This is a genomic window from Psychroserpens burtonensis DSM 12212 (assembly GCF_000425305.1).
Classification (GTDB): Bacteria; Bacteroidota; Bacteroidia; order Flavobacteriales; family Flavobacteriaceae; genus Psychroserpens; species Psychroserpens burtonensis.
This window is the reverse complement of the sequence record NZ_KE384347.1, coordinates 2,457-117,799: the sequence shown is the minus strand read 5'-3', so window position 1 is coordinate 117,799 and position 115,343 is coordinate 2,457. Positions and strand designations below refer to the sequence as shown.

The following is a 115,343-nucleotide window of genomic DNA, read 5'->3' as shown; positions in this document are numbered from 1 at the left end:
AGTTATTTCTGGACTAGTTGTACAATCCATGCCTGGTAGAAACCAAAATAATAAAAGTTTACAATCGTCATCTGGATTAATTTTTAGAGTTTTAGAAGATAATGAACCTCATAATTTGCTACTGCGACAAGCCTATACAGAAGTTTTTGATCAACAGCTAGAAGAGGTTCGTTTAAAGGCAGCATTTAAACGTATTACTAACAGTAAACTAATAATCAAAGAATCCAATACGTTTACACCTTTGAGTTTTCCAATAAAGGTTGACAGTTTACGTCAATCAATATCAAGTGAAAAGTTAGACAAGCGTATTGAGCGCATTCAAAAAGAAGTCTTTAAAAAGAATAAAAAATGATCTACGCTGAAAAGCAAATCACGATTAGGGGTGAACATTTAATTTTAAATAATTTGAGAGCTCTGTTTTGGCAATGTGAAAGAGCGCTTATTGCTTCAGATTTACATGTAGGGAAGTCGGCACATTTTAGAAAACATGGAATTCCTATTTCGGTGAATGTACAACACAATGATTTGGATCGTCTGTCTTTTTTAGTGTCTCATTATCAAGCTAAAAAGTTGATTGTGGTCGGTGATTTGTTTCACGCGGAAGTCAATACAGATATGAACCTTTTTAAAACGTGGAGAGCTGAACATCCAGATTTAGAAATCATACTCATTAAAGGAAATCACGATCGATTAAAGCATGTCGTTTACGATAGTTTTGATATCAATTGTTGTCAGCAAGAATTGAACTTACAGCCATTTAAATTCATTCATGAGCCTGAATTAGTCGATAATGAGTTTACGATTTCTGGACATATCCATCCAGGTGTTTTAATAAAGACAAAAGGTAAGCAGCGCATTAAGTTGCCCTGTTTTCAAGTTTCAGATTCTAACCTTATTCTGCCAGCTTTTAGTGAATTTACGGGATTGGCAACTTCAAATAATCAAAAGTTTAATACCTATCATGCGTTTACAGAAACTGCATTTTTTGAATTTTAGATAACGCTCTATTGCTATTCGTTTTTAATTTACAACATCGTTTTGTTTAATAAATGCTTAGTTTTGTAGTCATGGACATTACACAAGTTTTAGGATATTTTGGTGCGTTATTGGTTGGCATTGTTTTAGGACTAATTGGAGGAGGTGGCTCAATTTTGACAGTCCCTATTTTGGTGTATTTGTTGATTTTAAATCCGGTCACAGCGACTGCATATTCACTTTTTGTCGTTGGTGTATCCTCTGCATTTGGTGCCATTCAGAATATAAAAAAAGGCTTAGTAGATTTTAAAATAGCATTCGTTTTTGCCATTCCTGCGTTTATTTCGGTTTATATTACTAGAAAATATGTGCTGACTGCGATTCCTACAGAAATAATATCCTTCGGAAATTTTACGCTTACAAAAAATATAGCAATAATGGTGTTATTCGCTATTGTTATGCTGTTGGCTGCTATCCCTATGATTAGAGGTAGAAAAGAAACTAATCAAACCTCTGAAGCCATGAAATTTAATTATCCCCTCATTATAGTTGAAGGTTTTGTAGTTGGACTTCTTACAGGGCTAGTTGGAGCAGGAGGAGGCTTTTTAATTATTCCAGCCTTGGTTTTACTCGCTAAGTTACCAATGAAAAAAGCAGTTGCAACTTCACTTTTAATTATTGCCGTAAAGTCATTGATTGGTTTTATCGGTGATGTAGAGAACTTAGAAATTGATTGGACGTTTCTTTTGACTTTTACAGTTATTTCTGTTATTGGAATTTTTATTGGTAGCTATCTTTCTAATTTTATTGACGGAAAGAAATTAAAAAAAGGATTTGGCTATTTTGTGTTAATTATGGGTGTCTACATCTTGTTTAAAGAGTTGTTTTAAATGGATTCATTTGATGAGAGCTATTGGGATAATAGATATAAGCAACATACTGATGCTTGGGGTTTGGGAAAGGTATCTCCTCCAATCAAGGCTTATTTTGATCAAATTGAGGATAAGTCACTTCGAATATTAATTCCTGGTGGCGGAAACTCATATGAAGCAGAGTATCTGTTTAATAATGGATTTCAAAATGTTTATGTTGTAGACCTGTCTCAAACTGCATTACAAAACATAAAAGCTAGAGTACCTAACTTTTCAGATCCCCAATTATTACATGCTAATTTTTTTGATCTTGAGATGACGTTTGATATTATTATCGAACAAACATTTTTTTGTGCTTTGAATCCTAGCTTGAGAACAGACTATGTTCAGAAAATGCATGAGTTATTAGGTAATAATGGGATCCTTGTTGGACTATTATTTAACCAACCGCTGAATAAAGACAACCCCCCTTTTGGAGGACATAAAGCGTTGTATGTTCATTTTTTTGATTCACTTTTTAACATTCAAATCATAGAAGATTGCTATAACTCTATAGCGTCTAGAATGGGTGATGAGCTTTTTTTTAAATTTTTAAAAAAGTAAATTAGAAAATCTTTATTTTCATGATTTATATCATGTTTTCTATAAATATAGAATTGTAATTTTATTGTGTAAAATTAAATTATTATGATTCAAAATATAGCGTTATACAATTCTAATGTGACCATAATCATGGTTGTCGTTTTTATTTTAGTTTGTCTAGTTTTAGTAGGCTTCTTAGTTAAGTCGATGTCTGGTGGTGATACAACTAACAGTGATAGCCATACAGATATTAATGAGGAATAAGTGTCCTATATGATTTATGGAGTAGACGCGTTATCAAATTCTTATGACGTACTATTTTAAAAAATAATACTAAAAGTATGTAACATTTCAATACTATTTGCGTCCTATAGGTGTTCAATCAAATCAAAATCAAAACATTATGAGACACGACAATCAACTTTTAGTATTAACCCATTTGAGTCAATTACTGACTTTTATTACAGGATTCGGCGGACTCATAGTTCCATTAGTGATATGGGCAACTCAAAAGGAAACTGTCTATAACATGGATCAACAGGGGAGAAAAATTGTGAATTTTCAATTAAGTATGTTAGTCTATAGTATCATTTGTATTCCTTTTGTATTTGTGATTGTTGGTATTTTTGGATTAATAGCTTTATGCTTATTATCTTTTATATTCCCAATAATGAATGCAATTAAAGCAAGTCATGGAGAGTCACCAAAATATCCTTTATCTCTTAATTTTATTAGTTAGTTATTTTTAAATGGAGGTAAAATGAAAACGCGCACTTAAAGAGTGCGCGTTTTATATATATTCCTTAGAAGGTGTTTTTAATTTTAGTACAAATAGAAACGCAACTTATTGAGTTGCATTTCTATATTTTAAATCGAAACTTATTTATTTTTTCGACTACGAGAGGTCTGTCTTCACAGGACTTAATTGTTTAACATTACAGGCATTACCAACATTGTTACATGCTCTCCTTCATCTAAACCATCAATAGGCGTTAAGATTCCAGCCCTATTTGGTAAACTCATTTCTAATTGTACGTTATCTGCATTGAGGTTGTTCAACATTTCGGTTAAGAAACGAGAGTTAAAACCAATTTGCATGTCGTCCCCTTGATAATCACAAGTTAAACGTTCTTCTGCTTTATTAGAGTAATCGATGTCTTCTGCAGATATATTTAATTCAGCACCAGCAATCTTTAAACGTATTTGGTGCGTCGTTTTATTAGAAAAGATACTTACACGACGAACAGAATTTAAAAACTGAGTTCTGTCTATAGTTAATTTATTTGGATTCTCTTTAGGAATAACCGCTTCATAATTTGGATATTTTCCATCAATCAAACGACAAACTAAAATAGTGTTTTCAAAAGTGAATTTAGCATTAGAATCGTTGTATTCAATCGTTACGGCATCATCAGTAGCAGCTAGAATTCCTTTTAATAGGTTTAATGGTTTCTTAGGCATTATAAATTCTGCAACTTGGTCAGCTTTAACATCTTCACGAGTGTACTTTACTAGTTTGTGAGCGTCGGTTGCAACAAAGGTTAATCCTTCCGTAGAAAATTGAAAAAACACACCACTCATTACAGGGCGTAAATCATCATTACCTGCAGCAAAAATTGTTTTACTAATTGCAGTGGCTAATATTTCTCCAGAAATAGTTGTTGTACTTGGGTTATCTAATTCAACAGACTTTGGAAACTCATTTCCATCTGCATAAGCAAGTGCATATTTACCGTGGTTTGAGCTTATCTCAACAGTGTTGTTATCTTCAACAACAAATGTCAATGGCTGCTCAGGAAATGTCTTTAATGTATCTAAAAGCAAACGTGCTGGCAACGCAATATTGCCATCTTCATCACTTTCTACATCTAGAGTTGATGACATGGTTGTCTCTAAATCACTCGAAGAAACAATCAATTTTGAATCTTTTAACTCGAATAGAAAATTATCTAAAATAGGTAATGTGTTAGAACTATTAATAACACCTCCTAATACTTGTAGTTGTTTGAGTAAATAGGTACTTGATACTATAAATTTCATAAATGATTTATATATAAGATTGAACAACAAATATATTTTATTAAACTGATAATCTAGGTCCTAATTTATACAATTTTATTAACAGTTTTATAATTATAAAAATAATCAGGATTCATTTTTGGTTTTCTAAGCTTGATTATTTTTAATATAATTTTATAAGAAAAATCAATCAAAATGAATTATTTTTATAAAAAAAAGAAAAATTTATGAAAAAAAGTTCATGTTATGTACGTTTTGTACTCCCCTTGTGCCTTGTCATTACGGGCTGTTTGCATGCTCAAACTCAAAAACAAAGAGCTGAGATTGCTAGGACATATAACCAAGAGTTATTAAGAGAAATGACTCTAGACTACTCAAATACTTTTAAAGAAGATTTTGAGGCTGCAAAGGTTTATGCTACTGCTAACAATATTCCTCTAATTATTGAAAAAGAAAATGGAGGTATCGCCGTTTTACACAAGGTTTTAGATGATGGAACATTGCTTTACAAGACGACATCAAATGAAGGCGCTGGAGTTACAGTAAGAACAAACAGGCTATATCCTGGCCCAACAGGAACTCTAGACCTTGAATTGGAAGGAGAAGGGATAATCATGGGGATATGGGATGGTGGATTGGTTTTACCGACTCATGAATTATTTGAAAATAGATCAGTACAGATTGATGGTGCAACGCAAACTAGCAATCATGCTACTCACGTATCAGGAACTATGATTGGATCAGGAACTCCTCAAAACGGAAGTGCTAAAGGTATGGCTCCGAGAGCAACATTGGCTGCAAGCGATTTTAATAATGACTTAGGTGAAATGGCACCTCAAGCGGCATCAGGTCTATTATTATCTAATCATTCATATGGATTCCCACCTGACAATTCTTCAATTTGGTTCATAGGAAATTACAACAATGGTGCTGCTGCTCTTGATAATTTATTGTACAACACACCTTATTACACACCGGTTTATGCCGCTGGTAACAGCAGAAACAATGGTGTAAATGTACTTGATGGTGGTTATGATCTTTTGACGGATGCAGGCGTTTCAAAAAATAATATTGTCGTTGCGGCAGTAAACGGAGTTCCTAATTATTCAGGACCAAATAGTGTTGTGATGTCCGGTTTTAGTTCTTGGGGACCAACAGATGACGGTAGAATAAAACCAGATATATCTGCTAAAGGTGTAAATACATTTTCATCTTTAGCCAGTAGTAATACAGCTTATGCTAACTTTAGTGGGACGTCAATGGCGGCTCCAAGTGTAACAGGTTCTTTGGCATTGTTGCAAGAGTTACATAGTGATATGCTTGGTGATTTTATGAAATCAGCAACTTTAAAAGGTTTAATAATTCATACGGCATTAGAAGCAGGTTCTAGCCCAGGACCAGATTTTAGATTTGGTTGGGGTTTGCTAGATACAGAAGCCTCTGCTAAAGTATTATTGGATGAGGGCTTTAAGTCGCTCGTTGACGAAAATTCATTAGCAAATTCAGAAGTATTCACTCAAACAGTAACATCAAATGGGATTGATCCTTTATTTGTGACAATTTCATGGACAGATTTACCGGGAAATATTCAATCTGCGATACCAGATGATTCAACACCTCGTCTCGTTAATGATTTAGATTTAGTTTTAGAAGATGATAATGGAAACCTATTTTATCCTTGGAGGTTTACTGCAGGATTGGCTTCAAATCCCCCTTCAAAAGGTGTTAATAATGTTGATAATGTTGAAAAAGTAGAAATAGATGCACCTTCAGGTAATTATACTATAAAAGTGACTCATAAAGGAATACTAGTAACCGGTTTGCAAGACTTTTCACTCATAGCTACTGGGATTTCAGAATCTGATTTCACATATACAGCAGATAATATATTAAAGACATTTTGTTCTAATGAAGTTGCTGAATATGAATTTAATTATGAATCTAGTCCTAATTTTAATGGACCAACAACCTTATCTGTAACCGGTTTACCACCTGGTGCAATAGCTACGTTTACACCAGCAGTAATTACTACTGACGAAGATTTTATTTTGCAAATCTCAGGTTTAGACGCTTTAAACACAGGATTATATCCATTCACTGTAACAGGCTCAAGTACTACACTTACAAAAAACATTGATATGGAACTCGAGGTAGAAAGTGCACTTCCTTTGAATCCTACAACAATTAATTACCCAAATGATGGAGAAATTGATGTGTTTATTTTCCCAACATTAACTTGGAATGCTGACCCAAATGCCTCTCTATATACAGTTGAAGTGTCTTCAAACGTGAGCTTTTTTACAAATATATTTGAAGTTTCAACAGTCGATAATAGTATCAGTATTCCTGGTTTAGATAGTAATTCATTGTATTACTGGAGGGTAAAAGCGTTTACTGATTGTGTAGAGGGTGATTTTGTAAATGCTTCTTTTACAACAGAAGCCACAACATGCTCAGCTTTAGCAACTGCAATTGATACGCCTATTTCTATTGATGTAGTTCCTAATGAAATAGAATCTATCATTACGATATCTACAAATGAGAATGTCGTCATAGGCGATATAAATGTAAGTCTAGATTTATCCCACACTTGGTTAGCTGATTTAAAAATTAGTTTAATAAGCCCATCAGGTACTGAGGTTGTTTTAATGGATGGTGCTTGTGGGGAGTCTAATGATGTCAATGTGATTTTTGATGATAGTGGGTCAACCTTTGCCTGTGCGACGACAAGTCCTGCTGTAAGTGGAACGAAGAGAGCTCTAAATTTGTTATCGCCTTTTATTGCTGAAAATTCAGCTGGCGATTGGATTTTAAAAATTGTCGATGGATTTAATCAGGATGGAGGAGTACTAAATAACTTCTCTATAGAGTTTTGTGCTACTGCTGGCACATTAAGTGTTGCCCAAAATGAATTAGATAGTTTTGAACTATTCCCTAATCCAGCAAATGCCTATTTTGAGTTTTCATTATTAAATCAAAACGATTCATTAAATCTTACTATTTATGACCTCAACGGAAGAGTTTTATTAACTGAATCATTCAATAGTGAGCAAAGAAAAATAGTTAATATTGAAAATTTAACTACTGGGATTTATTTTGTAGAAATCAATAACGGAAATCAAAGAGGTATTAAAAAACTTATAATAAAATAGAGTTTAAAGTATTTCATGTACAATTTAAAAAGACCACAGTAGATGTGGTCTTTTTATTTCGTGTACTTTTTTCTTCGAAAATAGTTAAATATAAAACCAAAAATACCTAACAATATTAACGGTAAAGCAATATTTATAAATTGCCATTTTGTCTTTTGTTCTTCAATTTTTTCAGGATCTAAAAAGGCTAATTTTACTTCTTTAGTGCGAATGTTTATAAGTCCGTCATCATTTAAAAGGTAGTTCACTGCGTTTTCAAGAAACTCTTTATTTCCAAATTTGCGTTTCGTTAAAAACTCAAAGCCTAATTCTTGCGGTTGGTTCCTAACCACTTCATTTTTGATCACATCACCATCTGCGATAATGATCATTTTTGTGACTTTACTTATCGTTTTATCTTCGGAAATTTTAAAAGGCTTCACACGTTTATCATATACCGAAGTAAATTTACCCTCGAGTAAAACCGCTAATGCTTGATTGGAATCTTTATAATCTTCGGGATTAGGTTTTTGTGTGACTACATCTAAATTTATTTCTCTAGGAACACCTTGAAGTTTTGATAGTTTTGAACTGCGTAATAAGATCGTTTTATTAACACCATTTTTCAAGGTGTCTATTTGACTAGCAAAATCAAATTTCACAGGATCTAAATTTGTTGTAATTGGATGATTTGGGTTACTTGCTGCCAAAGGTGAGTAAGGCCATTGCAGCGGTTGAAATTGAGAATCACTACCTTCTCCAATCGCTAACGTGATAGGAGCAGAGTACAAATCATTGACTATTACAGGATTGATACGAACTCCATATTTAAAGAAAAAATCATTGAGATTGAGCTCTTTCATAATGGCTATACCGCGTCCAGACTCGTTGAGCAAACTATCTCGATCCATTACAATACTTTCGGTTAGCCAAAGACTTTTTCCACCGTTCATTGTATATTGATCAAGCACATATTTTTCTTCTTCGGAAAATGACTCACTAGGTTTTGCAGAAATGATTAAATCATAATTAGAAATATCACTTAATGTTTTTTGTGGATTACCGGCTACACTGTCTAAAGTAAAAGGTGCGAGAAAATAATGTTCGCTCATTTTTTTAAGAAAATCGGCAACATAGATGTCCTGTAATTGTCCGTTTCCTCTTAAAACTGCAATCTTTTTTTGTTTTGGAGTAACTAGCTTTTTAAATGCTTCGGCAAAAACATATTCTAAATTTTGAATAGAACCATTGACGAGTTCTTGATCTGTAGCGCCTATTTTATTTTTTATCAAAGGAACAATAACCGTTTGTTCATTATAACTGGCCAAAGCCCATGGGATAATGACCTCTTGAGATGTTTTGCCACTCTCCTTAATATTTATTTGAAAGGGTTGTAAACCTCTTTGGGCTAACTGCTGTATATTTTGATTCCTTGTTTTCTCATCTGCCAAGGGATTGATAAACTCAAACTTGACATTACTATTATATACAGCGAATTCTTCGAGTAGTTGTTGTGTTTCATCATGTAAACGTCTGAACTCTGAAGGAAAGTCACCTTCTAAAAATACATCAATTATTAATGGAGAATCCACATCCTCAACCGTTTTTAACGCTTCATTAGATAGGGTATAACGTTGATCTTGTGTTAAGTCAAAACGTTTATATAAATAGCTTGAGATGATATTAACAACGACAAGCGCAGCTAAAGTAATGACAATAACAATGATATTTTTTTTACTCTTTAGCATCCAATTTTTGTTCTTCTTTATATATTCTTAAATCGACAACTTTATTATTCTTAAATGATAGTTCTACACATCCTTTTTCGGTATTAAAAGCACCTGGTTCTAAACCTAACCCGTAATTCCATTTATTGTTGTTATAATCTTTATTAGAGTCGTCCCAAGACAACCATTCGTGTTTACCTAAAAGGGATTCAATGGCTGTTTTTGATTGGCCAACTAAAATTTCCGAAGTGATCATGTCATCAGATAATTCATAGCGTAGTGATGGTTTATCTTGCCATAATTCTGAAGAAAAATATTTTTCATGATGATAGTTGCTAAAAATATTAATCATAGGGTAAACGGCATAAAAATAGACCAAAGGCGTTAGTACTGCACTTACTAAAAACGTTAACCATAGACGCTTGTCTATCGTTTTTACAAATAGAAAAACTAAAACAAATGTGATGAGCATTGTAATGACTAATGGAATGGTAATAATCATCATTGATTAGCGCGTTTAATATTTAATTTGGTCAATATAAGAAACAGTGCCGTAACACTCAAAAAGTAAATAATGTCTCTGGTATCTAAAACACCACGACTCATACTTTTAAAATGTGATTCCATTCCTAATTTTTCTATGTAAAGCGCATCACCAAATAGATTGTAATTTGATAAACCTTCAAAACCAAAATAGAAAAAGAAACACAGAAAAATAGCGACAATAAATGCGACAATTTGATTATCGGTTAGGCTAGAGGTGAAAATACCAATTGCCGTATACGCTGCTATGAGAAATAAAAGTCCAAAATAAGAACCCATAATATTTCCCATATCGAGGTTGCCTTCTGGATTCCCTAATTTTGAAATGGTAAACACATATAATAAGGTTGGAATTAGAGCCATAACAATTAAAACAAAAGCCCCTAAGTATTTGCCTAGAATGATATTTAAATGACTAATTGGTTTTGTGAGTAATAATTCTAAAGTCCCTTGTTTTTTTTCATCTGCAAAACTTCGCATGGTGACTGCTGGTACTAAAAAAATAAGAATCCAAGGCGCTAATAAAAAGAAGGTTGATAAATCGGCGAAGCCGTTATCAAGAACATTGAAATCACCTTTAAATAACCAAAGAAATAGACCGTTGAGTAATAAAAATACAGCAATCACCAAATAACCAATTGGTGATGCAAAGAAGGTGTTTATTTCTTTTTTTAGGATTGCTAGCATTGAGTTTGTATGTTTATTTTATTGTCACGAATACACGAATATATAATTTTTTTACTGCTTACTGAAGACTGAGCACTGCTTACTTTAATGAAGCCAACTTGTCCACACTCCAAGCTTCAGGTTTTGCATTAAACATGGGTTTAGTTTTAGCCCAGATACCTTTAAATAAAACGGAGTGTCTATACTTCTCTAAATCAGCTTCGGCTCGCCAATAACTATACGTGAAAAAGATATTAGTATTGTGTTTGTCGCGATAGAGTTCTAAAAACTCACAACCGTCAAAGGCTCTAATATTACTTTTTTGAGATTCAAAGTTATTAAGAAACGCTTCAATTCTTGAAGGGGCAAAACTCATTTTTACGATTCGTACAAACATTTTTTAGTATTCAGTATTTATTTGTTGGCTTTAGTGGCTCGGTCTTCTGTATGGCGTCTTCGGTTCTTTTTCTGTACTAAGTTTTAGAAAAATTAACGGTCACAGTATCCATGACCTTCAATCCCATTAGGGAAGACGCGCTTCCTACAGTAGCGTTATCACTTTTATAAACTGCTATTTCCAAATAACCAGCCGAATTAAAAACGACTAATCGTTTGCCTTCATCATAGCGTTTTTCTTCTTGGATTTCAAAATTTATAGCATCACTATATTTTTCGAATATTTTTTTAAACTTATAGCTTCGCGCAGAAATTTCGTAAGTACGCGTTTTCTGTACATCTTCAAAAAATTTACGCTTAATGTTAGTAATCACATTTCCGTAGTTATCAATATATATGACACTACCAATAATCTGACTTCTTTCTTCACTAACAAACGGAATCAAATTCTTTATTGGTTTTATAGTTTCAATAATTTTACCAATAACTTCTAAAGTGCCACCTCGAGCAATATGGCAAGCTACATTTACAAATACATCCAATACAGGAAAACTGCTTGCTACACGATCATGAATATTAATTTCTACAATTTTTTGTGGCGCAATTTCTGAGCAAATCATACTCATAATCCCATTGTTAGCACAAATGAAATAATGGTCGTCTAATTTTACAGCGATGTGCTTGTTTTCTGGATTGAGCTCAGAATCAATTCCAATCATATGAATAGTCCCCTTTGGGAAACTACTGTATGCATTTTGTATGATGTAAGCAGCTTCTGGCACATTGAATGGGGCTACAGAATGGGAGATATCAACAATTCTTACATCAGGCAATTCGCTGTAAATAGCACCTTTTATAGCGCCAGCAAAGTGGTCTTTTTCTCCAAAATCGGTTGTTAATGTAATGATTGCCATTTGCTAAGCAAAAGAATTTATAGTTTATTATAGCTCATTTTTTAATCTCATATAAAACTGTTAAAAACTAATCATATTTTAACCTTAAGGAAACCTAAAGAATTAAATAGTTTAATTATTTTTGGTAGTATAGATGTTGAAATGAGTCTTATCTAGTCTCGTTACAAAACTAATAAAACAAAACAGATTAATTTATAATTCCACTCGCTTTTGAACGAACTTATTTTAGAACTAGAAGAAATCACTCCTAAAGAATTTTTTGGAGCTCAAAATGCTCATATCAAACTACTTAAAAAACACTTTCCTAAACTTAAAATTGTTGCCAGAGGTAGCACAATTAAGGCTTATGGTGACGAGGATGTACTCGAAGAGTTTGATCGTCGCATGACTATGTTGATGAAACACTTTGGGACCTATAATAAAATCGATGAAAATGTTATAGAACGTGTTTTGACTAGCCATAGTAGTGATGACTATAAGACATCAGAAAAAAGTGGAGAAGCGATTATTCATGGTGTTAACGGTAAAATTATTAAAGCGATTACCGTGAACCAACGTAAATTGGTGGAGAGTATGCGTACTAATGATATGGTATTTGCTATTGGTCCTGCAGGAACAGGAAAAACCTATACAGGAGTTGCTTTAGCGGTAAAAGCATTGAAAGCAAAAGAAGTGAAGCGTATCATTTTAACACGTCCTGCGGTTGAGGCTGGCGAGAATTTAGGATTTCTTCCAGGCGATTTAAAAGAAAAACTAGATCCATACATGCAACCGTTATATGATGCCCTTCGCGATATGATTCCCGCGGAACGTTTAGCAAGTTACATAGAAAACGGAACCATCCAGATTGCTCCTTTAGCTTTTATGCGTGGGCGAACTTTAGATAATGCTTTTGTGATTTTAGATGAAGGTCAAAATACAACGCATGCCCAAATGAAAATGTTTTTAACGCGTATGGGGAAAAGTGCCAAGTTCTTATTAACAGGAGATCCTGGACAGGTCGATTTACCGCGTCGATCAATTTCTGGATTAAAGGAAGCCCTTCTCGTATTAAAAAATGTGGAAGGTATTGGTATGGTTTACCTTGATGATAAGGATGTGATTCGTCATAGATTAGTGAAAAAAGTGTTAGAGGCGTATAGGAGTATTGAGAATAGGGAATAACCAATTCTTGCGAAATCAAAGATTCACGAATTCAATGCAATAAAAATGAATGAGTAATGTAGTAATCTTTTAACTATTAAAAGATGATCTCATCGTTTCACTCCTTGTAATGATAGTTTAAAGATAAAAATGAGCAATACAATAATAGAATCAAATTTCAGTTTCCCAAACCAAAAAAGTGTTTATAAAGGGAAAGTAAGGGCTGTTTATAATATTAATGATAAAGAGTTGGTCATGATTGCAACAGATCGTTTATCGGCTTTTGATGTCGTGATGCCAAAAGGAATTCCTTATAAAGGTCAAATCCTAAATCAGATTGCAACGAGCATGATGAAAGCCACTCAAGATTTAGTTCCTAATTGGTTAACAGCAATTCCAGATCCTAATGTGGCTGTAGGTCATATATGTGAACCTTTTAAAGTGGAAATGGTGATTCGTGGCTATATGTCTGGTCATGCAGCTCGTGAATATAAAGCGGGTAGACGTATACTTTGTGGTGTCCCAATGCCAGAAGGATTAAAAGAGAATGATAAATTTCCTGAACCCATAATTACGCCTGCTACTAAAGCAGAAATGGGAGATCATGATGAAGATATTTCTAGAGAGGACATTATTAAAAAGCATATCGTTTCCGAAGAAGATTATATCGTTTTAGAGGATTATACACGTAAACTTTTTCAACGCGGAACAGAAATCGCCGCTTCTAGAGGATTGATTTTGGTGGATACAAAGTATGAATTCGGAAAAACAAGGGATGGGAAAATCGTCTTAATTGATGAAATCCACACGCCAGATTCTTCGCGTTATTTTTATACAGAAGGTTACCAAGAACGTCAAGATAACAACGAAGCCCAAAAACAACTATCTAAAGAGTTTGTAAGGCAATGGTTAATCGCCAATAACTTTCAAGGTCTCGACGGTCAAACGGTTCCAGAAATGAGTGATGCATATATCAAAATGGTGAGCGATCGTTATATTGAACTCTACGAGAATATTATGGGAGAAGCCTTTGTTAAGGCTGATGTCTCTGATATCCAAAACCGTATTGAGGGGAATGTTTTGTCGTATCTAGGCCATTAATTAGCTTTTAATTGGTTTAGGTTTTTTATGGAATCTGGATATTCTTTAATTGCTTAGGCTTTTTCGAAACTTTCTATCGCCTTATCTTTATGTTTAGATGCTAGGTAGAAATCCCCTAAAGCATAATAAACATTAAAGCTTTTGGAATAATAGGCGACATTGAGTTTAAAAAACTTACCAACAAAATCTACTTTTTCCGTCTCCAAAAGGAGATATCCCATTTGATTAAGCATACTTTCATCTGGTTTATTTTCATAACCTAGGGTTTCCCAGGCTTTAGTATAATGTGTTTTCATTTCTTTTACAATGGCGGTATTGTCATCCAATAGATCACTATAGTCAATATTGAATTGATAAAAATCAAAAATGAATCGCATACGGTCATAAGTTGAAATTAGTGGCGCTGAATTATGGATATCATTTTCATACTATTTGGACGTAAATAAAAGTTGATTATTCATTCCGCTTTTTAGAAGATCCCTTGTTTTGAAATTGTAGTGATATGATGCACCATTGGCCCTTTTTCTTGTCTCACAGAAATCGTATCTATTCTTTTTTTAAGGTATTGGCAATTCCTAAATACAGGAATTTGTTTTTATACTTATTGTCTGCTAGGTCAGTATTTTTATATGTCGTAAATAATGTTTTATTATCCCAGCACATTGAAGGATGTATGGAAATATAACTATTGAATAATTCAGGCTTTTCAAGAAGCGCATCCATAACAAATAAACCACCAAAGGAATGTCCAATTGACATTTTATAGGGTTCTGTAGGATAGGTTTTGTCTATATAAGGTAATATTTTTTTTTAATAAAAGACAAGAAATTTTTACCATCTCCAGAGGCATTCGCTAGTCTTTCTAGAACCATCGGAGGTTTAGGTTCTGCTTTTGAGGACGTGAGATCACGTGTTCTATTTGTATTTGGTATAGCGGCATAAATCTATATTATGTCCTATTTAAGTGACTATTAAATGAGAGTTATAATACATAGGTATTGAATATGTTTTCCAATACTTTTTCTGGATCATCGCATAAACCAGGATGTGTCTTAGAACTTTGAATAATTGTGCTTCTAGTAGCTGCAAGCCATCTAAATCTATCAGATAGTTCAAATTCTCCTATAGTTCCTCCATTTGGATGACCGTCACAAATTAACTCCCAAGCTTTTAGATACGCATTAAGAACCTCTATGTCTAAGTCCTCTGAAAAAGCATTTAGTTTTGCGGGATCAATCTCATATTTGATGCCAAGAAATTTTTTCCGTTTAGAAAACAGAAGGACACCAACATTAAAGAATTCCTCACGTTCTACCTTGGGAACGATTCTAATAATGGCATATTCAAAAGTGACTTTATCTTGCATCTTCAGCTTCTTTAACTAAGGTATGAATCCTATTTAGTTTTACATTTAGATAGGTGGCGTACGCAGCTCTTATCTCATTTGGCGAAAGCGTATTAGATTCTTCTAACAACCATTCTTCTGGTATTTTTGAAATGATGTCTCTAATTACATGCTGACTAAGTACATCTGTAATGTCTTTTGAAGCCTCTTCTAAATGCGATGCATTCTTTAAGAGCACGTGATCTTTTATTAATGGAAATGTTCTCGTGAGATGATTTTCCCAAGTAGCCCAATTATGATGAAAATAGAAACTAGCACCATTATCAATAATCCATAATTCTTTATTCCAATGCAATAGATTAGTGTTTTTTGCGGTTCTATCAATATTGCTAATAAGACTGTCTAATAAAACTACTTTTGAAGCGGTCATCGCATCCACCTCAAAAACTAGTGGGTCATAGGTAATGGCACCTGATAAAAAATGTAATCCTAAGTTGAGACCAACACTAAACTTAAGTAAATCCTGAATTTCCTCATCAGGTTCAGTTTTACTTAAAGAATCATCTAAATTCATAAATACTAATTCAGGAATTTTTAACCCTAAAGCTCGTGCTAATTCTCCTCCAAGAAGTTCTGCAATGAGTGCTTTTTTTCCTTGACCAGCACCTCTAAATTTTAAAACATAAAGAAATCCGTCATCAGCTTTAACGATAGCAGGAAGAGAACCTCCTTCTCGCAATGGGTTTATATACTGTACAACATTTACAGTTCTAATTTCAATTGTCTTCATAATCACTAAAATAGTAAAAAGTTCTAATCTTTATGTCTCCCTATCATTTTTCTAACACCTTTATAAATAAAAGCATTGGTCTTCACATAGTAGAATGAAATAAAACAAACAACTACCATAAACACTAGAGCTCCAATGATAGCTTCTGTTGGGTTTAAAGCTTTAAAATAAAAATGGTTGAGTCCAAGTCCTGTAAAAGTTCCAAAGATAATTATAAAATGAATCACATAGATGGATAGTGTTTTCTGCCCAATTTTTCCAATAAGTGATCCTTTTAAAAAAGGTTCTGCTGCATAAAACACTCCAAGTAATAGCAGCACATCTCCGAAGCGTGTAAACAAATAGTTATAATAAGCAGAGGATTTAAATAATGCAATATCTGTCCAATAATAGAGCTTCATTAAAAGGAGAGACGAATACTCAATGAGTAAGCTTCCGAAGATAAAAAAACTTAAAACCGTTACCAAACGAAACCTGTTTCTATGTACATGAGAGAAAAAGATTGTGGCTAGAAATCCACCAAAAGCAGTAAATCCAAACCAAGGTAAAATTGTAAAAATAGAACCGTTTGATGTCGTCATATAATTGGCAAAAACTATAGGGATATGACTCAAATCTAAACGGCGATATAAAGGTTCTGTTAAAAAAGAAAAGCAACCTAATATGAATAATAAAAAGGATAAGAGTTTTACCTGTTTTCGAAATAAGACATAGCATCCAATAAGAATTATAAGTGATAACCCAATACATTGTAAGACGTCAATAACGAGTATGTAGTTACTAAAATCACCAGTGAGCCAACCAAATATATCTAGGCGAAGGGCGTAGCCGATACCAATTAAAAGTAACCCTCGATAAATCCCCTTTTTGATTCTTGGTTTGTCGTCACCTTTATCTTTGGCTTTTAAAAGAAGGTACAAAAATACCAAGCCCGAAATCGTGAAAAATGTAGGCGCAGTAATACCTCTAAAATAGGACCAAATTTGATATGCAATATTAGATTCATCTCTATAAATAGGGTCGAGAAGTGTATCTATAAAATGACCTTGAAGCATCATTAAGATTGCAAAAGCGCGCACTGCGTCAATAAAAAAGAGTCGGTTGGTTTTCAAAAATGCTTACATTGAGAAGTTAAAGATACTTTTAATTTTTATGTTCACTAAGTTTAATACCTTAGAAGGATAATTCACGAGGTATTTATGGACTATTTAAACGAATTTACTAATCAATTTTCGTCACTAGCTTGGGGAATTCCGCTAATAGTCTTACTTATTGGTGGTGGGCTATACTTACTTATCGTCTCAAGGTTTTTGCCATTTCGGTTTTTTGGTCATGCCATAAAAGTACTTCGAGGTAAATATGACGATCCTAGTGATTTTGGAGAAATTAGTCATTTTAAAGCCTTAACAACTGCGCTATCCTCAACTATTGGTATGGGGAATATTGCGGGTGTTGCTTTGGCGATTTCGATTGGAGGACCTGGAGCAATGTTCTGGATGTGGATTTCTGCTATTGTAGGAATGAGTACCAAGTTTTTCACATCTACATTGGCAATTATGTATAGAGGTGAGGATAGTAATGGCGACTTACAAGGCGGACCCATGTATTTTATTACAGAAGGTTTAGGGAAAAACTGGAAATTTCTAGCGGTTATGTTTTCTTTCTTCGGAATGTTAGGAGCAATGCCAGTGGTTAACGTCAATCAATTAAAACAAGCTATAAATGATATTATATTAATTCCAAATGGAGTAGAAGTTAACCTATATACAAACCTAGTCATTGCCGCTGTTTTAGTTTTTTTTACCAGTATTGTGATTCTTGGTGGTTTAAAACGGATAAGTAATATTGCTTCTAAAATGGTGCCTTCAATGGTTATATTATATTTCATTTTAGTCTTAATCATACTTGTAATTAACGCTACTGAAGTTCCCAAATATTTCCTCATGATTTTTACAGATGCTTTTGAAGCAGGTAGTTTAAAAGAGGACGATTATAAAGATGTAATAGGAGGTGTTCTTGGTGCTCTTGTATTATTAGGAATAAAACGTGGTGCGTTTTCAAACGAAGCTGGAATTGGCACTGCTCCAATGGCTCACGGAGCTGCAAAAACCAATGAACCTGTGCGCGAAGGTCTTGTCGCTATGTTAGGTCCTGTAATTGATACGTTGATTGTTTGCACACTGACTGCTTTAGCAATTTTGGTGACAGGTGTTTGGGAAACGACTTCAAATAACGGAGTCACGTTGACAGCCTCTGCGTTTCAAGATGCGATGCCTGGTTATGGACAATATCTTTTAATGATTTGTATATTTATTTTTAGTATGTCATCACTATTTTCATATGCTTACTACGGCACAAAATGCACATCATTTCTCTTTGGAGCAGATAAAAAACACTACTATAAATACCTGTATATCTCGAGTATCATATTAGCAGCAACAACACCGTTTGAAGCAATGATAAATTTTATTGACGGTATTTTTGCATTGATGGCAATCCCAACGATGTTAGCAACCATTATTATGGCGCCAAGAGTAGTTAAAGAAATTAAGGGATATAGAGCACGACTAAAGTCTTTGAACGAATAAAAAAACGCCTTTTCAATAGTGAAAACGCGTTTGCTTATTTTGGATATAGGTCTATTCTAACCTTTTTTTAATAAAATCTTTTCGTTTGTAAATTGGTTGGCTTCATCTAAAAATAGAATCATTTTGTTCCAGTTACTATTTGGCTCATAATAGTTTTTGTATTGCTTAGATGTTTTAATAATAAGCTGATTTCCTTCTAGCTTAGCAGTACTAATAAAGGCACCTGTTTCGTTATCAACAGATTTATTAAGTTTATCTAATCCAGCAACCGTATAACCATTTGGAATGTTTAAAGTAATTTGGTAATTAAAACTTCTAGGGTAAGCCATATAAATGTTTGCAGTTCTATTGCGCTCATTTTCGGTTAAATCAATTTGACCACCAATGAGCTTTCCAATTTCAATTATATAATTAGGTCCTGCTTTTTTGATCAAAGCATTTTTAGCTTTAAAACTTTCAGTAAACGTAAAATAAGAATCTAAACTAAAGCGACCATTGGCATCAATAGAGTAGCTATAATCTTCTATGTCATCACAAGAATATTCTTCTTTTGCACTGTCTTCAAAACGTTCCTTTTGCTTTGTTTTCAATTTTTCATTAAGCGCTTTTAATTCTTTTTCATATTTGATTTTATCTTTTTTTCGGCGTACAAGTTCAATCCAAGACTCAGTGTCATATTTTTTATAATCTTCATTCACATAATCACTATACAGTAAACGATCGTATTGTTGATCTGATTTTTCATGACCTTTAAAACTATTAATAGAGGTTAAGGTGATTTCAGAAAAATCGTCATTCAAAGAAACGGTCATGTCTTTTTTAGTTTCGTTTTGTGTGTATATGGACGTTGGTAATTTTCCTTTTTTTACTTGATCAATCCTATTTCTGCTTGCAGATAACAAATAGACGTCTGTATTTTCTAACAACGGCGGAAATTCATTTATAGTCGTGTGAGGTCCAAAATAAGAGGCATATAAAGGAGTCTCAGTATTTACTTTAACAAGAACATTAATATTTTTCTCAATAAGTAAATCCTCTAAAGGGCCATCATAACGCTTCTGTCCAACAACTATTTCGTAATCAATTTTTTGACGTTTTAAAAATTCTGTAAAGTGTCTTATAAACTGTCTTTCATTTTGAATAAATACAATATTACTGCCATAAACCATAAATGGATAGGATGTGATTTTTGCTTCTTTAATGAAAAACCCCTCTACGAAACGAGTTAAATAGTAATGCCTCATATAGTAAAAGGCAGCAGTTACTTTGTGGGCATCATTATCAAACGTTTTCTTTCTAAAGAAATCTTTAACGTCGCCTATGTCGCCATCTGGTTTGAAACGATGATCATAAAGATCAAGAACCTCCTCTTTAGTCACATTCGTTTTTATCATGTCTTCATCTTCTGGTAAAAAGGCTAATGCGCGATCTTCAAATTTGCCAGAACGAGCAAAATATACTTGAAACTTGTAAGATGGTGATTCTACTAAAGGATAAAACCATCGCGTAAATTCACTTTTTGCTATATTGTTCTCAGTGAGTTCATAGCGTCTAATGTTTCTCTTTTCCGAAGTGATTTGTTTTAAATCTGGAGCACCATTGTAAGAATCAAAGTTGATAAAGAAATCATTTTCGGTTTCAAAATAAAGTTTCAAATCCATGATTGGATATTCTTCTCCCAAACTTGTTTCTACAGGATCAAACCCAAAAGCGTAGGTAGATTTAAAAGGTTCTACTTTATAATAGTAATAATCAATAATATCTCCAACTTCTAAATTAGAGATGGCTAATTTAGTTTCGCCATCAACCTCTATAGCGTCTTTTTCTACATCAATTTCTGCTTCAGTACCATCTGGTTTAACAACTTTAATACCTACAAATGTATTTCCTTTTCTTTTCCAAGAAAATTGGCCTTTAGAGGATTTAAAGCGTTTGGTAAATGTGAATTCTGAAAATTCTTCAACAGCAGCATTATCTAATAGCTTTATTCGTTTTCTAATAGAGTTCGTGTAGGTGACACTTTTTCCAAAACTATGAAAATCATAATTCAGATTTTTATAAATAATGACAGCAGATTCATTAGTCCATTTTTCTGGGATATAATTGGCATTTTTATAAGTGTCTTTTGCTCCCCAAAAAAAGTCTTTTGCGGCTAATTCTTCTTTAGATTGTGAAAAACTAGAAATAGAAAATGCGAGAAATAGGAGTAGAAAGAGTTTAGGCATGGTATTAGTCTTTAGTTAAGATAATTTGTTCGTTATAAACAGCGTTAAGTTTAGTGATAAATTCATTCCACTCTTCAAAATCATTAATTTCTACTTTGGCGTATTTGATTTTAAAAAATTTCTTGTAAATAAGCGTATTGTTTTCTTTCGTAAAATTGACTTGCATATCGAAATTAGTACTAGATACATTGATGTTTTCTGGTAAATGGGTAATTGTATATCCTGTCGGAATTGTCAATCGCGTTATAGATTCTAAGTCTTTTTTAGTATCAAAAATGAAGTCTGTATGTCGTTTTTCCATAGTATAACCAGATAATTCTTTATCAAAATCGAGGTCTATATAAATTTGACCATCAAATGAAGAGATTGCATTTTTAATAGCTACACTGTAAGAAATGTTGATGTTATTGTCGCGATTTAATAGATCTGATGTTTCAATATTAGATACTTTAATATTACTATTTCCTTTATTGAGATAATACTCTAAGAACTCCTCTTTCCTGTCATTTTTGAGACTATTAAAATAGTAAAGTAATTGTGCTCTGCTTTCACCACTAAAAGCCTTATTTACGCTACCAATGATGTCATCATCAGTTAATTCAAAGTTATAAGCAAACTTTTCTTTGTTAAAATCTGCGGTGGTTGTTGGTACATATTCTAAAATAAATTCTTTTCCATTTTCAATAAGTACTTGCTTTCCTTGGATGCGATCTGCATATTCACCAAATGAATTAAACTTTTCTGTACCATCTAAAAAGATGATTTTATCATCCTTAAATAAAGTACATATCATATGATTGTCTACAGATAGGCTAGGCGTAGAGTAATCATAAGCAATATGCTTTGTGCCTATCCAAGTTAAACGGGCATCAAATCCTGCTTCAAGAAGCATCTGCTTAGTTAGGTTTGCCATGCCTTTGCAATCCCCATAACGTTTGTTAAAAACATTGTCAGCTTCATCAGGTTTGAAACCTGCGATGCCATCTTCAAAGGCAATATATCTAATATTATCCTGTACCCAGTAATAAATATTTTTGATTTTTTCGTTATCAGAACTTGTGTTTTCTGTTAATTCAACAACTTTAGATGTAATATCTGTGTTGTCATTATCAAGACTATTAACTAAAGATTTGTACCAATTATATAAATCCTGAGTCGAGTCAAATAAATTAACAGTCTCATCACCACTTTTAAATGTTTTCGCTAAAATAAGAACGTGAGGATAGATATAGGATGGTCCTGGAGCATTACTATCCTCATACATCGCCGATACATTTTTGAGTGTATAGGTATGTATTTTGGCATTACCTTTTGAGTTACTAGTCACTTTCTTCTCAATATCATAACCTTCAAAATTAAATTCTTTGAGTTCGAGATTTAACCAGTTAGGGATTTCAACTTTTATCGTTTTTTTTACTGTGGGATATTCATTATTAAAGTATAGTTTAGTAAAATATTTAACATCTTTATAATGTTTTTCTATATGCGTTAAGTAGCGGTATCCTCTCAGTGGAAAATCCATAACAGCATACTGTACACGACTGTCATTGTGAAACAAGTCATTACTTTTATAAGCCTCATCTTTTACATAAAAATTAGCTTCTTTTTCATTTCTATACATGATTTCAAACTCCTCAATAGAAGATTCACCGTCATAAAAGCAATATTTTTGAATGTCTGCTCGCGAATCAATATTAATCATGTTGTCTTTTGCAGAATGTACAACAGTTACTTTTCCATCACGCTTATTGAGATCAAAAGTCACATAGTCTACGCTAGAAATCAGTGCGATGTCGTCATCAGGAAACTCTTCTTTTAATACGTTAGCCTTTGCTTTGTCTTCAACTGTAGGTTCAATGCGTTTTTGTGAAAAAACAACAGTTGTTACTAGTATCATCGCAGTGATACTTAGAATTTTTTTAATCATAAATAGTAGTTAAGAATGCTAAGATATCATTTCAATATAAAACTTGAAACAAATAGGACGCCTTTTTCTTCGGAAATATCTCACAATTAGAAAAAACAGTTAAATAGCATTTTCAAGATGGCTGGAATTTATAAATGTAGTTCAAAGGATGCCTAATCATCATCATAATAGATTACTAGCCAAAACAGGACGCTGTTATCGATCAGTTTTTTTTATTCCGAAGTCTACATAATTAAAAATACATGTTAAATATGAGGACTTTAAATGTTGCTGTAGATTCTTATAGTTTAGTAATAATATCTAAAATGTGACTCTAGAATATTCAAATTTGAACCGGAAATTTTAAAATAATTAAACGTTATATTTAACCTTTAAAGCTAAATAAAACAAATGGCGAACCAACCAGGTGAATAAAGAAAGCGCTATATCAGGAATGGTTGTAGGTATTTTTGCGATGCTTTTATATATGATGAAATATAAATTAGGTTGGTTTGATGCTGTTCTACCTAGTGAAAGTGAATGGTGGTTCGGGATTTTGCCAGAAGGCTTTGGTAGTATCGCAATGTTAATTAATTTTATGGTGTCAATAGTTGTAATGAAATTTACAAAACCACCTCCAATAGAGGTTCAAGACATTTTAGAGAATATAAGAATTCCATCAGGAGCAGGAGATGCTACAAATCATTAATTATGAGTAATTATCACATAAAACATTTAGAAGAGTATTATCAAGTCTATAGAAAATCTGTTAGAAACCCAGAAATTTTTTGGGAAGAAATAGCCGAAGAACATTTTCTGTGGCGTAAAAAATGGGATACTGTTTTAGAATGGGATTTCGCAACACCAGAAGTAAAATGGTTTCAAGGAGCACAACTTAACATTACAGAAAATTGTATCGATAGACATTTAGCTACAAGAGGAGATAAAACAGCTATTCTTTTTGAACCTAATAATCCAGACGACGATGCAGAACATATTACATACAATCAATTATATCGTCGTGTAAATCAATTTGCAAATGTCTTAAAAGAGCAAGGTGTAAAAAAAGGAGATCGTGTATGTATTTATGTCCCTATGATTCCCGAATTAGCGATTGCAACGTTAGCATGTGCTAGAATTGGAGCTATACATTCTGTGGTTTTTGCAGGTTTTTCTGCAACCGCATTAGCAACTAGAATTAATGATAGTGATTGTAAAATAGTAATTACAAGTGATGGTTCGTATCGTGGAGCCAAAACTATCGATTTAAAAGGTATTGTAGATGAAGCTTTAGAAAGTTGTGATGGCGTAGAATCTGTTTTAGTCGCCAAGCGAATTAACTCAGATATTACCATGAAAGAAGGTCGCGATAAATGGTTACAACCATTACTAGATGAAGCTTCTAATCAATGCAAAGCAGAAGTTATGAATGCTGAAGACCCTTTATTTATTCTATATACGTCTGGTTCTACAGGAAAGCCAAAAGGAATGGTTCATACCACAGCTGGTTATATGGTGTACACAGCGTATACGTTTAAAAATGCATTTCAGTACAGGGAAAATGATGTGTATTGGTGTACCGCAGATATTGGTTGGATTACGGGACATAGTTACATTGTTTATGGGCCATTGTGCAATGGAGCAACAACAGTGATGTTTGAAGGTGTACCAAGCTATCCAGATTATAGTCGTTTTTGGGACATTGTAGAAAAACACAAAGTTAGTCAGTTTTACACAGCTCCTACCGCTATTAGAGCCTTAGCAAAACAAGGAGTAGAATTTGTAGAGAAACACGATTTATCTTCTCTTAAAGTTTTAGGTAGTGTAGGTGAGCCAATTAATGAAGAAGCTTGGCATTGGTATAACGACAATATAGGAAAAGGTAAAAGTCCAATTATAGATTCTTGGTGGCAAACAGAAACTGGTGGAATTATGATAACACCAATTCCGTATGTGACACCAACTAAACCGACCTATGCAACCTTGCCCTTTATTGGCATTCAACCTTGTATAATGGATGAGGATGGTCAAGAATTAAAAGGCAATCAAGTAGAAGGGCGTTTATGTATAAAATTTCCTTGGCCAAGTATTGCCCGCACTATTTGGGGAAATCACCAGCGTTATAAAGACACGTATTTTTCGACCTATGAACACAAATATTTCACAGGTGATGGAGCACTAAGAGACGAGGTTGGTTATTATAGAATTACAGGTAGAGTAGATGATGTTATTATTGTTTCTGGTCATAATCTAGGAACAGCACCAATTGAAGATGCGATTAACGAACATCCTGCAGTTGCTGAGAGTGCTATTGTTGGTTTTCCGCATGATATCAAAGGAAGCGCATTGTATGGTTATGTCACTTTAAAAGATTCAGGAGAAGGTAGAAACCACGACAATCTTCGTTTAGAAATTAATCAATTGATTTCCGATCGTATTGGGCCAATTGCAAAACTAAATAAAATTCAATTTACCGAAGGTTTACCAAAAACACGTAGTGGGAAAATCATGCGACGTATTCTTAGAAAAATTGCCGAAAAAGACACCAGTAATTTAGGTGATATAAGTACGTTGTTAAATCCAGAATGTGTGCAGGATATTATGGATAATGCCTTATAAATTAATTGAGATAAGATGAATTTTGACTGTGTTACGGGTTAAATTAGCATTGTAATAATTTAATGCAGTACCAACGGTTTAAAGAAAAACATGATAAAGAAAAACATACTTTTATTTATATTATTCATTATTTTTTCAAGTTGTGCTTCCAAGAAGTTTAAGGATATTACATACTTAGAAAAAGAGAACATAGAAGAAACTCTTAAACTTAATATTTTTCAACCTAGAGATAAAACTGCGGGAAAATTGCCAGTGGTGCTATTTGTGCATGGTGGCTATTGGACAGAAGGAGACAAAAATATTTATGGTTTTTTAGGACGTAATTTTTCAAAGAATGGTGTGGTTACGGTGATCCCATCTTATACATTAAGTCCAAAGGCTAATTACGACACTATGGCCTCCGAAATTGCTCAAGCATTAGAGTGGACCGCAAACAATATTGAAGACTACAATGGTGACCCAGAAAAAATTTATTTAATGGGTCATTCCGCAGGAGGTCATCTTATTGCATTAATTAGTACAAATCCGAAATACTTGGAAAACACCAAAGTGATTAAAGGTGTTATTTTAAATGATGCAGCAGGATTAGATATGTATACCTATCTACAAAATAATCCGCCAACGATGGCATACAATTATACAACAACTTGGACAACAGATCCCAAAGAATGGAAAAATGCATCTCCACTTTATTTTGTCGATGAAAAATCACCTCGGTTTCTTATTTATGTAGGTGAAAGGACGTATTCATCAATCATAAGACAGAATTCAGTTTTTGTGGAAAAACTTAATGAATTTCAGTCTGAAGTAAACCTTATTTTTTTAGATAAAAAACACATGCCAATGATGAGTCATTATCTCTTTCCTTGGACAAAACGTTATGATGAGATTTTGGAATTTATTAATAAAACTCAATTTTAAGAGGCCTGAAAGTCACACTTAAAATTGCTCGTTGAATTAATCCTGCTGTATAGCGGGATCTTAATCTGGAAATATTAAGTTCACGGAATCTTTAAATTAATAGGTCTTCAATTTAATTTTGCAATTTTCGATAAACGCCATATCGATATTGAACAACACAAATAATTAATCGTTTCTAATGAGGTGAAATAATTAAACTTATCTATTTTAATACCATCTCTAAGCAATTAGGTGAGGTGATGGTATACACAAATTATAATTTGATGTCTAATCTTTAACTACGCGAAAGCTGTGTTGTGTATCACCCGCGTAAATATTAACGATATATAATCCTGAAGTAAAGGACGACATATTGAGTTCTAGATTGGGCGTTGCTATTTGTTGTTTGTAGATATTTTGACCCAAAAGATTATAGACTTCTACACGATCTAAAGTGGATTTATATGTTATGTTTAGAATATCTTTAACTGGTGTTGGGTAAACAGACAACGAAGTGTCATCAAAAGATAACACACTTAAGGTTCCTACATCTATACTTAAATCTAAGGCTTGTCCGTAACCAGCAAAGAGTCCTTGACCAAATGGATTAAACTGTATTCCGCATGGGCTTATTTCAGCAGGAGAGTCGGCATCCTGATAGGTCTTTGTCATTCTCACACGAGTTATTCCTATAAGCGCATCACTAGGGACAGTAATATCCAAAGACACAAACATTCCATCATTACCATCTGTATTGGTAAGAGTTCCAACACTATAAATTTCACCAACATCATCTAGGAGATCGTTTTGGTTCCAGTCTATAAAAGCAACAATATCTGTATTGAAATCACCGTAAGTATTCCCTTTAATTTGTAGGGTATATATACTTTCTGGAACAACAAAAATAGTTGTGGTTGTTTTATCTACTAAAACAGAATTAGTATCTGTATTAATAATACTAGTTCCAGCAAAATCGATCGAAGTGATTTCTTCAACAGTCACATCATTGGCATCTGTAATATCACAATACGGAGCGGGAAAAGGTTGTGCATTTGCGCTAAAAGCAAATAGTACTAGCACGAGTACAAAAGTAATTTTTTTCATAATTTTTAAATTTTGATTGGTTATCAAGTTATAAAAAATATGTTGAAAATCTTTAAATTATTGGTTTTTAATAAAAGACAAAGGGTGTGCTTCTTTCAGCATATTTTAACCCTTGAATAGATTTGTTTAATAGAGTTTTGAAAACTATATAGTAATAGTTCTACGCCTGCGTTTTAACCAAGCAAAAACCAACAGCGACAGCACTCCAAAAATAGAAAACCCAATAAATAAAGGGAGCACAGAGGTCTTCACGAAACCACCTACATAGTTAGCAATTGGAACTGCCATGACTGTGGATACGAATCCGTTGATTGCTGCACCAATGCCTGCAATATGTCCAAGAGGCTCCATTGCTAAAGACCTCAAATTTCCGAAGAGAAAACCAACAGCAAAAAATTGCATTAAAAAGAAAGCTACCAATACATAGACACTTGGGTTTACACCTGTATGGAATAAAGCCACATACAATAACGACACTACAGCATAGGCGACAGTGGCATAAAAAGCAATATTAAAAGAACCAAACCGTATGACTAACCTACTATTGGTAAACGTCGCAAAACCTACGGAAAACGCTGTGCTTCCAAAAAGGTAAGGAAAAAGCTCTCCTAATTGATATTGGTCCTGATAAATTTGTTGTGACGTACTCAAATACACCATAAAAGAACCCGTAATAAAACCAGAGACTAGAGTAAATGCCATCGCGTCTTTATGTTTTAAAAACTCTTTGGTTCCCGTAATGAATATAGCTGGTGAAAATTTAATTCGGTTTTTGGGTGCTAAGGTTTCGGGTTGTCGTTTCCAGAACCATAATACGATGAGTAATCCTATGATGAGGTTGGCATTAAAAATAGCTTTCCAATCAAAAAAATCAAGTAGTAATTGTCCAAAGGTTGGTGCAACGATGGGCACTAAAATAAAGAACATGACAATAATGGAGAGAATCTTCGCCATAAAATCACCGCTATAAGTATCACGAGTCATCGCTATAGCAATGGTTCTTGGGGAGGAAAGACCAATACCTTGAAGGATACGACCAAAGATCATGACTTCTAAGCTATCTGTATTCACACAAATGATACTCGCGACAACAAATACAGCAAACCCAAAATAAACCATTGGTTTTCTTCCAAAACTATCAGATAGTGGCCCAAATATGAGTTGCCCAAAACCTAAGCCTAAAAAAATCATGGTAATCATCAATTGATTGTCCTTGACATCAATCACACCAAGCGCACTGCCAATTTCTGGTAAGGCAGGTAATAAGGCATCAATTGATAAAGCTACAATAGACATCAAAGATGCCATAAGTGCTATAAATTCAATCTTATAGGTGGGTTTTTGTTGCATCGTGCAAAAGTACGATTAAAGAAAGAGTATTTGTGGAGATAATTTGAATTAGCAAAACATTGGGGTATCAAAAGATTTGATATGAATTACAACCGTATCTTTGCATCACGAAATTCAATTATGAGACATCTACAAACACCAGAATCTAAAGATAAAAGCAAACCCAAAGTCACCTTAAAACAGGCTTTTAAAACTATTATTTGGCCACGAAGAAATTTAGTTTTCCTAGGATTAATACTTATCGTCATTAGAAGTTTATCAGGATTAGTATTGCCTTGGCAAAGTAAAGTATTGCTTGATGATGTCGTACCAAATGGCAATACAAGTGATATTTGGATGCTTATCACTATTGTTATGATTGCCATTACAATACAAGCAGTGACGTCTTTTCTACTCACAAAAATTTTGAGTGTGCAAGCACAGTATTTAATTAGTGAGTTGCGCGCACAGGTTCAAAAGAAAGTATTATCGCTACCAATTAGCTTTTTTGATAATACAAAATCGGGAGCTCTCGTTTCACGAATTATGAACGACGTGGAGGGTGTTCGAAATCTAATTGGTACTGGATTAGTGCAATTGGTTGGTGGAAGTTTTACAGCAATCGTGTCCTTAGTTATTTTAATAAAACTAAACGCTTGGATGACCTTATTTGTGTTTGTTCCTATATCTATCTTCGGAATAATAGCCTTAAAAGCCTTTAAATACATTCGTCCAATTTTTAGAACTAGAGGAAAAATTAATGCTGAGGTTACTGGTAGATTAACCGAAACTTTAGCAGGTGTTCGTGTTATAAAAGCTTTTAATGCAGAAGATCAGGAAAATAAAATATTTGAAAAAGGTGTGGATAGACTATTTCAAAATGTAAAAAAGAGCTTGACTGCAACAGCACTAATGACCAGTTCTTCCGCTTTTTTAATTGGAGTAGCTACAACCGGAATTATGGGAATTGGAGGATATTATATGATGCTAGGAGAGATGACAACTGGTGAGTTTTTATTTTTCACCCTAATATTAGGTTTCATGATTGCACCCATTGTGCAAATGAGTAATATAGGTAGTCAGTTGACTGAAGCTCTAGCTGGTTTAGATCGTACAGAGGAACTTATGAATTTAGCTGCGGAAGACGACGATACCAATAGAACCATAGAACTAGAAAACTTCAAAGGTGAGATAGAATTCAATGATGTGTCTTTTGCTTATGAAGTAGGGAAGCCTGTATTGCACAATATCAATTTTAAAGCAGAAACAGGCTCTGTGATCGCGTTGGTTGGAAGTTCCGGTTCTGGGAAATCAACTATCGCAGGATTATCCGCCACGTTTTTGAATCCGAAATCCGGAAAAATAACGATTGATGGTGAGGATATTTCACAAGTTAAATTAAAAAGTTTTAGGAGACATTTAGGCGTCGTTCTTCAAGATGAGTTTTTATTTGAAGGTACCATTAGGGAGAATATTATGTTCCCTAGACCAAATGCCACAGAAGCACAATTACAAGCCGCAGTAAAAGCAGCATACGTTAACGAATTTACAGATCGTTTTGATGAAGGTTTAGAGACCTTAATAGGTGAAAGAGGTGTTAAGTTATCGGGAGGTCAACGACAGCGAATCGCCATTGCAAGAGCTGTTTTAGCAGATCCTAAGATTATTATTTTAGATGAGGCAACGTCTAATTTAGATACTGAGAGTGAGGCTTTAATCCAAAAATCATTAGCACAATTAACTAAAGACAGAACAACGATTGTGATTGCTCACCGCCTGAGTACGATTAGAAAAGCAGATCAAATTTTAGTGATAGAAAACGGTAAAATTGCCGAGCGTGGTAATCATGACGAGCTCATTGCCTCACAAGGTCGTTACTTTGATTTATATACGTATCAAGCTAAGATTTAACAATTATTGTGTGATCATCTTTGGTTTATAATTGCGTTAATAAATTAATTATTAAAGCACTTTTGAAATTCAATTTCAATTATCTTTACTTGTTAATTTTGATAAAAATACTCATGAATAAATTTTGCCTATTGGTAAGTAGTGCTTTGATTTTCTTTATTTCGGAAATTGGAGCACAACAACAACAACAATCGTCTGTTCAAATTAAAGCACTTGTTGATACTTATAAAACTGATCCTCGTGGACCATACCTGCGTATCAAATGGTTTTGTGATGATGGCACGCAGCGTGAGCCAAAAGATCCTTGTCCAGATAATATAGGAGGTCTCCAGCATGCTAATTTTAAAGAATCTACTTTGAAACTTCGTATAACGAATCATCTTTTTTTGGGAGAAATATTAGTAGATAACAAACCACTGGACTTTTTAGACATAAATGATGATTATAGCCGACTAAAACAATATCAAATCAATGCGTATTTAGGAAGTATTGATGATGGTTGGATACTGCGTAAAGCGCAATATTATAGAGGAGCTATTCAAAGCGAAGATGAGGAGGCTTGGGGAAAGGAGTTTTTCGAAATCTTTTTAAAGGATGATGCCTTTTTGGATTCTCATTACTATTTGATTCGTCAGGTGTTAAGAGACATTCCCCATAATGGTGATGATAATTTAGCACAATTGATGAGAAGTCAGTCTAAAATATTATCTGAAGCGATTCCGTCGTTTATGGATGCTAGAATTAAAATTCACGGACAGCCACAAAATTCTGATATAGAATTGGTTAAAACGTTTATGGCTAACCAAAGCTCTAAGATTTCAGAAGTGAAACATAAAGAATTTGAAGCGTTAGTTTTAACAATGGAAACGTTTTATGCGCCTCTAAATCTTATGACTTTAGAAAGTGACATCAAGAGAATGTCATTGACAACCGATCTTAATAAAAGTTTTAGTATACTTATAGAATCATCTAAAAAGGAACCATCCGCCGAGCAAATTGTTGTGGATATTACTAATGTATTATATCAAATTAGGCTAGACATTAATAAAATAAAGAGCTCTAAAACACGACTATTAATTCTCGATTTATCAAATCGCTTAGAGCAAAAATTATTGATAGAATCCCAAAATTGGGAAACACCAACTTTAGCTGAAAATTTGCATAAAATAAATACGTTGATTTGTGCCTCTATGGGAACCGGATTAATTGAGAATTGGGAATACAATGCTATTGAGAATGTGATTCCTAATCAATTGGTAAATACTAAAATTAGTATTTCTGGTTTAAATGAATTGTTGGTAACCTCTAGAGGAGTTGTAGAATGGAGCGCGTCTATGGTCAAAGCTAATTATCAAGAGATAGTTGAGAAATACACTGCTTTTGAGCCATTGGCTTATGGGTTTATAGATGATCGTGTTCGCAGTAGTATTGCACTTAGTCTTGGAAATACCGTGAGTGATTTTGGTGCTTTTGTAGCTAAATTATCCAATATAGAAAATAAGGTGATGGCAATCGATAATCAAACGTCTATTAGAGGGCTTAATCCTGGATATGCTTATGGAACTTTTATTGTAGTTGATGGAAACCCTAATACTGTTGAAGTCGATACTAAAAATATTTATATATTTGAAAAACCACCTGCAGACTTAAAACCTATAGCTGGTATTATGACCGTTTCTGAAGGTAATTTAGTGTCTCATGTACAATTATTGGCGAGAAATTTAGGAATCCCAAATGCTGCATTGTCTTATGATAATTTGAAAGAATTAAAACAATTTAGTGGGAAAAAAGTATTTTATGCGGTTTCTAATAAAGGGAACGTAATTTTAAAATTAGAGGATGATATGTCTTCTTCGGAAAAAGAGTTATTCAGTAAAAAAGAGCGAAGCAAGAATGTTGTAGAAGTACCAACTGCAGAAATTAAGTTAGATATAAACACGATTGTTAACATGCGAGATGTTGATGCCAGTGATTCGGGGAAACTATGTGGACCAAAAGCTGCTAACTTAGGGGGATTAAAAAAGATGTTTCCCGAGCAAGTTGTTGAAGGTTTGATTATTCCCTTCGGAATATTTAGATCACATATGAATCAACAAATGCCTGGTGTAAACACCTCCTACTGGGAGTATTTAAATACCACTTTTGATGACGCAGACAAAATGAAAAGTGATAACGTTTCCGAAGACAAAATAGAAGCATTTCAATTGGAAGCTTTGTCAAAATTATATACAGCAATGTTAGATATCAATCTAGATGTTGTATTTGTCGCAGATATGAAGTCTAATTTTAAATCCGTTTTTGGTGCTTCAATGGGCGAGGTTCCTGTGTTTTTAAGGAGTGATACTAATATGGAGGATTTGAAAGAATTCACTGGGGCAGGATTAAACCTAACACTTTTTAACATCAAAGAAGAAGATAAAATTATTGAAGGTATAAAACGTGTTTGGGCTTCTGCATATTCAGAACGTAGCTTTAAATGGAGACAGAAATTTTTATCTAATCCAGAGAATGTATTTCCTTCAATATTGATTATTCCTAGCGTTGATGTAGATTACTCTGGAGTTATGATTACCAAAGGTATTAACTCTGGAAATGATGATGATTTAACAGTAGCATTTAGTCGTGGAGCAGGAGGAGCAGTTGATGGTCAATCTGCAGAAACAAGATTAATTACCACTAAAGGAAATGTGTTATTATCTCCAGCGAGACAACCAGATTATATAAGATTACCCCTATCTGGTGGAACAAAAAGATATACAACACCGTTTGAGACACCCATTTTAAATGAGAGTAACCTATCAGATATTAGGGAATTAGCCAGCGCTATTAGAAAATCTATGACCTCACATTCTGATTCTGAGAAACAAGCCTATGATGTAGAGTTTGGTTTTCAAAATAATAAATTATGGTTGTTTCAGATTAGACCATTCGTAGAAAATAAACAAGCAAAAAGTTCAGACTACTTGGCTTCTATTTCTTTTCAGAATGATGAGGGAGAGCTAGTGATGCTTAAAACAAAATTATAAGGCATGAAAAAAATATTTTATTTCGTAATCCTCATAGGCGCATTATTGTCTTTTGGATTTACGTCGTTTTATCCAATTGATGGCTATAAAACTACTGGTATAAAGCGTTTATATCAATTACAAAAGTTTCAAGAAGATTCTGTGCCTTATAAGAAGATTCCTTTTGGAGCTTATAAAAAGTTAGAAGACATCAAATTGAACTTAGTATCTAGAAAAGATAGCATTGATGCTCTTTTAGTGGAGGATAAAGATTTTGCTAAGGATATAGGGAAACTGTTTCCAGGTGCGGGATATTCTGGAAGTATCATGGATATGTCAAATCCTGATAAATTACGTTATGCAGCATTTAGAGAAAATGTAGGTTATCAACCAGGAAGTGTTGGTAAACTGGCAGTACTCTTAGCAGTTATGGATCAAATGGATAAAGTGTGTCCAGACTCTTGGGAACAACGTGCTATGTACATGAGAGATATCAAAGTAACCTCGAGGTATTGGGGATTAGGCGATCATCACACTATTCCAATTTATGATATTGAAAAAAATAAGCTTATAAAACGTCAAGTGATTGCAACAGATGAGTTTTCATTATATGAATGGTTAGATCACATGGTCTCAGTTAGTAATAATGGTGCAGCGAGTATTATGTATCGTGAAGCTATATTAATGGCAGCTTTTGGTCCTGATTATGTCAATTTAAATGCAGAGAAAGCAGAACAATACTTTAAAGACACACCCAGAGATTCATTAACTAATTTAGCACATGCTGTAGTCAATGAACCTTTACGAGAACTAGGGATTACGGAGGATGATTGGCGCTTAGGAGGTATGTTTACAAGGACTGCTGATAAGTATGTTGGTAGAAAAGGAGGCAGTACTAGTACGCCAAAAGGATTGATGAAATTTTTAGTTCAATTAGAGCAAGGGAAGGTTATTGATGAGAAATCTAGTTTAGAAATAAAGCGTATTATGTATTCTACAGATCGTAGGATTAGATATGCAAAATCTAGTCGATTAGATAGTGCAGCAGTATATTATAAATCTGGTAGTTATTACAAATGTGATCGCGTAAAAAACCCCGACTGTAAAGATTATGCTGGAAATGTGTTTAACTTTATGAATTCTGTAATTATTGTAGAGCACCCTAATGGAGTGAAATATATTACGTGTTTAATGACTAATGTTCTCAATAAGAATTCTGCAGGAAACCATATGTACTTGGCCAGTATGATTGATGATATTATAAATAAAGATAATAATGCAATGAAGGAAGCAATAAAAGAAGTAGAGTATAAAAGTGATAAAGACGAAACAGATAATTAATAATTATTGTTTATTCTTTTTCAATATGGCTAAAGCATCAAGTGCAAAGAATTTTACATTTTTGTTTTGATGCTTTTTGAGTTTGTTTAGAATTGGTTTATAGCTGTCATCTCCAAGTAATTTAATAAGCTGTAAAGCCTCTAGTTTTATTTTCTTTCCTCTGTTTTTTATGAGCATTTGTAAACACTCCTTTTCACTCATTATTCTCAATTGTAAGGTAGAAGTATCACTGTCGTTATTTGATAATACATAATGCTCAATAAGAGGTAAGACAGATTGTTTTAACTGACTTCGAAGCAGGTTGTCTAAAAATTCTAGTGCATTAATTCGAGCCTCTTTTACATTACTTAGTAGAGCTGAGTACGTGATTTCTATATCTGATTCTTCATAGACTAAACTTAATAAATTGAATAGACATTTTAAGCTATCTTCAGTTTGCCCCTCAAGAACTTCAATGATTCGCTGTCTCGCTATTAATAATTCAGGTGATTGATGAGGTGAATTTTCGTCAGGTAATTCTAAATGGATAACCTGTTGTAAAGAAGCAATAGCATCTAGAGTACGCTTGTAATAAGCACTCTCTTTTATGATTCTATTTCTAAGTAAACGCTTATTAAAATACAAGCCATTATCATTATTTTTTAATTTGTTTAAAGCTTTAATGGCAGCCAAACGTATGATGATGTCCTTACTATTAAGTAATTTCATAAGAACATTGACTGCTTTTTGAGTTTTAAATGCACTAATGATCTTTGGCATCTGGGAAGCTATGTTGTTGTTGATTGTTTCCGTTTTTTCTAATTCAACAATATAATCAATGATCTTAATACCGTAATTTTTGAGAGCTTTTATAGCAGTTTTTCGATATATTTTTTCTGAAACAAACTCAAATAGTTTATCAATAAATTGATCGCTAGAAGCTATTCCTGCAGCTTTAATAGCATGCTTTTTTATATACGTATTATCATTTTCTAGATGAGTCGCAATAAATGGAAAGTACTTAGCCATACCAGACTCGGCAATAGTGATTAGTAGTGATGCAATTGAGGGTTCTCTCTCTTGATTTTCTGGTAAGGATAAAGATGTAACTCTAGTTTCAATTCTATTGTATAAATTAAATTGTAATGCGAGTTTTTGATTGGCAGATGCTTCTTTTGCTAAGCATAATAGTGCCGCATTGGAGATGTAATCGCTGTCATGATTTAAATAGGTATTAAAAAACGGATGTTCTTTTATAGAAGAATGATTTAAAATATACTCTAGAGCAGTAAACACTAATTCATCATCTTCTGCATATACCAAAGGTTCGACACGATTTAATCCAGTTCCTTTATCATAAATATAAAATTGTTTGATAGCAGCAGCTTTTACTTTATTAGAGGGATGATTAAGTAAGCCAATAATACTAGTTTTAAGGGCATTAAGTTTATTGGACTTTAAGTAGTTTAATAAGTTTAATATTTGCTCTTCTTGCCCTTCGTTTAGGATCTTGCGAGCAGCTTTTAAAGTCGTTTGAAATTTTGCTTTAGAAGATGTTTCCGAAGTATTACTATTAAGTGTGCGCTGAATATTTACTCTAAATGAATCAAAATAAGCCTCACGCAGTTTATAAATGAGAATAATCCAGATAAATACAAATAGAATTATGATTACTGTAATATAAGAGGTGTTTAAGTCTAATTTTCTAATTAAAAATATAAGTATAAAACCAGCGATACCAGTAGATATGCTGTCTACGGCGACATCAATATAAGATTTTGCTTGATTTTTTATTTGTAACGGTATTGGCATAATTGACAATTCAATAGCAGCCTTATGAATAGATTGTTTAAAGCTACCATCCACTCCTTTTATGATGATTAATACCCATAACTCCGGAAATGTTAAAAACAACAAACTACCGAGTGCTATAACAAACGGTAGGATCAATAGGGTGGAAGCAACGCCTAGTTTGCTTAATATGCGGTTAGTTAGAAACAATTGCATCGTCAGTGCGATCACATTAAAAGTAGAGAACCAAAATCCGAAAAAAGAGGCTAATTCTTCAGTATCTGAAAAGGCTTTATTTGCAAAATCACTAAACTGAAAATCTACTAGTTTTGCAACAATAACACTTATGCCTGTAATTAACGCAAGATAAGTAAGGTGCTTTGATTGTAAAATCACTTTGAAAGAACTTTGCTCTAAGCCATCTTCGGTATGTTTTCGTTGTGCTCTAATATACGTATTGAGCTTATGAACTCTTAATTTCCAAATCTTGTGAATGATTGGGATACAGCTGAGAATTAGAATAGCTGCCAAAACAATAACTTCCTTATTTCCAAAATTAGTAACTACAAGACTTGTTAAATAGCCACCAAAAACACCTCCTGCGATTGCTCCAGCACCAATAAAACCAAATAATCGTTTTGCTTCCCTAGCATTAAATACCATATTTGCCAACACCCAAAATTGAGATGTAGCCATTACAGCAAACAATGACACTGCTAAATAGTAAACATAAAGCAGCCAATCTTCCAAAAGCGAATATTCTAAAATTATGGCGAGCCCTAAAAAGATCAAACTAAAGGTTATCAAAGATATTGAAGTCACTTTTAGTAACGAAAATTTTTGAATAGCTCGATTATAAAAATAGGAGGTAATAACTGCTACTACAGCTACTAAAAGATAACCATAGGGTAAATTATCGGCACCAAGTCGAGATAAAAATAATGCATTTACTGTTGGCTTAACAATTAGTAAAACAGTTATAACAATGAAGATGTATAACTGCATTAAAAAAGAGATGTATATTTCACCATCTCTTATGCCAAATGTTTTATTAATTAAAGTTCTAAGCAAGCCTTATTTTTTCGTTTTTCCTTTCGATAAAGAACGTGATTTTTTTAATATTTTTTCTACTGGCATTACTAAATCTCGTATAATTTGTTCTCCAAAAGCGTTGTCTATCAAAGCGACGATAATATATTTGCGTTTAGGTCCCCAAACTAAAGCAGAATCTGCATGCCAGTTCTTCCAAGACCCTGATTTTCTATAAACAGTGGCATTAGGTGCAATCTTATCCAAAGTGTTTACGAATTTATGATGTAGAGCAGGATCTTTTAGAATAGCTAACATTTCTTCTGAACTCTCGGTACTTACTAAATTGCCCATAGCTAATTGGTAGTAAAACCTACAAACTTGTTTCGCTGTTGCTGCGTGACTTAAGCCCTTCATTGGTTCCGGGTTTCGTTTCCCCCCAGCTGCATATCTTTTGCCTACCCAGAGTCCGCCACCTTCTTCCTCATCATAAAACATATTTTGAGGTGATCTTAGAACAGCTTCAATTTTCTCATAACCCAAACGATCAATCATTCTAGTAGATGCTTGGTTATTTGATTTACTAATCATTAAACGTAAATCTTTTTTGATTTCTTTAGTGTATTCTAATTCACCTTTGTCAATCGCATCCATGGCAGCGAGCAAGATTGCTATTTTTGGTAAACTAGCAGCATACATCATATGGTCATCATTAATACCAGCGTACTTATAATCGCCTTCAACGCTTAAATCTACAATGCCAATAGACATTAGGTTTTTAGCTATTAGGCCTTTCCATGTAGGGTTTGAATTTATTTCAGTGTATAGTAGATTGCGAAGTTCGATATTTTCTATTTCAGCAATCTTATCAATTTCGTTCACTTGTTCAAGAGGAAGCTCGTCTTGAGCAAAACTTGTCCATGTCGTATATACGAATGCAAATAATAAAATATAATTTTTTATTGGTATCATCTAAGCGTTGCTCTATAAGAGACAAAATCAACAAAATATATTCCACAAAGTGGATGTTGAAAAAAATATTTTGATCTGTTTTGTCTGGTTGTTTAATTCTATTTATTAAAGTATGCTATTTGATATTATATCTGTTTGAAGTATGCGTTCTATAGGTTTAACAAGGCTGCGAATGATATTTTCGCCTTGAGAATCTTCAATAAGCGCAACTAAAATATAGCGTCTATTAGGCTCTTTTCCCCAAACGAGTATGGAATCTGAATGGTAACTTTTCCATGATCCAGATTTTCTATACAATTCTGCCTCAGGTGCAATTTGTTCAATCGTATTTACAAATTTGTGATGTAATTCAGGATCACCCATTATTTTAAGCATTTGTGTTGATCGTTTTCTGTTTACTAATTTGCCATTAGCTAACAAATAATAATAGCGGCATACTTGATTTACCGTTGCTGCATGACTCAGGTTTTTAAGTGGTTCTCTATTTGTGTCTCCACCACTTCCATAACGTTTTCCAACCCAAAGTCCGCCTCCATGATCTTCATCATAAAACATATACTTAGGATCTGTCATTACCGCTTCAATTTTATCATAACCAACTCTATCTATCATTCTGGTTGAGGCAGCATTATTGGATTTACTAATCATGAGACGCATGTCATTTTTTACATCATTTGTCTCTTTAAGTTCTCCTTTTTCAATGGCATCCATGGCAGCTAAAAGAATTGCAATCTTAGGTAAACTAGCTGCATACATCATGTGATTACCGTTGATGTTGGCAAATTTTACTTGATTAGGGTTGCTTAAATCTACGACGCCAATAGACATCTTTTTTTGGGCGATTAATGATTTCCAATGCGGATTCTTGTTTATCTCTCTTTCTAAACTAGCTTGTAACTGCGAATCAACTAGGGTTCTAAGTGGTTTAATTTTAGAATCATTCATTTTAATAGGAAGTCCATTTTGACTAAAAAGGACACTATAAAAAATTAAAAACAATAGCGTAAATACAAATTTGTTTGTCATCAATTTATGTTATTAGAAAGTAGCCAAAATTATCTAATAAATGAATTGCTTTGATGTTAAATTTCACAGCTGACTAAAAATTTATTTTATAGTAAAAACGCCAATTTTTTGAATATAGCGGTTGAAACTGTTAAAATTTATATTTTAATCGTAAACAAATCTGCTTATAAAGGGATATTCCCATACTCACACTTATGTCTGTCCACTTCTTTATCTTGCAACATAGCAAATGCCTCAATCAACTTTCCTCTTGTGTTCTTCAAAAGAATAGCATCAGTTTAAGACCTTTCTTTTTAAAATCATAAGGTTTAGCAATTTTGTTTTCTTTGATAGAATTATAAATAGTTCTTAATCCATTTAAGGACTCACTTAGCATGTCGCCTAAGGCAAATTAAGGATCATAAACGAACGTTTAATTTAGAATAAAAATTTTACAATTTATTAACTGTTCCATAAGATTATATTAAAGCTTATAACTAAAAATAAAGGTCTCTTTACTTAAAAAAAAAATGGAGTTATTTTTAGTCGCTTTTGGAGCCTTATTTTCAATTATGAATCCTTTGGGAACAGTCCCTGTTTTTGTTGGATTAACAGAAGAGCATAGTAAAAAGGAACGTGCAATCACTGCTTTTTGGACTGCCATTGACGTGCTTATAATCTTACTCTTATCTTTTTTTGCAGGACATTATATCCTATCCTTTTTTGGGATTAGCTTAAATGCCTTAAAAATTGCAGGAGGTTTAATAATCGCTTCTTCAGGTTTTGCTTTGTTAACTGGTAAATTTAAGGAGCACAAAGGGATGAAGCGGCAGAAAGTACAGGAAGATATTCATTCTCGAGAGGCTATTTCACTAACACCTTTAGCCATACCTATGTTAGCTGGTCCTGGAACCATTTCTTTGCTCATTACCTATAATCAAGAATATCAACGTACTATAGATGTTTTAATAATTGTTGGTGCCTTGGTGTTAGCAGCACTATCCATTTATTTAGTGTTAAAAGGAGCACATTTTATTGTGAAGTTTTTGGGAGCGTCTGGTATCAACGCATTGTCTAGAATTATCGGGTTTATTGTTATTGCTATTGGCGTTGAATATATTATTGCTTCTGTGGTGGATATAGTCTCTCACATTAAATTTTAAAACATAAAAAATTACTTAACTTTGAGTGGTTTTTTGTTTTATAAAGGAATATTTCCATGCTTTCGTTTAGGTCTGTCCACGTCTTTATTTTGTAGCATAGCAAATGCCTTAATCAACTTTCGCCGTGTGTCCTTAGGGAGTATGACTTCGTCAATAAAACCACGTTCAGCAGCGCTATAAGGGTTGGCGAAAAGTTCAGCATATTCTGCTTCTTTTTCTTTCCACTTCGCTTCTTTATCTTCAGAAGCATTGATTTCCTTTTTAAAAATGATCTCTGCAGCACCTTTTGCGCCCATAACAGCAATTTCTGCACTTGGCCAAGCAAAATTTATATCACTACCAATATGTTTTGAGTTCATGACATCGTAAGCGCCTCCATAGGCTTTTCGAGTAATAACTGTGATTCTTGGCACTGTAGCTTCACTAAAGGCATACAGTAATTTTGCACCATGAACAATAATTCCATTCCACTCTTGGTCGGTTCCAGGTAAAAATCCTGGCACATCTTCTAAGGTCAACAACGGAATATTAAAACAGTCACAAAAACGAACAAAACGTGCTGCCTTTTTAGAGCTATTCACATCTAAAACACCAGCTAAAAACAGGGGTTGATTGGCAATAATTCCAATACTTCGTCCTCCTAATCGTGCAAAACCTACAAGTATATTCTCAGCATGATTTTTATGAATTTCATAAAATGAATCTTCATCAATAATACCAGTGATTACCTCATGCATATCATAAGGTTTGTTGGCGTTATCTGGTATAATTGTAGATAAATTTTCTCTGACTTCATCTTGCAGTTCAAATGGGAGTAGCGCAGGAGTTTCAGTATTATTTTGTGGCAGATAGCTCAATAGCGATTTTAGATCTTCCAAACATTCTACGTCATTTGGAGATGTTTTATGAGCCACCCCAGATTTTGTAGAATGTGTGCTTGCGCCTCCAAGTTCTTCTGAAGTCACCGTTTCATTGGTTACTGTTTTTACAACATTTGGTCCAGTGACAAACATATAGCTAGTGTCTTCCACCATTAATGTGAAATCTGTCATTGCAGGAGAGTACACGGCACCACCAGCACAAGGTCCCATGATTGCAGATAATTGAGGTATCACACCAGAGGCCTGTACATTGCGATAAAAAATATCAGCGTAACCTCCAAGAGAACGCACACCTTCCTGTATGCGAGCACCTCCAGAATCATTAAGCCCTATTATTGGAGCACCCACTTTAACTGCTAAATCCATAACCTTGCAAATTTTTTCGGCGTGCGTTTCAGACAATGAACCACCAAAAACAGTGAAATCTTGAGCAAAAATATAGATTAGTCTTCCGTTAATAGTTCCATAACCCGTAACCACACCATCCCCATAGAATTTTTGCTTTTCCATGCCAAAATCTTTTGTCCTGTGCATTACTAAGGCACCAATTTCTTCAAAGGATTGGTCATCTAAAAGATACATGACGCGCTGTCTAGCGGTCAATTTCTTTTTTTCATGCTGCTTATCAATTCTAATTTGGCCACCTCCTAAATGGGCTAATCTTAATTTTCCGGTGAGGTCTTTTATTTTATCGTCCATTGGTATGGTGTGTTGTTTTGTTGCTTTTTGTTGAGTTGTTTTTACTCAAACATGATACTCATTTTATACTTACTGCTGGTTATTAAAACCCTTATTATGTCACTTTGTGAAATCTGTCTTCCAATTGCGAAAAGGGAAGAGCTTTACTATTGATAAATTTTAACTTTTTTCAAATACTCTTAAACTCTGTGCTTTCTTCGTGAATCTTTGCGTGATAGTTTTTCAACTTCAGGTTCAACTTCTTTCTGGAATTTTCAATTGTTTCTGTTCTTCGATATAGTGCTTAACTGCAATTAAAGCAGCGATTCTAGCTTCAGTTTTTTGTTGCTCTAGTAATTGTTCTGGCGCATAATATTTTTTTACAAAATGGGTGTCAAAATTACCACTTCGGAAAGCGTCATGCTGACAAACAAAGGTTCCAAATGGTAAGGTGGTTTGAATGCCTTCTATGTGATAATCGCTAATGGCGCTTATCATTAACGAAATGGCCTCGTCACGCGTATTTCCGTAGGTAATCAACTTAGAGATCATAGGGTCATAATAAATAGGAATTTCCATGCCTTCTTCAAATCCGTTATCAACTCGAATCCCTTTGCCTTCAGGCATTTTGTATGTTTCTAAAGTTCCAACACTAGGTAGGAAGTCATTAAGCGGGTCTTCAGCATATACACGCAATTCTAGAGCGTGGCCATGAATCTTTATGTCCTCTTGCTTCATGGGTAAAACCTCACCACGAGCCACTTGAATTTGAAGTTCTACCAAATCTGTATTTGTAATGATTTCAGAAACTGGATGTTCTACTTGTAAGCGCGTATTCATCTCTAGAAAATAGAAATTAAGATTCTCGTCTAGTAAGAATTCCACAGTACCTGCGCCAACATAATCACAGGCTTTAGCAACTCTTACAGCGGCTTCGCCCATTTCTTGACGTAGCTTTGGAGTTAGCACACTAGAAGGTGCCTCTTCAACTACTTTTTGGTGGCGACGTTGAATACTGCACTCGCGTTCAAATAAATGAATCACATTACCGTGCGTATCTGCCATCACTTGGATTTCAATATGTCTTGGTGATGCCACATACTTTTCTATAAATACAGAGCCATCACCAAAAGAATTAATCGCTTCACTAATAGCGCGATCCATTTGAGGTTCAAATTCAGCTTCGTTTTCTACAATACGCATTCCTTTTCCACCACCTCCAGCAGACGCTTTTATAAGAATAGGAAATCCGATTTTTGCAGCTATTTTTTTGGCTTCAGGAATATCTGTAATGGCTTTATCAGTTCCAGGAACCATTGGTATGTCATACGCTTTCACGGCATCTTTTGCAGCAAGTTTACTTCCCATGACACGAATGGCATGAGATTTAGGACCGATAAAGATGATGTTATTTTTTTCGCAGGCTTCAGCGAAATCTGCATTTTCACTCAAAAACCCATAACCAGGATGAATCGCATCGACATTGAGGCTTTTTGCAACTTCGATTATTTTACTCCCTAATAAATAAGATCTGCTAGAAGGCGCTTCTCCAATATGAACTGCTTCATCTGCGTATTTTACGTGGGGTGATTGTCTGTCTATTGTGGAGTACACTGCAACGGTTTTGATTCCCATTTTTCTCGCAGTTTTCATCACACGTATTGCGATTTCTCCACGATTTGCTACCAGTATTTTTTTCATTGAAAAAATGTGTTTTTCATTTCCGTGAAAACGGAAATCTTATTGTTTTATTTTAAGGAGGTTTTTGAAGCCTGGCTGGACACTAACAAGTGATTATGTCTCAAACTCAATTAGCAATTGATTTTTATCTACAGCATCTCCTTTTTCAACAGAGATAGATTTAATAATTCCTTCTCTAGGAGAGGTTAATACGTTTTCCATTTTCATGGCTTCTAAGATCAATAGTGTATCATTTTCTTTAATGTGCTGTCCAGCTTGTACACTAATTTCGAGGATTAATCCAGGCATTGGAGCTTTTATATCATTAATGACTTTAGAGCTTCCTACCTCAAATCCCATTTCTTTTATTAATGAGTCTAACTCATTAAAAACGTGTATATTATAAGTAGTATTGTTGATTTTTACTTGAATTAATTTTTTATTGAAATTTGAAGTGGATATTTCAGCTTTAAAAGAGGTATTATCATATAAAACATGATACACGTTATCTGAAACTTTTATGCTGTTGAGTTGGGAACTTTCTGTTTCTGAAATATCAAAATTTAATGACGAATTGACATTTACTTTAAAGGATTGACTCATTAAAATAGGTTTTAATTTGATGTAAAGATAACGAAATATAACGTTTTCGTAAACGTGAATTTTTAATAAAAGAACTAAAAATATTTATAGATATTATAAGTTATTTTGAGAATTAAAGCGCAAATCGTATAGGTGTTTTTTATCACTTTACGTGCCGATTTTATTCCAAAAATTAGTAAAAAAAGTTAAGTTATTTCCTTTAAAACAGCTTCGATCACATGTTCATAATAAGCTTTGTTGGAAGGCACAAAATGATTATTTACACCAATGTTATCAAGAATTTCATGAAACTCAAACATAGAGACATATTTTAAATCTTCTACTTCTTCTATTTGCGCATCAAAATCTTCTAACCATAAATCGGTCTTAACTATAAATGTATGATGAAATTCATTGTCTGTTATGCCGTTGGGATGAGAGTTAAAACACTCATAAACGCCCACTTTAATTAACTTTTCTTCGGAAATATCAACTCCTATTTCCTCTTTAGCTTCTCTAACAGCAGCCTGTTCGGGAGTTTCTCCTGCATCAATATGTCCAGCAACCGAAACATCCCAAAGTAACGGGTAAATTAATTTTGATGCTGCACGTTGTTGGAGTAGGACATCACCTTCCGAAGTAAAAAACCAAACATGAGTAGTGTTGTGTAAGTGCCCTTTTGAATGGATTTCAGATTTTGGTACAGAAACCCCTGTTGGTGTTCCGTTTTTGTCTACGATGTCTATGTGTTCTTCCATGGGCTATTTGATAACAGATTTAATACAGTCAACGAGTTTAATAAAATCCTTTTCTGTATTAAATAAATGACAAGAAATACGAATAAATTTGCCTCTAAAGGAGACAAATATCTGTTGCTGTTGTAACGCCGTTTTTAGTGTCTTAACATCTATATTTTCTGGTAGCTTTACACCAAATAAATGATGGGTTCTATAATCTGGGTGTTCAATTTGGCATCCTAAAGTAATGAGTTGTTGTGTCGCTTCAAATGAAATTGAACGACAATACGCTTGTATGGATTCTGGAGTCCATTTTATGATTTGCTTTAGTGCTTCAATTTGCATTTTCACATAGATGAAATCACCACTTTCTCCAACGGCATAACGATTTGCGAATGGTTTATACTGCTCTTCATAATTGGTTAAATCTGAGAGCTTTTCACTATGCATTCGGTTGGCCCAGTTGTCTTCAATAGACTCTCCATGGTCAAAATAGCTTCCGTAGTAGGCATAACCACAACCGTAAGGTCCAAATAGCCATTTGTAGCCAGCGCAAATCAAGGCGTCTGGTTCAATCTCTTTTATTGAAAAGTGAACAGCACCAATGGTTTGACTCCCATCAATAATTAATAGCGCGTTATGTGTATTGGTCTTCTCTCTAATTGCTTTAAGGTTGAAAACAGTTCCGTTAGACCAATGTATATTTCCTAAAGCGACTACTGCCGTTTTACTAGTAATGGCATCTAGAATATCTAGATTCCACTGTTTAGCGTTATTGACTTTTAAATTAGGACTGGCAATCGTTACAAGTTTTGCATCATATTTATTAGCAAGTTTTTTCCAAGCATAAATATTACTTGGAAACTGTTCTTCAATAACTAGAATCTCATCATTAGGATTCAACTTGATATTATTTGTTACGGTTGCTATTCCGTATGAAACAGATGGAATACTTGCAATACGTTCTGGTTCGTCATTATCAATCAGTTTGGAAAACAAACCTTTGAGTTCGGTTACAGGATCAAAAAAATCAGAAACAGGAATGGTATACGGTTTACTCTTTTGAAGGACCGCATCCAAACCAGCTTGCTCAACTGCTTTAAAGGAAGGCGAAAGGCTAGCTATATTTAAATAGGTTACTTCGTCTGGAATACTGAATAGATGATTTTGGTTTGATAATGTCATAATTAAAGAAAAAAAATCCTGCAAAAGCAGGATTGATTAGTTATTCAAAATAAGAAAATGTTTCATCACCCTTTATTTTAAGTAAGGTTTCGTAGATCATTTTAATCACGTTTTCAACGTCATCACGATGGACCATTTCAACAGTGGTATGCATGTAGCGTAATGGTAATGAGATCAATGCAGAAGCCACGCCACCATTACTATAAGCAAAGGCATCTGTATCTGTTCCTGTTGCTCTTGATAAAGCAGAACGTTGAAAAGGTATTTTCTTTTCTGTAGCAGTATCTGTAATTAAATCGCGCAACTTTTGTTGTACAGCAGGAGCGTAAGCAATCACAGGACCTTTACCAATCTCGAGAGCACCTTGTGTTTTTTGATCAATCATTGGTGTGGTTGTATCATGAGTGACATCGGTTACAATCGCTACATTTGGCTTAATAGTGTGGGTAATCATCTCTGCACCGCGAAGACCAATTTCTTCTTGTACAGAATTAGTGATGTATAAACCAAATGGTAGTGTCTTTTTGTTTTCTTTAAGTAATCGAGCAACTTCAGCAATCATAAATCCGCCCATTCTATTATCTAGAGCACGACATACAAATTTATCCTTGTTGAGAATATGAAATGTATCAGGATAGGTGATGACACAGCCCACATGAATGTCTAATTTTTCAACCTCCTCTTTTGTTGAGCAACCACAGTCAATAAATATATTGTCTGGTTTTGGAGCTTCTTCTTTAGATTTATTACGTGTATGAATTGCGGGCCAACCAAACACGCCTTTTACAATACCATTTTTAGTATGGATATTTACAATTTTACTAGGTGCTATTTGATGGTCACTACCACCATTTCTAATGACATAAATTAATCCGTTGTCTGAAATATAGTTCACATACCAAGAAATTTCATCTGCATGACCTTCAATGACCACTTTATACTTAGCTTTTGGATTGATCACACCAACAGCAGTTCCGTAGGTATCGGTAATAAATTCATCAACATAAGGTTTTATATAGTCCATCCAAACTTTTTGTCCTTCCCACTCATAACCAGTAGGAGCAGCATTGTTTAGATAATTTTCTAGGAAATCAAGTGATTTTTTATTTAATATACTTTTTGTAGCCATAAGAATTATAGTATTTCAATTTCTGTAAAAATAAAAGGATTAATTGAGTTTATATGACTTAGGAAAAGATTTTTGTAACAAATTCATCTATTTTTACACTTATAACTTTATAAATTAAACTAAACACGCTTCTGATGAAATTAGTCATTACAAATCTTACAAAAACATACAAGAATGGCGTAAAGGCCATTGATAATCTAAATCTAGAAATCGGAACAGGAATGTTTGGGCTGCTTGGTCCAAATGGAGCAGGTAAGTCCTCACTTATGAGAACGATTGCGACTTTACAAAGTCCGGATTCTGGTTCAATTATGTTTGGAGATATTGATGTTTTGGAAGATAAAATGGCCTTGCGTAAAATCTTAGGGTATTTACCACAATCATTTGGTGTGTATCCAAAAATGTCTGCGGAAGATTTACTCGACTACTTTGCGGCATTAAAAGGTGTAAGTTCTAAAGCAGATCGACAAGTTTTAGTTAAAGAAGTCCTTGAAATAACAAATCTATACGACGTACGTAAAAAACATGTTGCAGGTTATAGTGGCGGAATGAAACAACGTTTTGGGATTGCCCAATTATTATTAAACAATCCAAAACTCATCATAGTAGATGAACCAACTGCAGGATTAGATCCAGCTGAGAGACACCGTTTTTTAAATGTTCTTAGAGAGGTTGGAACCAATTGTACGGTGATTTTCTCAACACATATTGTTGAAGATGTCAAAGAACTATGTAATGATATGGCCATTTTAAATGGCGGTCGTATTTTAAAGCAAACCACACCATCTCATGCTAGAAAAGAATTGATTGGCAAAATTTGGACTAAGATTGTTGAGCGTGACGATTTAGAACAAAATGAAACTGTCTACAATGTATTATCTTCAAACTACAATGAAGATAATACGCTTAATATAAGAGTGTTTGCAGATGAGCAACCAGATGCTGATTTTATAACATCAGAACCACAATTAGACGATGTGTACTTTATTGCCTTAAAGCAAGACGAGCCTGTTTTAAGCTAATTTCATTGATAACTATAAAAAAAGTACATTATGTTTTCTACTATATTTTTTCATGAATTAAAATATTGGCTAAAAAAGCCAGCATTTTATATTTATATGGCAATTTTCTTTGCCTTAGCATTGTTTATTTCTGCGACAACAGCAGGTTTTTTTGATAGTATTACTGCGACTACAGGGTCTTCAAGAATAGTAAACTCACCAAGTGGAGTTACCAATTTATTTAATGGATTGACCATATTTATATTTTTCTTGTTTCCATCAATTGTTGGTGTATCTGTATATCGTGATTATAAAAGCGAGATGCATACCATTTTATATTCCTATCCCTTTTCAAAAGGGAATTACCTATTTGCTAAATTTTTTAGTTCAATTTTAATTGTGACCTGTATCGTGCTAGTCATCGGTATTGCTATGTTTATTGGTTTTAGATTGCCGGGAACAAATGCTGAGATTGTCACCGCTTTCGATTTTAAATCCTATTTTGATGCCTATTGGGTTTTTATACTACCTAATATTTTACTTTTTGGAGCTATTGTATTTGCCGTAGTCACATTTACAAGAAATATTGCAGCTGGATTTATTACAGTTATTCTTATATTATTTGTTCAAGGTGTGACAGAAAGTTTATTATCAGATCCAGATAGCAGATATCTCGCAGGATTGTTAGATCCTTTTGGAGCTGCAGCATCAGATTATTACACGAGGTACTGGACAGTATCAGAGCAAAATGAATTACATATACCTATCAAAGAATTGATTCTTTACAACCGTTTATTGTGGTTGGGTGTAGCGAGTTTGGTTTTTGGTTTGGTCTATAAATTCTTTCAATTTAGCCAGAACGCTTTGTCATTCTCGTTATTTAAAAAAGCTAAAGGAGAACGTGCTACCAAGCGAAATTTTGGTGGGATTATACGAATTAACCTTCCAAAGGTGAATTTTGATTATTCAATCCTTCAGAATTTAAAAACAACTTGGAAACTTTCTAATGTAGATTTCAAATACATAGCTAAAAGTTGGCCATTTATCTGTATTGTATTGGTAGGTCTAATCATCGTTTTAATTGCACTTGCAGACGTCGGCAACCCTTATTCAACTCAATCATATCCAAAAACATGGCGCATGCTTAGAGGCGGTGGCGCTTTTGTAGTTGCTATTAATATTTGTACATTTTTATATGCAGGAATGTTGGTGAATAGAAGTAAAACCAATAGAATAAATGGATTAATTGATGTGACTCCAATCCCTAATTGGTCCTTATTCTTGTCAAAATTTATTGCCATTATAAAAATGCAGATACTCTTACTTGCTGTGATTATGGTTGCAGGTATCCTATTCCAAATTTATAAAGGTTACTTTGATTTTGAAGTTGGGTTATATATTAAAGAATTATTCGGACTCAAATTAATAAATTATGTGATTTGGGCATTTTTAGCCTTAGCAGTACAAACATTAATTAGAAGCCCATATTTGGGATTATTTGTGTTGATTGTTCTATCTATTGGAATTCCGTTATTATCACTTGCAGGTGTTGAGCAGTCTATATTTAAGTATAATGAAGGTCCTGGTTTTGGTTATAATGATATGAATGGCTATGGAGATTCACTTGATCGTTATCTACTATACAAGGGCTATTGGTTGTTAGCAGGATTAATGTTATTGATCGTTACCGCTTTGTTTTGGGTTCGTGGATTACCACATTCATTTAAAGAACGTTTATTTATTGCAAAATCTCGATTTAAAGCGTCTGTAGCAATTACATTACTGGTATTGCTCGTTGGTTTTTTTACTTTAGGATATAGTATTTTTAAGGAGACTAATATTGACAATGTGCGCTATTCCTCTAAAGAATTAGAGAAATTAAGAGTAGATTGGGAGAAAACATATAAGACGTTTGAGAATTACGCGCAGCCGAGAATCATATCTGTAAAGACGGATATGAATATTTTTCCGAAGGAAAGAAACTTTGAGGCCTCTGGAGAATATGTTATGGTTAATAAAACCAATGAAATTATTGATAGTATTTTCTTAAGCCATAATGGCTATCCAAGTAAATTTGAGTTTAATAAAGCTAATGTAATAGTATTAGAAGATACTATTTATGATTTTGATATTTATCAATTGAAACAAGCTTTATTACCGGGAGACACCTTGAAACTTCATTTTACAGTTGAGAATGAACCTAATACATTGATTAATAATAATTCTCCTGTAGTTAGAAATGGTACATTTATTAACAATAAAGCATTATTTCCAAGTTTAGGATATTCTGGTGGTAGAGAGCTTACAGACAATAAAACGCGTAAAACATATGACTTACCACCAAATGATTTAAAACCACATCCAAGTGATTCTACAGCATTAGGAAACACCTATATCTCAAATGATAGTGATTGGATAGATTTTGAAACAACCGTTAGTACAAGTGAAGACCAAATAGCAATTGCTCCTGGTTATTTGCAAAAGGAATGGACGGAAGACGGTCGACGTTATTTCCATTATAAAATGGATAGTAAGATCTTAAATTTTTATGCGTTTAACTCAGCAGAATACGAAGTAAAACGCGATAAATGGAAAGATGTCAGTTTGGAAATTTATTACCATAAAGGTCATGAGTATAACTTAGAGCGTATGATGAGAGGAATGAAAGCCTCACTGGAATATAATACAGAGAATTTTAGTCCGTATCAACATAAACAATTGCGTATAGTAGAATTTCCTAGTGGTGGATTTGCGCAGTCGTTTCCAAATACAATTCCTTTTGGTGGAGACACCGGTTTTATAGCCGATATTGATGATAGCGAAGACGGAGGTATTGATTACACCTACGCCATCACAGTGCATGAAGTGGCTCATCAATGGTTTGCGCACCAAGTTATTGGAGCCGATGTATTGGGAGCAACAATGATGTCTGAGAGTATGTCTGAGTATGTATCGCTTAAAGTTTTAGAAAAAGAATTGGGAAAAGCTCAAATGCGTAAATTTTTAAAGAAGGCACTCGATGACTATTTAACGCAAAGAACTTTTGAAAGCAAGAGAGAAAGTGCCTTAATGTATAATGATGGCCAACAATATGTACATTATCAAAAAGGGTCATTAGTATTATATGCAGTGAGTGATTATATAGGTGAAAAGGTCTTAAATAATGCTCTTAAAACCTATGTAGAGAAAGTGAGATTTCAAGATGCACCTTATACAACTTCTATTGATATGGTAAATCATATCAAAGCGGTCACACCAGATAGTTTGCAATATATCATTAAAGATATGTTTGAAACGATTACCCTATATGACAATCGTATTTTAGATGTGTCTTCTTCGGAAATGGATAATGGCAAGTACAAAGTTGATATAGAATTCAACGTTAGTAAATATAGAAACGATGAAAAAGGAAAACGTTTTTATTCTGAAGAAGGTCGTGATTCTATTACGTATTTAGCTGAAGGAAAGGAGACGCCTTTAGTCTCTGTTAAACTAGAAGACTATATAGATATTGGCATTTTTACCGAAGATGATCTTGACGGAAAAAAGAAAGAGCGTATCTTATATTTGAAGAAGCATAAAATAACCGAAATAAATAACAAAATTTCAATTATAGTAGATGAGAAACCTACTGAAGTTGGCGTAGACCCTTTCAATATTTTGATAGATACAAGAAGTGATGATAATAGGCAGAAGCTGTAATGTTGCGAAGTAGCTAAAGTTGTTTATTGTTCAGTCTTGCTTACTCTCATAAGTAAAAAGAGATTAGATAAAATTATAATCTTCTGTCATTCCTTAAGCTTTGGAAGAACCCAGTTGAGATGCAATATAGTTCTCGACCACCTTCGAACTGACAAGTTTATAACTTTTCTCGTCCAGCCACTGTTAGTGTTTTCCCATTGGCCGCTGTTGGTGTTTTTCACTAAGCCACTGTTGGTGTTTTTCACCAACAGTTAAACTTGAATAGATTAAGAGACCTCTCAGACTTTAAAAACCTGATAGGTCTTTTTTATGCTCATTTCCGAAGAAAAAAATCATACTACCACAATATTAACAGGATTTAAAGGGTTTACAATCTGTAAATAATTAATTTTACATCCAAGTTGGAATAGTTTTAGATAACTACCTACTCATGAACCGAGCATGTCAAAATCGTCATTATTTAAGACAATGATTAATAGCGAACTCATGTGGCTTTTGAAAAATAATGAATCTTAACTCATGAAACAATTGTTATACATCGTATTGTGTTTTCCTATGTTACTTGCTGCCCAGATTGAGCCTGTGACCCAAGATTCTACTGCTGTGGAATATATTTTGGTGGATGGTGATTCTATACCAAAAACAGCTATTGATTTAGATGAAGTATTGCTGTTACACAAATTAAAATTCACGAGTAAAGAAGATCGTATTACCTATTTAATTTTAAAACGAAAGACTTTAAAGGTCTATCCTTATGCTAAATTAGCAGCAGACCGATTAACGACATTAAATGAACGTTTGCTCACGCTAGAAAGTAAACGCTCTCAAAAAAAATACGCTAAGATCATTCAAAGATATATAGAGGACGAGTTTTCGGCAGAATTAAAGAAACTCACCCGAACAGAAGGTCAGATTCTAGTAAAATTAATTCACCGTCAAACAGGTAAAACTACTTTTGGTTTAATTAAAGAATTGCGAAGTGGTTGGCGAGCATTTTGGTTTAATACGACTGCAAGCATGTTTGATATTTCTTTAAAGGAAGAATTTAATCCAATGGACGTGAAAGAAGATTTTTTAATTGAAGATATTTTAGAACGTGCGTTTCAAAACCGACTGCTAGAGCGTCAAAAGCCAGCAATTAGCTTCGATTTTTATGATTTAACAGATAAATGGTTGCGTAACAAAGCAACTGTAGAAACCAAAAATTAATGCGCATTCAAACCCCTTTTGAAGAACGTTTAAACGCATGGAGCCATGGCATCGGAGCGGCATTAGGTGTTGCTGGCTTAGTTATGCTAATTCTTTTTCTTCGTAAAGAAGTTCCCTATGCTTTGTTTAGTGTAATTGTGTATGGAGCAGCTATCATTACTCTTTTTTTGGCATCAACATTTTATCATGCAGTAAAAGGCGAAAAACGGAGGCATTATTTTAGAATTGTAGATCATATTAGTATTTATCTTCTTATTGCAGGAACCTATACACCTGTTTTAATTATTATGCTATCGGATAGTTTGGGATGGACACTTTTTTGGACTGTCTGGGGAATAGCAGCGGTTGGTACTCTGCTAAAGTTATTTTTTACAGGTCGTTTTGAGATTTTTTCAACGCTCTTATATTTGGTAATGGGTTGGTTGATTATTTTTGATTTTACTGCTTTGTCCGCTCGCATGCCAATCAACGGACTTTATCTTTTATTCGCAGGAGGTTCTTTTTATACTGTTGGAATTATCTTTTATCTGGTAGAAAAAATCCCATATAACCATGTGATTTGGCACCTGTTCGTTTTAGCAGGCGCTATTTGTCATTTTTTTATGATTTATGGATCTGTGATATAAAAAAAAATCTTTGTAAAGCGATACGTTTTTTATAAAATCTAGTGAAAATTGACTGGATGAATACAATCTTAAATTTACGCGACTTTGGTGTTGTCACTGTTTATGTACTCGTTAGATGAGTTTATAAAAAAACTTACTCAATCCTAATAGACCGTGTCGTAAACGATAAGCCTTGTTGTCCTGCGGTAGAATTCATTACACCTTCAAATAAAGGTTCAGGGCAATTTTGAGGAATACTCCACTCAAAAATAAAGTTTGATCCAGTACCTCCTTCAATATCAACTTCATCAATAATAATTTCGGTAGTTTCTAGAGGCGCTAAATAAATAGCATGATCAAAATAAGTGGTCAATAAATTGCCATGTGTACCATAATAACTCGCTTTAAGAATGTAAATAGTATCTTTTGTGCTAAGATTTCTTAGGCTAGCCAGAGCTGTTAAATTACGTGTTTTGTGTTGAGATATACTGTAAATCTGTGAGTATATGGATAAATAGGATAGTCCCGTTTGTAAGTTCGTTTTATTAGAAATATCAATTTTACGTTTTGCCCAGTTTTCTTTATGTACATCTTCGGTTTCTTGTGAGGTATCACAACTAACGATAATTATAGAGAGAACGAAGAGTATAGAGGTTAGTTTCATAGTTTTGAGATCTATTACACGTCACGTGTAGTTCTGTTAATAATGATAACGGTCTATAACGAAGTTCGACTATTTAGTCGAGAAATTCAAATTAACTAATCCTCTAGTACATCACGATACTCCTCAAAGAAGGCTTCATATTGATTCATAGTTTCATTAAAAAATACCATAACATCTCGCCAAGTGTTTTTATTATGGATAGAGACCTTCTGTTCTAGAGGTCTATAGATTCTAGAAATTTCTTTACCGTTTTCTAGGACGTATTCTTCTTTAAAAATAACATCAGGAAGATAGTCATCAATTAAAATAGATTTTAAAGATTGTAGTTTCTCCCAGTATTTGATTCGGTTTTCTAAATCATCTTCGAGGTCAAGAGTGACTAATGCCTTTTTAGTATCGAAATGAAATTTAAACGAAAAGCCTTTGATTTTTGTATCATATAGAATCCATTTTCTAGGGAAAGACTTCCCGAAACTTGTCCAGAACTCTTCTCTTAAAATACGACTCTCTTCTTTTGAAAACATGTATAATAGTATTTTTGAATAATAGACTGCTTAGCTTTACAAAAGAAAACAAAACTTAGGAGAATTTCTTTTGGTTTTACATTCCTATATAGAACTAGTAATACATTATATATAGTTTTTTAGACTATTTTTTTAATTCATAATTGATATTAATTGACTTATTCCATAAAAGTAAATTCCACCAATTATTAAAAGTCCGATAAAATTTAATTTTATTGTTGTGCTTTTTAAGTCCGTCCATATACTAATTAATTTTTCTTTTTCAGAAACGACAACTTTTGTATTCCCAATAAAATCACCAATTCGTCTTTTGGGATTTATGAATCCGACAATGACTTCTAAAGACCAAGCTAAATATACTGTCAAATTCCTTATAAAGCATTGTAATTCAGTCGCAGGTTTTTCAGTTTTCCGATTAATAACTTGATGTCCTAAAATTCGTTTTGCAGGACTTTTAGTATTAAAAAAATCTTTGTTTAAATACAAAAAAAACATTGATAAGAAAGCAAACCTCGATACCTGATTATTAAATTTCACTTATCATTATATTCATCATCATAAGCCATGGAGGAACAATAACCATCGTCATAATTAAATGATCCAACAGCATACTTGAAACGCGATGGAATCTTATATTGAATTTTGAAATCTTACTAACTTCTTTGTGTAAAATCTCTTTATAATCAGTTTCGTTCATAATCAAATTAACGCTTACTAAATGATATAAGCAATTCCAACACCCAAAATAATGGCAATCAATTTTGAAAGATTGAACTTATGACCTTCACCACTTTCAAAAAGTATCGTCGTAGAAATATGGAAAAATATTCCAATGACAATGGCATTGATCATTGTAAGGTAATCAGTGGATATTTCCGAAGCATTAGAAATAAAAGTTCCCAACGGTGTCATTATGGTGAATACAACTAGGAAACTTATAATTTGAATTTTACTAAAGCTAGATTGTAGTAAAAAGGCAGAGATGAGTGCTGCAATTGGGATTTTATGAATGAGAACTCCGTAAACCATATCGTTATGCTCGTGTATTGGGAAGCCTTCTAAGAAACTGTGTAAACAGAGACTTATAAATAACATCCATGGAAAGGCAGTCTCGTCTTTATGAATATGTACATGTCCATGCTCGGCTCCTTTGGAGAAAAACTCTAAAATGATTTGAAGTAAAATACCACCCATGATAAATAATCCAGTTGTTTTTGCTTCAAGATGATGATACACTTCTGGGAGTAAATCAAAAAGGGTGAGTGCTAATAAAAAAGCACCACTAAAAGAGAGTAGGAGTTTGGTGTAAGATAATTTATCTTTTTTGGTTATGAATGCCAAAATAACACCAATACCAACTGCGAGTATGGGAAGTAAGTACGACTGCATTATTTAAATATCATGACTAAACGTTCTGATGTTTTTGGATCAAACCGGTTTAATTTATAATCACCAAAAACGTCTAACAAATAGACCCCTGCTTTTTCAAAGAGAGCTTCAAAGTCTTCTAAAGTAAATGCTCTAACGCGTTCTTGAAATTTATAATCTTCACCTTCTGCAGAAAAAGAAATATCTTTTACAATATAACCATCTACCACACTTCTTTTTTGATGGAAGTCGATACCGTCAACAGTTTTTACATTTTCATCTACTAAGTTATTTATAACTTTGTTACTGTTTAAAAAGTCGATAACACCAAAACCAGACGCATTTAAATCTGCATGTATCGCTTTTATAGTGTTTAAGTTGTCCTCTTCTTTTTCAAAGTAGCCAAAACTTGTAAATAAATTAAAAACCGCATCAAATTGTTTTTTATAAGGTTTGCACATGTCATGTACTTCAAATTGAAGTGTTTCATTTTCAAATTGTTTGGCGTACTCGATGCTGTTTTCAGATAAATCTGCTCCTGTAACATGATAGCCTAAACTATTGAGATATACAGAGTGTCTCCCTTTTCCGCAAGCTAAATCTAAAATTTCACCGTGTTCAGGAATATTGAGATAATTGGTGAGGTTATCCATGAAATGTTGCGCTTCAGTATCATCACGGTCTTTATATAAAATATGGTAAAACGGTGAGTCAAACCACGAGGCGTACCATTGTTGAGTGTCTTTTGTCATATACATTTCCCACGAAAGTGGGAATCTCATTATTAAATATCGTTAGGTTGCCACAAAAATACTTTATTTTCGCAACCTATTAGACTATGTTCATGGAGAATAATTACAAAATGGTAGCCAAAACCTTATTTGGCTTTGAAGAGTTATTAGAGCGAGAACTCATACAATTAGGTGCAATGCATGTTAAAAAAGGCGTTAGAAACGTTAGTTTTGAAGGTGATAAGGGCTTTATGTATAAGGCTAACTTAGCACTACGTACTGCCATTAAAATACTAAAACCTATAAAAACTTTTAAGGTGCTTAATGAACAAGATCTTTATGATCAGGTTTATAAAATGCCTTGGGATAAGTATCTAAAGGCTACTGGAACCTTGGCTGTAGATGCTACAGTACATTCAAAGGCTTTTACACACTCTCAGTATGTCGCCTTAAAAACTAAAGATGCTATTGTAGATAAGTTTAGAGAGACTGATGGACAACGACCAAATGTGGATCTGCGTTTTCCTGATTTGAAGATTAATGTTCATATTGACCGACAAGTTTGTACAATATCGTTAGACTCGTCTGGAGAATCTTTACATAAGAGAGGTTATAAAACGGCAACGAATATTGCACCTATAAACGAAGTGCTTGCTGCAGGACTTGTTATGTTGTCTGGTTGGGATGGTCAATCTGATTTTATGGATCCAATGTGTGGTAGTGGAACTATTTTAGCAGAAGCAGCTATGATTGCGTGTAATATTCCACCAAATTTAATGCGTAAGGAGTTTGCTTATGAGCGTTGGGGAGATTGGGATGTAGACTTATTTGAGAAGATTGAAGCATCATTACTCAGTAAAACTAGAGATTTTCATCATAAAATGATTGGTTATGATAAGTCGCCAAGTGCAGTTTCAAAAGCTAAGGACAATATAAAGAATGCTCATTTAGATGAATTTATCACTATAAAGCATGAGGATTTCTTTAAAACACAAAAAGCAGGTGAGAATAAATTACATATGGTTTTTAATCCTCCTTACGGTGAGCGTTTAGATATTAATATGGAGGAGTTTTATAAAAATATTGGTGATACCTTAAAACAAGGATACCCTGGAACAGACTCTTGGTTTATTACTTCAAACCTTGAAGCTTTAAAACATGTTGGTTTGAGGCCTTCTCGAAAAATTCATTTGGTGAATGCAAAATTAGAAGCACGACTTGTCAAATACGTGATGTATGAAGGGAGCAAGAAGGGGAAGTACATGAATAATGATGAAGATTAAATAATGATAAAGTGTTTGCTCTGTTTTGTGGTATTACTTCTTATTAGTGTCGCTGGTTTTGGACAAGAATTAAAATGTAAAACGTTTAAAACAGGGACTTTTATTATTCCGGGGGACTCTATAGTGTCTCGGTCTACTTTGAAAAGAAGTAAAACCTCCCAAACAGAACGTATCTCTGCCAAAGAATTTACTAATCTGGATATCAAATGGTTAGACGACTGCAATTATGTATTGACGTTGAGTACACCAACACCAGAGCATACACTATCTGAAGTTGAAAAATTAATTGAAAAAGACGGTGGTTTGAGAATTGGAATGCTAAGAACGGCTGCGGATACTCTATTTTTTAGAGCTACGGCTAAAATAAATGGAACAGAACATTCTAGAGATGGTTATCAAATGAAAGTGAGTAAGGATTATTAGATGTGAGGCTTTATTTTTTTGCCAAATATTATTTATTCATCTAAAAAGGTAATAGATTTAAGAACTTCTAAGCCTTCCTCTAAAGTGATATCATAGCAGTATAGTGCTATGTCATAGACTTTCTTTATATCATCACGATGAATAACGGCATTAATTATTGTTTCCTTGTGTTCTTTATTATAGCAAACAGAGTAAAAGCTTTCGTGATTATTTAAAAATGAAGCACCTACTTTTTTAAATTCTAGTCTCATATCTGAGCAACCTTGACTAGAAGAAAATTTTATGTCATTTAAGTATTTCTCTGACTGATCTGGGTAGTTAATTATTTCCATATTTATACCTACTATATCATTGCCAGCATCATAATCTGTTTCATTTTCGTCACCTTCGCTATCTACCTTAGTCTTTGTAATAAAAGTAAGTTTTCCATCTTTCCACACATTGGTATGTTGTGCATTTAATGTCATTTGAAAAGCAATAAGTAAAACTATGGTAAAGACTGATTTCATGTTTTTTGTATATTTAAAGGAGTGTTATTCCTTATCTGCTCTTTTAACAACAACTTTCTTGTCTTTCTTAAAAATAGGAACTAAATAAGAAATGGTATAACCAAAACCTAATCCAAAACGACCACTATCATAAGTTCTATTGAAGCCAGGAACATACAAGTTTTCAAAACCAACAGGTTGATCTTGTGTTACCATTGCTTTAATTTGAATATTTAGACCTGCATATAGATTTGTAAATAATTCTGCCTTAAGACCTATAATTAATTCTGCCCAAATTGCAGATAGTCCACTAAACTTTTGTGGTGTTTGCTCCGTAAACTGATTAGACCAATATTGGTCTGGATTATAAACTGTAAATTGATTTTGAGTTTGACTAAAGGTACTCACGCCAACTCTAACACCAGTATAAACCATGTTTTGCATGTCTAACCAATTTGTATATGTATTGTAGTCAATACCTGCTTTAAAGTAGCTTCCGTTTGCAGTAACGTCTAAAAAATCTGTCGCTATTCTGCGTTCTTCTGTACCTAACTCACCAGCAATATATAGTTTCTTGGTCAATCTGTAATCACCATTAATTTCAAAACCAGTATACTCTTTATCGACAAAAGAACGGGCTATTTTACCAATATCACCACCTAATCGGAGTCCGTATTTTTGTTTGTAAACTAAAGTGTCTGCTGGTTTTTCAGTATCACCTATTTGTGCGTGGGATGCTAATGAAAATAGCATCACTATTATCAAATTAATGATAAATAATAATCTGTGCTGCGTTTTCATTTTCTACGGTTTGATTAATTATGTCGAAACTTGTTATCCACGGGTCGGCATCTAATTCTCTAGTTATTCCGTCAGGATCATCTAAATTAAAGATACTTTTATAGCCACAAGCTCTGGAGACGTAAATAAATTCTGGTGTGTATTTTATAGTTATAATGTCTATGTTATGATCGTTTGTCTCATCCGAGTTGTCAGCGAAATCAGCATTTTTTATTAATTGAAATCGTGTGGTAGTCCCTTCACCATCAACACCCTCTTCTTGAAAACGTAAAGGTAAGTTAATAGAATCTGTAGTCGTTCTAGCTACTATTGGAATTTCGGAGTTTGGATCGTTCATATCGTTAAGTCCGTCAACCTCCAATTGTCTAACTTGTTTAAGATTCTCAGGGTTATTAATATCATAAAATCTAATGATTAAATGAGGGGTTGTAGGCGTAGCCTCAGCACAAATATCATCGCGCTCGCAACTCCATATTATGATGGCAATGAGCGCAATACAACTACATAAACTTATGATTCGTTTCACAATTACTAGTTTAATTATCTTTTTTCTAGGAGTACAACATTCTCGACATGATGCGTTTGTGGGAACATATCAACAGCTTGAGTTTTTGTGATTTTATAAACATCTTTCATCAAAGCTAAATCCCTTGCTTGCGTTGCACTATTACAACTTACATAAACTATTTTTTCTGGCGCTATATTTAATATTTGATTAACAACATCCTTATGCATGCCGTCGCGAGGAGGATCTGTAATAATAACATCTGGTTGTCCGTTTTGTTTAATAAAGGCATCATTAAACACATTTTTCATGTCTCCAACAAAAAAGTTAACGTTTTCAATACCATTTAATTGTGCATTTTCTTTAGCAGCAATAATGGCATCTGGCACAGCTTCAACACCCACAACATATTTAGCTTGTTTGGCAACAAATTGAGCTATGGTTCCCGTACCTGTGTATAAATCATAAACGAGTTCGTCACCTTTTAAATTGGCAAAATCTCTTGTGATTTTATACAATTCATAAGCTTGATGAGAATTGGTTTGGTAAAATGATTTGGCATTGATTTTAAATCGTAAGCCTTCCATTTCCTCAAAAATGTGATCTTCACCTTTATAAAGAATGACATCTTGATCGTAAATCGTATCGTTTGCTTTTCCGTTTATGACATATTGTAAGGATGTGATCTGCGGAAATTTATCAGCTAGAAAATTGAGCAGTAATTCACGTTTTGGCTTATCTTCTTTAAAAAACTGAATCATTACCATCAAATCACCAGTGGTAGAAGTACGAAGCATCATCGTGCGCAATAAACCGGTTTGGTTTCTCGTATTGAAAAATTCTAAATCGTTTTCTACGGCAAAATCTTTTACAGCATTTCTAATGGCATTAGATGGATCTGCTTGTAACCAACATTTATGGATGTCTAGAATCTTATCCCACATTCCGGGAATATGAAAACCTAAAGCATTTCTATCTCCTAAGTCCTCTTCAGATTGTATTTCGTCTACTGTTAACCACCGACTATCGCTAAAAGAGAATTCCATTTTGTTACGATAGAAATACTGTTCCGCAGCAGCAAGAATAGGTGTAACCTCAGGTAATTCTAAATGACCAAGACGTACCAAATTATTAGTCACTTCTTTTTGCTTGTATTCTAGCTGATATTTGTAATCCATATCCTGCCACTTACAACCACCACAAACGCCAAAGTGTTCACATTTAGGTGTTGTTCTTTTATCAGACAGTTTATGGAATTTTATAGCTTTACCTTCAAAATAAGATGTGCGCTTTTTAAAGGTTTGGACGTCCACAACATCTCCAGGGACTGCATTTGGTAAAAAAATAACGCGGCCATCTGGCGCTTTACCAATCGTTTTTCCTTTTGCACCTGCATCTATCACCTCGATATTCTCGAAAATCTGTCGTTTGTTTTTACTTCTTGCCATGGTACAAAAATAATAATCGAAACACATAAAATATAGGTAAATAGAATTATCTTGAAAAAACTTCAAAATAAAATGAACCTTTCAGTTATTTCTGCGTCTTTAACATGTAACCTAGTCAAAATATAATGCAAAAAGAAGATGACATTCTAGTTTTAGAGTTTCAGTTAGGAAACAAAAAAGCACTAGCTAGTTTAGTTGAAAAGTGGCATATTATATTCTGTAAAAAAGCATATTGGTTGGTTAAGGATGCTGATGTAGCTAAAGATATTGCTCAAGAATCATGGCAGGTTATTATAGAGAAGATTGAAACACTTAACGATGTGAGTAGTTTTGGTAGTTGGGCATCGCGAATAGTATATTCAAAGTCGTTAGATCATTTGAGAACACGAAGTAAAGAGCGCTTAAGAGTCTCTAAAATTGATAAACAGCAAATAGGTATCGTAGAGACTTATAAAGAAAACACCGCATTAAAAGAGGTGCTCTTAAAAGCAGTGAAACAATTGCCAGACCAACAACAAGTTGTTGTGAGACTTTTTTATACTGAATCGTATTCATTAAAAGAAATTAGTGAAACACTGAGTATCTCTCTTGGTACTGCTAAATCAAGGCTTTATAACGCGAGAGAAAAACTAAAATTAATATTAAAAGACTATAATTATGAAAACTAAAATGGAAGACATAGATAAATTAATCAAAGATACCTTAACAGAGGAGGAAACGAAATTTTACGATTCATTAGAAGAGCAAAACATATTTGGGATGGTTCGTGGTTTGTATAAAGGTAAAAATTGGTGGTTCACCTTAATTATGCACATCATGAATATTATTGCTTTTGGACTGGCTATTTATTGTTTGGTACAAACATTTGATGAGGAGAATACAAATAATCTGATGTTATGGATTGCTGGTCTCTTCTTTTGCTTCATTGTAATGTGTATGTTGAAACTATATTCTTGGATGGCAATGGATAGAAATGCTGTTTTAAGAGAAATGAAGCGTTTAGAGCTACAAATTTCGTCTTTGTCTGGGAAAATTTCAGAATAAGATTTTATTTCGTTGCATAAAATTCTTAATTTGCAAGTCCTAGGGATGATTTCTCTCCCACGCTGCTTTTTCATGACTTTGAAAGAATAAAGGTACAGAAGGAATGGTTATTTTAAATACCCATTAGTTTGGGTATTAACTTTAAATTTTTTTTAAAATGGCTGTTTTAGACCAATTAACTTCGCAACAAGCGATAGATTTAGAAAACAAGTATGGTGCACATAATTACCATCCCTTACCAGTAGTATTGAGTAGAGGAGAAGGTGTGTATGTTTGGGATGTAGAAGGCAAGAAATATTATGATTTTCTGTCTGCTTATTCTGCAGTAAACCAAGGGCATTGTCATCCTAAAATTGTTGATGCTATGACTGCGCAAGCCAAAACGCTTAGTTTGACATCAAGAGCCTTCTATAATGACATGCTAGGGAAATATGAGAAATACGCATCTGAGTATTTTAATTTCGATAGGTTATTACCAATGAATACAGGTGCAGAAGCGGTTGAAACTGCTTTGAAAATTTGTAGAAAATGGGCTTATGAGGTCAAAGGTATTGCAGAGAATGAAGCACAAATAGTGGTATGCGAGAATAATTTCCACGGAAGAACAACAACTATCATCTCTTTTAGTAATGATTCTGTCGCTAGAAAGAACTTTGGACCTTATACTGCGGGATTTATAAAAATAGAATACGATAATCTAAAGGCTTTAGAAGACGTTTTAGAAAGTAATACTAATATCGCTGGATTCTTGGTAGAACCAATTCAAGGAGAAGCAGGAGTGTATGTTCCATCGGAAGGTTACTTAGCAAAAGCAAAAGCCTTGTGCGTAAAGCATAATGTCTTATTTATTGCAGATGAAGTACAAACGGGTATTGCAAGAACAGGTCGTTTATTAGCAACCTGCGGAAATTGTGACTGTATAGATAAAAATTGCTCTGGTACTCCAGAAGTCAAAGCAGATATATTAATATTAGGTAAAGCATTATCTGGCGGCGCTTATCCAGTGTCGGCAGTGTTAGCAAATGATCCTATAATGAATGTGATAGGTCCTGGAAACCACGGCAGTACTTTTGGTGGTAATCCAATAGCCGCTGCAGTTGCAATGGCTGCACTTGAAGTGGTTAGAGATGAAGATTTAGCAGAAAACGCATTTCAATTGGGAGAACTTTTTCGAAGTGAACTGAATACATACATCGAAACGAGTCCTATTGTAAACCTCGTGAGAGGAAAAGGTTTGTTAAACGCTATTGTTATTAATGATGATGAAGACAGTGATACCGCATGGAATATTTGTATGGCTCTTAAAGAAAACGGACTTTTAGCAAAGCCAACTCACGGTAATATCATTCGTTTTGCGCCACCTTTGGTAATGACCAAAGCGCAATTATTAGATTGTGTGTCTATTATAGTTAAGACGTTAAAGCAGTTTGAAGCTTAAAATTTATAAAGAAAGTATAGCATATAAAAAAACCTCAATAGAAATATTGAGGTTTTTTGTTATTATAAAATATCAGGATACTATTGACCCATCATCTCTTGCATTTTTTCTTGCATTAACTCTTGGTCTTGCATTGCTTCCCATCCAAAAGTCATAACAGCCCAAATGGTTGCTAGTAGATAAAGTACACTTAATACTAAGCCGATGATAGCTAGTATTTTTCCAATTTTCACATTTTGAAATCCCGTATACATGTCAGGGTTAGCTGCATAAATCGCTGTAGCTTTTTGTGCGAGTACGATAGTAATTATTCCTAGTACAATCCCTATTACGCCATAGCAACAACAGGTGACTATTGATAAGATTCCTAATACTAAAATTAGTGTTGAATTTTTTAATTGTTCTTGAGTTTGATTGTGTTCCATGTTTTGGTTTTTAGCTGATAAAGGTTTTATAAATAAAATTGCCAAGTATTAGTGAGGCATTGATAAGAGCCAAAATAATAATTATTTTGTAAGCATGCTTGAAATTTTTGAAGTAATTTAAAAAGATAACACCAACTAAGGCTATTAAGCTATAAATAGCAGGATACATTTGAAAAGCAGCAATAAGGTCACCATTTAAGAGTAATGCTATTGACCTTTGCATACCACAGCCCATGCACTCTAACCCAAAGAGTTTTTTATTTAAGCAAGGCAACATATAGTCTTCTGGAGACATCATATTTAATCATATAAGGAGCTGTAAAAGTAGTAAAAAAAATCATTTGTGATTAGTTTTTGATCACAACCTTCTTAGAAATAGATTGATTACTAGCCACTGTTATATTAGCAACATAGACACCTTCGCTTAGTGATTGGGTAGAAAAACTGTAATCATTTTGAGCCCCTAAATTTTGTGCATTGATAACTATTTTTCCTGTTATATCAAAAAGAGTCACAGATTTAATATCTAAACCATTTGGATTTAAAACAGTTAATTCTGAGTTTTTAGTATTCTGGAAGACCATAAAATCTTCATCTGTAATGTCTGCAATATCTAAAGTTTCAGCATTTTGGAAGGTGATTTCAAAACGGGTGGTATAATCTCCTGCTGGTAGATTAATGCTGTAGTTTTGTTCTCTTAAATCTACATAAATATCGTTTTCAAGATCGTGGATATAGATGGGTTGAGAGGTGTCAAAATTTTGGATATCAAAGAGGCTAAAATCAATAGATTGCTGGTTTTCAGCTCTAATAATTACAGGTATTCTTTTTTCGATATCAAAACTATGTGCTTGTATCACCATAGCTTCGTCATTTTGAGTCCAGAAAGCATCTGTTGCAGAATCAGAAGAGCTTGGTGCCTCTAATCCATAATCAAAACCATCTGTGGCAGTATTATGGAAATTTTGTAAGAGTTGTCTTTTAAAATTATTATTAAAAAGGACATTTAGCCTAAAGCGTTTAAAATCGTTTGGTAAAATAGCTAATCCATTATCATCATATTGTATGGCCTCTGAACTCGAATCTTCACTTGATACATTGGTATTGGATGTTCTAAAGAAAGAACTATCTCCACTAGACTCTTTGTGAAATATACGATGAGAGTTTTTTAGATAAACTAAAGAATTAGCTGGAGTTGAAGGAGATCCTTCGACCATAAATCCTTGTCCAATTGGAATATAACGTCCTGCAACTTTAGACCCCGTAGATCCTGGTGGAGGTAATGGGATTTCATTTCCAGAGGAATCATAAGCAAAAAATTGAGCAGGAACAAAACTTGGTGTACCACCAGATGAAATTGTATAACTAGCATAGCCTCCAATATAATTTTCAGTAAAGTGATCTGTTGGTTGCTGTTCCCAATAATATAAAGCACCAGTTGTGCTGGGTGAATTATTATCTACATTGGCATTATCTGTATCATGAATAAACAACAAGGCGTCTATTGCTGATGGGTATGGATTACCAATTAATGTAAATTGGTTAGCAGCTATACTATTATTTATCGTACCGCTATTTGGTTTTCCTCTAAAGTCATAAAGCTGGGAAGCACTAGGATTTCCTTTCATTGTGAATCCTAAGCCAGGTTGAATAGGACTTGTTTCATCTAAATTAATCCATTCAGAATAGTCATCTGATGTTACATAAGAATATAACCAGCGATCTGATATTGTTAAAGAGGGTGTTGATGAGCCGTCATAACCGCTTGTAAAAAGAGCATTGGTGCTAGTTGTCAAACCAGTTGATTCATCAATCAAATCAACTCTATTTACCTCATTTCCTGAAGTAGCCGTATTACTACCTACAGGAGAGCACCAGTAATTATAAGCCCATTGATTCGTATTGCCAGTTTGTTGAACACTCAATTGACCGACACCAGAATTAGTTGAAGCGGTATTGCCTTGAATTATCTGTGCTTCGTTACGCAAATAGATTTTACTATCTGCTTCGTTAAGATTTATGGCTCCTGTAACAAATAAAGGAGCAACATTAGCTGCTTCAGTAAACCCATTACCGTCTACAAAAATATAGGAACTATTGGTTACTGTTAACTGGGCAGAGCCGCTAAGACTTGATGCAAGACAAACTAAAAAGAGTATATGTTTAATCATGTTGTTCCAATATTAATAAGTTAGTGGTTAAGATTGATAAAATGTAGCTTCGGGGAAACTATGTCTTTATTTCGTTGGTAAAGATAGAGGATTATCTCATTTCTACAGTGTTAACAAGTTATACGGTGATTATTATCGATGAAAATCATAATGATTTTGAAAACATGTTGACTTTTGAAATAGTTTATCAAATTTCGAAAAACAAAAATTTTAATTTTGACTTAACAATAATTAATAGAACATTTACTTAGTCTTGTCTGTTTTGATGGTTTTAGCAGTCTGTTTTTTCTTGCTAGATTGTTTAGCTTGAGTCTTTTTTAAGTTTTCTCTTTTCTTGACTTCTACTGTTTTATCATCTTCTTCTATTTGTGCTTCTGAGTTTTTAGTATTTCTAGTCTTTATTTTAGATAGTGCTTCTTGGTTTACAAGAATGTTTTTTAGATCAATATCTTTTTTAGACGACATTTCGGCTGCCTTTCGTGGTCCCGGTCCAACAGGGAATCTGAGTCCAACGTGTTTAGATGTAATATTACCTGAGCTATCCTTGTCATCTGCTCTATTAGCAACAATATGCCAAGAGAAAGCAACATTAGAATTTCCGTTTTTTAATTCCTTTACCGTAAAACCATTTGCGGATTTGTTTGTTACGTATACACCATTACAATCACCTTCTAATTGAATAAATACTTTTAAAGGATGGCTTTCATCAACATAGATGGCATCTTTTAAAATAGGGTCAATATTTATTTCTGCTTTACCGTTTACTAATTTGTCAACACCATAATCTTCAAAAAGAATTTCTGGAGCTTCAGGTGAGAAAAGAACTCTTGGCGTATCACTACTATCTCTAATTATAGTTGAGTTTGTACCATTACCAATTATTTTATAATTCGTTCCATTTGTTCCAATATTATTAGCGTTATATTTTATACCAGCATACGCATAGCTGGGAGTTAATGTACTAGTTCCACCAGAAAAGTATCCGCCAAAGTACATGTCGTCAGCAGATAAAAGACCATTTGGACTAGCATTATCAAAACCAGCTAGTACTGCTTCAGCTCTTGTGCCATTATTCCCATTAGTAGTAGGGTCCGAATCTGTATCCAATACAAAAACTCCAGCAGCATTTCCTCGATTAGCATTAGTTCTAGCTCCCAAACCTGCGTAAGCAAATAATCCAGTATTAGGACCAGAAGCAGCCATACTAGAACCGCCAAATAAGGTTACAAATACATTACCATTTACTCCAGCAACACCCGTTTCTGTAATTGCCGAAGCAATACCTACAACACCCATTCCAGAATTTGAAAATGCCCTAACACCAATTCCAGAATTTGAAAATGCCTGAACACCAATTCCAGAAGTTGTAGATGCGAAAACACCATTTCCAGAATCACTGAAGCCAAAAATACCTAAACCATTTGGGGACCTCCCAATAACGCCAGCACCATCAGCAGTAGTGGAATTCCCAAAAACGCCAACACCAAAAGCACCAGTGGAATCCCCAAAAACGCCAGTACCACCAGCAGCAGTGGAATATCCACTTATAGCATTGAAACCTGAAGATGAAAATGTATCATCGGGAGAATATAGAACGGGTAAATTCACAGATACTTGTCCTGTGGAGAACACTTTCATTCTTTCTACGTTATCTGTTCTTATATTTAAATCTTGTGCACTTGTTGTTCCTAAAAACTCTGAACCTGTTATTGTATTACCGGTTAATGCCCAATCTTTAGAGGGCGTTCCACCTAAAATAGGAATCCAATCATTTCCATCCCAATAATGAAAACCTACACCTGTTACTCCACTAGTATTCCAGACTAACAAGCCAATAGTGGCGCCTGTTACCGGATTATCAGTTGTTAAATCTGCTATTGTAACACGAGGAACTAATAATCCTCTGGTTGGATCGTCTAAGTCTAAAAGAGCTCCTGTAGCTGGAGTCGTTGTCCCAATACCTACTTGTGCATTTACTAAGCTGAAATTTACTATTACAAGTATTACAATAAGTCTTTTAAGGTTGATTGTCATATTCTTAGGTTAATTATTAAAATAAAACTAACTATAAAGATGCTTTAGATTATTGAATTTTATAAGTAAATTCGATGTATCGTAATTTGATCATGTTAACATTCATTTATGTCTAAAAAAATCAGTTATTTTTTAATCGCAATTGGTGGACTAGTCGCTATTTATGCTCAAGCAAAAGCTGAGCAAAACCAATTAATCCTAATTTCTGGAATAGTAATTCTAATGCTAGGGGTGTATAATATCTCTAGAAATATTCCTAGTAAGAACGATCAAGACGACGAACCTCAAAATAATATATAATGAATTTGAAAGTTGGTGACTCCGTTTCCGTTTTAGATGAAGCTATTAACGGTGTGATTTTGAAAATTTCGGGACAGACAATTACTATTGAAACCGATGATGGTTTTGATATGGAGTTCTTGTCTTCCGAAGTTATAAAAACCAAGCCCTTGTCTTCACAATTATTTGCAGATATTGACGTCAATACTGTCATTAACGAGAAAGAAACCTCGCACAAACGCAAATCGATCAAAGTAAAACCAAAAGATAGAGCGCTTCCTGCAATGGAAGTCGATTTGCATATCCATCAAATTACGACCTCCAATAAACATATGAGTAATTATGATATGTTAAATCTGCAATTAGATACAGCACGACATAAATTGGAGTTTGCTATTCAAAAACGCATTCAAAAAGTGGTATTCATACATGGTGTGGGCGAAGGAGTTCTAAAATCTGAATTAGATTACCTATTTGGACGTTATGATAATGTAAAATACTACGCTGCAGACTATCAAAAATATGGTTTAGGTGCGACTGAGGTTTATATTTATCAAAATGTAAATTCTTAATTGAATATAGGTTCACCTGGTCTTGTGCTTGATGCAGTCAATTCTCCAAAACTAAAAGCTTGTTGAGTTAAATTTGGCAGTTGGATATTTTGTATGTCTATTGTAATTGTAAACTCTTGCTGGATTACATGCTCTTTATACTCTGAGGCAGGTACGCTAGTATTTACGTTAAAATTTAAATAATCTGCACCAACATTAGGCTCTAAAACATCATTTTGTGGATTGTTATCTTGAGTAAAATTTTCTTCATCTCTGGTTAGTACTGTGTCACCATCATCGTCATTGTCTAAGTAATTTGGCACGCCATCATTGTCTGTGTCTAACGCGTTAGCAAAACCATCTATAGCTGTATAATTGACCTCTTCTAAAGCGGTGTAAACATTGTCACCATCATCGTCTACATCAAGATAATTAGGTATTCCATCTAAATCGGTATCATCATCGTCTAAATTACCATTTCCATTAAGGTCTTCAAATTCTGCAGGAATTCCGTCATTATCATCTTCAATTAAAATAGTTGTTAAGTCAGCTTGACCTGAAGTACTTTCAGCATCACTTGTTATATTTAAATTAGCGGGAGGAACGTCATTACAAAACACATTGTCGGGTATACTAGAATAGGTTCTATAATTAAAGGAGTTTGTACTTGCGCTAAACATATAGGTCTCTGAGAATAGATTGTTAACATCTACCGCTAACATTTGCTCAAAAGTTCTATTGCTAATTTGAATTGATAAAGTTTCTGGAGGACTGTCTTTTTCTTTAAAAAAAACTAAGTTACCGCAAGTTTCTAAGGCAACATCATCAAACTCTAAACTTACCTCAAAAATATCACCATCATCACACGACAAAGAGATTAGTCCTATAAAACAGATATATAATAAATTACGCATTACAGTATTTTTAAAGCAAAAATAGAAGATTTATGAGTTTAAAGGTCGGGATTAACAAATAATTTTGAAAGGTCTATTTGATAGTTTTTAAAACGTCTATAATGTTGCATCTTTGCAGTAAGTTTATATCGCCTATGAAAACAGTTTATTTTGATAATGCTGCTACGACATCCATTCGTGATCACGTCATTGATAAAATGAGTGATGTGATGAAATTAAATTTTGGTAATCCTTCATCAACACATAGTTATGGTAGGCAATCTAAATCTTTAATAGAATTATCTAGAAAACGTATTGCGTCGTATTTTAATGTCTCTGCTGCAGAAATAGTCTTTACCTCTGGAGGTACAGAAGCAGATAACCTAGTGCTTAGGAGCGCCGTAAGAGATTTAGAAGTCACAGAAATAATTACTTCAAAAATTGAACATCACGCCATTCTACATGCCATAGATCAACTCAAAAAAGAGTATGATATCGATGTGACGTATTTAGATTTAGATGATTATGGTGATGTTGATTTGTTACAATTAGAAACACTATTACAAAAGGATACAAAACAGCTCGTAACTTTGATGCACGTTAACAACGAGATTGGTAACATTTTAGACCTTAAAAAAGTGGCCGAATTATGTAAAGCAAATAACGCCCTTTTTCATAGTGATACCGTTCAATCTGTGGGCCACTACAAATTAGATTTACAAGAAATACCTATTGATTATTTAGCAGCTAGTGCACATAAATTTCATGGACCAAAAGGTGTAGGATTTGCTTTTCTTCGGAAAAATAGCGGATTGAGAGCTTCAATCTTTGGAGGAGAGCAGGAGCGAGGCTTGCGAGCAGGAACTGAGTCTATTCATAATATTGTTGGTATGGACGAAGCATTAGCAATCTCATACAGTAATTTAGATATTGAAAGAAGCCACATTAAAACCATCAAGTCTTATTTTATGGAACAATTACAATCTATATTTCCTGATGTTAAGTTTAATGGACAATCTGGTGATTTAGAAAAAAGCACTTATACCTTAGTTAATGTTTGCTTGCCAATTGCTGCAGAGAAAGCGGGAATGCTTCAATTTCAACTCGATTTAAAAGGAATAGCCTGTTCTAAAGGTAGTGCTTGTCAAAGCGGGAGTTCTCAAAGTTCACATGTGCTCAGCGAAATTTTAGATGAAATCCATTTAAAAAGACCATCGGTACGTTTTTCGTTTAGTAGTTTTAATACTAAAGAAGAGGTTGATTATGTGATTGAGGTTTTTAAGGAGTTTGTGGAAAAGTAATAAGTCTTATAAATCATTTATTTCTTTTGCCATTTCAATGACTGTTTTTCCGCTAGACTCGCCTAAAATTGAAATGTAATTACCATTGAGGTTGTTTACAATCACAAAACTGTTACATCCATAATGATACTCAAAAAATAATTTTTCTATACATTGATTTTTGTCTAGTCGCCAGTTGATATATTTCACTCTATGAAATTTAATAGTTTCGTCCTTTTTATGAATCCAATACATATTGTGATTAAAGAATGTTTTTAGTTCTTTTAAATAGCCTCTATGGTAGATGTTGTATGCAATGCCAATAGACTTGTAATTACCATTATTACAGTCATCACGTCCAGGATGATATTGAATAATACTAAATTTTGGTCGAGAGCTGCTATTGTCTACGTTGAGATGAGAAAACATATTTTTCATTTGTAAAGCACTTAGTTTTCCAATAGTCTTTCGCTTTTTTAAAAGTGCTATGAAACAAGTGTCTTTTTCAAAGGCTAGTGCAATATAACGGTCGTCAAGACTCTTATATCTTGAAGATTTATTCAAATACTCTTCCTTTGCTATTTGATCTCCATTGCCATCGTAATAATATACAGGTTTAGGACTCTTTTGGCTAAAACCATAAAAGCATACAGATAGAAAAAGATAAACTAACACTATTTTTATCTATAATCGTGCGCTCAACCTCACATTAAAAACACGGGGTGTTAGAAAATTAGGAATCGCAAATTGACGTTTACTATACACATCACGTACCCAAGTATTGGTAATTGTATTTTGTGCGTCAAACATATTGAAAATCTCTATTCCTAAAGATAATTCTTTGAACTTTTGTTTCCACTTAGAGGTGTACATTTTGTTCTGGTCAACGAGTACATATGAGATTCCTAAATCGGCACGTCTATAATCTCGCAGTCGTGTTTGGAAATCATAAGGGTCTGCATAACTAGGCGAGCCACCAGGAACTCCAGTATTATAAACCAAGTTTAAATACATTTTAAGTTCTGGGATATTAGGCACATAATCTTGAAATAGGATTCCGAATTTTAAACGTTGATCTGTTGGTCTTGCAATAAACCCGCGATCCTCAATGTTTTCTTCGGTTTTTAAATATCCAAAACTAAACCAGCTTTCAGTACCAGGAACAAATTCTCCATTGAGTCTTAAATCCAGTCCATAAGCGTAGGCAGTCGCGTTATTTTTTGCTCTGTATCGAATCCTCACATTTTCTAATGTATATGGATTTACATCTGTTATGTTTTTATAGTATGCTTCGGAAACAAGCTTAAATGGACGATCCCATATTTTGAAACTATATTCGTTACCAACGACTAAATGAAACGATTTTTGCGCTTTTACGTCTGGTTGAACAGTTCCTGAAGAATCACGTAATTCCCGATAAAAAGGAGGTTGGTAATACACACCACCTGCAACTCTAAATAACATGTCCTTCTCCCAATCTGGTTTTATAGCAAATTGTGCTCTAGGACTAAAAACTGTTTGCGTAGACGAGGAGGCACCATTTTGATTAGGGATAGCACTATTTACAGTCCAGTTATGAATTCTCACACCAGCATTGTAAAACACTTCGTTATTGCCAAGCATGGTACGTTTGCTCCATTGCGTATAGGCCTGTAATCTATCAATTTTCACGGCATTGGTAGCTCTTACATTTTGAAAAGCCACTAACGGACCTTCAAAAGGTTCATAGGGTTGGTTATTTGAAATATCAAAAATAGGAGGTCTAACAGAAAATCCGGCACTATCAATTACTTCCCATTCTACTTGGCGATCTCGTATATCTTCATGCGTATATTTTACAGACCACTCTAATGTCGTTTCGTCATCAATGGTGTAATCTCCTTTATGCTCTATATTAAAAATTAGCGCATCCAAATCATTACGAGCATGTGTAAGTTGTGAGCCGATACCTTCTGAAAATTCTACGTCACCCAAATTCTCATCACCAATATTACTATTTACTTCTCCTAGTCTATAGCGCGCTAAAATGTCAAAATATTCTTCTTCAGTAGTATGGTACGCAGACGCAATTAATTTAAGCGTCAAGTCATCTGTTGCAAAATAATTCGCTTTAAAGGCACCAAAATTAGTGAGGTATTGATCTTGCTCTTGTCCGTCATAGTTGACCAAAAGAGCAACAGGTGCGTCGAGAGTTCCAAAATTAGTCTGACGATTCTTGGGTGTAAAGGTGTATTTGTTGAGTGAGATATTTCCGAGGAAATTAAGATGAAACTTATCACTAAACTTATACGTTAAATACGTTTGAACATCTGCAAAAATAGGTCGCACATTAGTTTCGGTTTCCAGAGAATTAATCAGTAAGCTATTATCTCTATAACGCAATCCTATAATCCCTGAGAATTTAGAATCTTTACTCACAGCTTCGGCAGCAATGCTACCACCAAGTAAACTGGCATCTGCACGAATCCCAAATCCTGTAGGGTTGCGATATGTGATATCCAAAACAGAAGAGAGTTTATCTCCATATTTGGCTTGAAACCCACCAGCTGAGAAATCTACATTTTGTACTAAATCTGTATTTACAAAACTCAAACCTTCTTGCTGTCCAGAACGAATTAAAAACGGTCTATAAATCTCAATTTCGTTCACATATACCAGGTTTTCATCAAAATTCCCCCCACGAACAGAGTACTGTGTACTTAACTCATTAGAGATATTAACACCAGGAAGTGTCTTTAATAAATTCTCAATACCAGGATTTGCGCCTTTAACGGTTCTAATAACTTCGGGTGAAATCGTAACAACACCATCTACTTTTTGTCGTGTATTTGTATTTATAACAACAGTTGCGATTTGCTCAATATTAATACTCATCACAGGGTTGAATTCTATCTCTTGTCCGTTTTTCAAATTGAATTTTGCTTCAACACGTTTATGTCCAATATGTGTAAAAATGATGGTGATGTCTTTGTCTACTGGGATTTTTAGAATAAAGAATCCGTTTTCATTAGTTGTAGTTCCATCGCTACCAGCTTTGATATTTACGCCATAAATAGGTGTTTTAGTATCGTTAAGTATGACGCCTCTAATGGTTGCAGTTTGCGATATTCCGAAGAAAGAAAAGCCAAGAAAGGCAATGAGTAGTGAGATATGTAGCTTCAAAAGGTTGTATTTTTATTTTCTAAAAAAGATAGATTCAAATGTAGTACTATTTCCTACATTATCTGTGACAATTATTTTAAGGTTGTTTTCGGTTGCGGTATTTATATGATCATCAAAATCATAAGTCAATGTATCTTTTTTGTAATCGTACTCCATTAAAATCCATTTCCCATTTATGGTTGCTCTGTAATTACTTATTCCAGATAAATCATCGTCTATTTTAACCTTCAACTCGTTCAATTTACTTAACCACTTCCCCTCTTGAAAATTAACAGGTTTGATGGTTGGGTTAACAGTATCTCTCGCTAAAGTAAAAGTTCCAAGAGATTTAGTTCTTGCGGATAGTAAATCACCTAATCGTTTTGTGCTTATATAGCCTGGTCGTTGGTAATAACCATATAAATTAGCAATAAATAATTGGTCTTTGTCAGCAACACTATAATTTTTAATATCAAATGTGATGGTGTAGCTTTTCATTAAAGGAATCGTATTTTTATGGAGTTTTAGAGTGTCATTTAAAACACTGAAGTTAATATGGAAGTCATCATAGAATGTATTCGTTGGAAAATAAACAGAGACATTGCCCTGCTCTAATTCATTAACCTGATTGGCTATTATATAGGTGTTAGGTTTGAGCTCAGGGGCTTCAAGAATTTCTTTAGCTGGTTGTCCTTTTACAGGAATAGATAACCAAGATTCATTACCACGAAAGTCTCTTAGTCTTACTTTGTAAACTGTGTTTGTGCTGTCTTCTACTGTGATATAACCACTAGCATTTACGTCTTTGAGCATGCTCAACGTATTACCAGATTGCACAAATAATTTCTGGATTCTTGAGTTTTCCTCTTTGTACACTTCGTAATCTATAAACCGATTAATATGTTTAGATTCAGCAAAACTAAAGCGTTTAAAATCCATTTCAAAGGTTTTGTTACCATTGTAAAAACCTTGGATATTACTCAGGCCGTTTTTATTATATGCTAAATCTTGTTGATCATAAGTCACAACTCCAAAACCAATATCGCCACAGGCTTCAATTGGCTCTGTCGTATAATCCCCTTTTTCATTTGGAATGAGACGCAGCTCTTTTCTTTTTTTAATATTATTAATGTGTGCATTTCTGTCTCTAGGGTACGCATAAACTGCTGATAAAACAGGAGGCTTAGTATCTTTTATATCCATTCCAAAGAGCATTGGATTTATAGGACGCTCTTCATTATCTCGTATTTCAAAGTGTAGATGTGGTCCTCCAGAACTTCCGCTATTTCCAGAAAAAGCAACAATTTCATCTGCAGTGATTAACAATTCATCAGGCGAAGGAAAAACTTCTACTTCATAACTTTCTTTGTCGTATTGACATTCTTTGATATATTTTTGGATGCGAGGTGAAAATTTACTCAAATGTGCGTACACACTAACGTAACCGTTTGGATGGGTAATGTATAGCGCTTTTCCATAGCCATAATGTGATACTTTTATTCTACTCACATAACCTTCTGCTACTCCATAGACATTTAAACCTGTGCGTTGTTGTGTTTTTATATCTATTCCAGAATGAAAATGATTTGATCTAAGTTCGGCAAAAGTACCAGAAAGCACTAAAGTAACATCTAAAGGACTCCTAAAATAGTCTTGAGGGTAAGGGGATTGTGAAAATCCTATATTAAACCAGAATAGTAGGAGTATGGTGTATTTCATAAATATATTTCGTTGCGTGCTAAAGTATCAATTTCAAAATAATCCTCAAAAGGATATTGTGACAAATCACTTAGATTCCAATTATACAGCATTATAACTAATTTAAGTGAATTAAATTTCAAAATTTATCATAAAACAATTGCGATTATTCACGTAGTATGTTAACTTTGTTACATTAGTATTGAAATTTGTAAATGAGTAAAATCGAAGATGTTGTCGATTCTTTAGAGAATAAAATTAGCAAGGTTTTGCATAAACTTGAAGTTTTAAAGCAAACAAATGCAAATATTTCTCAGGAGTTAGCATTACAACAACAAAAAAGTATTCAACAACAAGAAGAATTAAGTTCTTGGGTTGAAAAACATGAAGCTCTCAAAATGGCAAATTCATTACTTGGCAGTGACGAAAATAATAGAGAAACAAAGCTCAAAATAAATACATTAATTAGAGACATTGATCATTGTATTTCTCAACTATCTGAATAATAAACGTTAATGGCAGAACAGCTTAAAATAAAACTATCAATAGCAAACAGAGTATATCCTTTAACCATAACACCTGGCCAAGAGGAAGGTTTACGAAAAGCAGCTAAAAAGATAGAAGCCATGATAAGTCAATTTGAGCAAAACTATTCTGTGAGAGATAAGCAAGATGTTTTAGCAATGTGTGCTTTGCAGTTTGCGTCTCAAGTAGAACAGAAAACAATAGATAAGGCCAGTGTTAGTGAAGACGTTGAAGAAAAGCTCAACGCTTTAGATCAATTACTTCAAAAACACTTAAGTGCTTAGCGTTCTTTTAAATAAAATAATAGGTTACTGCCTACATTAGTGATATTTTTTGATAAACTCAACGTTAATTCTTTAAAAAGGGTGAGTTTAAGTTGTAAAATCGGGCTGCCAGGAGTTGAATTTATTCGATTTCAAAGCAGATTTTTGATCAGCTTGTTAGCCCTAAACTTGTTTTTAAGGAGTTTATACAAAACCAGAACTAGTGTAGGCTTTTTTTTGTGCTACAATCTTAGGATTGTATATCCCAATTGGATATTGGGAACTTTTGAAAATATCAAAAATTTTAAAACTAACTAAACATGGATACGAATACAATTTTAATGATTGTTGGAGGAGTGGTACTCGGCCTAGTAATAGGATATGTGATTGCTAAATCATTAGAGAAAAGCAATGCATCAAAACTTATAAATGATGCTCAAAAAGAAGCTGAGTCAATTTTAAAACAAGCGAAAAACGATGGCGAGATTATAAAAAAAGATAAGATGCTTCAGGCGAAAGAGAAATTTTTAGAACTGAAAACTGAGCATGAGAAAGTTATTTTATCTCGCGATAAGAAAATTGCAGAAGCCGAAAAAAGAACGAGAGATAAAGAATCTCAAGTGTCTAGTGAATTAGCTCAGAGTAAGAAATCTAATCAATCTCTAGATGATAAATTAAAGGATTATAATTTTCGTTTAGAATTTTTAGAAAAGAAAAAAGAAGAAGTTGAGAAAGCTCATAAGAGCCAAATTAGACAGTTAGAAGTTATTTCTGGATTATCTGCAGAAGATGCAAAATCACAATTGGTAGAGTCTTTAAAGGGTGAGGCGAAAACAGATGCAATGAGCTATATCCAACATACTATGGAAGAGGCTAAATTAACGGCTCAACAAGATGCCAAGAAAATCATAATTAACACGATACAACGTATAGGAACAGAAGAAGCAATTGATAATTGTGTATCTGTTTTTAATATTGAATCTGATGATGTAAAAGGACGAATTATTGGACGTGAAGGTCGTAATATTCGTGCTATTGAAGCGGCAACAGGAGTTGAGATTATAGTTGATGATACACCAGAAGCAATTATATTGTCTTGTTTTGATTCTGTAAGACGCGAAATTGCGCGTTTATCTTTACACAAGTTAGTTACAGACGGAAGAATACATCCTGCACGTATTGAAGAAATCGTTCAGAAAACGCAAAAACAAATTGAGCAAGAAATTGCAGAGGTTGGTAAGCGAACAGTAATTGATTTAGGAATTCACGGTCTACACCCTGAATTGATTAAAATGATTGGACGTATGAAATATCGTTCGTCTTACGGGCAAAATTTACTACAACACTCGCGTGAAGTTGCTAAACTGTGCGGAGTTATGGCAGCAGAATTAGGATTAAATCCTAAATTAGCAAAACGAGCAGGTTTATTACATGATATAGGAAAAGTACCATCATCTGAAGCAGATATGGAAACGCCTCACGCAATCCTTGGGATGCAATGGGCAGAAAAACATGGTGAAAAGCCAGAAGTTTGTAATGCTATTGGAGCTCACCACGATGAAATTGAAATGACAACATTGTTAGCTCCAATTGTTCAAGTTTGTGATGCTATTTCAGGAGCTAGGCCAGGAGCAAGACGACAAGTATTAGACTCGTATATCCAACGTCTTAAAGATCTTGAAGAAGTTGCCTTTGGGTTTAGCGGTGTAAATAAAGCTTATGCTATCCAAGCAGGACGTGAATTGCGTGTTATGGTTGAAAGTGAAAAAGTGACTGATGAGCAAGCGGCTAATTTATCGTTTGAGATTTCGCAAAAGATCCAAACAGATATGACATATCCTGGGCAAGTAAAAGTTACCGTAATAAGAGAAACAAGAGCGGTGAATATTGCCAAATAATTTCCGACGTAAATAATATTATAAGTATAAAAGCACTCTAACTAGAGTGTTTTTTGTTTTTTAAAGGTGAGCATAAAAGTAGAGCCTTCATCCAATGTGCTTTCTACACCAATTGTTCCGCCTAGAGCTTCCATTTGTGTTTTAGTGATGTATAAGCCTACACCTCTAGAATCATCTCTTTTTGTACTATGAAACGTTTGATATATTTCAAAAAGTTGGCTTTTGTATTTATGGGTATCAATGCCTATTCCATTATCTTCAATTAGAATTTTAAGTTCATTTTCAGAATGAACAGACTGTAAAGTGATTTTAGAATTGCGATTGTTAGATTTGTATTTAATTCCATTTGAAATCAAATTATAAAGAATACTTTCCAAATAGGATCTATTTACATTTATAAAATCATCTTTGATTATAGAATTATAAATAGCAATTTCGCTATGAGCGATGTCCATTTCTAGACTATTAATGACCTTTTCTGCACAATCAAAAACATTAACGCTTTCATTGAGCTCTTTGGCGTTTGATTTAGTTTTTATACTGATGATGTCATCCAAATCCACAATTGTTGTTGTAAGTGCGCCAGAAATCGTTTTTAAATGATGCAGTAGCTCTTCTTTTTCTTCTTCGGAATTAGTTTCATCAAGAAATTCAAGAATATTTTTAAAATTACCAATGTGAGTCTTCAAGTTATGAGACACGATGTGAGTGAAATTATGTAATCTTTCGTTTTGACTTGTGATGAGCTCAAGATAAAGCTCAGCCTGTACTTCTTTCTTTTTTCTGTAAGTAATATCGGTATGTGTACCAATGATACGCGTTGGTTTTCCTTTTGCATTTCGCTCAACTATTTTACCTTTATCAAAAATCCATTTATAGTTGCCATCTTGACATAAAACGCGATGCTCATTTCTATACACATCTAATGATCCGTTGATATGTGCTTTGAAATCTTTAAAATAAGTTTCAGAATCTTCTGGATGTACTCTGCGATCCCATTCGGTTGGAGATTTTGTCAATTCACGCTCCTCAAAGCCTAGAATTTTTTTGGACTGTTTAGAATAAAAAACTTCATCTTTAATGATATCGTAATCCCAAAGGCCAACATTAGTATTTTCTAACGCTATTTGCCACCGCCTATCATTAAGCGTTTCTTTTTGTTCAATATTATTTTGATTACTGGGGTTTTTTCTTCTCAAGAACATTTAATAGCGCTTTTTATGGAGACATCACTTTTCGAAGAGTGTCACCTTATAACTGTTAAAGATATCACTTATTTTCTCGGATGATGCTTAAGAAGAACTTCTTTTAAATGCGACTTATCAATGTGCATATAAATTTCTGTTGTTGTAATACTTTCGTGACCAAGCATGAGCTGAATGGCTCTTAAGTCGGCACCATTTTCTAAAAGATGACTAGCAAAAGAATGTCTAAATGTGTGTGGAGAAATAACTTTATTTAAGTTAATAGCTTTAGCAAGATTTTTTATGATTGTAAAAATCATTGCTCTTGTCAATTGTTTGCCTCTATTATTAAGAAAAAGGGTGTCTCTATAATCTGGGAGAATATCAATATAAGCTCTGATATCTTTCCAAATAAGAATATATTTCTGAGTATTTGGACCAATGGGAACAAAGCGCTGTTTGTCGCCTTTACCAGTTACTTTTATGAAGCCTTCATCAAAAAAGAGATCAGAAACCTTTAAATTTGTCAATTCACTAACACGAAGTCCACAACTGTATAATGTTTCTAAGATGGCTCTATTTCGTTCTCCAATTCTAACACCATTGTATTCTTTTGTTAAATCAATAGCCTCTATAAGCTCATCAATATCTTTAATAGATAAGGTGTCAGGTAATTTTCTTCCAGTTTTTGGAGATTCTATTTGGTCTAACGGATTTGTTTTACGGTAATCTTCAAAAACTAAATAATTAAAAAAACTGCGTAAACCAGATATTAAACGTGATTGGGACCGTGGGTTAATTTGTTTTGATACCTCGTAAATGAAAGCTTGTACTTGCGCATAGTCAATAGTGACAGGAGAGATTGTAATTTGATGAGCATCAATATAGTGCATAAGCTTTTCTACATCTAACTCATAATTTACAATAGAGTTATGAGATAGTCCTCTTTCTATTTTGAGGTAATACTTATAGTCGTTTAGTGCATTTTGCCATTTCATAATAAAAAAAAATCACCCAGTTGTGGGTGATTTTAATATAATACTTTTAATATTAATAATTGTCTGTCAATATATTTATAAGATCGACGATTGCCCAGATCCCTAGACCTCCAAAGGTTATAATAAATAAGATGTTCCATCCTATAGACCATCCTAAGTACCATCTATGTGCTGCGAATGGCCATAAAAAAGCCCACAATGCAACAGCAATCCATTTATCATCACTAGCTTTTGCAGCTGGAGAATAGAATTCAACTGATGATGAATCAACAGATACGTTATCTGTTGTTGAGATAGTTGTAGTCGTTACAACTGCAGCTCTTTTAACTGGAAATGATGCGTAACTAAGAGAAATCGCAGCAAAAAAGAACAAAAACGAAAGTAAAAATTTAAATTTCATATAATATTGGTTTAAGTTTGTTCAACAATAATAAGAAAAAAATATGATAAAAGGTAGTGTAAGAATCCTCTTTATTTTAATACTAGGCTTACAGCTAACGTCTGCACAAGAGTCTAGTGAGTATATTGGAGCTATAAAACTTAATGACTCGGCTATTATTACCTATAAAGTTAAATTTAATATCAACTATGACCAAGTTGAAGGTTATTCAATAACAGATTTTGGAGGCGATCATGAAACTAAATCAAAATTGAAAGGAATTTATAATCCGTCTACAAGAGAAATTTCTTTTAACGAATATGATATTGTGTATACGAAGTCTGATGTGATTCATGACGATTTTTGCTTTGTACATTTTGAGCCCACATATTTTAAACCAGGTAAAACCAAATATTTTAAAGGTGATTTTAAAGGTGAATTTTCTGATGGTGAAGAATGTATTAGCGGAGAGTTGTTTCTTAACGCTGCTGAGAATGTTGAAAAACGCATGGAAAAGATGTCAAAAAAAATAAATAAATCTGATAAAGTGGCTGATAGTATAAAACAAAAGGCTACAGATTTAAAGCTTTTAGAGAAGCTCAATATGAATATTCTGAAAAAATCTCAAGTTACTAGTGTGTTTTCAAAGAATGAAACAGTGTCACTTCTCATTTATGATGGTGGACAAGAGGATGGAGATATGATTTCAATAAAAGTTAATGGAGATTTTATATTAAGACGACATACTATTTCTAAGGAGGTTAAAACTGTAGAAGTGCCTCTAACATCAAAAAAGACTATTATAGAGGTTATAGCAGATGGTGTTGGCACGATGTCAACAAATACAGCAGTCATAGAAATTCATGATGGAGTTAATAAAATAAGGGCCATGACTAATCTTGAAAAAAATCAATCTACTCAAATACACGTACTTCAAAAAAGAAAATAATAACTTATGTTTTTAAAATACGACAAATCATAAGTTTATGATTTTTTGTTTGTAAAATTGTTAATAACATCCATGAAAATGGTGGTGGTCTAAAAAAATGTATTTTCTTTGCATTTTTCAATTATAAACGTACTGAATTGGTATAAATAATACATTAAGGTTTTACTAATGGTTTTAAAAAGAAGGGCTATAAATAGCTCTATAACGGTTAGTATTAATACTAGTTTATCTGTTAAGTCGTGTGATAATATGGTTAAAACACTTAAATTTATGTTATTTTTCTTGCGTGATAGCAAAAATCATTATATGTTTGCCGACCAATTTAAAATAAATAAAATTACTTAAAACTAATTATTATGAAAAAATTATTACTTATGGCTGCGGTTGCAGTATTCGGATTATCAAATGTAAATGCACAAGATGACCAACCAACTTATGGTTTTGAAAAAGGAAATATCTTTATTGAAGGCGGTGTTGGATTTAATAGTACAAATGATAAAAATACCGAAGCAGAAACTAGTGGTTTTGTCATTAGTCCTAAAGTAGGTTACTTTATTAACGACGATTTAGCAATTGGAGGAAGGCTTTCTTACAATTCTTTTAAGGAAGAACTTGCAGGCACAGACACTCAAGATCAAACTGGTTTTGGTGCTGGTGTTTTTGGACGATATTACTTTTTGGATTTAGGTGAACGCTTTAAAACGTTTACTGAGTTTGGTATCGGTTTTGGAAGTACAAATGATAAAATTAGTGATTTTAAAACAAATTCTTTTGGTGCAGGATTAGATCTTGGTATCAATTATTTCGTTACTGAAAAGATTGCTTTATCTTTTGGACTAAAGAATGTATTATCCTTCTCTTCATCTAAAGTAGATGTTGACGGAGCAGAAGCAGTATCTCAATTTAACTTAGGTTTTGGAGATGTTGCTAATCCTTTTGGTGGTAATGCAGCATTTGGTATATTATTTGTTTTATAGGACGAAATATAATCAAAAATATAAATCAAACCGAAGCCTAACCGCTTCGGTTTTTTTATGCTCAAATTTTAATATCTTTACTCCATGAAGCAACTCATTATTATAAACGGTCCAAACCTTAATCTTTTAGGTCAACGTGAGACTAATATCTACGGAAATTTAACGTTCACAGAATTTTTTGATCAAACCGTTAAGAAATTTCCAAACGTTATGCTAGAACATTTTCACTCTAATATTGAAGGTGAGTTGATTGATAAAATCCAAGAGGTTGGCTTTAACTATGATGGCATTATACTTAATGCAGCAGCCTACACGCATACCTCTATTGGTATTGGTGATGCTGTTAAGGCGATCATGACTCCTGTGGTAGAAGTTCATATATCCAATACATTTTCTCGAGAAGAGTTTAGGCATAAATCCTATATTTCTCCTAATGCTAAAGGTGTTATTTTAGGATTTGGATTACAGAGTTATGAATTGGCAATCCAAAGTTTTTTGGATGAGTAATATATAATATAGAAAAACGTCACTTTTTTATTATGAAATATACAACCACAATATGTAGTCTTTTTTTATTTTTTTCTCTTCTGAAAAGTAACGCACAATCCAATGTCGACTTCGGAATTAAAGGAGGTCTAAATCTTACCTTTTTTAAAATTCAAGAAGCACAATTTGGAGACAATATAGAAACCGAAGCTGGTTTTTATGGAGGCATTTTTGCGGATTTTGAAATTGATGAAACCGTTTCACTTCAACCAGAACTATTATACATTCAACTAAATGACTTCAGGTTTATCAATGCGCCAATCTATGCCAAGTTTTATTTATCTGATAAATTGAGTTTTATGGCTGGTCCAAGTCTAAATTATTTTTTCGACTTCTTTACAAATAAATTTAAAGTAAGAGGCGATATTGCCACAGCTTATAATATCACTGAGTCTATTGATATTCACATGAAGTTTGTTGTGGGTTTCAATGAGGTTGCTCCAAATGGATTATTTTTTGGAGTAGGTTATAAATTTTAAAAAAAAAATGCGACTTGAAAATTAAATCAAATCGCATTATTATCTTTTTTATGATTCTAACTTAGAGATGAATTACTTCACCATAAGCATCGGCAACAGCTTCCATAACGGCTTCACTCATTGTTGGGTGAGGATGAATGGTTTTCAATACTTCATGACCTGTAGTTTCTAGTTTACGACCTAAAACAGCTTCAGCAATCATGTCTGTTACACCAGCTCCTATCATGTGACAGCCTAGCCATTCGCCATATTTGGCATCAAAAATCACTTTTACAAAGCCGTCTTTTGCACCACTAGCGCTTGCTTTTCCTGAGGCTGAGAACGGGAATTTACCGACTTTAATATCGATGCCTTGCTCTTTTGCTTGTTTTTCTGTCAGGCCAACACTTGCAATTTCTGGAGAACAATAGGTGCAGCCTGGTACATTTCCGTAGTCAAGCGCTTCAACATGCTGTCCTGCAATTTTTTCTACGCATAAAATACCTTCGGCAGAAGCAACGTGAGCTAATGCTTGACCTGCAGTTACATCACCAATAGCGTAATAACCAGGGATATTTGTTTGGTAGTAATCGTTTACTAATATTTTATCTCTATCAACAGCAATACCTACATCTTCCAATCCAATGTTTTCAATATTAGATTTAATACCAACAGCAGATAATACGATGTCGGCTTCTAAAATTTCTTCACCTTTTTTAGTCTTTATTGTTGCTTTAACGCCTTTTCCAGAGGTATCTACATGTGTTACTTCTGAGGACGTCATTACTTTAATTCCACTTTTCTTAAACGAACGCTCTAATTGCTTAGAGATATCTTCATCTTCAACAGGAACTATATTTGGTAAATATTCTACGACAGTAACATCTGTTCCCATCGAGTTATAGAAGTAGGCAAACTCAACACCAATTGCTCCAGACCCAACAATAATCATTGTTTTAGGTTGTTTATCTAAGGTCATTGCTTGTCTGTATCCAATTACCTTTTTGCCATCTTGAGGCAAACTAGGCAACTCACGAGAGCGAGATCCTGTTGCGATAATAATGTGGTCTGCAGTATAATCTGTACCGTCTACTTCAACTTTTTTACCTGTTTTCAGTGTTCCGAAGCCATTAATTACATCAATTTTGTTCTTCTTCATCAAAAACTGAACACCTTTACTCATGCCATCTGCAACACCGCGACTACGTTTTACTACTGCGCAAAAATCATGACTTGCATCTTTCACATTAAGCCCATAATCCTCAGCATGTTTTAAATATTCAAAAACTTGAGCAGATTTAAGTAATGCTTTAGTGGGAATACAACCCCAGTTTAAGCAAACACCTCCTAAGCTTTCTTTTTCTATAATAGCAGTTTTTAAGCCCAGTTGTGAAGCTCTAATTGCTGTTACGTAGCCTCCAGGGCCACTACCAAGTACTATAATATCATATTTACTCATGAGTCTATTTTTGTCATATAATTAAGATTACGAAGTTACAAAACCAAAGTTTAAAATTATAATAACTAAAACACAAATTGTGAAAACTAAATTATGAGATTCGAAGTGTGTTTTTTAAATTATAGTTGCCCTAAATTATTTGAGCTATTGTTTTATATAAATCAACTTGTTTTGTCCATCATTTATAATGAGTTGTGTCTCGTTAACCGTCTCTATTTGTAGTATATAAGGTTTAGTATAGTAGTACTTATTGTCTTCTAATTGTTCAATAATACCTATGGTATAATCTTTATAATATTCAAGGTCTTCATTAGTAACAGGTTTGTAAATCAAAATCAAATTATCTGTAATTCTCCAATAACTTGATTCTAAAGAATCAAGTTTAAAGTATGTATTTGAAATTTTGATATCTAGACGCTCACTAACTTTCTTCTCAAATTTGGCTTCAACAGCATAAAAACTGGTGGATGATGTACTCAAGGTATCCAACCCTATTTCTACCATTTTCATTTCATTTTTAAATCGCCAGTGCCCATAAAAATTTGAACGCTCTAAGTTTTGTGAACTTATGAGTACTGGTATTATAACTAAAATTATGACTAATTTAAACTTCAAAAGCACATGTATTCATTCTTATGTGCCAAGGATTACAACTAAATTTGATATTATTTTAGTCACAATTCATACACAACTATATTGTTATTTAGTAGGCACGAATTTTAAAGCCACACCATTAATACAATGACGCTTACCAGTTGTTTTTCTGGGACCATCATTAAAAACGTGTCCAAGATGACCTCCACAAGTTGCACAATGTTCTTCATCTCTACTATACCCTAATTTAGTGTCTGAGCCATAAGCCACATTGCCTTCAATTTCTCTATCAAAACTTGGCCATCCTGTGCCAGAATCAAATTTATGTTCGCTTTTAAATAATGGCGTTTCACAAGCAGCACAATGAAATGTACCTTCACGTTTTTCATTATTTAATTCACTAGAAAAAGGACGTTCGGTTCCTTCTTGTCTTAAAACATAATAGGCTTCGCTTGATAATTCTTTTTTCCATTCGGCTTCAGTTTTAGACACTGGAAATACGTTTTGCGTATTGCTTTCCCTTTTTTGTGCTGAAGAGTTGCAGCTAAAAAACAAGGTAATTGTGAGTAATATTATTATCTTTTTCATTTTGTAAAAATAAGGATTTTTAATTATTCTTTAGTCGTGTGTGAAATTAAACACCTACAAAAAAACTAAAAATATATTGATGGATTTCAATTTTTTTTTAGAATTTATTTATTACTTCAAAAAGATATTTAGTTCTCAGTAAAATTCGTATTACTTTTGCTTTAAATGCGACAAAATTATAATGTATTGGGTCAAACACAAAACAATCATTTTGTAAATTAGCTTACACATAAAAAATCATTAACTATGAATATTAAAAAGAACATTGTAACTGTAGGAGTGATAGTATTATTTCTGTCTTGTGCTACAAACCCTTTTACAGGAAATAAAACGTTAGCATTAGTGCCTAATTCACAGTTGTTTCCCACTGCGTTTGCTCAATATGATCAGTTTTTAACAGAAAATAATGTTATTACAGGTACATCAGATTCTGAAATGATAAAACGAGTAGGGCAGAGAATCGCAGTTGCAGCTGAGCGTTGGTTGAATGCCAATGGACATCAAGGGTATTTAGATGATTATAAATGGGAATATAACCTTGTCAATGATAAAAATGTAAATGCTTGGTGTATGCCAGGTGGGAAAATAGTTTTTTATACTGGTATTTTACCGATTGCACAAAATGAATCAGGAATAGCAGCCATTATGGGACATGAAGTTGCTCATGCTCTTGCAAATCATGGTCAGCAACGTATGAGTGCCGGTATGTTACAACAAGTTGGTGCGGTCGCAGGAAATATAGCGATTAAGGATGAGCAATCTCGTAACTTGTTTAACCAAGCCTATGGTGTAGGTAGTCAAGTAGGTGTCATGTTACCGTTTAGTAGAAGTCATGAAACACAATCTGATGAGATTGGTCTCTATTTAATGGCTATTGCAGGTTATAATCCAAGTGAGGCTGCAGAATTATGGAAACGTATGAAAGCTAACAGTGGTGGAGAAGCACCACCAGAATTTATGAGTACACATCCATCAAATGACACACGAATTAAAAATCTTGAACAGTGGGCTTCTAAAGCGGTAGCTGAAGCCAAAAAATTTGGAGTAGACTCATTTAGACCTTTAGGTAACTTTTAATTGTAAAGATTAAAATTTATAGTAATTTCGAAGCTGTCCAATAAAGGACAGCTTTTTTTATTGAATAATTATTTAAATAGCAGAATTCAATATGTCTCATCGAGATTGGGATCTCTCGCTGTAAGATAAAGGTTAATTGAAAATAAGAAATTTTTAATATGAGTCAACTAAAAAAAGGTAATAGGACACTTCTTAATGCTTGGGCATTTTATGATTGGGCAAATTCGGTCTACACATTAACAATTGCATCTTCGATATTTCCCATATTTTATTCGGCTCTTTTTGCAGATCAATTACAAAAAAATATTCCAGCATTTGGGATGGTTTTTAAAAGTACAGCCCTAATTACATACGTTACAGCATTTACTTTTTTGGTGGTAACTTTTACTTCTCCAATATTATCTGGAATTGCAGATTATGTTGGTAATAAGAAGAATTTTATGAAATTCTTTTGTTACGTTGGAAGCGCAGGATGTATAGGGTTATATTGGTTTAGTTTAGAGAATATTCATTTGAGCTTATTGTTCTATTTTATGGGTCTCATTGGGTATTGGGGAAGTTTGGTATTTTACAATTCTTATTTGCCAGATATTGCTTATCCAGAGCAGCAAGATCGCATTAGTGCCAAAGGTTTTTCGATGGGTTATTTAGGTAGTGTTCTTTTATTACTTCTTAATTTAGCGATGGTAATGAAACCAAATTGGTTTGGATTTGACATCAGTATTTCTGATAACCTTAGACAAACAGGAACAGAAGTTCAAATTCTAGAAGCATTAAAATTAGCAAAAGACAACGCGTCTATCGAAGCCATGAGAGTTGCTTTTATAACCGTTGGTTTATGGTGGGTTATTTTTAGTCAATATTCATTTTATATTTTACCGAAAGGGATTTCTAACGGTCGTAAAGTAACGACATCAATTGTGTTCAATGGACTAAAAGAATTAAAACTCGTTTGGTTAGATCTCAAACAGAATTTGCGTCTAAAACGTTATTTATTAGCTTTTTTTGTATTTAGTATGGCAGTACAAACCATCATGCTAGTCGCTGTTTATTTCGGTGAAGAGGAAATAGCTTGGGGCGATTCAAATGCTAAGACACAAGGCCTAATACTGAGTATTCTTGTAATACAATTGGTTGCAATCCTTGGGGCATTCTTAACATCTCGTGCGTCCTCTATCTTCGGAAATATTAAAACTTTGATTATAGTAAATTTCATATGGATGGGGCTTTGTTTTTACGCTTACTTCATGGAAACACCAGTTCAGTTTTATATTGCAGCCTCTTTTGTTGGACTAGTAATGGGAGGCATACAATCACTAGCGCGTTCTACATATTCTAAATTCCTTCCAGATACAGAAGATACAACGTCCTATTTTAGCTTTTTCGATGTTGCTGAGAAAATTGGAATTGTTATAGGTATGGTCATTTTTGCAACGATTGACCAGATTACGGGAAGCATGCGTAATGCTATTCTGTTTTTATTTGTTTTCTTTTTAATAGGGATTGTTTTATTATTTAGAGTCCCAGAGGAAAATAAATAAATGAGAATATTTGTCGCAAATAAACTCTAAATTAATTTTATCTTGCCTTATTATTTTTTGCATCACATTCAATTATGATAGTGATTCTTTTTAAGGATATTAACCCAAGCAATTGCAATGTAGCAACTATTGAGTCGGGATCTGTAATTGAAGATTATAGTAACGCTAATGCCAACTCTCATATAAGCATTTAGGGACACCGTACTTATCAAGACATTATATCTACAGAATTCTCAAATAAAATTAAAATATCCATATTATAAATTAGTCGCAGATTAGAGCCTTATAAGTTAGCAGTCATCGTCGTATATTCAGATGATGGAGTAATACCAGTATCTCATTATTGAATTGTTTATTTTAATAATGGTGGTTACACTCCGGCGTTTGAAAATGTATTTTTACAATTACCCAATTTGGACCAGTGGATCAATTCTTTAGAGCAACTTTTGACTATTCTTTGGAGAGGACTATTTTGATTAAATACTAGAAATTAACGTAATAAAACCGGCATTTGAATTAATAAATGGTAGTTTTTTATTTACACTAGCCTATAAAAATTGTGCTTAACGCATTAAAATTAATTAGTATGTTTGTAGAAACCTTATATCCTATGAAAATTAAATTTATCCGCAGTCTGTTTGTAATCATTGCAATTATGTCGTTTCAATCTTGTGAAAATGAATCTTTGGATTCTGATTTTACTGAAAATGCCAATGATGGTACAGATGGAGATAGTACTAATAATGGAGGAACCGATGGTGACGTAGGAGAGTCTTCTGGAGATTATTGGCCAAGAGCTATCGGAAATATATGGAACTTTAATGATACGTTTTATGGTGATACAACCTATAATATGATTTCTACGGAAACTATCGATGACAATCTGTACTATAAATTTGATCAATTAATGAATCAAGAATCTTGGTTGAGAAAAACTGGAGACAGCTATTATATCAGAGCAGCGGTTCAAAGTTTTCCAATTGAAGGTTATGAGGTGGCGACAACCTATTTAACAATCAAGATGTTAAAAGATAGTGCTCAAATAGGAGAAACTTGGACAAACAATGTGAACTATACAATAACGTATGTCCCTATTACTGAAGGATTACCAGAAATACCTGCAATTAACATAGATGCAGTTTATGATTTAGAGATGATGGGTAGAGACCTTACGAGAACTGTTGGAGATGTTACTTTTGAAAATGTATTGCACGTGGAGTTAAATTTAAGTTCTGGCCAAGTATCATCTACCGTGGATTACTATTATGCAAAGGATGTTGGTCTTATTGAATTTGTTGGTGATCAAAGCTCTGGTGCTTTATTAAGTTATACGTTAAATTAGAATCTTTTATTTCTTAATAATAATAATAAGTTTGTAGAAATATATACAATATGAAACTAAGTACGCAAATTTTATTATACACTTTATTGCTCTCATTCCTGTCTTGTGAAGATGAACCTATAGAAGGTGATTTCTTAACAGGAGGATTAACTTGTGAAGTAGCACTAGCAAATACTTCACAAGCAGCATTAAATTTTTTGTCCGTTAATGATGATAATTACACACAATTGTGTACAGCTTACCGTAATGCTTTACAGGCACAAATTCAGGCCTGTGGTGATTCAGACGCTAGTTTGCAAATTATAGTAAATGGGCTGGGAGATTGTACAAATAATAATCAAGAAGCAACGGCTCTTGAGGGAACTTGGTTATTAACTGCTTGGTTAGGAGAGGAACCTATAGATCTAAACAATGATGGTACAGCGAGTGATAACTTTTTAGATGAAATGGACTGTTATGAAAATGAAACCATTGTGTTCGATATAGATGGTACAGCTATTTCCATGAGCACTTCTTATGCGTCCTTTATTTTTGATATTGAAGTGGGTACAACAGATCAGTTCACATATACAATTGAGTGCGAATTTGAAGATGAAAACACAAATATGACTTGGTCTCAAAGTGGTAATACTGTCACACTAGATGATGGAACTACTGTATCGGATTTTATATTAAATGGGAATCAACTTTCAATATTTATTCCTGAAGGGTTTTTTGCATTTAGCTCAGATTTCACTGCAACGACTACTCAAGATTTGACATTCGTTTACACAAAACAATAAAGGATTTAAACAATAAAAAAAGCCACTAACTGGACTGATAGTGGCTTTTTTATTATTCTAATTTGGTTTAATTCTCTATACTTCCAGAGCCTGTTACTTTGCTATCCTCTTTTGTTGGATTCCCTCGATAGACGATATCTCCAGAGCCCACTACTTTCGCTTTTAGTTGTCCTGTACACACAACCTCCGCGTCTCCAGACCCTGTAACAGATACATCTGTGTTTGTTGATTTTAGATCAAATCCATGAAAATCTCCAGACCCTGTTACACCAGCTCTTAAATCATTTGTAGCCCCTTTTAAAGTTAAATCTCCAGAACCAGAAACTTTACCAGTAGCAGATTTAGTTTGAATAGTCAAAACAATATCTCCAGAACCAGACAGTGACACATCTAAAATATCTGAATTTATGTAATCTTCATTCCATAAATCTCCAGACCCAGAAAGAGAGACAGTATCAATTGCTTTAAAAGGAATCGTGATTTTTATTGTTTTGTTTCTACTTGGGTCTAGATTCTTACCTTTTTCAGTTTTTATAATTAATTTCCCACCTTTAACTTCGGTAACAATATATTCTAATAGATTAGATTCTCCTTCGATGGTGATTTTCCCTTCTGTTCCAGCGACTAATACGTAATCAAAACTGCCTGCGCAATTTACAGCATCATAATCGGATGTGGTTCTTGTTAGTGTCGCTGTATTGCCATTTCCTTTAATTTTATTTCCTCCCCATTGTGCCTGTAAAAGTGTAAAGTTTAATAAGGCTGCAATTAATACTATTGATTTTTTCATGATGATATTTTGTTTAAGTACTCGTTTTAGTTTCTTTTAAAAGTAACACTTCCATATTCAGATTTTATTTTAATAAGGTTATGACTGTTGGAATCTCCATAATAACCTTGGTAATATTTGTCTGTTGATTCTATACGTTTCTTAGTAAACTCAAAGTCATCTGTATCACGCAGAGAGGCGTATTCTAAATCAATATCAAATCTAAATTTGTAAGAAGAGTCGTATCCAATTGTTATTCCATTAAAATTAGAATCAATTTCAATGTTGCCAGCATTAGCTGTCATTTCTCCAATTTTTATAGAGCCATAATCTGCTTTTAGATTGACATTTTTGTAAATTTTACCTAACCTAACGGTCAAGTAATCTCCGTTACCAGTAACGTTATTCGCATTATTGATTTTTATAGAACCATAATCACAGTTATAGGTTATGTTTTCTGCGATTTCAACTTCAGACTTTGTGTAATCAGCATTAATGGATAGCTTTTTTGCTTTTCCGACTGTGTAACCACTGTAATCTGCATTGATATCTCCTCCATTTATATATTCAAAATACGAATTGTTTGTATAATCAAATGTGATAGAATTGTTATTTGCCATTAATTCTTTGGTCGTAATTTTTCCGTAGTCACAATTAATAACTGCGCGACCTTCTAGTTTATCTAAATCAATATTTCCATAGTCATTATTTAAATCTACACTGTTGGTAATTGGCATCTTAATAATGTAATTGATTTCCATATTAACTTTATTGTTGTTTCCCCAATTCCACCAAGAATTAGATTTACTTTTAGTAAACAATGTTTTTGCAGAAACCATTGCATTAGATCTAGAAAACTCAATATCAATATCATTAAGTTTTTGTCTTACTTTTTCTAAATCGTTACCATTAGTTTTAATTCTAACCTCAAACGTAATTGTAGAGCCTTCATAGGTCGTAATATTAATGTTTCCATAACTATTGTCGACTTTTAAGACCGCATTAGCACTAACATTAAACTCCTTTTTTATCGTTTTCTCTTTGGTATGTTCTCCATTCCATTTCTCGTGTTCTGTGGCAAATACAAGCGTTGGTACTAAGATAAAAGCGAATAGTAACTTATATAGTATTGTTGTTTTCATTTTGGTTTAGTTTAAAATTTTTGACATCTTCAATATGTTCTAATACGGTTTGTAATATATCTATGCGGTTTTGGAAATTTGCAATCATAGCGTAAATAACACGCTTGTCGTTTCCACTTTCGTTTAAATCTATTTGAAGAGATTGATATTCGTTTTCTAAAACTTTAAGTGCTTTCATAGCATCATTAACCATCTCTTCTGTCTCTGGAGAGCGCTGCGCTTCTAGAGATGCAACTTCTTGAGCTATAGCAGTAGTGAAAAAGGATTGTGTTTGAGACAGCTCTGGAGATACACTTGCTAAATCCGTAAGAGTATTGTCTTGTTGTTGCTGCATTACAGTAAAAACACTAAAACAAAGCAGTACAGATGCAGCAACAGCTAGAAATGGCTTCCAGTAATTGTTTTTTTTCGGTGCGCTTTTTACCACAGTATTGTTTTGCTGTTTTAGCTTCTCTAAAAACCGACGCTCATGACCCCTATTTGGCATATCAACATCAAAGTTTCCTTCGAGGTCGTAGAATAGTTTTTTAATGTTATCTTTTTTTGTCATGGCGTGCTTTTATAAACTTTTGGCTTTTTTTAATATTGAATCAGCGGCTCTAATTTTTTTCGTAGGCTATCTTTTGCTCTTGAGATCATGGTGCGACAATTTGCAGCCGAAATATCCATAATCTCACAAATCTCTTCATAATCATAACCTTCAATTAAGTGGAGAGTTAAGCATGTTTGATAATTATCTTTAAGCTTTTTAATGCTCTCTAAAACCTTATTAACTCTAATGTTTTTAATTTTATAATCTTCTGGGATACCAGAAGTATCTTCAACTTTGTACAACACATCGTCAAGAGCGATTTCTTGATATTTATTATTCTTTTTATAATGATAAATACTGTTATTGATTACGATTCGTTTTAACCATGAACCAAAAGTTTTAATTTCTTTAAGACTATCTAATTTTGTGAACGCTGTTAAAAATGAATCCTGCATGATGTCCTCAGCCTCAAAACTGTCTTTAACAATTCTAAAGGAGGTGTTGTACATGGCTTTGTAATATCTATTATAAACCTCCATTTGTGCGTGTTGGTTTCCAGATTTACAAAGCTGTAATAACTGTTCTATATTTTGATTGGTTAGTGTCAAAAAACAAATGCTTTAATATAGAGATAAGGTGAGTGATCGTTTGTTACACTTTTAGTGAAAAAAGTTTTTATTCTTCGGAAGCGTAATGGCATAACTATTGGCATTAGATAAAGGTATGTAATTACATTTACTTGCTAAGTATTTGATTTTCAGTACAAAATGTAATTATAGAAATTAATATAAATCTAGAGTTCTGTCGTTTTAATGACAGAATGACTAAAAACATAATATGGCTAAGTCTAAATTTTTAAAGCTTGACAGTTTGTCATTTCAGGATTTTGATGAGAATTCAGAATTAATCCCGTTAATGACTCCTGAAGATGAAGAAGAAATAAATAATGAAGTGCTACCAGAAACCTTACCTATTTTATCATTGCGTAATACGGTGTTGTTTCCTGGTGTAGTAATTCCAATTACTGCAGGACGCGATAAATCTATAAAACTCATTAATGATGCGAATAAAGGAAGCAAAGTTATTGGTGTTGTATCTCAAAAGGACGAAGTTGTAGAAGATCCAACGGCAAAAGATATTTTTAAAACAGGAACAGTTGCGCGTATCTTAAAAGTGCTTAAGATGCCAGATGGTAATACCACTGTTATTATTCAAGGTAAAAAGCGTTTTGAAATACAAGAAGTTATGTCTGAAGAGCCTTACATGACCGCAACTATTAAAGATGTACAAGAAGCTAAACCAGCAATAGATAATAAAGAGTTTTCAGCGATTATAGATTCTATAAAAGACTTATCACTTCAAATTATTAAGGATAGTCCAAATATTCCGTCAGAAGCGTCATTTGCAATTAAGAATATAGAAAGCAATTCGTTTTTGGTAAACTTTGTATCTTCTAATATGAATCTTTCCGTAGAGGAAAAACAAGAGCTATTAGAAATTAATGATTTAAAGGAACGTGCATTAGCAACCTTAAAATACATGAATGTTGAAGTTCAAAAATTAGAGCTTAAAAACGATATTCAATCAAAGGTTCAAAGTGATATGAACCAGCAACAACGTGAGTATTTCCTACATCAGCAAATGAAAACCATCCAAGATGAATTGGGAGGAGGTGTGTCTTCGGGAGAAGAAATTGAAGACATGCGTATTCGTGCTAAAAAGAAAAAATGGGACAACCAAGTTAAAGAACATTTTGAAAAGGAATTGGCAAAAATGCGACGCATGAACCCGCAAGTAGCCGAGTATTCTATCCAACGTAATTATTTGGATTTATTTTTAGACTTACCGTGGAATAAGTTTTCCAAAGACAAGTTTGATTTAAAACGCGCTATGAAAATTTTAGATCGTGACCATTATGGTTTAGACGATGTGAAGAAGCGTATTATAGAATATCTAGCAGTTCTAAAATTGCGTAATGATATGAAATCTCCAATATTATGTTTGTATGGACCTCCTGGAGTTGGTAAAACCTCATTAGGAAAATCAATAGCAGAGGCTTTAGGAAGGGAATATGTGCGTATGTCCCTTGGTGGTTTACGTGATGAGGCAGAAATTCGTGGTCATCGCAAAACATACATAGGGGCAATGCCAGGGAGAATTATCCAAAGCTTGAAAAAAGCAGGAACTTCAAACCCAGTATTTGTGCTTGATGAAATTGATAAATTATCAAATTCTCACCAAGGAGATCCATCATCAGCTTTATTAGAAGTTTTAGACCCAGAACAAAATAGTGAGTTTCATGATAACTTCTTAGAAATGGGATTTGATTTATCTAAAGTGATGTTTATTGCGACAGCTAATAGTTTGAATAATATCCAGCCAGCTTTACTAGATCGTATGGAAATGATTAATGTAACGGGGTATACGATAGAAGAAAAAGTTGAAATTGGTAAGCGTCATTTATTGCCGAAGCAACTAAAAGAACATGGATTGACAGATAAACATCTTAAAGTAGCTAAGCCACAATTAGAAAAGGTGGTTGAAGGTTACACAAGAGAATCGGGAGTGCGTGGTCTCGAAAAGCAAATTGCAAAATTAGTACGTCATGCTGCTAAGAATATAGCAATGGAAGAGGATTACAACCTTAAGGTAACAAATGAGGATATTATTGAAGTTTTAGGCGTACCAAGACTAGAACGGGATAAATACGAGAATAATAATGTTGCGGGTGTTGTTACAGGATTAGCATGGACCAGAGTAGGAGGCGATATTTTATTTATAGAATCTATCTTATCTAAAGGAAAAGGTAATCTGACAATTACAGGGAACTTAGGTAAAGTGATGAAAGAATCTGCTACCATTGCTATGGAATACATCAAGGCAAATGCAGATGAATTTGGAATAGATCCTGAAGTTTTTAGTAAATATAATGTACATATACATGTGCCTGAGGGAGCTACGCCAAAAGATGGACCAAGTGCAGGTGTAACTATGTTAACAAGTTTAGTATCTTTGTTTACACAACGTAAAATAAAAAAGAGCTTAGCAATGACTGGTGAAATTACACTAAGAGGTAAAGTTTTACCAGTAGGAGGTATAAAAGAAAAAATATTGGCTGCTAAACGCGCAAGAATTAAAGAGATTTTACTTTGTGAAGATAACAAACGAGATATTGATGAAATAAAACCAGAATATTTAAAAGGGTTGACGTTTCACTATGTAAAAGACATGAGTGATGTCTTGAAGCTCGCGTTAACCGATCAAAAAGTTAAAAATGCTAAAACACTTTAAAATAATAACTTCAGTTTTACTGGCAACAGCTTCAAGTTTTGGAGCTGTTGCCCAAACTGAAAAATACAAGGACGTTCTTTTAGATGGCAAACCAGCACAGCTCAATTTAATTACAGGTGTCATAACATTTAATGATGGCGTGGTTGCCAAATCACAAACTGCTAAAAAAATTAAAGACTCGGTTAAAGCAAGCAATACCATTATCAATAAAAATCGTAACCCGTCTCAATCAAATCAGCATACTTTTACTGCAGGCTTAGAAAAAAAACCTACTCAAAGCACTAACGATAATGCAGCTAAAACAAACATAATTGCTTCAGATACGATTACTACGTCATTTCAAAAAAACGTCTCCAATAGTAAACCACAAATTGAATCTCTTACAGATATGGTGTATGATATCTCTCTATCAAAAGACGAGTCTAAAACAAATACATCAAACTTTCATTTAGTTAAAAAAGGGGAAACGCTCTACGCAATTTCTAAACAATATAACACGACATTAGAAGCTTTAAAAAAAGCTAATAATTTAGAAACGACACTAATTAAAACTGGACAAAACTTACGAGTTAAAAGCTTTGATTCGTCAGATTTTGAACATAATCCAGTCTGGACAGTTTCAAAAGGGGATACGTTATATAATATCGCTAAGCGAAATAATACTACTGTAGAGTCGATAAAGTCTCTAAATGGCTTAGTAAGTAATCTTATAAAAATTGGACAAAAACTTCAATTAAAATAGAAATTTTTCTTTTCAAAAAATAAAACAGACATACATTCGTTTTAAGATAGATTTATTTACTTTGCAAACTTATATGCTAACTAGAATTACCACGATTATTTGTTTGTTTATGACCGCTTCCATCTACGCTCAAGTAGGAGGTGAGTCTACTTACCAATTTCTTAATCTCATGTCATCTCCGCGCCAAGCAGCACTTGGAGGTAAAACTATTACCAATTATGATAATGACGTAACAGGAGGTTTATTTAACCCCGCATCTATTAATGCTGAAATGGATAACCAACTATCTCTCAACTATTCCAGTTATTTAGGCGGAATTAGTTATGGTACAGCTGCATATGCTTACACTTGGGATAGACATGTGCAAACGCTGCATATTGGGATGACTTATGTTAACTACGGAAGTTTTGATGGTTACGACCTCAATGGTGTTTCTACTGGAACATTTACAGGTAATGAAGCTGCATTATCTGCTGGTTATGCATATCAAATTCCGTTTAGTGATTTCTATTTAGGTGCAAATTTGAAATTAATTACATCAAAATTAGAACAGTATAACTCTATTGGTATAGCGACAGACCTTGGAGCAATGTATATCAATGAACGTTTAGATTTTCATGCAGCATTAGTAATTAGAAACCTTGGAACACAAATCATTACGTATGCTGGTTTAAATGAGCGATTACCATTAGAAGTATCATTAGGATTGTCGCAAACTTTGGAAAACATGCCATTACGTTGGCATTTAACGTTTGAGAATTTGCAGACCTGGCCAATTGGGTTTTCTAATCCTTCACGAGCAACAACAGATTTAGATGGTAACCAAACTCAAGAAAAAGTGGGTTTTTTAAACGAAGTATTGAGACATACTATTATAGGAGCAGAGCTATTTCCAGAACGAGGCTTCAATATTAGATTGGGTTATAACTTTAGAAGAGCAGAAGAATTACGTATTGCAGATCAACGAAATTTTTCAGGATTATCCTTTGGTGTTGGTATAAAACTAAATAAAATGAGATTTAATTTTGCTCATGCACGATATACAGGAGCAGGTAATGCTAATTTCTTCGGAATTCAAATCGATTTGAGATAATGACAAAAATCACAATAGCCATAGACGGGTTTTCATCAACAGGAAAAAGTACAGTTGCTAAACAATTGGCTAAGGCCTTAGGGTATGTATATGTAGATTCTGGTGCTATGTACAGAGCAGTGACGTTGTACGCAATGCAAAATGGTTATATTGATAGTGCTTATTTTGATAAGGAAAGTCTCATCGCTCAGCTCGATCAAATTAGTATCAGTTTTAAGTTCAATGAAAACTTAGGCTTTGCTGAAGTTTATCTCAATGGTAAAAATATAGAGAAACAGATTAGAACTTTAGAAGTTTCTCAATTTGTGAGTCAGGTGGCAACCGTTTCAGAAGTGAGAGAACAATTGGTTAAACAACAGCAAAACTTCGGTAAAAACAAAGGTGTTGTTATGGATGGTCGTGATATAGGAACAGTTGTGTTTCCATATGCAGAGTTAAAATTATTTATGACAGCTTCCGCAGAAAAAAGAGCACAGCGTCGTTATGATGAGCTGATAAAACGAGGCGATGATGTAAGTTATGACGAGGTTTTGAAAAATGTTCAATCCCGAGACCATATAGATTCTACCCGAGAAGACTCTCCCTTAACTATAGCAGAGGGCTCTATAAAGCTTGACAACTCTAATATGACCTTAGAGGAACAATTTGAGTTTGTTTTAAAACATTCCGATGAAAAAATACGAGACGTTAAAGAATAAAAAAACGCGCTCACTTCAATAAATTCAATGAACGCATTTTTAAATTCTAAAGAATTACAGCCTACGCATTTGGTATAATTAATTCTTGATCTGGATGGATTACATCAGGATTCTTTAAAATATCAGAGTTAGCTGCAAATATATTTTGATATTTAGAAGCATCTCCATAATAGTGTTTCGCAATTTTCCCTAAAGTCTCACCACTTTTAACAGTGTGCCTTGCGTAGATAGACGTATTTGTTACTTTAATATCTGCCATTATATCTTGGGGATTATCACCACCTGCTTTTTTAATGGCATCCCAAAGCAAGTCCTTTTCATATTGCGTTTTAGCAGTTCCCCAAATTTTCAACTTTCCATCTTCAACTTTGACATCACCGTCTTTCATATGTAATGTTTGACCTAGGTCTAATACATCTTGATATTTTGATTTTACCATAATATGTGTTTCTAATTAAATGTTAATACCAAAGTAAAGATACCAAAATAATCTATCACGTATATTGACCAATATCATTGATTTTTTAACATTATTAAAATCTGAAATTCAATAGATTAGACAATCATGTAAATATTTTGTTTTGTAGTAAATAAAATGTATTTTTGCACTCCTTTTTGGCGGACTATTAGAAAGACGAAGGGAATAAACAAAAATAACAATAACGCTTCTGTGTGTTATCGCTTGATTCTTTTAAAGCATACAGAATACAAATTTTAATTCAGCAAATGTCTGAAAAAGAAACAAAAAAAGTCGAAGTAGAAACTACTGAAGCTACAACAACAGAAACTACAACTGTTGAAACTCCAAAAGTTGAGGAGACAAAAGTAAACCCAGAACAATTCTTAGCAGATTTCAATTGGCACAATTACGAAGAAGGAATTGATCCTGTCGATGAAAAGCAATTAGAAGAGTTTGAAAAACTAGTATCAGAGAATTTCGTTGACACATTAGATGACGAAGTTGTTGAAGGTACAGTTATTCATTTATCAGATCGTGATGCTATTATTGATATCAATGCAAAATCTGAAGGTGTAATTTCTCTTAATGAGTTTCGTTACAATCCAGATTTAAAAGTTGGTGACAAAGTAGAAGTATTAATTGATGTGCGTGAAGATGCAACTGGTCAGTTAGTATTATCTCACAGAAAAGCACGTGTAATTAAAGCATGGGAACGTGTTAATAATGCACATGACACTGGTGAAATCGTTAATGGTTTTGTAAAATGCAGAACTAAAGGTGGTATGATCGTTGACGTATTTGGTATTGAAGCATTCTTACCAGGTTCGCAAATTGATGTTAAGCCAATTAGGGATTACGATCAGTATGTAAATAAAACAATGGAATTTAAAGTTGTGAAAATCAACCACGAATTCAAAAACATTGTAGTATCTCACAAAGCTCTTATTGAAGCTGATATTGAGGAACAGAAAAAAGAAATCATTGGTCAATTAGAAAAAGGTCAAGTATTAGAAGGTATCGTTAAGAATATTACATCTTACGGTGTGTTTATTGATCTTGGAGGAGTTGATGGATTAGTTCATATCACAGATTTATCTTGGTCTAGAATTAATCATCCAAATGAAATCGTAGAATTAGACCAAAAATTAAACGTGGTAATCTTAGATTTTGATGAAGATAAGTCTAGAATCCAATTAGGTCTTAAGCAATTAAGCAAGCATCCTTGGGAAGCTTTAGGTGACACTGTAAAAATTGGTGACCAAGTGAAAGGTAAGGTTGTTGTTATTGCAGATTACGGTGCATTCGTAGAAGTAGAAGAAGGTGTAGAAGGATTAGTTCACGTAAGTGAAATGTCTTGGTCAACACATTTACGTTCTGCGCAAGATTTTGTAAAAGTTGGAGATGAAATAGATGCAGTAATCTTAACACTTGATAGAGAAGATCGTAAGATGTCTCTTGGTATTAAGCAATTATCGCAAGATCCATGGACAGATATTACAACTAAGTATCCTGTAGGCTCTAAGCACTCAGGTATCGTACGTAACTTTACAAACTTTGGTGTTTTTGTTGAATTAGAAGAGGGTATTGATGGGTTGATTTATATCTCAGATTTATCTTGGACTAAGAAAATCAAGCATCCAAGTGAGTTTACTAACGTAGGTGATACTTTAGATGTTGTTGTATTAGAATTAGATGTTGAAGGACGTAAATTATCTTTAGGTCACAAACAAACAACAGATAATCCTTGGGATAAGTATGAAACAGAGTTTGCTTTAGGAACTACTCATACTGCAGAAATTGGAGAAATCGTTGATAAAGGAGCTACAATTGACTTTAACGAAGATATCGTTGCTTTTATACCACAACGTCACTTAGAAAAAGAAGACGGAACTAAGCTTAAGAAAGGTGAATCTGCAGAGTTTAAAATTATTGAATTCAATAAGGAATTTAAACGTGTAGTCGCTTCTCATACTGCTATCTTCAAAGAAGAAGAAATGGCAAATGTAAAAGCAGCTGTTAAGAAGCAAGTGTCTCAAGCAGCAGAATCGAAACCAACTTTAGGTGACGCTAATGAAGCTTTACAAGCACTTAAAGATAAATTAGATGGGAAGAAATAATCTCATGCTCGTGAAAACGGGGATTTAGTTTTTAATACTGAAAAGAGCCTTTCATTTATGATTGGCTCTTTTTTTTGTTTTAATATTTTGGAATAATGAGAATAGTAGAATAGGCACTAATAAAAGCTATATTAATTATAATTGGATTTGTGTTTTACAAAGCGCTTTAGGAATTTATCATTATCAATACTATAAAAAGCTAATATTAGTTTTAATAACAAAGGATTAGTTACTCTAGATGTAATCATTGCAATGTGGATTTCCTTCTGATTTTTAAGACAACATATCATAAATTTAGAAGTCAAAACCTAAGGGCATATTGATTTTTAAAATCAAATAAAACCTTCTCACAAAGTCAATGTTTTATATTTTGAATATTGTCTGTTTACACATTTTATCATTAACATTGTTGTGTCTATTCGTTTTTATGACTAGAAACAAATCTTTAACAGTCTAAAAGACCTTTTAACTTCAACATTTTTAACTTAACTTTGTTCATCAAATAAGTTTGGAAAATTATATGAGTCAAAAAGTGTTACTTAATGCTAAAGAGCTAAACATCATTCTTCACCGATTGGCTTGCCAACTTATAGAAAATCATAACGACTTTTCTAATACTGTTCTTATAGGGTTACAGCCTAGAGGAAAATTTCTTGCGAATCGTCTTGCTGAAATATTAAGGACCAATTACAAGATTAAAAACATAAAATTGGGGCATCTAGATATTACTTTTTATAGAGATGATTTTAGACGCGGAGAAAAAATATTAGAAGCCAATACGACAGAAATAGACTTTATTGTTGAAGATAAGAACATTGTATTTATTGATGATGTGTTGTATACAGGTCGCAGTATTAGAGCAGCATTGACTGCTATACAATCATTTGGCAGACCTAATGAAATTGAGTTACTCACACTAATTGATAGACGATTTAGCAGACATTTACCAATACAACCTAATTATAGAGGTCGTCAAGTAGATGCCATCAACGAAGAAAAAGTAAAAGTAAACTGGGTTGAAAATGAAGGAGAAGATTCGGTTTATTTAATTAATAGTTAATACTTATGAGCGAATTAAGTGTCAATCACTTATTAGGAATTAAATATCTCAACAAAAAGGATATTCAATTAATTTTTGAAACTGCAGATCATTTCAAAGAAGTGATCAATAGACCCATTAAAAAAGTGCCTTCGCTTAGAGACATTACAATTGCTAACTTGTTTTTTGAGAATTCTACACGTACAAAATTATCTTTTGAACTAGCAGAAAAACGCCTTTCGGCAGATGTTATTAATTTTTCGGCTTCGCAATCTTCGGTCAAAAAAGGAGAAACACTCATAGATACCGTTAATAATATTCTATCTATGAAAGTAGATATGGTAGTTATGCGTCATCCTAAACCTGGAGCTGGTGTATTTTTATCTAAACATGTTAATGCAAGCATCATAAATGCAGGAGATGGTGCCCACGAGCATCCAACGCAAGCTTTATTAGATAGTTATTCTATTAGAGAACGTCTTGGCGATGTCAAAGGAAAAAATGTAGTTATTGTGGGAGATATTCTGCATAGTAGAGTCGCATTGTCAAATATTTATGCACTACAATTACAAGGTGCAAATGTGATGGTTTGCGGGCCAAAAACATTGCTTCCAAAGTATATAAAAGAACTAGGAGTAAAAGTAGAAACTAATTTACGAAAAGCATTAAATTGGTGCGATGTTGCTAATATGTTACGCGTTCAAAATGAACGAATGGATATTAGTTATTTCCCATCAACTAGAGAATACACACAACAATATGGCGTTAATAAAGCACTTTTAAACTCTCTAGATAAAGAAATTACCATTATGCACCCTGGGCCAATTAATCGTGGTGTTGAGATTACAAGTGATGTTGCAGATTCTGATCAAGCTATTATTTTAGACCAAGTTCAAAATGGTGTAGCGGTTAGAATGGCAGTCATATATTTATTAGCATCTAAAATAAAACATTAAAATCATGTTTATAGACCAAGACGGTAATACGACCATAATCACGCAAGAAAAAGCGTCAATAGTAGAACTTGTTAAAAAAATTGAGATCCTTTATGATCGTTTTAAAAACAACAATATTATTGTAAACATCACAAAACTGGATGACGTTAAGTTACCAGATATTGTTGAGTTTCTGCAGTTATCAAATAAACACAGAAAAGCAAAACACTCTTTCATAATTGTGTCAAATAGTGCAAATCTCGATGAAATGCCAGATGAAATCATTGTTGTGCCATCAACTAAAGAGGCCTTTGATGTTATTGAAATGGAGATTATGGAGCGTGATTTGGGTATTTAAATTTGTTGAGATGTTGAGTCGTTATTCGCTCAGTTGTTTTGATGGCAAAACTATTAATTTGACAGTTACAAATGAAAGATATTACATTGTCTAAAGAGCGGTTTTTAAACGCGATAACTTTCTCAATTCTATTAGTGCTAATAGTTTTTGTTTTGGTTGTTGCAGACTATGCTATCGTGTATCCTGCATACAAGAGTATTGTAAATTACATGTCCTTTTTCTCACTAGTTACACTGATTACGATGTCTAGAAGAGTATCCATTGTAAATGGAGAAATTGTTAAGGGAATTCATGTATTCGTTTTTGTATTTAAAAAGGAACGATTTCCTCTTGCAGAAATTGATGACGTAATGTTAAATCAGAACGATGATCTTTACTATGAAATTGTAGCCAAAAGCAAAAAGCATTCAGATTTCATTATCTCAAAATTCCCTAATAAAAACCCTGCTCGAAAACAATTGGAATTAATTAAAAGACAAATTGAAATAGAATAATCCATATCATTTGAAACTAACCATACTAGGTTGCTATAGCGCAACCCCTAAAATAAATACAAATCCTACTGCTCAGGTTCTTGAGATTAAAAACCATACGTTTTTAATAGATTGTGGGGAAGGTACTCAGGTTGAGTTGAGAAGAAATAAGATTAAGTTTAGTCGAGTAAAACATATTTTTATTTCGCATTTACATGGTGATCATTGTTTTGGATTAGCCGGTTTAATTTCAACATTTAATTTGTTAACTCGTGAAGCAGATTTACATATCTATGCGCCAAAGGGGTTGAAGGAAGTGATAACAATGCAAATGAAATTATCTAATTCTTGGACCAATTATCAATTGATTTTTCATGAGTTGACCTCTACATCCTCAGAGTTAATTTACGAAGATGATAAGGTTGAAGTACACACAATACCTTTAGATCATCGCATCTATACCAATGGATTTCTATTCAAAGAAAAACTAGGAGAGCGTAAGCTAGATATGAATGCGATATTAAATGCAGATATTGATATGGCTTATTACCGAAAATTGAAACAAGGAGGAGATGTTCCAGATAATCAAGGTAATATGATTGATAATTCAATATTAACTAAAGATCCAAAGCCCTCTAAAAGCTATGCGTTTTGCAGTGATACTGCGTATAGCGCGTCTATTATTCCTATAATAAAAGAGGTAGATGTGCTGTATCATGAATCTACTTTTATTGAAAAAAATGAGGCTTTGGCAAAACCTACTAAACATTCAACAGCTAAACAGGCCGCTAAAATTGCTAAAAAAGCGAATGTTGGCAAGTTGATTTTAGGACACTACTCTACGAGATATGATGGATTAAATGAATTTAAAGCTGAAGCCGAAGTTATTTTTCCTAATGTTGAATTATCGAGAGATGGCAAAAAGTTTGAGTTTTAATCTTCTAAATATTTAGTTTACATTTTGATTTGCTCTATGTACTTAGAAACTTGTTTTTTAAATATCGAAGTGATGTCTTTTTAAAATTGAATTATATTTTTTAATTCATCTAAGTCCATTGTCCACTCTATAGCTTCATTTAAACTGCGACATCTCTTAAGGCTGTTCTTAAAAAAGTGCTTTTCTAAGGAAGAATTAAGATAGCCAAAATCACTGTATGAAACTACTGCACTAGCTACTAAAAAGTCATATTCATTACTAAATTCACGCCATAATTGCGGTTCGATAGAGTAAGGGTTGATGCGATTAGCAATATATCCAATTTTTATATTTCTTTTAATGTGTTCAGAAAAATGGGCTACTATCTCTCCAGCTATTATATGGTCTACATGGATGCCTTCGTTTAATTCTGATATGACAAATTGTTTGGTGATATAAAAATTCCCAAAGGGAAACTCAATTTTTTTATATTCTAAAAGTTTAGAATATTTACTGCTTTCAAATTTCATGGGAGGCGATTATTGCTTAAATTTATAAGAAATAAATGACGCTAAGAAAGAAAAATAATATTAAATTGTTTAAAAATATCTAATGAATACAGACTTAGGCAATTATAGAAAATCATACGAAAAACAAGAATTACTTGAAAATAGTGTGAGTAATAACCCAATGGAGTTATTCCAAAAGTGGTTTTATGAAGTAGATGAACATTTTAATGTTGGAGAAACCAATGCCATGACTATAAGTACTATTGGTGGTGATGGTTATCCTAAGAGTAGAGTGGTGTTGTTAAAGAAATACACTTTTGAAGGCTTCATCTTTTATACGAACTATGACAGTGAAAAGGGTAGGGCAATTATAAACAACCCAAATGTATGTCTTTCGTTTTTTTGGCCTGCTGCAGAACGACAAATCATAATAAAAGGGAAAGCTGAAAAAATCGCAGAAAATATTAGTGATGGTTATTTTGAATCTAGACCTCGAGGAAGTCAGCTTGGTGCCCTAGTATCTCATCAAAGTGAAGTGATTGAGAGTCGTGAAATTCTTGAAGAGCGACTTAAAAATTTAGAAAAAGAATTTGAAGGTCAAGAAATAGAACGGCCTAATTTTTGGGGAGGTTTTATAGTAAAACCTATAGAAATCGAATTTTGGCAAGGGCGACCTAATCGATTACACGATAGATTACGTTATAAACTGGATGAAGATTTCAATTGGAATTTGGATCGTTTGTCTCCATAAGCTACTTTATTCTTTTACGTTTATTGTGAAATGTTAAATATTGTAAGATTAATCTTTATTAATGATGTATTTCATCGATAAGATGTACTTATAAACGTATGAAGTAACAATAATGTATATATTTACGATGTGAAATACAATTGTTTATTACTGCCCTGTTTTAAATGATTGTTTTTATAAAAAATTAGTTTAGAACCCCAATTCTAAATTACCAAATCTAAATAACCTACATTATGAGACCTACTAAGTTCATACCTATAATGGTATTAATTGCAATGTTATCGTTTTCTTGTTCTTCAGAAGACTTTCCAAGTGAGACAATTGACAGCATGTCATTACCAGTGCCTCCAGCAGCAAAAAATATAGAGATTGAAATTTTAGAACTAATCAATGCTCATAGAATAAACGTCGGTTTAGAAGCTTTAAATAACCACGAGACAATCAAGGCTGTAGCATACACGCACACAGGTTATATGGTTGAAGTGAATAATGTGTCTCATGATAATTTTTACCAACGTAAAAACAGTTTAATGGACAATACTAACGCATCTAAAGTTTCAGAGAATGTCGCTTATGCTTATAGTTCTGCTCAATCTGTCGTAAATGCTTGGTTAAATAGTGAAGGACATAAACATAATATAGAGGGTGATTATACGGACTTTGATATTTCCGCAGAACAAAATGCAGAAGGAAAATGGTATTTTACTAACATTTTTATTAAAAGATAAATTTTTTTAAAACTGATTGATAGCAAATCATTATTTTTGAAGCCACCAGTAGAGAAGTCTAGTTGTGGCTTTTTTTATGGATTAAACTTAATCTTTGTTTAACCCAATGTCGTCTTATATTTACTATGTTTTACTTTTGTATTACTTCGGAAAAATTTATAGACTCGAATTACTTAATATCTAAATTTTATTTGTGGGTGACTAACGTTATTCATAACTCACTTTACTAGTAATAAAAACAGAGGTTTACCGATGACTTATTAGTTGTGAAAACTAATAATCTGTTCTCGTTTTTGTGTGCTATTCTAAATTCTAACTTCTTTTCAATAACGATTATCTATCTATCTATCTATCTATCTATCATTACATGCTTTGATATATATAAAGTAACCACAAGGATATTGGATTTCCATTTACTGAATACTTGTTTTTCAAGTTCAACAAGACATACAATTTCAACAAGAGCTATAAGATAAATGATTAAATTTTTTATATAAATACTATTTATCAGTTCTAAATTTATTTATTTAATAGATCAAACCATTACAAAAAAAAAACAGGCTCGATTAACGAGCCTATTTTCTAGCAAATTTAGATTAGATAATATTATTATTCTTTTAAAATATAGAAATAAGAGCGTCTGTTTAATTGGTGCTCTTCTTGGGTGCACTTAACACCATTTGCACATTTATTAAGTAATTGAGATTCTCCATAGCCTGTAGCCGTTTCTATCCTATTTGTAATAATACCTCTAGATATGATATACTCCATTGTAGATTTAGCTCTTCTATCTGATAACTTCAAATTGTAATTATCACGACCACGACTATCTGTGTGAGATTCAATCTTAATTACCATTTTTGGATGCGCTCGCATTACGTCTACAATGTTTTCTAGTTCGTATTGAGCATCTGTTCTGATATCTGATTTATCAAAATCAAAGAAAATAGGATTAATTACAATTTGACTATTGTTTATTAAGGAGTCTAAGTATAAATCAGCATTATTTATTTTCTCATGTTGGTTGTCTGTCGTAATTTCCTTTTGGACGTCTTTAAAATCATCTTTACTGCCAGTTACTGTATAGTACTTATCACAATCCACTGTAAACTCATAGCTTCCGTCGGCACCAGTCTTAACTTCAGAAATAACTTTACCAACTTCATTGATTAATTTAACTACGACTCCTGACAATACGTTATTATCGTTTTGATTTCTAGTAATTCCTTGAATAACTTGAGTACATATAGACGCATCAAAACCATAAATATCATCACTACCTTGACCATCGGGTCTATTTGATGAGAAATAGCCTGTGAGTTCATTTTCTACTGGGGAGTCATTTTTAAAATATGCAAAGTCATCGTAACCACTATTATATGGTGCACCTAAATTTTCTGGTGCAGCAGTATCATCTTTAATTATATTCGACTTAAAAATATCTAAGAAACCAAGATTTAGATGTCCATCAGAAGAAAAGTAAAATGTACTATCCTTAGCTATAAATGGAAACATCTCACGACCTTCTGTATTAATTTGTTCTCCTAGATTTCTCGGTTTAGAGTAGGTGTTGGTGTCTTCTATATCTACGACATAAATATCTGTATTACCAATACCACCTTCGCGATCTGATACAAAATATAACTGTTTGTTATTTGGACTTAATGTTGGATGACCCGTTGAAAACACCTCATCATTAAAAGGTAATTCAACAATATTTGTCCATTGCTCACCAACTAGTGAGGCTTTGTATAATTTAAGGTGTGTCGTTCCTTTTTTGTCATAATCTACTTTTTTGTTACCCCTACCAACATTATCTCTTGTAAAATACATGGTATTTCCATTATTGGTAATTGCTACTGAAGCTTCATGGAAGTCTGTATTTACTTTTTCAGCAGTAATGAAATCAGGAGTACCATAAATTACAGTGTCTGGCTTTTTATCAACCTTTACTTGATAAATATCCAAAAAGGGTTCTTGATTCCAGCTATATAATTTCTTTTCATCTATATTTCTTGATGATGCGAAATATAATTGCCCATTATGAACGAATGATCCAAAATCTGAATATTTTGAATTAAAAGGTAAATTTTGAATTTTTACACTATTACTCCCGTCAGAATTTGTTAGCTCGCTATACTTAGCAATATTCTCAGGATCATAATCTTTTATTCGTGTATCGTTGTTTTGAATCGCTATGAATTTTTCCATCCAAGTTTCGGCTTCTTCATAGCTGCCTAAACTTCTTAATGCTTGAATATGTTTATAGATGTATTCTGGATTGATACCCTTTTCATCATATTTTAAAGCTTTAGCATACCAAAAGGCAGCTTTTTTAGATTTAGAATTGTTGTAATAACAATCTCCTAAACGCGATAAAACGTGAAGACTTGTATCTCCTTTTTTTAGAACTTCTTCATAAAGTTCTGTTGCTTTAAGATATCTGTAGTTGCTAAAAAACTTATCAGCAAGCTTTTCTTGGGCTATCAAAACTGTGCTACTCAGAGCAAATATTAAGATTAAAAACTTTGATTTCATGTGTTTTTATTTATTGTATTTTAGCAGTCATATGGAACATCCAAATAGTCACTTTTTGCTTTCGATTAAGTTTAAATGAAGGACGTTTCATGTTGATTGGTTTTTTAGAAGTATCTAGGTGATTTAATACGTTTGCTTTTAAAGATTTCGAACATTAGCAGTATTTCATGGGTGCCACTGGTATATGGCCTTAAATCAGATAATGGGTACTCATACGCATAGCCAATTCGCAGCTGCTTTGATACTTGAAAATCGGCAATGGCGCCTAAAGCAGCCGCACGTTCGTTAATTCTATAAGATGCTCCAGCCCAAAACTTTTCATAGAATAAAAAATTTGCTGTAAGATCAAAAGATAGAGGGGCACCATTAGTAGTTTTCAAAAGCGCTGCAGGTTTGAACTTTGTGTTTTCACTTAAGTCAAACACGTAGCCACCAGTGACATAATAACTAATTCTTTCTAATGCTTGAAACTCTGCATCACCCGTGTAGTCGGTATTTAAAATACGTGGTGCAGAAAGGCCTAAATACCATTTTTCACTATGCCAGTAAACTCCAGTTCCAATATTTGGTTTCCAGCGATCTTCAAATCCAAAAATCACAGGATCATTAGCTTGAGATTGCTGGAAGTCTGAATCTAAACTATAACTAGTAAAACCGGCTTTCATTCCAAAGGCAAGCTTACTTTTGTCTCCAGTAGGAATGGTATATGAAAAATCTGCATATAAGTAAGAAAAGTTTTGGAATCCAAGTTTATCATTAATAAATGAAAACCCTAATCCAATTCTTTCATTTCGCAGTGGTGCGTGAATAGAAAGTGTTTGAGTTTGTGGACCTCCTTCAAGACCAACCCATTGACTTCTATGTAAACCAACAACACTTAATGTTTCTCTACTTCCTGCGTATGCAGGATTTATTGAAATAGTGTTATACATATACTGAGTAAACTGCGGAAGTTGCTGTGCAACTCCCATCCAACTACTGAATAGTATAAATGCTATGATGTTAAACTTTACTAATTTCATATAGGTTAAGATTTATTTTGTTGAAACGTAGATTGGTCCTGTAACAGGTCTTAATCCACTATTCCTTATATTCAATATGTAATAATAGGTGCCTGTTGGAACAAATTCTGAATTTCCTACAGAAGCACTAGATGCTGCACCATTCCAGTCATTTTGATAATTTGGATTGTCGTATATTTTTGCTCCCCAGCGATTAAAGATTTGTAATTCATAAACGAATCCACAGTCTTCTGTTCCTGTTATTGCAAAGACGTCATTAACGCCATCAAAGTTTGCCGTAACCGCTGTAGATATAACAAGATCATCTTGTCCACATGGTAATACAATACACTCATCATTTAAATTAATAGTTACCGTTGCTTCTCCTGGACATGAACCAGCATATGTATATGTGAATTCATATGCAACTAATTGACCATTTGTATAATCACCATTAGTGTCTAATAATGAGCTAGGATTAAAGAAGCTCCCATCAATTGTAGCGTTTCCTGTAGTTACAGTCCAAACACCATCTGGATCATAATCTCCTATTAGTAAATTAAATAAGTCGAAATCAAAATCTTCACCAATACACAAATCTTCATCTTCAACTGGTATATCGGTTGCAACAGCTACATTAATAGTTTGAGTGAAAACAGTTTCATTTCCACATTCGTCTGAAACAAACCAATCTCTAACGATTACATAATCGGTTACTGCACCATCAGAAGTTGATGTTTCATTAAATTCGACTGTAATATTTGTAGAACAAGCATCTTCAAATACGAGATCCGGAACTGCAGGAATAGCAGTACAAGCGATATTAATTTCATTTTCTAAATCACCAACCAAAGCTGGAGCTGTCGAATCAATAATAGTTATGGTTTGCGTTAATATTGTTGTATTATCACATTCATCTGTTAGTGTCCAAGTTCTTGCTATCGAAGAATTATTAGGACAATCACCTTCTGTAATAGTATCTGTAAATGTTGCTTCTAGCTCTGTAGAACAGTTATCACCTTCATCAGTTACATCACCAGTAATCGATACATCAGTGGCATCTTGAGTACATTCTATGGTAATACTTTCAGGCACTGTAAATGTTGGTGCAGTGGTATCTTGGATTATAATTGTCTGTACAAATGCTGTTGCATTCTCGCAGTCATCGATTACTGTCCAAACTCTTGTAACGATAGATTCGTTTGGACAATTACCTTCGGCAATGGAATCTACATAGGTTGCATCTAATTCCGTAGAACAGTTATCGGCCTCATCAGTAACATCACCAGTTAGGGCTGCATCTGTTAAATCTGCATCACATTCAAGTGTTACATCGACAGGAACAGTGAATGTTGGAGCAGTGGTATCTTCAAGTGTAATTGTTTGAGCTAATGTTATTGTATTATCACATTCATCAGTTAATGACCAAGTTCTTGTGATTATAGATGCATTCGCACAATCACCAGAAGTAACAGCATCTGTAAATGTCGCTTCAAGATCTGTAGAACAGTTATCAGCCTCATCAGTAACATCACCAGTTAAGGACATATCAGTTAAATCAGCATCGCATTCTAAAGAAACATCTGCAGGCACTGTAAATGTTGGAGCAGTGGTATCTTGAACCGTAATTGTTTGCACTAGAGTTGTTGTATTATCACACTCGTCAGTTAATGACCAAGTTCTCGTGATTATAGATGCGTTCACACAATCACCAGAAGTAACAGCATCTGTAAATGTAGCTTCAAGATCTGTAGAACAGTTATCAGCCTCATCAGTAACATCACCAGTTAAGGACATATCAGTTAAATCAGTATCGCATTCTAAAGAAACATCTGCAGGCACTGTAAATGTTGGAGCAGTGGTATCTTGAACCGTAATTGTTTGTACTAGAGTTATTGTATTATCACACTCGTCAGTTAAAGTCCAAGTTCTTGTGATTATAGATGCGTTAGCACAATCACCAGTGGTTACAGCATCTGTAAATGCAGCTTCAAGATCTGTAGAACAGTTATCAGCCTCATCAGTAACATCACCAGTTAAGG

At 33.5% G+C, this 115,343-nt stretch carries 108 protein-coding genes and 1 other RNA gene (1 of these 109 only partly in view); 53 read left to right on the top strand and 56 right to left on the bottom strand.

Annotation, left to right across the window (positions count from 1 at the left end; translation table 11 throughout):
- From H593_RS0117180 to H593_RS0117160, 6 genes are all read left to right on the top strand, one after another.
- Positions 1 to 352, top strand: the final stretch of a protein-coding gene (locus H593_RS0117180) for a ligase-associated DNA damage response DEXH box helicase (protein ID WP_281168588.1). Its footprint begins 2,111 nt before the window's first position; the window shows 352 of its 2,463 coding nt (coding positions 2,112-2,463); its start codon lies off the left edge, out of view; its stop codon occupies positions 350 to 352.
- Complete coding sequence (pdeM, locus tag H593_RS0117175) at positions 349 to 996, top strand: ligase-associated DNA damage response endonuclease PdeM (RefSeq protein ID WP_051229809.1); 648 nt, start codon at positions 349 to 351, stop codon at positions 994 to 996. The genes H593_RS0117180 and pdeM overlap by 4 nt, the downstream gene beginning before the upstream one ends.
- Positions 997 to 1,067: 71 nt before the next feature.
- Positions 1,068 to 1,865 carry a sulfite exporter TauE/SafE family protein gene (locus H593_RS0117170; protein WP_028873550.1) on the top strand — a complete coding sequence of 266 codons (798 nt, stop codon included), beginning with the start codon at positions 1,068 to 1,070 and terminating at the stop codon, positions 1,863 to 1,865.
- Positions 1,866 to 2,450: a methyltransferase domain-containing protein gene (locus H593_RS0117165; RefSeq protein WP_028873549.1), complete on the top strand. Its 585-nt coding sequence runs from the start codon at positions 1,866 to 1,868 to the stop codon at positions 2,448 to 2,450.
- 84 nt (positions 2,451 to 2,534) lie between these two features.
- Positions 2,535 to 2,693, top strand: coding sequence for a hypothetical protein (locus H593_RS21075; RefSeq protein ID WP_169338383.1), 159 nt, complete (start codon positions 2,535 to 2,537; stop codon positions 2,691 to 2,693).
- A 139-nt stretch (positions 2,694 to 2,832) separates the two neighbouring features.
- The gene (locus H593_RS0117160; RefSeq protein ID WP_028873548.1) at positions 2,833 to 3,168 is read left to right on the top strand and encodes a DUF4870 domain-containing protein; all 336 of its coding nucleotides are present in this window, start codon (positions 2,833 to 2,835) and stop codon (positions 3,166 to 3,168) included.
- A 182-nt stretch (positions 3,169 to 3,350) separates the two neighbouring features.
- Here H593_RS0117160 and dnaN read toward each other — a convergent pair whose 3' ends face one another.
- On the bottom strand, positions 3,351 to 4,469 hold the full coding sequence (gene dnaN / locus H593_RS0117155; RefSeq protein ID WP_028873547.1) for a DNA polymerase III subunit beta: 1,119 nt from the start codon (positions 4,467 to 4,469) through the stop codon (positions 3,351 to 3,353).
- Positions 4,470 to 4,675: 206 nt separating this feature from the next.
- Between dnaN and H593_RS20275 the strand changes: the two genes are divergently transcribed.
- Entirely contained in the window at positions 4,676 to 7,600 is a 2,925-nt protein-coding gene (locus H593_RS20275) for a S8 family serine peptidase (protein ID WP_084142368.1), read from the top strand.
- 53 nt (positions 7,601 to 7,653) lie between these two features.
- Here H593_RS20275 and gldG read toward each other — a convergent pair whose 3' ends face one another.
- The 5 genes from gldG to H593_RS0117125 all read right to left on the bottom strand — a co-directional run bounded on the left by gldG (position 7,654) and on the right by H593_RS0117125 (position 11,825).
- Positions 7,654 to 9,327 (bottom strand): gliding motility-associated ABC transporter substrate-binding protein GldG, encoded by a 1,674-nt coding sequence (gldG, locus tag H593_RS0117145; RefSeq protein WP_028873546.1) that lies wholly within the window; start codon positions 9,325 to 9,327, stop codon positions 7,654 to 7,656.
- On the bottom strand, positions 9,314 to 9,811 hold the full coding sequence (locus H593_RS0117140) for a hypothetical protein (RefSeq protein ID WP_245585076.1): 498 nt from the start codon (positions 9,809 to 9,811) through the stop codon (positions 9,314 to 9,316). The genes gldG and H593_RS0117140 overlap by 14 nt, the downstream gene beginning before the upstream one ends.
- Positions 9,808 to 10,536, bottom strand: a complete 729-nt coding sequence (gldF, locus tag H593_RS0117135; protein WP_028873544.1) for a gliding motility-associated ABC transporter permease subunit GldF — start codon at positions 10,534 to 10,536, stop codon at positions 9,808 to 9,810. Before gldF ends, H593_RS0117140 begins: the two co-directional genes overlap by 4 nt.
- Positions 10,537 to 10,615: 79 nt before the next feature.
- Positions 10,616 to 10,912: a putative quinol monooxygenase gene (locus tag H593_RS0117130; RefSeq protein ID WP_028873543.1), complete on the bottom strand. Its 297-nt coding sequence runs from the start codon at positions 10,910 to 10,912 to the stop codon at positions 10,616 to 10,618.
- Positions 10,913 to 10,988: 76 nt separating this feature from the next.
- The gene (locus H593_RS0117125) at positions 10,989 to 11,825 is read right to left on the bottom strand and encodes an SAM hydrolase/SAM-dependent halogenase family protein (protein ID WP_028873542.1); all 837 of its coding nucleotides are present in this window, start codon (positions 11,823 to 11,825) and stop codon (positions 10,989 to 10,991) included.
- A 210-nt stretch (positions 11,826 to 12,035) separates the two neighbouring features.
- Between H593_RS0117125 and H593_RS0117120 the strand changes: the two genes are divergently transcribed.
- Positions 12,036 to 12,989 (top strand): PhoH family protein, encoded by a 954-nt coding sequence (locus tag H593_RS0117120; RefSeq protein WP_028873541.1) that lies wholly within the window; start codon positions 12,036 to 12,038, stop codon positions 12,987 to 12,989.
- A gap of 129 nt (positions 12,990 to 13,118) precedes the next feature.
- Entirely contained in the window at positions 13,119 to 14,069 is a 951-nt protein-coding gene (locus H593_RS0117115; RefSeq protein ID WP_028873540.1) for a phosphoribosylaminoimidazolesuccinocarboxamide synthase, read from the top strand.
- Positions 14,070 to 14,122: 53 nt separating this feature from the next.
- Here the strand turns inward: H593_RS0117115 and H593_RS0117110 are convergent, their stop codons facing one another.
- From H593_RS0117110 to H593_RS0117090, 5 genes are all read right to left on the bottom strand, one after another.
- Positions 14,123 to 14,446: a hypothetical protein gene (locus tag H593_RS0117110; RefSeq protein ID WP_028873539.1), complete on the bottom strand. Its 324-nt coding sequence runs from the start codon at positions 14,444 to 14,446 to the stop codon at positions 14,123 to 14,125.
- A 169-nt stretch (positions 14,447 to 14,615) separates the two neighbouring features.
- Positions 14,616 to 14,873, bottom strand: coding sequence for an alpha/beta hydrolase-fold protein (locus tag H593_RS0117105; protein ID WP_342663098.1), 258 nt, complete (start codon positions 14,871 to 14,873; stop codon positions 14,616 to 14,618).
- Between the two features lie 178 nt (positions 14,874 to 15,051).
- Positions 15,052 to 15,435 (bottom strand): DUF3037 domain-containing protein, encoded by a 384-nt coding sequence (locus H593_RS0117100; protein WP_028873537.1) that lies wholly within the window; start codon positions 15,433 to 15,435, stop codon positions 15,052 to 15,054.
- On the bottom strand, positions 15,425 to 16,204 hold the full coding sequence (locus tag H593_RS0117095; protein ID WP_028873536.1) for a HipA family kinase: 780 nt from the start codon (positions 16,202 to 16,204) through the stop codon (positions 15,425 to 15,427). Before H593_RS0117095 ends, H593_RS0117100 begins: the two co-directional genes overlap by 11 nt.
- Positions 16,205 to 16,227: 23 nt before the next feature.
- Positions 16,228 to 17,316 carry a heparan-alpha-glucosaminide N-acetyltransferase domain-containing protein gene (locus tag H593_RS0117090; protein WP_028873535.1) on the bottom strand — a complete coding sequence of 363 codons (1,089 nt, stop codon included), beginning with the start codon at positions 17,314 to 17,316 and terminating at the stop codon, positions 16,228 to 16,230.
- A gap of 87 nt (positions 17,317 to 17,403) precedes the next feature.
- On the opposite strand from H593_RS0117090, the gene H593_RS0117085 reads away from it, so the two are divergent.
- Positions 17,404 to 18,792, top strand: a complete 1,389-nt coding sequence (locus H593_RS0117085; protein WP_028873534.1) for an alanine/glycine:cation symporter family protein — start codon at positions 17,404 to 17,406, stop codon at positions 18,790 to 18,792.
- Between the two features lie 56 nt (positions 18,793 to 18,848).
- Here the strand turns inward: H593_RS0117085 and H593_RS0117080 are convergent, their stop codons facing one another.
- Together H593_RS0117080 and H593_RS0117075 are read right to left on the bottom strand one after the other, a co-directional pair.
- Positions 18,849 to 21,017: a DUF3857 domain-containing protein gene (locus H593_RS0117080; RefSeq protein ID WP_028873533.1), complete on the bottom strand. Its 2,169-nt coding sequence runs from the start codon at positions 21,015 to 21,017 to the stop codon at positions 18,849 to 18,851.
- Between the two features lie 4 nt (positions 21,018 to 21,021).
- On the bottom strand, positions 21,022 to 22,944 hold the full coding sequence (locus H593_RS0117075; RefSeq protein WP_037052861.1) for a transglutaminase-like domain-containing protein: 1,923 nt from the start codon (positions 22,942 to 22,944) through the stop codon (positions 21,022 to 21,024).
- Between the two features lie 406 nt (positions 22,945 to 23,350).
- Here H593_RS0117075 and H593_RS0117070 point away from each other — a divergent pair, with 406 nt between their 5' ends.
- The 3 genes from H593_RS0117070 to H593_RS0117060 all read left to right on the top strand — a co-directional run bounded on the left by H593_RS0117070 (position 23,351) and on the right by H593_RS0117060 (position 26,463).
- The gene (locus H593_RS0117070; RefSeq protein ID WP_028873531.1) at positions 23,351 to 23,632 is read left to right on the top strand and encodes a hypothetical protein; all 282 of its coding nucleotides are present in this window, start codon (positions 23,351 to 23,353) and stop codon (positions 23,630 to 23,632) included.
- Between the two features lie 2 nt (positions 23,633 to 23,634).
- A complete protein-coding gene (gene acs / locus H593_RS0117065; protein ID WP_028873530.1) occupies positions 23,635 to 25,542 on the top strand; it encodes an acetate--CoA ligase in 1,908 nt (635 codons plus the stop codon).
- Between the two features lie 90 nt (positions 25,543 to 25,632).
- A complete protein-coding gene (locus tag H593_RS0117060; RefSeq protein WP_028873529.1) occupies positions 25,633 to 26,463 on the top strand; it encodes an alpha/beta hydrolase in 831 nt (276 codons plus the stop codon).
- Between the two features lie 267 nt (positions 26,464 to 26,730).
- Here H593_RS0117060 and H593_RS0117055 read toward each other — a convergent pair whose 3' ends face one another.
- Both H593_RS0117055 and H593_RS0117050 read right to left on the bottom strand, forming a co-directional pair.
- Positions 26,731 to 27,546: a T9SS type A sorting domain-containing protein gene (locus H593_RS0117055; RefSeq protein ID WP_028873528.1), complete on the bottom strand. Its 816-nt coding sequence runs from the start codon at positions 27,544 to 27,546 to the stop codon at positions 26,731 to 26,733.
- 144 nt (positions 27,547 to 27,690) lie between these two features.
- Complete coding sequence (locus tag H593_RS0117050; protein WP_028873527.1) at positions 27,691 to 28,896, bottom strand: multidrug effflux MFS transporter; 1,206 nt, start codon at positions 28,894 to 28,896, stop codon at positions 27,691 to 27,693.
- Between the two features lie 120 nt (positions 28,897 to 29,016).
- On the opposite strand from H593_RS0117050, the gene H593_RS0117045 reads away from it, so the two are divergent.
- From H593_RS0117045 to H593_RS0117035, 3 genes are all read left to right on the top strand, one after another.
- The gene (locus tag H593_RS0117045; protein WP_028873526.1) at positions 29,017 to 30,786 is read left to right on the top strand and encodes an ABC transporter ATP-binding protein; all 1,770 of its coding nucleotides are present in this window, start codon (positions 29,017 to 29,019) and stop codon (positions 30,784 to 30,786) included.
- A gap of 113 nt (positions 30,787 to 30,899) precedes the next feature.
- Positions 30,900 to 33,812: a PEP/pyruvate-binding domain-containing protein gene (locus H593_RS0117040; protein WP_028873525.1), complete on the top strand. Its 2,913-nt coding sequence runs from the start codon at positions 30,900 to 30,902 to the stop codon at positions 33,810 to 33,812.
- A gap of 3 nt (positions 33,813 to 33,815) precedes the next feature.
- On the top strand, positions 33,816 to 35,132 hold the full coding sequence (locus H593_RS0117035; protein WP_028873524.1) for a serine hydrolase: 1,317 nt from the start codon (positions 33,816 to 33,818) through the stop codon (positions 35,130 to 35,132).
- Positions 35,133 to 35,135: 3 nt separating this feature from the next.
- Here H593_RS0117035 and H593_RS19640 read toward each other — a convergent pair whose 3' ends face one another.
- The 3 genes from H593_RS19640 to H593_RS0117020 all read right to left on the bottom strand — a co-directional run bounded on the left by H593_RS19640 (position 35,136) and on the right by H593_RS0117020 (position 39,929).
- On the bottom strand, positions 35,136 to 37,973 hold the full coding sequence (locus H593_RS19640; protein ID WP_037052858.1) for an Npt1/Npt2 family nucleotide transporter: 2,838 nt from the start codon (positions 37,971 to 37,973) through the stop codon (positions 35,136 to 35,138).
- 3 nt (positions 37,974 to 37,976) lie between these two features.
- On the bottom strand, positions 37,977 to 38,903 hold the full coding sequence (locus H593_RS0117025; protein WP_051229807.1) for a serine hydrolase: 927 nt from the start codon (positions 38,901 to 38,903) through the stop codon (positions 37,977 to 37,979).
- A 105-nt stretch (positions 38,904 to 39,008) separates the two neighbouring features.
- Positions 39,009 to 39,929 carry a serine hydrolase gene (locus H593_RS0117020; RefSeq protein WP_028873522.1) on the bottom strand — a complete coding sequence of 307 codons (921 nt, stop codon included), beginning with the start codon at positions 39,927 to 39,929 and terminating at the stop codon, positions 39,009 to 39,011.
- A gap of 509 nt (positions 39,930 to 40,438) precedes the next feature.
- Between H593_RS0117020 and H593_RS0117015 the strand changes: the two genes are divergently transcribed.
- Positions 40,439 to 41,071: a MarC family NAAT transporter gene (locus H593_RS0117015; protein ID WP_028873521.1), complete on the top strand. Its 633-nt coding sequence runs from the start codon at positions 40,439 to 40,441 to the stop codon at positions 41,069 to 41,071.
- 38 nt (positions 41,072 to 41,109) lie between these two features.
- On the opposite strand, the gene H593_RS0117010 is transcribed toward H593_RS0117015, so the two are convergent.
- The 6 genes from H593_RS0117010 to H593_RS0116985 form a co-directional block, all read right to left on the bottom strand.
- The gene (locus H593_RS0117010; protein ID WP_028873520.1) at positions 41,110 to 42,651 is read right to left on the bottom strand and encodes an acyl-CoA carboxylase subunit beta; all 1,542 of its coding nucleotides are present in this window, start codon (positions 42,649 to 42,651) and stop codon (positions 41,110 to 41,112) included.
- Between the two features lie 234 nt (positions 42,652 to 42,885).
- Complete coding sequence (locus H593_RS0117005; protein ID WP_028873519.1) at positions 42,886 to 44,331, bottom strand: acetyl-CoA carboxylase biotin carboxylase subunit; 1,446 nt, start codon at positions 44,329 to 44,331, stop codon at positions 42,886 to 42,888.
- Between the two features lie 93 nt (positions 44,332 to 44,424).
- Complete coding sequence (locus H593_RS0117000) at positions 44,425 to 44,913, bottom strand: acyl-CoA carboxylase biotin carboxyl carrier protein subunit (protein WP_028873518.1); 489 nt, start codon at positions 44,911 to 44,913, stop codon at positions 44,425 to 44,427.
- A 185-nt stretch (positions 44,914 to 45,098) separates the two neighbouring features.
- Positions 45,099 to 45,650 carry an NUDIX hydrolase gene (locus H593_RS0116995; RefSeq protein WP_028873517.1) on the bottom strand — a complete coding sequence of 184 codons (552 nt, stop codon included), beginning with the start codon at positions 45,648 to 45,650 and terminating at the stop codon, positions 45,099 to 45,101.
- A gap of 3 nt (positions 45,651 to 45,653) precedes the next feature.
- A complete protein-coding gene (locus H593_RS0116990) occupies positions 45,654 to 46,814 on the bottom strand; it encodes an aminotransferase class V-fold PLP-dependent enzyme (protein ID WP_028873516.1) in 1,161 nt (386 codons plus the stop codon).
- Between the two features lie 40 nt (positions 46,815 to 46,854).
- Complete coding sequence (locus H593_RS0116985) at positions 46,855 to 47,943, bottom strand: M42 family metallopeptidase (RefSeq protein ID WP_028873515.1); 1,089 nt, start codon at positions 47,941 to 47,943, stop codon at positions 46,855 to 46,857.
- 134 nt (positions 47,944 to 48,077) lie between these two features.
- On the opposite strand from H593_RS0116985, the gene H593_RS0116980 reads away from it, so the two are divergent.
- The 4 genes from H593_RS0116980 to trhA all read left to right on the top strand — a co-directional run bounded on the left by H593_RS0116980 (position 48,078) and on the right by trhA (position 54,481).
- Positions 48,078 to 48,965 (top strand): ABC transporter ATP-binding protein, encoded by an 888-nt coding sequence (locus H593_RS0116980; protein ID WP_028873514.1) that lies wholly within the window; start codon positions 48,078 to 48,080, stop codon positions 48,963 to 48,965.
- Between the two features lie 30 nt (positions 48,966 to 48,995).
- Positions 48,996 to 52,646: an ABC transporter permease/M1 family aminopeptidase gene (locus H593_RS0116975; protein WP_028873513.1), complete on the top strand. Its 3,651-nt coding sequence runs from the start codon at positions 48,996 to 48,998 to the stop codon at positions 52,644 to 52,646.
- 519 nt (positions 52,647 to 53,165) lie between these two features.
- Positions 53,166 to 53,855: a DUF4294 domain-containing protein gene (locus tag H593_RS0116970; protein WP_028873512.1), complete on the top strand. Its 690-nt coding sequence runs from the start codon at positions 53,166 to 53,168 to the stop codon at positions 53,853 to 53,855.
- Positions 53,855 to 54,481 (top strand): PAQR family membrane homeostasis protein TrhA, encoded by a 627-nt coding sequence (trhA, locus tag H593_RS0116965; RefSeq protein WP_028873511.1) that lies wholly within the window; start codon positions 53,855 to 53,857, stop codon positions 54,479 to 54,481. Before H593_RS0116970 ends, trhA begins: the two co-directional genes overlap by 1 nt.
- A gap of 133 nt (positions 54,482 to 54,614) precedes the next feature.
- Here the strand turns inward: trhA and H593_RS0116960 are convergent, their stop codons facing one another.
- From H593_RS0116960 to H593_RS0116935, 5 genes are all read right to left on the bottom strand, one after another.
- Positions 54,615 to 55,124 (bottom strand): DUF3124 domain-containing protein, encoded by a 510-nt coding sequence (locus H593_RS0116960; RefSeq protein ID WP_028873510.1) that lies wholly within the window; start codon positions 55,122 to 55,124, stop codon positions 54,615 to 54,617.
- A 95-nt stretch (positions 55,125 to 55,219) separates the two neighbouring features.
- Positions 55,220 to 55,648 carry a DUF4268 domain-containing protein gene (locus H593_RS0116955; protein ID WP_028873509.1) on the bottom strand — a complete coding sequence of 143 codons (429 nt, stop codon included), beginning with the start codon at positions 55,646 to 55,648 and terminating at the stop codon, positions 55,220 to 55,222.
- Between the two features lie 132 nt (positions 55,649 to 55,780).
- Positions 55,781 to 56,185: an RDD family protein gene (locus H593_RS0116950; protein WP_157588931.1), complete on the bottom strand. Its 405-nt coding sequence runs from the start codon at positions 56,183 to 56,185 to the stop codon at positions 55,781 to 55,783.
- Positions 56,186 to 56,362: 177 nt separating this feature from the next.
- The gene (locus tag H593_RS0116940) at positions 56,363 to 57,037 is read right to left on the bottom strand and encodes a ZIP family metal transporter (RefSeq protein WP_028873507.1); all 675 of its coding nucleotides are present in this window, start codon (positions 57,035 to 57,037) and stop codon (positions 56,363 to 56,365) included.
- Positions 57,037 to 57,768 (bottom strand): class I SAM-dependent methyltransferase, encoded by a 732-nt coding sequence (locus H593_RS0116935; protein ID WP_028873506.1) that lies wholly within the window; start codon positions 57,766 to 57,768, stop codon positions 57,037 to 57,039. The genes H593_RS0116940 and H593_RS0116935 overlap by 1 nt, the downstream gene beginning before the upstream one ends.
- A 92-nt stretch (positions 57,769 to 57,860) precedes the next feature.
- Here H593_RS0116935 and H593_RS0116930 point away from each other — a divergent pair, with 92 nt between their 5' ends.
- Positions 57,861 to 59,030, top strand: a complete 1,170-nt coding sequence (locus H593_RS0116930; RefSeq protein ID WP_028873505.1) for a THUMP domain-containing class I SAM-dependent RNA methyltransferase — start codon at positions 57,861 to 57,863, stop codon at positions 59,028 to 59,030.
- Positions 59,031 to 59,033: 3 nt separating this feature from the next.
- Complete coding sequence (locus tag H593_RS19635; protein ID WP_147231016.1) at positions 59,034 to 59,453, top strand: hypothetical protein; 420 nt, start codon at positions 59,034 to 59,036, stop codon at positions 59,451 to 59,453.
- A 32-nt stretch (positions 59,454 to 59,485) separates the two neighbouring features.
- On the opposite strand, the gene H593_RS0116920 is transcribed toward H593_RS19635, so the two are convergent.
- Genes H593_RS0116920 through rlmD form a run of 4 tightly spaced genes read right to left on the bottom strand, consistent with a single transcriptional unit; the run spans position 59,486 to position 62,695 of the window.
- Positions 59,486 to 59,962, bottom strand: coding sequence for a hypothetical protein (locus H593_RS0116920; protein ID WP_028873504.1), 477 nt, complete (start codon positions 59,960 to 59,962; stop codon positions 59,486 to 59,488).
- Positions 59,963 to 59,986: 24 nt separating this feature from the next.
- Positions 59,987 to 60,742, bottom strand: a complete 756-nt coding sequence (locus H593_RS0116915; RefSeq protein WP_028873503.1) for a DUF6048 family protein — start codon at positions 60,740 to 60,742, stop codon at positions 59,987 to 59,989.
- Complete coding sequence (locus H593_RS0116910; protein ID WP_028873502.1) at positions 60,708 to 61,268, bottom strand: DUF6452 family protein; 561 nt, start codon at positions 61,266 to 61,268, stop codon at positions 60,708 to 60,710. The genes H593_RS0116915 and H593_RS0116910 overlap by 35 nt, the downstream gene beginning before the upstream one ends.
- 14 nt (positions 61,269 to 61,282) lie before the next feature.
- Positions 61,283 to 62,695 carry a 23S rRNA (uracil(1939)-C(5))-methyltransferase RlmD gene (gene rlmD, locus H593_RS0116905; RefSeq protein WP_028873501.1) on the bottom strand — a complete coding sequence of 471 codons (1,413 nt, stop codon included), beginning with the start codon at positions 62,693 to 62,695 and terminating at the stop codon, positions 61,283 to 61,285.
- Positions 62,696 to 62,820: 125 nt separating this feature from the next.
- Here rlmD and H593_RS0116900 point away from each other — a divergent pair, with 125 nt between their 5' ends.
- From H593_RS0116900 to rocD, 3 genes are all read left to right on the top strand, one after another.
- Positions 62,821 to 63,363, top strand: coding sequence for an RNA polymerase sigma factor (locus H593_RS0116900; RefSeq protein WP_028873500.1), 543 nt, complete (start codon positions 62,821 to 62,823; stop codon positions 63,361 to 63,363).
- On the top strand, positions 63,353 to 63,739 hold the full coding sequence (locus tag H593_RS0116895; RefSeq protein WP_028873499.1) for a DUF6768 family protein: 387 nt from the start codon (positions 63,353 to 63,355) through the stop codon (positions 63,737 to 63,739). Before H593_RS0116900 ends, H593_RS0116895 begins: the two co-directional genes overlap by 11 nt.
- A gap of 157 nt (positions 63,740 to 63,896) precedes the next feature.
- A complete protein-coding gene (rocD, locus tag H593_RS0116890; RefSeq protein ID WP_028873498.1) occupies positions 63,897 to 65,177 on the top strand; it encodes an ornithine--oxo-acid transaminase in 1,281 nt (426 codons plus the stop codon).
- An 80-nt stretch (positions 65,178 to 65,257) separates the two neighbouring features.
- On the opposite strand, the gene H593_RS0116885 is transcribed toward rocD, so the two are convergent.
- The 4 genes from H593_RS0116885 to H593_RS0116865 all read right to left on the bottom strand — a co-directional run bounded on the left by H593_RS0116885 (position 65,258) and on the right by H593_RS0116865 (position 69,807).
- Positions 65,258 to 65,602: a CCC motif membrane protein gene (locus tag H593_RS0116885; protein ID WP_028873497.1), complete on the bottom strand. Its 345-nt coding sequence runs from the start codon at positions 65,600 to 65,602 to the stop codon at positions 65,258 to 65,260.
- 10 nt (positions 65,603 to 65,612) lie between these two features.
- Positions 65,613 to 65,900: a DUF2752 domain-containing protein gene (locus H593_RS0116880; protein ID WP_028873496.1), complete on the bottom strand. Its 288-nt coding sequence runs from the start codon at positions 65,898 to 65,900 to the stop codon at positions 65,613 to 65,615.
- Between the two features lie 49 nt (positions 65,901 to 65,949).
- Positions 65,950 to 67,773, bottom strand: a complete 1,824-nt coding sequence (locus H593_RS0116875; RefSeq protein WP_028873495.1) for a T9SS type A sorting domain-containing protein — start codon at positions 67,771 to 67,773, stop codon at positions 65,950 to 65,952.
- 243 nt (positions 67,774 to 68,016) lie between these two features.
- A complete protein-coding gene (locus H593_RS0116865) occupies positions 68,017 to 69,807 on the bottom strand; it encodes a hypothetical protein (RefSeq protein WP_028873494.1) in 1,791 nt (596 codons plus the stop codon).
- A 108-nt stretch (positions 69,808 to 69,915) separates the two neighbouring features.
- Here H593_RS0116865 and H593_RS0116860 point away from each other — a divergent pair, with 108 nt between their 5' ends.
- A complete protein-coding gene (locus H593_RS0116860) occupies positions 69,916 to 70,107 on the top strand; it encodes a hypothetical protein (RefSeq protein ID WP_051229805.1) in 192 nt (63 codons plus the stop codon).
- A complete protein-coding gene (locus tag H593_RS0116855) occupies positions 70,107 to 70,658 on the top strand; it encodes a Smr/MutS family protein (RefSeq protein WP_028873492.1) in 552 nt (183 codons plus the stop codon). The genes H593_RS0116860 and H593_RS0116855 overlap by 1 nt, the downstream gene beginning before the upstream one ends.
- Here the strand turns inward: H593_RS0116855 and H593_RS0116850 are convergent.
- Positions 70,655 to 71,551 (bottom strand): hypothetical protein, encoded by an 897-nt coding sequence (locus H593_RS0116850; RefSeq protein WP_028873491.1) that lies wholly within the window; start codon positions 71,549 to 71,551, stop codon positions 70,655 to 70,657. The two genes, H593_RS0116855 and H593_RS0116850, sit on opposite strands and share 4 nt — an antisense overlap.
- 134 nt (positions 71,552 to 71,685) lie before the next feature.
- On the opposite strand from H593_RS0116850, the gene H593_RS0116845 reads away from it, so the two are divergent.
- Entirely contained in the window at positions 71,686 to 72,831 is a 1,146-nt protein-coding gene (locus tag H593_RS0116845) for a cysteine desulfurase family protein (protein WP_028873490.1), read from the top strand.
- A 6-nt stretch (positions 72,832 to 72,837) separates the two neighbouring features.
- Here the strand turns inward: H593_RS0116845 and H593_RS0116840 are convergent, their stop codons facing one another.
- Genes H593_RS0116840 through H593_RS0116830 form a run of 3 tightly spaced genes read right to left on the bottom strand, consistent with a single transcriptional unit; the run spans position 72,838 to position 77,670 of the window.
- Positions 72,838 to 73,485, bottom strand: a complete 648-nt coding sequence (locus H593_RS0116840; protein ID WP_028873489.1) for a hypothetical protein — start codon at positions 73,483 to 73,485, stop codon at positions 72,838 to 72,840.
- Between the two features lie 9 nt (positions 73,486 to 73,494).
- Positions 73,495 to 75,972, bottom strand: coding sequence for a carboxypeptidase-like regulatory domain-containing protein (locus H593_RS0116835; protein ID WP_051229804.1), 2,478 nt, complete (start codon positions 75,970 to 75,972; stop codon positions 73,495 to 73,497).
- A gap of 12 nt (positions 75,973 to 75,984) precedes the next feature.
- Positions 75,985 to 77,670 (bottom strand): M23 family metallopeptidase, encoded by a 1,686-nt coding sequence (locus tag H593_RS0116830; RefSeq protein WP_028873487.1) that lies wholly within the window; start codon positions 77,668 to 77,670, stop codon positions 75,985 to 75,987.
- Between the two features lie 194 nt (positions 77,671 to 77,864).
- Here H593_RS0116830 and H593_RS0116820 point away from each other — a divergent pair, with 194 nt between their 5' ends.
- From H593_RS0116820 to rny, 4 genes are all read left to right on the top strand, one after another.
- A complete protein-coding gene (locus H593_RS0116820; protein ID WP_028873486.1) occupies positions 77,865 to 78,155 on the top strand; it encodes a hypothetical protein in 291 nt (96 codons plus the stop codon).
- A gap of 9 nt (positions 78,156 to 78,164) precedes the next feature.
- Positions 78,165 to 78,458, top strand: coding sequence for a cell division protein ZapA (locus H593_RS0116815; RefSeq protein WP_028873485.1), 294 nt, complete (start codon positions 78,165 to 78,167; stop codon positions 78,456 to 78,458).
- Between the two features lie 56 nt (positions 78,459 to 78,514).
- Positions 78,515 to 78,643: non-coding RNA, 6S RNA (gene ssrS, locus H593_RS20635), on the top strand.
- A gap of 114 nt (positions 78,644 to 78,757) precedes the next feature.
- Positions 78,758 to 80,335: a ribonuclease Y gene (rny, locus tag H593_RS0116810; RefSeq protein WP_028873484.1), complete on the top strand. Its 1,578-nt coding sequence runs from the start codon at positions 78,758 to 78,760 to the stop codon at positions 80,333 to 80,335.
- 41 nt (positions 80,336 to 80,376) lie between these two features.
- Here rny and H593_RS0116805 read toward each other — a convergent pair whose 3' ends face one another.
- The 3 genes from H593_RS0116805 to H593_RS0116795 all read right to left on the bottom strand — a co-directional run bounded on the left by H593_RS0116805 (position 80,377) and on the right by H593_RS0116795 (position 82,917).
- Positions 80,377 to 81,540 carry a sensor histidine kinase gene (locus H593_RS0116805; RefSeq protein ID WP_028873483.1) on the bottom strand — a complete coding sequence of 388 codons (1,164 nt, stop codon included), beginning with the start codon at positions 81,538 to 81,540 and terminating at the stop codon, positions 80,377 to 80,379.
- Positions 81,541 to 81,608: 68 nt separating this feature from the next.
- Positions 81,609 to 82,517: a site-specific tyrosine recombinase/integron integrase gene (xerA, locus tag H593_RS0116800; protein ID WP_028873482.1), complete on the bottom strand. Its 909-nt coding sequence runs from the start codon at positions 82,515 to 82,517 to the stop codon at positions 81,609 to 81,611.
- A 52-nt stretch (positions 82,518 to 82,569) separates the two neighbouring features.
- Complete coding sequence (locus tag H593_RS0116795) at positions 82,570 to 82,917, bottom strand: TM2 domain-containing protein (protein ID WP_028873481.1); 348 nt, start codon at positions 82,915 to 82,917, stop codon at positions 82,570 to 82,572.
- Between the two features lie 43 nt (positions 82,918 to 82,960).
- On the opposite strand from H593_RS0116795, the gene H593_RS0116790 reads away from it, so the two are divergent.
- From H593_RS0116790 to H593_RS0116775, 4 genes are all read left to right on the top strand, one after another.
- The gene (locus H593_RS0116790; protein ID WP_051229803.1) at positions 82,961 to 83,845 is read left to right on the top strand and encodes a hypothetical protein; all 885 of its coding nucleotides are present in this window, start codon (positions 82,961 to 82,963) and stop codon (positions 83,843 to 83,845) included.
- 356 nt (positions 83,846 to 84,201) lie between these two features.
- The gene (locus H593_RS0116785; RefSeq protein ID WP_028873479.1) at positions 84,202 to 84,822 is read left to right on the top strand and encodes an outer membrane beta-barrel protein; all 621 of its coding nucleotides are present in this window, start codon (positions 84,202 to 84,204) and stop codon (positions 84,820 to 84,822) included.
- An 84-nt stretch (positions 84,823 to 84,906) separates the two neighbouring features.
- A complete protein-coding gene (gene aroQ, locus H593_RS0116780; RefSeq protein ID WP_028873478.1) occupies positions 84,907 to 85,329 on the top strand; it encodes a type II 3-dehydroquinate dehydratase in 423 nt (140 codons plus the stop codon).
- Between the two features lie 32 nt (positions 85,330 to 85,361).
- Positions 85,362 to 85,847 (top strand): porin family protein, encoded by a 486-nt coding sequence (locus tag H593_RS0116775; RefSeq protein WP_028873477.1) that lies wholly within the window; start codon positions 85,362 to 85,364, stop codon positions 85,845 to 85,847.
- A gap of 61 nt (positions 85,848 to 85,908) precedes the next feature.
- Here the strand turns inward: H593_RS0116775 and lpdA are convergent, their stop codons facing one another.
- From lpdA to msrB, 3 genes are all read right to left on the bottom strand, one after another.
- Entirely contained in the window at positions 85,909 to 87,285 is a 1,377-nt protein-coding gene (lpdA, locus tag H593_RS0116770) for a dihydrolipoyl dehydrogenase (protein WP_028873476.1), read from the bottom strand.
- A 144-nt stretch (positions 87,286 to 87,429) separates the two neighbouring features.
- Positions 87,430 to 87,900, bottom strand: a complete 471-nt coding sequence (locus H593_RS0116765) for a hypothetical protein (protein ID WP_147230984.1) — start codon at positions 87,898 to 87,900, stop codon at positions 87,430 to 87,432.
- A gap of 84 nt (positions 87,901 to 87,984) precedes the next feature.
- A complete protein-coding gene (gene msrB / locus H593_RS0116760) occupies positions 87,985 to 88,467 on the bottom strand; it encodes a peptide-methionine (R)-S-oxide reductase MsrB (RefSeq protein ID WP_028873474.1) in 483 nt (160 codons plus the stop codon).
- 246 nt (positions 88,468 to 88,713) lie between these two features.
- Here msrB and H593_RS0116755 point away from each other — a divergent pair, with 246 nt between their 5' ends.
- The 4 genes from H593_RS0116755 (at position 88,714) to H593_RS0116740 (ending at position 93,209) form a co-directional block, all read left to right on the top strand.
- Positions 88,714 to 89,544, top strand: coding sequence for a M48 family metallopeptidase (locus H593_RS0116755; RefSeq protein WP_028873473.1), 831 nt, complete (start codon positions 88,714 to 88,716; stop codon positions 89,542 to 89,544).
- A gap of 158 nt (positions 89,545 to 89,702) precedes the next feature.
- Positions 89,703 to 91,085, top strand: a complete 1,383-nt coding sequence (locus tag H593_RS0116750; RefSeq protein ID WP_028873472.1) for an MFS transporter — start codon at positions 89,703 to 89,705, stop codon at positions 91,083 to 91,085.
- A 610-nt stretch (positions 91,086 to 91,695) separates the two neighbouring features.
- Positions 91,696 to 92,427 (top strand): hypothetical protein, encoded by a 732-nt coding sequence (locus H593_RS0116745; protein WP_037052853.1) that lies wholly within the window; start codon positions 91,696 to 91,698, stop codon positions 92,425 to 92,427.
- A 50-nt stretch (positions 92,428 to 92,477) separates the two neighbouring features.
- Entirely contained in the window at positions 92,478 to 93,209 is a 732-nt protein-coding gene (locus H593_RS0116740) for a hypothetical protein (protein WP_028873470.1), read from the top strand.
- Between the two features lie 67 nt (positions 93,210 to 93,276).
- On the opposite strand, the gene H593_RS0116735 is transcribed toward H593_RS0116740, so the two are convergent.
- Genes H593_RS0116735 through H593_RS0116720 form a run of 4 tightly spaced genes read right to left on the bottom strand, consistent with a single transcriptional unit; the run spans position 93,277 to position 96,260 of the window.
- The gene (locus H593_RS0116735; protein WP_028873469.1) at positions 93,277 to 93,999 is read right to left on the bottom strand and encodes a head GIN domain-containing protein; all 723 of its coding nucleotides are present in this window, start codon (positions 93,997 to 93,999) and stop codon (positions 93,277 to 93,279) included.
- A gap of 26 nt (positions 94,000 to 94,025) precedes the next feature.
- A complete protein-coding gene (locus H593_RS0116730; RefSeq protein ID WP_028873468.1) occupies positions 94,026 to 95,120 on the bottom strand; it encodes a DUF4097 family beta strand repeat-containing protein in 1,095 nt (364 codons plus the stop codon).
- Positions 95,098 to 95,670, bottom strand: coding sequence for a hypothetical protein (locus H593_RS0116725; protein ID WP_028873467.1), 573 nt, complete (start codon positions 95,668 to 95,670; stop codon positions 95,098 to 95,100). The genes H593_RS0116730 and H593_RS0116725 overlap by 23 nt, the downstream gene beginning before the upstream one ends.
- Positions 95,671 to 95,699: 29 nt before the next feature.
- On the bottom strand, positions 95,700 to 96,260 hold the full coding sequence (locus H593_RS0116720) for an RNA polymerase sigma factor (protein ID WP_037052852.1): 561 nt from the start codon (positions 96,258 to 96,260) through the stop codon (positions 95,700 to 95,702).
- A 229-nt stretch (positions 96,261 to 96,489) separates the two neighbouring features.
- On the opposite strand from H593_RS0116720, the gene lon reads away from it, so the two are divergent.
- From lon to cmk, 4 genes are all read left to right on the top strand, one after another.
- Complete coding sequence (gene lon / locus H593_RS0116715) at positions 96,490 to 98,943, top strand: endopeptidase La (RefSeq protein WP_028873465.1); 2,454 nt, start codon at positions 96,490 to 96,492, stop codon at positions 98,941 to 98,943.
- A complete protein-coding gene (locus H593_RS0116710; RefSeq protein WP_028873464.1) occupies positions 98,927 to 99,685 on the top strand; it encodes a LysM peptidoglycan-binding domain-containing protein in 759 nt (252 codons plus the stop codon). Before lon ends, H593_RS0116710 begins: the two co-directional genes overlap by 17 nt.
- Positions 99,686 to 99,758: 73 nt before the next feature.
- Positions 99,759 to 100,778 (top strand): type IX secretion system protein PorQ, encoded by a 1,020-nt coding sequence (porQ, locus tag H593_RS0116705; protein ID WP_037052850.1) that lies wholly within the window; start codon positions 99,759 to 99,761, stop codon positions 100,776 to 100,778.
- Positions 100,778 to 101,476: a (d)CMP kinase gene (gene cmk / locus H593_RS0116700; protein ID WP_028873462.1), complete on the top strand. Its 699-nt coding sequence runs from the start codon at positions 100,778 to 100,780 to the stop codon at positions 101,474 to 101,476. Before porQ ends, cmk begins: the two co-directional genes overlap by 1 nt.
- A gap of 61 nt (positions 101,477 to 101,537) precedes the next feature.
- On the opposite strand, the gene H593_RS0116695 is transcribed toward cmk, so the two are convergent.
- The gene (locus H593_RS0116695) at positions 101,538 to 101,915 is read right to left on the bottom strand and encodes a LysM peptidoglycan-binding domain-containing protein (protein WP_028873461.1); all 378 of its coding nucleotides are present in this window, start codon (positions 101,913 to 101,915) and stop codon (positions 101,538 to 101,540) included.
- Between the two features lie 287 nt (positions 101,916 to 102,202).
- On the opposite strand from H593_RS0116695, the gene rpsA reads away from it, so the two are divergent.
- The 6 genes from rpsA (at position 102,203) to H593_RS0116665 (ending at position 107,795) form a co-directional block, all read left to right on the top strand.
- A complete protein-coding gene (gene rpsA / locus H593_RS0116690) occupies positions 102,203 to 104,053 on the top strand; it encodes a 30S ribosomal protein S1 (RefSeq protein ID WP_028873460.1) in 1,851 nt (616 codons plus the stop codon).
- Between the two features lie 520 nt (positions 104,054 to 104,573).
- Positions 104,574 to 105,113, top strand: coding sequence for a bifunctional pyr operon transcriptional regulator/uracil phosphoribosyltransferase PyrR (gene pyrR, locus H593_RS0116685; protein WP_028873459.1), 540 nt, complete (start codon positions 104,574 to 104,576; stop codon positions 105,111 to 105,113).
- A 5-nt stretch (positions 105,114 to 105,118) separates the two neighbouring features.
- Positions 105,119 to 106,048 (top strand): aspartate carbamoyltransferase catalytic subunit, encoded by a 930-nt coding sequence (locus H593_RS0116680; RefSeq protein ID WP_028873458.1) that lies wholly within the window; start codon positions 105,119 to 105,121, stop codon positions 106,046 to 106,048.
- A 4-nt stretch (positions 106,049 to 106,052) separates the two neighbouring features.
- Complete coding sequence (locus H593_RS0116675; RefSeq protein WP_028873457.1) at positions 106,053 to 106,385, top strand: hypothetical protein; 333 nt, start codon at positions 106,053 to 106,055, stop codon at positions 106,383 to 106,385.
- A gap of 71 nt (positions 106,386 to 106,456) precedes the next feature.
- Entirely contained in the window at positions 106,457 to 106,879 is a 423-nt protein-coding gene (locus H593_RS0116670) for a hypothetical protein (protein WP_028873456.1), read from the top strand.
- 10 nt (positions 106,880 to 106,889) lie between these two features.
- Positions 106,890 to 107,795 (top strand): ribonuclease Z, encoded by a 906-nt coding sequence (locus H593_RS0116665; protein ID WP_028873455.1) that lies wholly within the window; start codon positions 106,890 to 106,892, stop codon positions 107,793 to 107,795.
- Positions 107,796 to 107,875: 80 nt separating this feature from the next.
- Here H593_RS0116665 and H593_RS0116660 read toward each other — a convergent pair whose 3' ends face one another.
- Positions 107,876 to 108,304, bottom strand: coding sequence for a hypothetical protein (locus tag H593_RS0116660; RefSeq protein WP_028873454.1), 429 nt, complete (start codon positions 108,302 to 108,304; stop codon positions 107,876 to 107,878).
- An 82-nt stretch (positions 108,305 to 108,386) separates the two neighbouring features.
- On the opposite strand from H593_RS0116660, the gene pdxH reads away from it, so the two are divergent.
- Both pdxH and H593_RS0116650 read left to right on the top strand, forming a co-directional pair.
- Positions 108,387 to 109,034: a pyridoxamine 5'-phosphate oxidase gene (gene pdxH / locus H593_RS0116655; RefSeq protein WP_028873453.1), complete on the top strand. Its 648-nt coding sequence runs from the start codon at positions 108,387 to 108,389 to the stop codon at positions 109,032 to 109,034.
- Positions 109,035 to 109,267: 233 nt separating this feature from the next.
- Positions 109,268 to 109,762: a CAP domain-containing protein gene (locus H593_RS0116650; RefSeq protein ID WP_028873452.1), complete on the top strand. Its 495-nt coding sequence runs from the start codon at positions 109,268 to 109,270 to the stop codon at positions 109,760 to 109,762.
- 609 nt (positions 109,763 to 110,371) lie between these two features.
- On the opposite strand, the gene H593_RS0116645 is transcribed toward H593_RS0116650, so the two are convergent.
- The 3 genes from H593_RS0116645 to H593_RS19630 form a co-directional block, all read right to left on the bottom strand.
- Positions 110,372 to 112,300 carry an OmpA family protein gene (locus H593_RS0116645; protein WP_028873451.1) on the bottom strand — a complete coding sequence of 643 codons (1,929 nt, stop codon included), beginning with the start codon at positions 112,298 to 112,300 and terminating at the stop codon, positions 110,372 to 110,374.
- Positions 112,301 to 112,404: 104 nt separating this feature from the next.
- Positions 112,405 to 113,322: a PorP/SprF family type IX secretion system membrane protein gene (locus H593_RS0116640; protein ID WP_028873450.1), complete on the bottom strand. Its 918-nt coding sequence runs from the start codon at positions 113,320 to 113,322 to the stop codon at positions 112,405 to 112,407.
- Between the two features lie 12 nt (positions 113,323 to 113,334).
- A partial coding sequence (locus H593_RS19630; RefSeq protein WP_037052846.1) for a T9SS type B sorting domain-containing protein occupies positions 113,335 to 115,343 on the bottom strand: 2,009 nt, incomplete at its 5' end.

Coding starts and splice junctions, on each gene's coding strand:
- pdeM (WP_051229809.1), top strand. CDS start 349: ATGATCTACGCTGAAAAGCAAATCACGATTAGGGGTGAACATTTAATT.
- H593_RS0117170 (WP_028873550.1), top strand. CDS start 1,068: ATGGACATTACACAAGTTTTAGGATATTTTGGTGCGTTATTGGTTGGC.
- H593_RS0117165 (WP_028873549.1), top strand. CDS start 1,866: ATGGATTCATTTGATGAGAGCTATTGGGATAATAGATATAAGCAACAT.
- H593_RS21075 (WP_169338383.1), top strand. CDS start 2,535: ATGATTCAAAATATAGCGTTATACAATTCTAATGTGACCATAATCATG.
- H593_RS0117160 (WP_028873548.1), top strand. CDS start 2,833: ATGAGACACGACAATCAACTTTTAGTATTAACCCATTTGAGTCAATTA.
- dnaN (WP_028873547.1), bottom strand. CDS start 4,469: ATGAAATTTATAGTATCAAGTACCTATTTACTCAAACAACTACAAGTA.
- H593_RS20275 (WP_084142368.1), top strand. CDS start 4,676: ATGAAAAAAAGTTCATGTTATGTACGTTTTGTACTCCCCTTGTGCCTT.
- gldG (WP_028873546.1), bottom strand. CDS start 9,327: ATGCTAAAGAGTAAAAAAAATATCATTGTTATTGTCATTACTTTAGCT.
- H593_RS0117140 (WP_245585076.1), bottom strand. CDS start 9,811: ATGATGATTATTACCATTCCATTAGTCATTACAATGCTCATCACATTT.
- gldF (WP_028873544.1), bottom strand. CDS start 10,536: ATGCTAGCAATCCTAAAAAAAGAAATAAACACCTTCTTTGCATCACCA.
- H593_RS0117130 (WP_028873543.1), bottom strand. CDS start 10,912: ATGTTTGTACGAATCGTAAAAATGAGTTTTGCCCCTTCAAGAATTGAA.
- H593_RS0117125 (WP_028873542.1), bottom strand. CDS start 11,825: ATGGCAATCATTACATTAACAACCGATTTTGGAGAAAAAGACCACTTT.
- H593_RS0117115 (WP_028873540.1), top strand. CDS start 13,119: ATGAGCAATACAATAATAGAATCAAATTTCAGTTTCCCAAACCAAAAA.
- H593_RS0117110 (WP_028873539.1), bottom strand. CDS start 14,446: ATGCGATTCATTTTTGATTTTTATCAATTCAATATTGACTATAGTGAT.
- H593_RS0117100 (WP_028873537.1), bottom strand. CDS start 15,435: ATGCAAGATAAAGTCACTTTTGAATATGCCATTATTAGAATCGTTCCC.
- H593_RS0117095 (WP_028873536.1), bottom strand. CDS start 16,204: ATGAAGACAATTGAAATTAGAACTGTAAATGTTGTACAGTATATAAAC.
- H593_RS0117085 (WP_028873534.1), top strand. CDS start 17,404: ATGGACTATTTAAACGAATTTACTAATCAATTTTCGTCACTAGCTTGG.
- H593_RS0117080 (WP_028873533.1), bottom strand. CDS start 21,017: ATGCCTAAACTCTTTCTACTCCTATTTCTCGCATTTTCTATTTCTAGT.
- H593_RS0117075 (WP_037052861.1), bottom strand. CDS start 22,944: ATGATTAAAAAAATTCTAAGTATCACTGCGATGATACTAGTAACAACT.
- acs (WP_028873530.1), top strand. CDS start 23,635: ATGAGTAATTATCACATAAAACATTTAGAAGAGTATTATCAAGTCTAT.
- H593_RS0117060 (WP_028873529.1), top strand. CDS start 25,633: ATGATAAAGAAAAACATACTTTTATTTATATTATTCATTATTTTTTCA.
- H593_RS0117055 (WP_028873528.1), bottom strand. CDS start 27,546: ATGAAAAAAATTACTTTTGTACTCGTGCTAGTACTATTTGCTTTTAGC.
- H593_RS0117050 (WP_028873527.1), bottom strand. CDS start 28,896: ATGCAACAAAAACCCACCTATAAGATTGAATTTATAGCACTTATGGCA.
- H593_RS0117045 (WP_028873526.1), top strand. CDS start 29,017: ATGAGACATCTACAAACACCAGAATCTAAAGATAAAAGCAAACCCAAA.
- H593_RS0117040 (WP_028873525.1), top strand. CDS start 30,900: ATGAATAAATTTTGCCTATTGGTAAGTAGTGCTTTGATTTTCTTTATT.
- H593_RS0117035 (WP_028873524.1), top strand. CDS start 33,816: ATGAAAAAAATATTTTATTTCGTAATCCTCATAGGCGCATTATTGTCT.
- H593_RS0117025 (WP_051229807.1), bottom strand. CDS start 38,903: ATGATACCAATAAAAAATTATATTTTATTATTTGCATTCGTATATACG.
- H593_RS0117020 (WP_028873522.1), bottom strand. CDS start 39,929: ATGACAAACAAATTTGTATTTACGCTATTGTTTTTAATTTTTTATAGT.
- H593_RS0117015 (WP_028873521.1), top strand. CDS start 40,439: ATGGAGTTATTTTTAGTCGCTTTTGGAGCCTTATTTTCAATTATGAAT.
- H593_RS0117010 (WP_028873520.1), bottom strand. CDS start 42,651: ATGGACGATAAAATAAAAGACCTCACCGGAAAATTAAGATTAGCCCAT.
- H593_RS0117005 (WP_028873519.1), bottom strand. CDS start 44,331: ATGAAAAAAATACTGGTAGCAAATCGTGGAGAAATCGCAATACGTGTG.
- H593_RS0117000 (WP_028873518.1), bottom strand. CDS start 44,913: ATGAGTCAATCCTTTAAAGTAAATGTCAATTCGTCATTAAATTTTGAT.
- H593_RS0116995 (WP_028873517.1), bottom strand. CDS start 45,650: ATGGAAGAACACATAGACATCGTAGACAAAAACGGAACACCAACAGGG.
- H593_RS0116990 (WP_028873516.1), bottom strand. CDS start 46,814: ATGACATTATCAAACCAAAATCATCTATTCAGTATTCCAGACGAAGTA.
- H593_RS0116985 (WP_028873515.1), bottom strand. CDS start 47,943: ATGGCTACAAAAAGTATATTAAATAAAAAATCACTTGATTTCCTAGAA.
- H593_RS0116980 (WP_028873514.1), top strand. CDS start 48,078: ATGAAATTAGTCATTACAAATCTTACAAAAACATACAAGAATGGCGTA.
- H593_RS0116975 (WP_028873513.1), top strand. CDS start 48,996: ATGTTTTCTACTATATTTTTTCATGAATTAAAATATTGGCTAAAAAAG.
- H593_RS0116970 (WP_028873512.1), top strand. CDS start 53,166: ATGAAACAATTGTTATACATCGTATTGTGTTTTCCTATGTTACTTGCT.
- trhA (WP_028873511.1), top strand. CDS start 53,855: ATGCGCATTCAAACCCCTTTTGAAGAACGTTTAAACGCATGGAGCCAT.
- H593_RS0116960 (WP_028873510.1), bottom strand. CDS start 55,124: ATGAAACTAACCTCTATACTCTTCGTTCTCTCTATAATTATCGTTAGT.
- H593_RS0116955 (WP_028873509.1), bottom strand. CDS start 55,648: ATGTTTTCAAAAGAAGAGAGTCGTATTTTAAGAGAAGAGTTCTGGACA.
- H593_RS0116940 (WP_028873507.1), bottom strand. CDS start 57,037: ATGCAGTCGTACTTACTTCCCATACTCGCAGTTGGTATTGGTGTTATT.
- H593_RS0116935 (WP_028873506.1), bottom strand. CDS start 57,768: ATGACAAAAGACACTCAACAATGGTACGCCTCGTGGTTTGACTCACCG.
- H593_RS0116930 (WP_028873505.1), top strand. CDS start 57,861: ATGGAGAATAATTACAAAATGGTAGCCAAAACCTTATTTGGCTTTGAA.
- H593_RS19635 (WP_147231016.1), top strand. CDS start 59,034: ATGATAAAGTGTTTGCTCTGTTTTGTGGTATTACTTCTTATTAGTGTC.
- H593_RS0116920 (WP_028873504.1), bottom strand. CDS start 59,962: ATGAAATCAGTCTTTACCATAGTTTTACTTATTGCTTTTCAAATGACA.
- H593_RS0116915 (WP_028873503.1), bottom strand. CDS start 60,742: ATGAAAACGCAGCACAGATTATTATTTATCATTAATTTGATAATAGTG.
- rlmD (WP_028873501.1), bottom strand. CDS start 62,695: ATGGCAAGAAGTAAAAACAAACGACAGATTTTCGAGAATATCGAGGTG.
- H593_RS0116900 (WP_028873500.1), top strand. CDS start 62,821: ATGCAAAAAGAAGATGACATTCTAGTTTTAGAGTTTCAGTTAGGAAAC.
- H593_RS0116895 (WP_028873499.1), top strand. CDS start 63,353: ATGAAAACTAAAATGGAAGACATAGATAAATTAATCAAAGATACCTTA.
- rocD (WP_028873498.1), top strand. CDS start 63,897: ATGGCTGTTTTAGACCAATTAACTTCGCAACAAGCGATAGATTTAGAA.
- H593_RS0116885 (WP_028873497.1), bottom strand. CDS start 65,602: ATGGAACACAATCAAACTCAAGAACAATTAAAAAATTCAACACTAATT.
- H593_RS0116880 (WP_028873496.1), bottom strand. CDS start 65,900: ATGATGTCTCCAGAAGACTATATGTTGCCTTGCTTAAATAAAAAACTC.
- H593_RS0116875 (WP_028873495.1), bottom strand. CDS start 67,773: ATGATTAAACATATACTCTTTTTAGTTTGTCTTGCATCAAGTCTTAGC.
- H593_RS0116865 (WP_028873494.1), bottom strand. CDS start 69,807: ATGACAATCAACCTTAAAAGACTTATTGTAATACTTGTAATAGTAAAT.
- H593_RS0116860 (WP_051229805.1), top strand. CDS start 69,916: ATGTCTAAAAAAATCAGTTATTTTTTAATCGCAATTGGTGGACTAGTC.
- H593_RS0116855 (WP_028873492.1), top strand. CDS start 70,107: ATGAATTTGAAAGTTGGTGACTCCGTTTCCGTTTTAGATGAAGCTATT.
- H593_RS0116850 (WP_028873491.1), bottom strand. CDS start 71,551: ATGCGTAATTTATTATATATCTGTTTTATAGGACTAATCTCTTTGTCG.
- H593_RS0116845 (WP_028873490.1), top strand. CDS start 71,686: ATGAAAACAGTTTATTTTGATAATGCTGCTACGACATCCATTCGTGAT.
- H593_RS0116830 (WP_028873487.1), bottom strand. CDS start 77,670: ATGAAATACACCATACTCCTACTATTCTGGTTTAATATAGGATTTTCA.
- H593_RS0116820 (WP_028873486.1), top strand. CDS start 77,865: ATGAGTAAAATCGAAGATGTTGTCGATTCTTTAGAGAATAAAATTAGC.
- H593_RS0116815 (WP_028873485.1), top strand. CDS start 78,165: ATGGCAGAACAGCTTAAAATAAAACTATCAATAGCAAACAGAGTATAT.
- rny (WP_028873484.1), top strand. CDS start 78,758: ATGGATACGAATACAATTTTAATGATTGTTGGAGGAGTGGTACTCGGC.
- H593_RS0116805 (WP_028873483.1), bottom strand. CDS start 81,540: ATGTTCTTGAGAAGAAAAAACCCCAGTAATCAAAATAATATTGAACAA.
- xerA (WP_028873482.1), bottom strand. CDS start 82,517: ATGAAATGGCAAAATGCACTAAACGACTATAAGTATTACCTCAAAATA.
- H593_RS0116795 (WP_028873481.1), bottom strand. CDS start 82,917: ATGAAATTTAAATTTTTACTTTCGTTTTTGTTCTTTTTTGCTGCGATT.
- H593_RS0116790 (WP_051229803.1), top strand. CDS start 82,961: ATGATAAAAGGTAGTGTAAGAATCCTCTTTATTTTAATACTAGGCTTA.
- H593_RS0116785 (WP_028873479.1), top strand. CDS start 84,202: ATGAAAAAATTATTACTTATGGCTGCGGTTGCAGTATTCGGATTATCA.
- aroQ (WP_028873478.1), top strand. CDS start 84,907: ATGAAGCAACTCATTATTATAAACGGTCCAAACCTTAATCTTTTAGGT.
- H593_RS0116775 (WP_028873477.1), top strand. CDS start 85,362: ATGAAATATACAACCACAATATGTAGTCTTTTTTTATTTTTTTCTCTT.
- lpdA (WP_028873476.1), bottom strand. CDS start 87,285: ATGAGTAAATATGATATTATAGTACTTGGTAGTGGCCCTGGAGGCTAC.
- msrB (WP_028873474.1), bottom strand. CDS start 88,467: ATGAAAAAGATAATAATATTACTCACAATTACCTTGTTTTTTAGCTGC.
- H593_RS0116755 (WP_028873473.1), top strand. CDS start 88,714: ATGAATATTAAAAAGAACATTGTAACTGTAGGAGTGATAGTATTATTT.
- H593_RS0116750 (WP_028873472.1), top strand. CDS start 89,703: ATGAGTCAACTAAAAAAAGGTAATAGGACACTTCTTAATGCTTGGGCA.
- H593_RS0116745 (WP_037052853.1), top strand. CDS start 91,696: ATGAAAATTAAATTTATCCGCAGTCTGTTTGTAATCATTGCAATTATG.
- H593_RS0116740 (WP_028873470.1), top strand. CDS start 92,478: ATGAAACTAAGTACGCAAATTTTATTATACACTTTATTGCTCTCATTC.
- H593_RS0116735 (WP_028873469.1), bottom strand. CDS start 93,999: ATGAAAAAATCAATAGTATTAATTGCAGCCTTATTAAACTTTACACTT.
- H593_RS0116730 (WP_028873468.1), bottom strand. CDS start 95,120: ATGAAAACAACAATACTATATAAGTTACTATTCGCTTTTATCTTAGTA.
- H593_RS0116725 (WP_028873467.1), bottom strand. CDS start 95,670: ATGACAAAAAAAGATAACATTAAAAAACTATTCTACGACCTCGAAGGA.
- lon (WP_028873465.1), top strand. CDS start 96,490: ATGGCTAAGTCTAAATTTTTAAAGCTTGACAGTTTGTCATTTCAGGAT.
- H593_RS0116710 (WP_028873464.1), top strand. CDS start 98,927: ATGCTAAAACACTTTAAAATAATAACTTCAGTTTTACTGGCAACAGCT.
- porQ (WP_037052850.1), top strand. CDS start 99,759: ATGCTAACTAGAATTACCACGATTATTTGTTTGTTTATGACCGCTTCC.
- cmk (WP_028873462.1), top strand. CDS start 100,778: ATGACAAAAATCACAATAGCCATAGACGGGTTTTCATCAACAGGAAAA.
- H593_RS0116695 (WP_028873461.1), bottom strand. CDS start 101,915: ATGGTAAAATCAAAATATCAAGATGTATTAGACCTAGGTCAAACATTA.
- rpsA (WP_028873460.1), top strand. CDS start 102,203: ATGTCTGAAAAAGAAACAAAAAAAGTCGAAGTAGAAACTACTGAAGCT.
- pyrR (WP_028873459.1), top strand. CDS start 104,574: ATGAGTCAAAAAGTGTTACTTAATGCTAAAGAGCTAAACATCATTCTT.
- H593_RS0116680 (WP_028873458.1), top strand. CDS start 105,119: ATGAGCGAATTAAGTGTCAATCACTTATTAGGAATTAAATATCTCAAC.
- H593_RS0116675 (WP_028873457.1), top strand. CDS start 106,053: ATGTTTATAGACCAAGACGGTAATACGACCATAATCACGCAAGAAAAA.
- H593_RS0116670 (WP_028873456.1), top strand. CDS start 106,457: ATGAAAGATATTACATTGTCTAAAGAGCGGTTTTTAAACGCGATAACT.
- H593_RS0116660 (WP_028873454.1), bottom strand. CDS start 108,304: ATGAAATTTGAAAGCAGTAAATATTCTAAACTTTTAGAATATAAAAAA.
- pdxH (WP_028873453.1), top strand. CDS start 108,387: ATGAATACAGACTTAGGCAATTATAGAAAATCATACGAAAAACAAGAA.
- H593_RS0116650 (WP_028873452.1), top strand. CDS start 109,268: ATGAGACCTACTAAGTTCATACCTATAATGGTATTAATTGCAATGTTA.
- H593_RS0116645 (WP_028873451.1), bottom strand. CDS start 112,300: ATGAAATCAAAGTTTTTAATCTTAATATTTGCTCTGAGTAGCACAGTT.
- H593_RS0116640 (WP_028873450.1), bottom strand. CDS start 113,322: ATGAAATTAGTAAAGTTTAACATCATAGCATTTATACTATTCAGTAGT.